Origin of the sequence: Halobacillus sp. A5, assembly GCF_024189315.1 — a bacterium.
In the GTDB taxonomy this organism is placed as follows: Bacteria; Bacillota; Bacilli; order Bacillales; family Halobacillaceae; genus Halobacillus_A.
Genome location: NZ_JAIZEO010000001.1, coordinates 57672 through 173014, shown reverse-complemented (window position 1 = coordinate 173014; position 115343 = coordinate 57672). Strand labels below are relative to the sequence as shown.

At 38.8% G+C, this 115343-nt stretch carries 120 protein-coding genes, 1 pseudogene and 3 other annotated features (2 of these 124 cut by a window edge); of the genes and pseudogenes, 13 read left to right on the top strand and 108 right to left on the bottom strand.

Annotation, left to right across the window (positions count from 1 at the left end):
- From LF822_RS00890 to zapA, 10 genes are all read right to left on the bottom strand, one after another.
- Positions 1-357, bottom strand: the beginning of a protein-coding gene (locus LF822_RS00890; protein ID WP_253922084.1) for an electron transfer flavoprotein subunit alpha/FixB family protein. Its footprint begins 624 nt before the window's first position; 357 of the gene's 981 nt are visible here — the first part of the coding sequence; the start codon lies at positions 355-357; its stop codon lies off the left edge, out of view.
- Positions 358-385: 28 nt separating this feature from the next.
- The gene (locus tag LF822_RS00885; RefSeq protein WP_253923423.1) at positions 386-1159 is read right to left on the bottom strand and encodes an electron transfer flavoprotein subunit beta/FixA family protein; all 774 of its coding nucleotides are present in this window, start codon (positions 1157-1159) and stop codon (positions 386-388) included.
- Between the two features lie 17 nt (positions 1160-1176).
- The gene (locus tag LF822_RS00880; RefSeq protein ID WP_253922083.1) at positions 1177-1950 is read right to left on the bottom strand and encodes an enoyl-CoA hydratase; all 774 of its coding nucleotides are present in this window, start codon (positions 1948-1950) and stop codon (positions 1177-1179) included.
- A 17-nt stretch (positions 1951-1967) separates the two neighbouring features.
- Positions 1968-2555, bottom strand: a complete 588-nt coding sequence (locus LF822_RS00875) for a fatty acid metabolism transcriptional regulator FadR (RefSeq protein WP_253922082.1) — start codon at positions 2553-2555, stop codon at positions 1968-1970.
- 87 nt (positions 2556-2642) lie between these two features.
- Positions 2643-4352: an AMP-binding protein gene (locus LF822_RS00870; protein ID WP_253922081.1), complete on the bottom strand. Its 1710-nt coding sequence runs from the start codon at positions 4350-4352 to the stop codon at positions 2643-2645.
- A gap of 221 nt (positions 4353-4573) precedes the next feature.
- The gene (locus tag LF822_RS00865) at positions 4574-4981 is read right to left on the bottom strand and encodes a DUF350 domain-containing protein (protein ID WP_253922080.1); all 408 of its coding nucleotides are present in this window, start codon (positions 4979-4981) and stop codon (positions 4574-4576) included.
- A gap of 21 nt (positions 4982-5002) precedes the next feature.
- On the bottom strand, positions 5003-7351 hold the full coding sequence (locus LF822_RS00860; RefSeq protein WP_253922079.1) for an endonuclease MutS2: 2349 nt from the start codon (positions 7349-7351) through the stop codon (positions 5003-5005).
- A gap of 18 nt (positions 7352-7369) precedes the next feature.
- Positions 7370-9085, bottom strand: a complete 1716-nt coding sequence (polX, locus tag LF822_RS00855; protein WP_253922078.1) for a DNA polymerase/3'-5' exonuclease PolX — start codon at positions 9083-9085, stop codon at positions 7370-7372.
- A 115-nt stretch (positions 9086-9200) separates the two neighbouring features.
- Positions 9201-9749: a CvpA family protein gene (locus LF822_RS00850; protein ID WP_253922077.1), complete on the bottom strand. Its 549-nt coding sequence runs from the start codon at positions 9747-9749 to the stop codon at positions 9201-9203.
- A gap of 1 nt (position 9750) precedes the next feature.
- On the bottom strand, positions 9751-10035 hold the full coding sequence (zapA, locus tag LF822_RS00845) for a cell division protein ZapA (RefSeq protein WP_253922076.1): 285 nt from the start codon (positions 10033-10035) through the stop codon (positions 9751-9753).
- A gap of 134 nt (positions 10036-10169) precedes the next feature.
- Here zapA and rnhC point away from each other — a divergent pair, with 134 nt between their 5' ends.
- Positions 10170-11108, top strand: a complete 939-nt coding sequence (rnhC, locus tag LF822_RS00840; RefSeq protein WP_253922075.1) for a ribonuclease HIII — start codon at positions 10170-10172, stop codon at positions 11106-11108.
- Positions 11109-11275: 167 nt separating this feature from the next.
- Here the strand turns inward: rnhC and pheT are convergent, their stop codons facing one another.
- From pheT to LF822_RS00825, 3 genes are all read right to left on the bottom strand, one after another.
- Positions 11276-13705, bottom strand: a complete 2430-nt coding sequence (gene pheT, locus LF822_RS00835; protein ID WP_253922074.1) for a phenylalanine--tRNA ligase subunit beta — start codon at positions 13703-13705, stop codon at positions 11276-11278.
- A 15-nt stretch (positions 13706-13720) separates the two neighbouring features.
- The gene (gene pheS / locus LF822_RS00830) at positions 13721-14755 is read right to left on the bottom strand and encodes a phenylalanine--tRNA ligase subunit alpha (protein WP_253922073.1); all 1035 of its coding nucleotides are present in this window, start codon (positions 14753-14755) and stop codon (positions 13721-13723) included.
- Positions 14756-14802: 47 nt separating this feature from the next.
- Positions 14803-15024 (bottom strand) — a binding site (T-box leader).
- 49 nt (positions 15025-15073) lie between these two features.
- Positions 15074-15826, bottom strand: coding sequence for a TrmH family RNA methyltransferase (locus LF822_RS00825; protein WP_253922072.1), 753 nt, complete (start codon positions 15824-15826; stop codon positions 15074-15076).
- A gap of 77 nt (positions 15827-15903) precedes the next feature.
- Here LF822_RS00825 and sspI point away from each other — a divergent pair, with 77 nt between their 5' ends.
- Complete coding sequence (sspI, locus tag LF822_RS00820) at positions 15904-16113, top strand: small acid-soluble spore protein SspI (protein WP_253922071.1); 210 nt, start codon at positions 15904-15906, stop codon at positions 16111-16113.
- Positions 16114-16331: 218 nt separating this feature from the next.
- On the opposite strand, the gene LF822_RS00815 is transcribed toward sspI, so the two are convergent.
- Positions 16332-17417 (bottom strand): M42 family metallopeptidase, encoded by a 1086-nt coding sequence (locus LF822_RS00815; protein WP_253922070.1) that lies wholly within the window; start codon positions 17415-17417, stop codon positions 16332-16334.
- A gap of 80 nt (positions 17418-17497) precedes the next feature.
- Positions 17498-17980 (bottom strand): dUTP diphosphatase, encoded by a 483-nt coding sequence (locus LF822_RS00810; RefSeq protein ID WP_253922069.1) that lies wholly within the window; start codon positions 17978-17980, stop codon positions 17498-17500.
- 164 nt (positions 17981-18144) lie between these two features.
- Between LF822_RS00810 and LF822_RS00805 the strand changes: the two genes are divergently transcribed.
- Positions 18145-18543 (top strand): sigma-w pathway protein ysdB, encoded by a 399-nt coding sequence (locus LF822_RS00805; RefSeq protein WP_256521316.1) that lies wholly within the window; start codon positions 18145-18147, stop codon positions 18541-18543.
- A 14-nt stretch (positions 18544-18557) separates the two neighbouring features.
- Here the strand turns inward: LF822_RS00805 and LF822_RS00800 are convergent, their stop codons facing one another.
- The 23 genes from LF822_RS00800 to citZ form a co-directional block, all read right to left on the bottom strand.
- Complete coding sequence (locus tag LF822_RS00800) at positions 18558-19139, bottom strand: TVP38/TMEM64 family protein (RefSeq protein WP_253922068.1); 582 nt, start codon at positions 19137-19139, stop codon at positions 18558-18560.
- 44 nt (positions 19140-19183) lie between these two features.
- Positions 19184-19456, bottom strand: coding sequence for a DUF1294 domain-containing protein (locus tag LF822_RS00795; RefSeq protein WP_253922067.1), 273 nt, complete (start codon positions 19454-19456; stop codon positions 19184-19186).
- A 66-nt stretch (positions 19457-19522) separates the two neighbouring features.
- Positions 19523-19879, bottom strand: a complete 357-nt coding sequence (gene rplT / locus LF822_RS00790; protein WP_253922066.1) for a 50S ribosomal protein L20 — start codon at positions 19877-19879, stop codon at positions 19523-19525.
- 35 nt (positions 19880-19914) lie between these two features.
- Positions 19915-20112, bottom strand: a complete 198-nt coding sequence (rpmI, locus tag LF822_RS00785) for a 50S ribosomal protein L35 (RefSeq protein ID WP_101844577.1) — start codon at positions 20110-20112, stop codon at positions 19915-19917.
- 28 nt (positions 20113-20140) lie between these two features.
- Positions 20141-20644 carry a translation initiation factor IF-3 gene (gene infC / locus LF822_RS00780; protein ID WP_145997051.1) on the bottom strand — a complete coding sequence of 168 codons (504 nt, stop codon included), beginning with the start codon at positions 20642-20644 and terminating at the stop codon, positions 20141-20143.
- An 80-nt stretch (positions 20645-20724) separates the two neighbouring features.
- Positions 20725-20849: a sequence feature (ribosomal protein L20 leader region), on the bottom strand.
- Positions 20850-21007: 158 nt separating this feature from the next.
- On the bottom strand, positions 21008-22954 hold the full coding sequence (thrS, locus tag LF822_RS00775; protein ID WP_253922065.1) for a threonine--tRNA ligase: 1947 nt from the start codon (positions 22952-22954) through the stop codon (positions 21008-21010).
- A 298-nt stretch (positions 22955-23252) separates the two neighbouring features.
- Positions 23253-23481 (bottom strand) — a binding site (T-box leader).
- Positions 23482-23524: 43 nt separating this feature from the next.
- Positions 23525-24349: a putative sporulation protein YtxC gene (gene ytxC, locus LF822_RS00770; protein WP_253922064.1), complete on the bottom strand. Its 825-nt coding sequence runs from the start codon at positions 24347-24349 to the stop codon at positions 23525-23527.
- A gap of 115 nt (positions 24350-24464) precedes the next feature.
- On the bottom strand, positions 24465-25397 hold the full coding sequence (dnaI, locus tag LF822_RS00765; protein WP_253922063.1) for a primosomal protein DnaI: 933 nt from the start codon (positions 25395-25397) through the stop codon (positions 24465-24467).
- Positions 25398-25411: 14 nt separating this feature from the next.
- Entirely contained in the window at positions 25412-26755 is a 1344-nt protein-coding gene (locus tag LF822_RS00760; protein WP_253922062.1) for a replication initiation and membrane attachment family protein, read from the bottom strand.
- A gap of 58 nt (positions 26756-26813) precedes the next feature.
- Positions 26814-27278 (bottom strand): transcriptional regulator NrdR, encoded by a 465-nt coding sequence (gene nrdR / locus LF822_RS00755; RefSeq protein WP_253922061.1) that lies wholly within the window; start codon positions 27276-27278, stop codon positions 26814-26816.
- Between the two features lie 38 nt (positions 27279-27316).
- Positions 27317-27694, bottom strand: a complete 378-nt coding sequence (locus LF822_RS00750; protein WP_253922060.1) for a cytosolic protein — start codon at positions 27692-27694, stop codon at positions 27317-27319.
- A 303-nt stretch (positions 27695-27997) separates the two neighbouring features.
- A complete protein-coding gene (gene speD / locus LF822_RS00745) occupies positions 27998-28375 on the bottom strand; it encodes an adenosylmethionine decarboxylase (protein WP_253922059.1) in 378 nt (125 codons plus the stop codon).
- 224 nt (positions 28376-28599) lie between these two features.
- Positions 28600-29634 carry a glyceraldehyde-3-phosphate dehydrogenase gene (locus LF822_RS00740; protein WP_253922058.1) on the bottom strand — a complete coding sequence of 345 codons (1035 nt, stop codon included), beginning with the start codon at positions 29632-29634 and terminating at the stop codon, positions 28600-28602.
- 162 nt (positions 29635-29796) lie between these two features.
- Complete coding sequence (gene coaE / locus LF822_RS00735; RefSeq protein ID WP_253922057.1) at positions 29797-30408, bottom strand: dephospho-CoA kinase; 612 nt, start codon at positions 30406-30408, stop codon at positions 29797-29799.
- 10 nt (positions 30409-30418) lie between these two features.
- Positions 30419-31018, bottom strand: a complete 600-nt coding sequence (locus LF822_RS00730) for a manganese efflux pump (RefSeq protein WP_253922056.1) — start codon at positions 31016-31018, stop codon at positions 30419-30421.
- A 60-nt stretch (positions 31019-31078) separates the two neighbouring features.
- Positions 31079-31903, bottom strand: a complete 825-nt coding sequence (mutM, locus tag LF822_RS00725) for a DNA-formamidopyrimidine glycosylase (protein WP_253922055.1) — start codon at positions 31901-31903, stop codon at positions 31079-31081.
- A 16-nt stretch (positions 31904-31919) separates the two neighbouring features.
- On the bottom strand, positions 31920-34562 hold the full coding sequence (gene polA, locus LF822_RS00720) for a DNA polymerase I (RefSeq protein WP_253922054.1): 2643 nt from the start codon (positions 34560-34562) through the stop codon (positions 31920-31922).
- A 217-nt stretch (positions 34563-34779) separates the two neighbouring features.
- Positions 34780-36534 (bottom strand): two-component system histidine kinase PnpS, encoded by a 1755-nt coding sequence (gene pnpS, locus LF822_RS00715; protein WP_253922053.1) that lies wholly within the window; start codon positions 36532-36534, stop codon positions 34780-34782.
- Position 36535: 1 nt separating this feature from the next.
- Positions 36536-37231, bottom strand: coding sequence for a response regulator transcription factor (locus tag LF822_RS00710; protein ID WP_253922052.1), 696 nt, complete (start codon positions 37229-37231; stop codon positions 36536-36538).
- Positions 37232-37806: 575 nt separating this feature from the next.
- Positions 37807-38283, bottom strand: coding sequence for a hotdog family protein (locus LF822_RS00705; RefSeq protein ID WP_253922051.1), 477 nt, complete (start codon positions 38281-38283; stop codon positions 37807-37809).
- Positions 38284-38363: 80 nt separating this feature from the next.
- Positions 38364-39302: a malate dehydrogenase gene (gene mdh, locus LF822_RS00700; RefSeq protein ID WP_253922050.1), complete on the bottom strand. Its 939-nt coding sequence runs from the start codon at positions 39300-39302 to the stop codon at positions 38364-38366.
- 15 nt (positions 39303-39317) lie between these two features.
- Positions 39318-40592: an NADP-dependent isocitrate dehydrogenase gene (gene icd / locus LF822_RS00695; protein ID WP_253922049.1), complete on the bottom strand. Its 1275-nt coding sequence runs from the start codon at positions 40590-40592 to the stop codon at positions 39318-39320.
- Between the two features lie 105 nt (positions 40593-40697).
- Entirely contained in the window at positions 40698-41813 is a 1116-nt protein-coding gene (gene citZ, locus LF822_RS00690; protein WP_253922048.1) for a citrate synthase, read from the bottom strand.
- Positions 41814-42013: 200 nt separating this feature from the next.
- Here citZ and ytvI point away from each other — a divergent pair, with 200 nt between their 5' ends.
- On the top strand, positions 42014-43123 hold the full coding sequence (ytvI, locus tag LF822_RS00685; RefSeq protein ID WP_253922047.1) for a sporulation integral membrane protein YtvI: 1110 nt from the start codon (positions 42014-42016) through the stop codon (positions 43121-43123).
- A 46-nt stretch (positions 43124-43169) separates the two neighbouring features.
- On the opposite strand, the gene LF822_RS00680 is transcribed toward ytvI, so the two are convergent.
- The 8 genes from LF822_RS00680 to dnaE form a co-directional block, all read right to left on the bottom strand.
- Positions 43170-43562: an FxsA family protein gene (locus LF822_RS00680; protein ID WP_253922046.1), complete on the bottom strand. Its 393-nt coding sequence runs from the start codon at positions 43560-43562 to the stop codon at positions 43170-43172.
- 98 nt (positions 43563-43660) lie between these two features.
- Positions 43661-45421 (bottom strand): pyruvate kinase, encoded by a 1761-nt coding sequence (gene pyk / locus LF822_RS00675; protein WP_253923421.1) that lies wholly within the window; start codon positions 45419-45421, stop codon positions 43661-43663.
- Between the two features lie 41 nt (positions 45422-45462).
- Complete coding sequence (pfkA, locus tag LF822_RS00670; protein ID WP_253922045.1) at positions 45463-46422, bottom strand: 6-phosphofructokinase; 960 nt, start codon at positions 46420-46422, stop codon at positions 45463-45465.
- 177 nt (positions 46423-46599) lie between these two features.
- The gene (gene accA, locus LF822_RS00665; protein WP_253922044.1) at positions 46600-47562 is read right to left on the bottom strand and encodes an acetyl-CoA carboxylase carboxyl transferase subunit alpha; all 963 of its coding nucleotides are present in this window, start codon (positions 47560-47562) and stop codon (positions 46600-46602) included.
- Positions 47562-48419, bottom strand: coding sequence for an acetyl-CoA carboxylase, carboxyltransferase subunit beta (gene accD, locus LF822_RS00660; RefSeq protein WP_253922043.1), 858 nt, complete (start codon positions 48417-48419; stop codon positions 47562-47564). The genes accA and accD overlap by 1 nt, the downstream gene beginning before the upstream one ends.
- 107 nt (positions 48420-48526) lie before the next feature.
- The gene (locus tag LF822_RS00655; protein ID WP_253922042.1) at positions 48527-49120 is read right to left on the bottom strand and encodes a FadR/GntR family transcriptional regulator; all 594 of its coding nucleotides are present in this window, start codon (positions 49118-49120) and stop codon (positions 48527-48529) included.
- A 63-nt stretch (positions 49121-49183) separates the two neighbouring features.
- On the bottom strand, positions 49184-50425 hold the full coding sequence (gene ystJ / locus LF822_RS00650) for an NADP-dependent malic enzyme (RefSeq protein ID WP_253922041.1): 1242 nt from the start codon (positions 50423-50425) through the stop codon (positions 49184-49186).
- Positions 50426-50550: 125 nt separating this feature from the next.
- Positions 50551-53898 carry a DNA polymerase III subunit alpha gene (gene dnaE / locus LF822_RS00645; protein WP_253922040.1) on the bottom strand — a complete coding sequence of 1116 codons (3348 nt, stop codon included), beginning with the start codon at positions 53896-53898 and terminating at the stop codon, positions 50551-50553.
- 131 nt (positions 53899-54029) lie between these two features.
- Here dnaE and ytrH point away from each other — a divergent pair, with 131 nt between their 5' ends.
- Entirely contained in the window at positions 54030-54362 is a 333-nt protein-coding gene (gene ytrH / locus LF822_RS00640; protein ID WP_253922039.1) for a sporulation membrane protein YtrH, read from the top strand.
- Positions 54362-54865, top strand: a complete 504-nt coding sequence (gene ytrI / locus LF822_RS00635) for a sporulation membrane protein YtrI (RefSeq protein WP_253922038.1) — start codon at positions 54362-54364, stop codon at positions 54863-54865. The genes ytrH and ytrI overlap by 1 nt, the downstream gene beginning before the upstream one ends.
- Positions 54866-54878: 13 nt before the next feature.
- Here the strand turns inward: ytrI and LF822_RS00630 are convergent, their stop codons facing one another.
- The gene (locus tag LF822_RS00630) at positions 54879-55835 is read right to left on the bottom strand and encodes a DHH family phosphoesterase (protein WP_253922037.1); all 957 of its coding nucleotides are present in this window, start codon (positions 55833-55835) and stop codon (positions 54879-54881) included.
- A 137-nt stretch (positions 55836-55972) separates the two neighbouring features.
- Here LF822_RS00630 and LF822_RS00625 point away from each other — a divergent pair, with 137 nt between their 5' ends.
- Entirely contained in the window at positions 55973-56272 is a 300-nt protein-coding gene (locus tag LF822_RS00625) for a YtpI family protein (RefSeq protein ID WP_253922036.1), read from the top strand.
- Between the two features lie 15 nt (positions 56273-56287).
- Here the strand turns inward: LF822_RS00625 and LF822_RS00620 are convergent, their stop codons facing one another.
- The 9 genes from LF822_RS00620 to LF822_RS00580 all read right to left on the bottom strand — a co-directional run bounded on the left by LF822_RS00620 (position 56288) and on the right by LF822_RS00580 (position 64662).
- Positions 56288-57601: a DRTGG domain-containing protein gene (locus tag LF822_RS00620; protein ID WP_253922035.1), complete on the bottom strand. Its 1314-nt coding sequence runs from the start codon at positions 57599-57601 to the stop codon at positions 56288-56290.
- A 156-nt stretch (positions 57602-57757) separates the two neighbouring features.
- Positions 57758-58438 (bottom strand): metal-dependent hydrolase, encoded by a 681-nt coding sequence (locus tag LF822_RS00615; RefSeq protein ID WP_253922034.1) that lies wholly within the window; start codon positions 58436-58438, stop codon positions 57758-57760.
- A 22-nt stretch (positions 58439-58460) separates the two neighbouring features.
- Positions 58461-60011 (bottom strand): polyamine aminopropyltransferase, encoded by a 1551-nt coding sequence (locus LF822_RS00610; protein ID WP_253922033.1) that lies wholly within the window; start codon positions 60009-60011, stop codon positions 58461-58463.
- Between the two features lie 85 nt (positions 60012-60096).
- Positions 60097-60492 carry a DUF350 domain-containing protein gene (locus LF822_RS00605; RefSeq protein ID WP_253922032.1) on the bottom strand — a complete coding sequence of 132 codons (396 nt, stop codon included), beginning with the start codon at positions 60490-60492 and terminating at the stop codon, positions 60097-60099.
- 13 nt (positions 60493-60505) lie between these two features.
- On the bottom strand, positions 60506-61180 hold the full coding sequence (locus LF822_RS00600) for a DUF4247 domain-containing protein (protein ID WP_253922031.1): 675 nt from the start codon (positions 61178-61180) through the stop codon (positions 60506-60508).
- Between the two features lie 76 nt (positions 61181-61256).
- A complete protein-coding gene (locus LF822_RS00595; RefSeq protein ID WP_253922030.1) occupies positions 61257-61925 on the bottom strand; it encodes a PspA/IM30 family protein in 669 nt (222 codons plus the stop codon).
- Between the two features lie 12 nt (positions 61926-61937).
- On the bottom strand, positions 61938-62447 hold the full coding sequence (locus LF822_RS00590) for a DUF4178 domain-containing protein (RefSeq protein ID WP_253922029.1): 510 nt from the start codon (positions 62445-62447) through the stop codon (positions 61938-61940).
- 132 nt (positions 62448-62579) lie between these two features.
- Positions 62580-63698, bottom strand: a complete 1119-nt coding sequence (ald, locus tag LF822_RS00585) for an alanine dehydrogenase (RefSeq protein WP_253922028.1) — start codon at positions 63696-63698, stop codon at positions 62580-62582.
- A 175-nt stretch (positions 63699-63873) separates the two neighbouring features.
- A complete protein-coding gene (locus LF822_RS00580; protein WP_253922027.1) occupies positions 63874-64662 on the bottom strand; it encodes an SDR family oxidoreductase in 789 nt (262 codons plus the stop codon).
- Positions 64663-65016: 354 nt separating this feature from the next.
- Between LF822_RS00580 and LF822_RS00575 the strand changes: the two genes are divergently transcribed.
- On the top strand, positions 65017-65469 hold the full coding sequence (locus LF822_RS00575; protein ID WP_253922026.1) for a universal stress protein: 453 nt from the start codon (positions 65017-65019) through the stop codon (positions 65467-65469).
- 42 nt (positions 65470-65511) lie between these two features.
- Here LF822_RS00575 and LF822_RS00570 read toward each other — a convergent pair whose 3' ends face one another.
- From LF822_RS00570 to LF822_RS00545, 6 genes and pseudogenes are all read right to left on the bottom strand, one after another.
- Positions 65512-66024, bottom strand: a complete 513-nt coding sequence (locus LF822_RS00570; RefSeq protein WP_253922025.1) for a MogA/MoaB family molybdenum cofactor biosynthesis protein — start codon at positions 66022-66024, stop codon at positions 65512-65514.
- Positions 66024-66857: an EcsC family protein gene (locus LF822_RS00565; RefSeq protein WP_371925808.1), complete on the bottom strand. Its 834-nt coding sequence runs from the start codon at positions 66855-66857 to the stop codon at positions 66024-66026. Before LF822_RS00565 ends, LF822_RS00570 begins: the two co-directional genes overlap by 1 nt.
- 699 nt (positions 66858-67556) lie before the next feature.
- Positions 67557-67673 (bottom strand): annotated as a pseudogene (locus tag LF822_RS00560) (hypothetical protein); the annotation flags it as partial.
- A gap of 186 nt (positions 67674-67859) precedes the next feature.
- Positions 67860-68132 (bottom strand): hypothetical protein, encoded by a 273-nt coding sequence (locus LF822_RS00555; protein ID WP_253922023.1) that lies wholly within the window; start codon positions 68130-68132, stop codon positions 67860-67862.
- Between the two features lie 86 nt (positions 68133-68218).
- On the bottom strand, positions 68219-68848 hold the full coding sequence (locus tag LF822_RS00550; RefSeq protein WP_253922022.1) for a hypothetical protein: 630 nt from the start codon (positions 68846-68848) through the stop codon (positions 68219-68221).
- A complete protein-coding gene (locus LF822_RS00545) occupies positions 68835-69965 on the bottom strand; it encodes an FtsK/SpoIIIE domain-containing protein (RefSeq protein WP_253922021.1) in 1131 nt (376 codons plus the stop codon). The genes LF822_RS00550 and LF822_RS00545 overlap by 14 nt, the downstream gene beginning before the upstream one ends.
- A 412-nt stretch (positions 69966-70377) precedes the next feature.
- Between LF822_RS00545 and LF822_RS00540 the strand changes: the two genes are divergently transcribed.
- Positions 70378-70560: a helix-turn-helix domain-containing protein gene (locus tag LF822_RS00540; RefSeq protein WP_253922020.1), complete on the top strand. Its 183-nt coding sequence runs from the start codon at positions 70378-70380 to the stop codon at positions 70558-70560.
- Positions 70561-70723: 163 nt separating this feature from the next.
- Here the strand turns inward: LF822_RS00540 and LF822_RS00535 are convergent, their stop codons facing one another.
- From LF822_RS00535 to xerA, 7 genes are read right to left on the bottom strand one after another with little or no spacing between them, the layout of a single operon-like run.
- A complete protein-coding gene (locus LF822_RS00535; RefSeq protein ID WP_253922019.1) occupies positions 70724-71698 on the bottom strand; it encodes an N-acetylmuramoyl-L-alanine amidase family protein in 975 nt (324 codons plus the stop codon).
- A complete protein-coding gene (locus LF822_RS00530) occupies positions 71698-71967 on the bottom strand; it encodes a holin (protein ID WP_253922018.1) in 270 nt (89 codons plus the stop codon). Before LF822_RS00530 ends, LF822_RS00535 begins: the two co-directional genes overlap by 1 nt.
- Positions 71968-71985: 18 nt before the next feature.
- A complete protein-coding gene (locus LF822_RS00525) occupies positions 71986-72351 on the bottom strand; it encodes a hypothetical protein (RefSeq protein ID WP_253922017.1) in 366 nt (121 codons plus the stop codon).
- A gap of 47 nt (positions 72352-72398) precedes the next feature.
- On the bottom strand, positions 72399-75299 hold the full coding sequence (locus LF822_RS00520) for a phage tail spike protein (RefSeq protein WP_253922016.1): 2901 nt from the start codon (positions 75297-75299) through the stop codon (positions 72399-72401).
- 30 nt (positions 75300-75329) lie between these two features.
- Complete coding sequence (locus LF822_RS00515; RefSeq protein WP_253922015.1) at positions 75330-76934, bottom strand: right-handed parallel beta-helix repeat-containing protein; 1605 nt, start codon at positions 76932-76934, stop codon at positions 75330-75332.
- Positions 76935-76990: 56 nt separating this feature from the next.
- On the bottom strand, positions 76991-77209 hold the full coding sequence (locus tag LF822_RS00510) for a hypothetical protein (protein WP_253922014.1): 219 nt from the start codon (positions 77207-77209) through the stop codon (positions 76991-76993).
- 57 nt (positions 77210-77266) lie between these two features.
- On the bottom strand, positions 77267-78256 hold the full coding sequence (gene xerA, locus LF822_RS00505; protein WP_253922013.1) for a site-specific tyrosine recombinase/integron integrase: 990 nt from the start codon (positions 78254-78256) through the stop codon (positions 77267-77269).
- 112 nt (positions 78257-78368) lie between these two features.
- Here xerA and LF822_RS00500 point away from each other — a divergent pair, with 112 nt between their 5' ends.
- Positions 78369-78530: a ribbon-helix-helix domain-containing protein gene (locus LF822_RS00500; RefSeq protein WP_253922012.1), complete on the top strand. Its 162-nt coding sequence runs from the start codon at positions 78369-78371 to the stop codon at positions 78528-78530.
- A gap of 71 nt (positions 78531-78601) precedes the next feature.
- Here LF822_RS00500 and LF822_RS00495 read toward each other — a convergent pair whose 3' ends face one another.
- From LF822_RS00495 to LF822_RS00360, 29 genes are all read right to left on the bottom strand, one after another.
- A complete protein-coding gene (locus tag LF822_RS00495) occupies positions 78602-79561 on the bottom strand; it encodes a glycosyltransferase family 2 protein (RefSeq protein ID WP_253922011.1) in 960 nt (319 codons plus the stop codon).
- 101 nt (positions 79562-79662) lie between these two features.
- Entirely contained in the window at positions 79663-81537 is a 1875-nt protein-coding gene (locus LF822_RS00490; RefSeq protein ID WP_253922010.1) for a hypothetical protein, read from the bottom strand.
- Positions 81534-81785, bottom strand: a complete 252-nt coding sequence (locus tag LF822_RS00485; RefSeq protein ID WP_253922009.1) for a hypothetical protein — start codon at positions 81783-81785, stop codon at positions 81534-81536. The genes LF822_RS00490 and LF822_RS00485 overlap by 4 nt, the downstream gene beginning before the upstream one ends.
- Before the next feature lie 18 nt (positions 81786-81803).
- The gene (locus LF822_RS00480; protein ID WP_253922008.1) at positions 81804-82694 is read right to left on the bottom strand and encodes a phage tail domain-containing protein; all 891 of its coding nucleotides are present in this window, start codon (positions 82692-82694) and stop codon (positions 81804-81806) included.
- Positions 82695-82700: 6 nt separating this feature from the next.
- On the bottom strand, positions 82701-84968 hold the full coding sequence (locus LF822_RS00475) for a phage tail protein (protein WP_253922007.1): 2268 nt from the start codon (positions 84966-84968) through the stop codon (positions 82701-82703).
- Positions 84969-85237: 269 nt separating this feature from the next.
- A complete protein-coding gene (locus tag LF822_RS00470) occupies positions 85238-85591 on the bottom strand; it encodes a hypothetical protein (RefSeq protein WP_253922006.1) in 354 nt (117 codons plus the stop codon).
- A gap of 16 nt (positions 85592-85607) precedes the next feature.
- Positions 85608-86180, bottom strand: a complete 573-nt coding sequence (locus LF822_RS00465) for a major tail protein (RefSeq protein ID WP_253922005.1) — start codon at positions 86178-86180, stop codon at positions 85608-85610.
- 1 nt (position 86181) lies between these two features.
- Positions 86182-86511 (bottom strand): hypothetical protein, encoded by a 330-nt coding sequence (locus LF822_RS00460; protein WP_253922004.1) that lies wholly within the window; start codon positions 86509-86511, stop codon positions 86182-86184.
- Complete coding sequence (locus LF822_RS00455; protein ID WP_253922003.1) at positions 86508-86858, bottom strand: HK97 gp10 family phage protein; 351 nt, start codon at positions 86856-86858, stop codon at positions 86508-86510. Before LF822_RS00455 ends, LF822_RS00460 begins: the two co-directional genes overlap by 4 nt.
- Positions 86851-87159 (bottom strand): phage head closure protein, encoded by a 309-nt coding sequence (locus LF822_RS00450; protein ID WP_253922002.1) that lies wholly within the window; start codon positions 87157-87159, stop codon positions 86851-86853. The genes LF822_RS00455 and LF822_RS00450 overlap by 8 nt, the downstream gene beginning before the upstream one ends.
- Positions 87146-87442 (bottom strand): hypothetical protein, encoded by a 297-nt coding sequence (locus LF822_RS00445; protein WP_253922001.1) that lies wholly within the window; start codon positions 87440-87442, stop codon positions 87146-87148. The genes LF822_RS00450 and LF822_RS00445 overlap by 14 nt, the downstream gene beginning before the upstream one ends.
- Positions 87442-87738 (bottom strand): hypothetical protein, encoded by a 297-nt coding sequence (locus tag LF822_RS00440; protein ID WP_253922000.1) that lies wholly within the window; start codon positions 87736-87738, stop codon positions 87442-87444. The genes LF822_RS00445 and LF822_RS00440 overlap by 1 nt, the downstream gene beginning before the upstream one ends.
- Positions 87739-87754: 16 nt before the next feature.
- Positions 87755-89032 carry a phage major capsid protein gene (locus LF822_RS00435; protein WP_253921999.1) on the bottom strand — a complete coding sequence of 426 codons (1278 nt, stop codon included), beginning with the start codon at positions 89030-89032 and terminating at the stop codon, positions 87755-87757.
- Positions 89032-89601, bottom strand: coding sequence for an HK97 family phage prohead protease (locus LF822_RS00430; protein ID WP_253921998.1), 570 nt, complete (start codon positions 89599-89601; stop codon positions 89032-89034). The genes LF822_RS00435 and LF822_RS00430 overlap by 1 nt, the downstream gene beginning before the upstream one ends.
- Complete coding sequence (locus tag LF822_RS00425) at positions 89594-90781, bottom strand: phage portal protein (RefSeq protein ID WP_253921997.1); 1188 nt, start codon at positions 90779-90781, stop codon at positions 89594-89596. The genes LF822_RS00430 and LF822_RS00425 overlap by 8 nt, the downstream gene beginning before the upstream one ends.
- A 173-nt stretch (positions 90782-90954) precedes the next feature.
- Positions 90955-92694 carry a terminase large subunit gene (locus tag LF822_RS00420; protein WP_253921996.1) on the bottom strand — a complete coding sequence of 580 codons (1740 nt, stop codon included), beginning with the start codon at positions 92692-92694 and terminating at the stop codon, positions 90955-90957.
- A complete protein-coding gene (locus tag LF822_RS00415) occupies positions 92687-93040 on the bottom strand; it encodes a P27 family phage terminase small subunit (RefSeq protein ID WP_253921995.1) in 354 nt (117 codons plus the stop codon). The genes LF822_RS00420 and LF822_RS00415 overlap by 8 nt, the downstream gene beginning before the upstream one ends.
- A 187-nt stretch (positions 93041-93227) precedes the next feature.
- Positions 93228-93473, bottom strand: coding sequence for an HNH endonuclease (locus tag LF822_RS23000; protein ID WP_371925807.1), 246 nt, complete (start codon positions 93471-93473; stop codon positions 93228-93230).
- Between the two features lie 60 nt (positions 93474-93533).
- Complete coding sequence (locus LF822_RS00410; protein ID WP_253921994.1) at positions 93534-93785, bottom strand: hypothetical protein; 252 nt, start codon at positions 93783-93785, stop codon at positions 93534-93536.
- A 63-nt stretch (positions 93786-93848) separates the two neighbouring features.
- Positions 93849-94103: a hypothetical protein gene (locus tag LF822_RS00405; protein WP_253921993.1), complete on the bottom strand. Its 255-nt coding sequence runs from the start codon at positions 94101-94103 to the stop codon at positions 93849-93851.
- A gap of 138 nt (positions 94104-94241) precedes the next feature.
- The gene (locus LF822_RS00400; protein ID WP_253921992.1) at positions 94242-94916 is read right to left on the bottom strand and encodes an AP2/ERF family transcription factor; all 675 of its coding nucleotides are present in this window, start codon (positions 94914-94916) and stop codon (positions 94242-94244) included.
- A 573-nt stretch (positions 94917-95489) separates the two neighbouring features.
- Positions 95490-98270, bottom strand: a complete 2781-nt coding sequence (locus LF822_RS00395) for a hypothetical protein (RefSeq protein WP_253921991.1) — start codon at positions 98268-98270, stop codon at positions 95490-95492.
- A 20-nt stretch (positions 98271-98290) separates the two neighbouring features.
- The gene (locus LF822_RS00390) at positions 98291-99550 is read right to left on the bottom strand and encodes a hypothetical protein (protein ID WP_253921990.1); all 1260 of its coding nucleotides are present in this window, start codon (positions 99548-99550) and stop codon (positions 98291-98293) included.
- 530 nt (positions 99551-100080) lie between these two features.
- On the bottom strand, positions 100081-100263 hold the full coding sequence (locus tag LF822_RS00385; protein WP_253921989.1) for a helix-turn-helix domain-containing protein: 183 nt from the start codon (positions 100261-100263) through the stop codon (positions 100081-100083).
- 312 nt (positions 100264-100575) lie between these two features.
- Positions 100576-101040 carry a hypothetical protein gene (locus LF822_RS00380; RefSeq protein ID WP_253921988.1) on the bottom strand — a complete coding sequence of 155 codons (465 nt, stop codon included), beginning with the start codon at positions 101038-101040 and terminating at the stop codon, positions 100576-100578.
- A 78-nt stretch (positions 101041-101118) separates the two neighbouring features.
- Positions 101119-101343, bottom strand: a complete 225-nt coding sequence (locus LF822_RS00375; protein ID WP_253921987.1) for a hypothetical protein — start codon at positions 101341-101343, stop codon at positions 101119-101121.
- Positions 101344-101356: 13 nt separating this feature from the next.
- Entirely contained in the window at positions 101357-101509 is a 153-nt protein-coding gene (locus LF822_RS00370; RefSeq protein ID WP_253921986.1) for a hypothetical protein, read from the bottom strand.
- Positions 101510-101518: 9 nt separating this feature from the next.
- The gene (locus tag LF822_RS00365) at positions 101519-101746 is read right to left on the bottom strand and encodes a hypothetical protein (protein WP_253921985.1); all 228 of its coding nucleotides are present in this window, start codon (positions 101744-101746) and stop codon (positions 101519-101521) included.
- On the bottom strand, positions 101743-101928 hold the full coding sequence (locus tag LF822_RS00360; RefSeq protein WP_253921984.1) for a hypothetical protein: 186 nt from the start codon (positions 101926-101928) through the stop codon (positions 101743-101745). The genes LF822_RS00365 and LF822_RS00360 overlap by 4 nt, the downstream gene beginning before the upstream one ends.
- A 249-nt stretch (positions 101929-102177) precedes the next feature.
- Here LF822_RS00360 and LF822_RS00355 point away from each other — a divergent pair, with 249 nt between their 5' ends.
- A complete protein-coding gene (locus LF822_RS00355) occupies positions 102178-102405 on the top strand; it encodes a helix-turn-helix domain-containing protein (protein WP_253921983.1) in 228 nt (75 codons plus the stop codon).
- A 16-nt stretch (positions 102406-102421) separates the two neighbouring features.
- Here the strand turns inward: LF822_RS00355 and LF822_RS00350 are convergent, their stop codons facing one another.
- The 4 genes from LF822_RS00350 to LF822_RS00335 all read right to left on the bottom strand — a co-directional run bounded on the left by LF822_RS00350 (position 102422) and on the right by LF822_RS00335 (position 106909).
- Entirely contained in the window at positions 102422-103261 is an 840-nt protein-coding gene (locus tag LF822_RS00350; protein ID WP_253921982.1) for a helix-turn-helix domain-containing protein, read from the bottom strand.
- A 187-nt stretch (positions 103262-103448) separates the two neighbouring features.
- Complete coding sequence (locus LF822_RS00345) at positions 103449-104468, bottom strand: tyrosine-type recombinase/integrase (RefSeq protein ID WP_253921981.1); 1020 nt, start codon at positions 104466-104468, stop codon at positions 103449-103451.
- Positions 104469-104606: 138 nt separating this feature from the next.
- Positions 104607-105794, bottom strand: coding sequence for an acetate kinase (locus LF822_RS00340; protein WP_253921980.1), 1188 nt, complete (start codon positions 105792-105794; stop codon positions 104607-104609).
- A gap of 122 nt (positions 105795-105916) precedes the next feature.
- Positions 105917-106909, bottom strand: coding sequence for a class I SAM-dependent methyltransferase (locus tag LF822_RS00335; RefSeq protein WP_253921979.1), 993 nt, complete (start codon positions 106907-106909; stop codon positions 105917-105919).
- A 230-nt stretch (positions 106910-107139) separates the two neighbouring features.
- Here LF822_RS00335 and LF822_RS00330 point away from each other — a divergent pair, with 230 nt between their 5' ends.
- The gene (locus tag LF822_RS00330; protein WP_253921978.1) at positions 107140-107943 is read left to right on the top strand and encodes an NAD kinase; all 804 of its coding nucleotides are present in this window, start codon (positions 107140-107142) and stop codon (positions 107941-107943) included.
- Positions 107944-108218: 275 nt separating this feature from the next.
- Here LF822_RS00330 and LF822_RS00325 read toward each other — a convergent pair whose 3' ends face one another.
- From LF822_RS00325 to ezrA, 5 genes are all read right to left on the bottom strand, one after another.
- Positions 108219-109808 carry an amidohydrolase gene (locus tag LF822_RS00325; RefSeq protein ID WP_253921977.1) on the bottom strand — a complete coding sequence of 530 codons (1590 nt, stop codon included), beginning with the start codon at positions 109806-109808 and terminating at the stop codon, positions 108219-108221.
- 69 nt (positions 109809-109877) lie between these two features.
- Positions 109878-111083 carry a tRNA uracil 4-sulfurtransferase ThiI gene (gene thiI, locus LF822_RS00320; RefSeq protein WP_253921976.1) on the bottom strand — a complete coding sequence of 402 codons (1206 nt, stop codon included), beginning with the start codon at positions 111081-111083 and terminating at the stop codon, positions 109878-109880.
- A gap of 12 nt (positions 111084-111095) precedes the next feature.
- Positions 111096-112226, bottom strand: coding sequence for a cysteine desulfurase family protein (locus tag LF822_RS00315; protein ID WP_253921975.1), 1131 nt, complete (start codon positions 112224-112226; stop codon positions 111096-111098).
- Positions 112227-112347: 121 nt separating this feature from the next.
- Entirely contained in the window at positions 112348-112665 is a 318-nt protein-coding gene (locus LF822_RS00310) for a hypothetical protein (protein ID WP_253921974.1), read from the bottom strand.
- Positions 112666-112674: 9 nt separating this feature from the next.
- Positions 112675-114366 (bottom strand): septation ring formation regulator EzrA, encoded by a 1692-nt coding sequence (gene ezrA / locus LF822_RS00305; protein WP_253921973.1) that lies wholly within the window; start codon positions 114364-114366, stop codon positions 112675-112677.
- Between the two features lie 157 nt (positions 114367-114523).
- Here ezrA and hisJ point away from each other — a divergent pair, with 157 nt between their 5' ends.
- A complete protein-coding gene (gene hisJ, locus LF822_RS00300) occupies positions 114524-115327 on the top strand; it encodes a histidinol-phosphatase HisJ (RefSeq protein ID WP_253921972.1) in 804 nt (267 codons plus the stop codon).
- Here hisJ and refZ read toward each other — a convergent pair.
- Positions 115317-115343 carry the end of a forespore capture DNA-binding protein RefZ gene (gene refZ, locus LF822_RS00295; RefSeq protein ID WP_253921971.1) on the bottom strand. It continues 576 nt past the right edge of the window, so the window shows 27 of its 603 coding nt (coding positions 577-603); its start codon lies off the right edge, out of view; its stop codon occupies positions 115317-115319. The genes hisJ and refZ overlap by 11 nt on opposite strands.

Sequence of the window (115343 nt, the reverse complement as noted above, 5' to 3'; positions counted from 1 at the left end):
ATCGGAAATCAAACCAGATTCAAGCCGGCTGGCTAATTTGGGAGTAATATCTTTACCGATAGAAGTATGACCCATGACAATTCCACCAGGAGACTCATCGTCTATTACAGCCTGCAAAGCCTGGCCAAAACCGTCAGATGTATACGTTTTCAAATTTTCATTTGCTACAGTTATGACACGGTCCGCTCCGTGGTAAACCATTTCTTTCCCCATATTTTCTAATTGACCTTCACCGCAAAGGACGCCGACTACCTCTCCACCATCGCTTATGATATTAGCTGCAGCAATTGCCTCAAAGGTAACATTTCTAAGAGTACCTTCACGTGTTTCTCCAATTACCAGTACTTTTTTACTCATCATTAGTCTCCTTTCCAAAAAAACGCTCTTAAAGAACTTTAGCTTCTGACTTTAATAAAGATACTAATTCTTTGACTTGTTCTCCTGTTTCACCTTCAAGCACTTTACCCGCCTGCTTCTCTGGCGGAAGGAAAATTTCTGTAGTTCTTGTTTTTGGTTCTACATCTTCAGCTTCAAGGTCAAGGTCATCAATTTCGAGCTCCTCAAGCGGCTTCTTTTTCGCTTTCATAATCCCCGGCAGCGATGGGTAACGTGGTTCATTTAACCCTTGCTGGCAGGTTACAATTAACGGAAGTGATGTCTCTACCTTCTCTACATCACCTTCGACGTCTCGTTCTATTTGGACGTCACTGCCATTGATCTCTATGTTAGTTATTGTTGTTACGCAGGGCATGCTCAACCGTTCAGCAAGACGAGGTCCTACCTGACCGCTGGCTTCATCAATAGCGACGTTTCCTCCAAGAATAAGGTCAACTTCTTTACCGTCAAAGAACGCCTCAAGAATTTTTACTGTCGTAAATTGATCGCCTTCTTCCAGATCTTCTTCCGTATTGATCAATACCGCTTTATCTGCACCCATAGCTAATGCTGTTCGCAGCTGTTTTTCTGAATCTTCTTCACCAATCGTTACTACTGTTACTTCACCACCGTGGACATCGCGCAGTTTAATCGCTTCTTCTACGGCATATTCATCGTACGGGTTAATGATAAATTCTGCCCCATCATTTTCAATTTTTCCATTAGTAATAGAGATTTTTTCCTCTGTATCAAAAGTCCTTTTTAATAGTACGTAAATATTCATCATTTTTCCCTCCTAAACTATTGATCCTTAAATTCGGGTTTGCGTTTTTCAATGAAAGCCTTTACTCCTTCACGTGCATCTTCGTTTTTAAAGACTTCGGCAAAGGCCTGCGATTCTTTTTGAATTCCTTCCTGCAGCTGGGTCGTGTAAGCGTAAGGAACTAATTTCATCACCTGATTTATGGCAGGTCCGCTCTTAGAAGCGATCAACTGAGCCATTTTTTCAGCTTCCTCAAAAAGATTTTCGTTACTAAAGCTCTTATTGGCCAGACCAGCTGCTGCGGCCTCTGCCCCTGTAATCGGGACGCCCGTTAGAACCATCTCATATGCCTTAGCCGACCCTACGTACCTTGGCAGCCGCTGTGTACCAGCAAATCCCGGAATAATGCCCAGGTTTATTTCTGGCAGGCCAAGTTTGGCATCCTCAGCTACATATCGGATATGGCAGGCCATCGCAAGCTCTAATCCCCCGCCTAACGCGGCTCCATGAATAGCAGCAATAACGGGAATGTGGAAGTGTTCTATTCGATTAAACAGCTGCTGTCCATTACCTGCTAAGCTACCTGAATCTGTTGAACTTTGAAAAGATGTAAATTCTTTGATATCTGCTCCCGCTGAAAAGAACTTTCCTTCTCCTTTAAGAAGGATGGCTTTAATCGTTTTATTGCTTTCGATTTGATCTAATTCTTTAGATAAATCCCTTAAAATTGAGCTGGACAGTGCATTTGCCGGAGGACTTTGAATTGTAATTTCAGCTACGTTTCCTTTAGTTATAACTTGCAAAGTAGACAATCTTTATCTCCCCTTCATTACCGTGGTTCAGCCAGTCCATAGACGATTAAGCTATGGACATCTTTCGCTTGCTCTTCTAAGTTATATTTCTGTTCCTTCATTACCCAATTCGTTACGGCTTCATCCATCATTCCAAAGATAAGCTGGCGTACAAGCCTGCGATTAAGGTTATTCCGGAACAGATTTTCTTGAATCCCTTCATCCACGATGTGATCAATGACTGCTAAATAACGCTTTAAGACGGTATTTATCTTGTAACGCAGCTCCTTATTCGATTGCCGCAGTTCAAGCTGTGTTACAATAGCCAAATGATGGTCGGCAGCCAGTTGTTTAAAGTGAGTTTCCACCAGAGTTAACAGCTTCTCCTCCGCTGACTGCCGGGATGTGGTTTCTTGTTCAACCTTCTCTATGAACTGGCCCATTTTGTCTTGAAAAAGTGAAATTAATATATCTTCCTTATTTTTGAAATATAAATAAATAGTACCATCCGCCACTCCGGCCTGTTTGGCTATTTTTGATACCTGCGAGGAGTGATATCCATTTTCAGCAATGACGACCACTGCTGCGTCTATTATTTGTTTGTACTTCGGTTTGTTTTTGTTCATGTAATCCCCTGCCTTAATGAAAATGAATGAATGGTCATTCATCTATTATATTACATTCCAAAAATAAATCTGTCAATCATGAAAAATCTATGAGCTTTGGAGCGGTTCAGAATCTTCCATTTTCTTTTTTTCTTCTTCCACCAAAGTCCTTCTTAAAATTTTACCTACTGCAGTTTTAGGCAGTTCATTACGGAATTCATACACTCTCGGTATTTTATATGCGGCCATATTATTTCTGCAAAAATCTTCGAGCTCTTCTTCAGTAACATTCTTCCCTTGTTTCTTTACAATAAATGCTTTAACAGTTTCTCCCCGATAAGGGTCAGGAACACCTATAATAACCGCTTCCTGGATGGCTTCATGCTCATACAGTACTTCTTCAACTTCCCGTGGATAGATATTATAGCCGCCGGCAATAATCATATCCTTCTTACGATCAACTACATAAAAGTAACCATCGTCACTCATGTACCCCATATCACCTGTACGCAGCCATCCCTCTTTACTTAAGACCTGGTCCGTTTCTTCTTTTTTATTCCAATAGCCTTTCATCACTTGAGGGCCTTTAACAACTATTTCTCCGATCTCTCCATTTTCAGCCTCTTCATCAGCTTCCATCCTATATATCTTTGCATCAGTATCAGGCCATGGCACACCGATGCTTCCACTCACTCGATTTGTCCAAATAAAATTAGAGTGAGTTACTGGAGAGGTTTCTGTTAACCCGTAGCCTTCCACTAATTTTCCTCCCGTGACCTCTTCAAACTTTTCCTGAACCTCAACCGGCAGGGGAGCCGAACCGCTTATACACGCTTCAACAGATGAAAGATCGTACTTTTTCAAGTCAGGATGATTTAAAAGGGCAATATAAATAGTGGGGGCTCCAGGGAAAAGGGTAGGCTTTTGTTTGTTGATTACTTTTAACACATCTTCCGCTTCGAATTTAGGCATTAGAATCATCCGGTTTCCCATCATCACAGATAAATTCATCACTGAAGTCATCCCGTAGACGTGGAAAAATGGTAAAATAGCCAATACAGTTTCTTTTCCGGCTTCACATTTATAGAGCCACTTCATTGACATTTGGGTATTAGCTACTAAATTGTAATGTGTCAGCATTACTCCCTTTGGAAACCCTGTCGTACCACCTGTGTACTGAAGTAGCGCTAAATCTTCCCTTACATCAATATCAACAGGTGTAACCTGGCCGCTGCTGTCATTAAGCATGTGGGTCCAGAGATGAGTATTTGTTGACTGTTCCGGCATTACAAGCATCTGATATTGTCTTCTCTGAATAAATGGATAAATCTTATTCTTTGGAAACGGCAGGTAGTCTTTTATTCCTGTAACGATGATATGTTCAAGCTCTGTATTTGTTTTAACATTCGCTGCTTTAGGATAAAGCACGTCTAAGCACAATATCATTTTAGCACCCGAATCTTTAAGCTGATATTCAAGCTCCCTTTCCATATAGAGCGGATTCGTCTGAACCACGGTGCCCCCGGCCATAAGCACACCATAATAGGCAATAACGGACTGAGGACAGTTAGGCAGCATAATCGAGACACGGTCGCCCCGCTCTAGTCCAAGCTTCTGTAAATAGCTCGCGAACAGTTTTGTATCTTCATAAACCTCATTATAAGTGAGCTCTTTCCCTAAAAAATAAAGCGCTTTCTTTTCTCCGTATTGAAAAGCACTTTCCTCTAAAAATTGATGGAGCGGTTTTTCATCATACTTTATGCTTGCCGGTATCTCAGGTGGGTAATGCACATGCCATGGACGTGTTCCAATTGTCATTTTACTTCCCTCCCACTGTATTGTAACTTTATTATAACGATATATCCGAAAAATTTGAAATATTATTTAAATTCTTGAAGAAGAAAAGATCCACTAAAAAAATAAAAAGCTTCCATAAGAAGGAAGCTTTTAAATGATTACCATATAGATTACCCCGATAATTATAAATAAAGCTGCAACAACCATCAAAACTTTTGCTAAAGTTTCCAACTTCAGCCTCCTCACATAATATTAGACCCAATTACATAAGAGAGCCCCACTGAGATCACTAATGATATAAATCCTACAGCCCGATTATCAGCTGCAATTTCTTTGTCAATTTTAAAGGAAGGGGTTAAAAATTCGAATATGAAATAACCAACTAGTAAGAGTAAAAATCCATAGATCCCCCACCCCATTGTCTGCAGCAGTGTATCATTGTGCTCGATCGAGTATCTGAAAATATTCGCAATGCCGAATATTTTTCCTCCCGTTGCCATAGACACTGCTATGTTTCCGGATTTAATTTCCTCCCAGTTATTATAAGAGGTCACTATTTCAAAAACTGCCATAAAAACGATTAAGCACAATACAACTACACTGTAGCTTGCGGCTGTTTCTACATATGTGTTCTCCCAGAAGCTTGTCATCTTATTCCCCCTCTGACCTTATTACTTTAGTTCTAGAACGGTCACACCGCTTCCACCCTCATTCATACCTCCAAAACGGAAGGATGAAATGGCACGATGTTTCTTGGCATAATTCTGCACAGCCGTTCTTAAAGCTCCGGTCCCTTTTCCATGTATGATAGAAACAGTTGGATACCCAGCTAAAAGAGCATCGTCTACGTATTTCTCCAGCTGTTTTAAAGCATCCTCATACCGCTCTCCTCGTAAGTCCAGTTCTGGTTTTACGTGATGACTTTTGCCCCTTACAGTGGCCATAGGTTTTTCCTTAGCAGGCTGTTTAGCTTTTACAAATTCAATATCTTTCCGTTTAGCTTTCACTTTCATCATACCTACTTGTATTTGGTAATCATTGTCGCCTATTTGATCAACTATTGTCCCCTGTTGATTTAACGTAAGCAGCTTAACCTCGTCTCCGGGCTTCAATTCTTTCTGTAATTGGCTCGAATGTACCGGCTTGCCGGCCGCCTTCTTATTAGTCAATTCCGGCTGGGCTTCATCGAACATTTTACGAGCTTCGATCCATTCATGCTCTTTTAATTCTGCACTGCTTTTCATGTTTCTGATTTCGCTTACAATCTGCTCCGCTTCTTCTCTTGCTTTAAGAATTGCCTTTTCTGCTTTTTCTTCTGCTTTCTTATAAAGCTTTTCCTTTTGTTCTTCGAATTGCCGCCATTGCTCCTCTAATTCCTGATGAAGCTGTTCTGCTTCCTTGAGTTTCAAATCGGCTACTTCATAATCTCTTTCCGCTTCTCTAGTTGAAGCTTCCAGTGAAGCGATCATATTTTCGACACTTTGAGAATCAACTCCGATATGCTGCTTTGCGATTTCAATAATATTTTCTTCCAAGCCAAGTCTCCTGGAGATCTCAAAAGCATTGCTTCGGCCCGGTACTCCAATCAGGAGACGGTAGGTTGGTCTTAAGGTTTGAATATCAAACTCTACAGAAGCATTCACAACACCTTTGCGGTTATAGCCATAAGCTTTTAGTTCTGGATAATGGGTCGTAGCAATAACACGGGCATCACGGCTGACTACTTCATCCAGAATAGACATTGCCAGCGCTGCCCCTTCCTGAGGATCCGTTCCAGCCCCGAGTTCATCAAATAGCACCAGCGTGCGATTATTTACATGTTTTAAGATCTCTACAATATTAGTCATATGAGACGAAAATGTAGACAAGCTCTGTTCAATAGATTGTTCATCACCTATATCTGCAAATACTTGTTCAAATACGGCAAGCTCCCCTCCATCCATTGCAGGAACCTGTAATCCCGATTGAGCCATTAATGTAAAAAGCCCCAATAATTTTAAAGTTACCGTCTTACCGCCGGTATTAGGTCCTGTAATAACAATAGAGTTAAAGTCACTGCCTATTTCAATATCATTTGGAACAACCTCATCAGGTGAAATAAGCGGATGACGAGCCTGTTTTATTTTCACACGGCCTCGATCGTTCATCATCGGCATGGATGCTTTCATCGCTGCTCCCAGCTTTGCCCTCGCGAACATAAAATCAACATGCCCCAAAACATCAACATTAGTATAGAGAGCGCTCTGTTCTTCAGCAATCGCCTGAGATAATTCAGATAGTATACGTTCTACTTCCTGTTTTTCTTCTACTCTGGCTTGCTGCAATTGATTGTTTACGTCAACGACCGCCTGCGGTTCAATAAAAAGCGTGGCTCCTGAAGCCGACTGGTCATGTACAATCCCTCCAATAGAACCTCGATATTCTTGTTTAACCGGCAGTACGTACCGATCATTTCGAATGGTTACAATCGCATCAGATAACATTTTCGATTTTGATTTCGTATAAGAATCCAGCTTATCTCTAACTCTGCTTTCTGAGGTGCGGATTCTTGATCGAATGGTACGAAGCTTATCTGAAGCTCCATCCATTACGGTCCCATGGTCATCAATACAGCTTTTAATATACCGCTCTAATTCTGACAGAGGCAGTAATCCATTGACTAATTCTCTAAGTATCGGCATCTCAGGCTCTTCCATGTCCTCGATAAACCGTTTTAACTGTCTTCCCCCATAAATCGTACTCGCTATATCAAGACATTCTAATGAACTTAAAATGCCGCCGATCATTGTACGTTTTATACTTGGCTTAATATCAAAAATCCCGCCGAGAGGTATATGGCCCTTTAGCCGGAGTACATGGGCCGCTTCATCCGTTTCATGCTGCAGCTTCACTACCTCTTCCAGCTGCACAGACGGTTTAAGAGCTGCTGCCTTCTCTTTCCCTAAAGAGGAAGCCGTATGCTCCATCAGCTGAGCAATGATTTTGTTATATTCTAAAACTTCTAGAATTCTTGCATTCATAATGGCAGCTCCTTTTGTCTAACTGATTCCAAATCGTTTCTTTAATTGATTAGTCGTCCATGTGTTAATTACTGTTTCTTTTTGCAGCCAGCCTTTACGGGCAGTCCCTACTCCAATTTCCATGTGATCCAGCATAGGGTAGCTGTGGGCATCTGTGTTAATTGCTACTTCCACTTCTTGCTCCTGCGCAGCCCGTACCCACTCAGCATTGAGATCCAGCCGATTAGGATTGGCATTTAATTCTAAGATCGTGCCAGTTTCTTTTGCTCCTTCAATCAACTTCTCAACATTAACACGATACCCTTCCCGCCGGCCGATCAGCCTGCCGGTAGGATGGGCGATCATATTTACATGCTGATTCTCTAAAGCATTTCTTAATCTCTTCATGATTATATCTTCTGACTGACTAAAGCTGGAATGAATCGACCCAATAACAAAATCCATTTCCTTTAAAAATTCATCACTAAAATCAAGTGATCCATCAGGCAGAATGTCCATCTCGATTCCGCAAAAAATATGAAAGTCCTTCATCTCATCGTTAATTTTTTCAATTTCTTCTCTTTGCAGCCGCAGTCGCTTTTCATCTAAACCATTTGCGACACGTAAATATTTTGAGTGATCCGTAATAGCAATGTAGTCATACCCTTTAGCTTGACTCTGGAGTGCCATTTCTTTAACTGATTGAGCTCCATCACTCCAAGTTGAGTGCATGTGAAGATCACCTTTAATATCCCCAAGTTCTATCAAAGATATATTTTCTTTAAATGCTTCTATTTCCCCCGTGTCTTCACGTACCTCAGGAGGGATGTAATTCAATCCAAAGTACTGGAAGAAAGCTTCCTCAGTCTTAAACGTAGTTACATCACCAGTTTCCGTATTCTCGATTCCATATTCACTTATTTTTTCGTTCTTTTGCTTAGCCAGCTGTCTCATGGCTACATTATGATCTTTAGATCCGGTGAAATGGTGCAGGGTTGTAGCAAACTCATGCGGCTCCACTATCCTAAAGTCGACTCCAATATCATATCCTTCATGCGTGATAACTGATACTTTGGTTTCACCAGAAGCAATCACTTCTTTGATTTCTGAATAACTTAATAATTCATCTCTGGTGGCCGCAGCATCCTCTGAAGCAATAATAAAGTCCAGATCTTTAATTGTTTCTTTCATTCTTCTTACACTGCCAGCTTGTGAAAACCTAACAGGAGTTTTCAACCCGGATAGGAACCCTTCTATTTTTTCAGCAATTGGAAGCATTCTCGCAATGGGGAGCCGCTCTGGTCTTGAACCAGCTTCTTCGAGTGATTGGAGCATTTTCTCTGCGGATTTTTTCCCAAATCCTTCAAGCTCTTCTACTTTACCAGCTTCCAATGCTGTCTTTAGTGATTCTGCATCAGTGACTCCAAGCTGTTGATAGAGCTTGGCCAGCTTTTTTCCTCCTAAGCCGGGTAAATCCAATAAGGGAACTAAGCCAGCAGGTACTTCTGCTTCCAGCTGCCGCAAAGTTTCAGATTCACCTTTTTCTACGAATTCCTCGATTACTGCCGCTGTTCCCTTTCCTATTCCTTTCATTTTCTTGAAGTCTTCAATCTCGCTTAAGGAATGATCGTCCCTTTCTAGTGCTTGAGCGGCTTTACGATAGGCTGAGGTTTTAAAAGGATTTTCCCCTTTTAATTCTAAGTAAACTGCGATTGTCTCCAGTAATTGAATGACTTGTTTTTTATTAACTGACATATCTATCCGTCATCCTTTCTAAATTCATAAATCATATTACTCTTTTACTTCCTCTGAATTTAAAACTACAAGAAAAAGCCGCTATTTTGTATAGCGGCTCTTTCTTACCATTTCGCTAGAACATACTTGCCACTTGTTCTATCCATAAATCCTTTAATTGTGCAGACAAGACAGGAGTATGCTCAATGATTAACTGAGCGGTGAATGACCCTTCGATAGCATTCTGCACAGATGTAACAGGTACCAGTGCAGCAAGATAAAGCAAAATAAATACCAGTACATAACGCTGAATAAATCCAAGCACGCCGCCCAATAACCCGTTGATCGAGTTTAGAATAGGGAGGTCTGCAACAAAATCAAGCATCGATGCAACGATTTGCAATATAATCTTTACCCCGAGGAATATAATAACAAAAGCAATAGCATTATAGAATCCTGCTTCAAGTGGAAGATTATCTAAAAATACTGCCCATGAACTGTTTTCCGGCAGATCAGGGTATGGAATCCAAAGCACTAACTTAGGTGCTAAGTCATCGTAGTACAATACACCTACTATAAATGCTGCGATAAAACCAATAAGATGAAACAATTGTAAGATAAAGCCTCGTTTAAATCCTGTAAAAATACCAAGCAGTAAAATAATTAAAATAAGTAAATCAATCATGTTAAGTGTCGTCCTCTTTCTCTAACTTCTCGATGTAGTTTATTAATTCAGTACATTCTTCCTTGAGCTTTATGTACTCGTTCATTGTATTAACAGCTGTCAAAACAGCCAGTTTAGATGTATCCAATGTCGGGTTCGCATCATGGATTTCCCGCATCTTTTGATCAACAAGGTTAGATACCATGCGGATATGATGTGGTTCTTCTTTTCCTATTACAGTGTATGAGCGATTATATATTTCAACGGTTATCCGTTTACGTTCCTGGTCTGATTGGGACACATTCATACCCCCTTGTTTCTAATATCCTACGCTTAATAGTAACATGAAGCCGTTCAAATAGGAAACCAATAAGATTGTTTTCCTTTACAATGCTTTCTTTTGCTATACTAGACGTAGAATTTACTATGAAAGGACTTATCATGTCACAAGTTGTACTCACATTACCTAAAAGTAAATTAACCGAAGTAAAGAATCATTATCGTAATTCACTAAAAAGTAACCCACCGGCCCATGCGGTATTCTCGGCCAAAACTCCTAATTGTACAATTACTGGTTATTCATCGGGGAAGGTACTTTTTCAAGGACCAAACCCCCAGGCTGAAGCAGATAAATGGGGAAATTCCAGTTCACCTTCTATTAAGACGAAGCAAAGTCTAGCCAGATCAAACCATCGCTTTCACCCAGAAGATAGCTTATTTACAAGCTCTCACATAGGATCGGATGAGGCTGGTACTGGTGATTTCTTTGGACCGGTCACTGTAGCTGCAGCTTATATAAAGGAGCATCAGATCGGTCAGCTGAAAGCTATTGGAGTTAAAGACTCTAAACATTTAACTGACAAGCAGATTACACAAATCGCTAAACAAATTGTCGAAATGAATATACCTTATACTTTAATGAGACTTCATAATACAAAGTATAATCAATGGCAGGAGAAAGGATGGAGCCAGGGAAAAATGAAAACACTCCTCCATCATCAGGCCATCGAAAAGCTGCTTAAAAAAATTGAGCCAGAACACCCTGTGGGAATTCTAATCGATCAATTCTCACAGCCTGACGTCTATTTAAAACATCTGCAGTCAGAGAACAAGGACCTTCAGGACAACGTTTACTTTATGACGAAGGCCGAGAGCTATTCCATTGCTGTGGCAGTCGGATCCATTCTGGCACGATCCAGTTTTGTGAAAGCAATGAACCAGATGGAGAAGGATACCGGCTTGCCAATTCCTAAAGGTGCTTCAATGAAAGTAGATAGAGCTGCTGCAAAAATTATTGAAGTTTATGGTGAAGATAAACTTCGCGAGTTGGCAAAAATTCATTTTGCCAATAAAGAAAAAGCAAAGAAGTTACTCAAATGAACTTAAGCGCAGGCTTCCTCACGTATAAGCAGAACGTCCCGGTTTGATTATGACGCGAGTATCTGGGCACTGAAGCTGGATGTCACTCTTTTATAAAAATATATCCACAGTTTGTGGTTTTATAATTTCCTTTACAAAATAAAAAAACGGGCTTATTGCCCGCTTTTTTATGCTCTTAATTCCGCATTATGCTTGTCTTTCACTTCTTTTAATATTTGTTCATGTGCCGCTTCTACTTCTTCATCTTTAAGCGTACGTTCTGGATCCAGGTAAAGAAGACGATACGCAAGCGACTTCATCCCTTCCTCTAAATGTTCACCTTGATAGACGTCAAATACTCGGACTTGTTTAACTAAAGGTGCCCCTGCCTCATAAATTGTTTTTTCAATATGACCGGCAGGAACGGAGTCTTCAACTACGAGCGCAATATCCCGATTAACGCTTGGAAAGCGAGGGATCGTTTCAAAGGCTTCTTCTTTTTGATAGATATCAATTAACATCTCAGCATTTAAGTCAAAAACAAAAGTATCTTTAATCCCCAGCTCGTTCTGAACCTTTGGATGAACCTGACCTACAAAGCCTATGATTTCCTCTTCCGCAGTTGTAACCACAGCTGTACGACCTGGGTGCATGCCTTCTATTTTAGCCTTTGTATATTTAACATCGAGATCAAGCCACTTCATAAGTCCTTCTACAATTCCTTTTACAACAAAGAAGTCGACTACTTTCTTTTCCTGCTGCCATGGATGGGCAAGCCACTCTCCCGTGACAGCCCCGGAAGCACGAAGCATTTCATGAGGCTGTTTAGTCACTTCTTCCTCTTGACTTATAAATACGGTGCCCAGCTCATAATAAGCTATATTCTGCTGTTTACGCGCGCTATTATAGGAAATGGACTGAAGCAGTTCTGGCAATATGCTTAAGCGCATATGACTGTGATCTTCGCTCATAGGCATGGCAAGCTTTACAGGGGTTGGTGTCAATTCTTCTACCTCTTTACTTACCAGCATGGCAGCTTGTTTTTCACTTGTCAGAGAATACGTAATCGTCTCATCCAGCCCGGCTCCTTCAAAGTAGGCTTTCATTCCACGCTTTAATTTTTGCTCCAGTGACAGACCGCCAGCATGAGCCGCACCGCTCGGAAGTGTAAATGGCAGGTTATCATACCCGTAAATTCGCGCCACCTCTTCAAGCATGTCCTCAAAAAGTACAATATCTCCCCTTCTCGTAGGTGCATAGACTAAAAACTCATCCCCATTACTTTCATAAGTGAATTGAAGGCGTTCTAATATATAAGCGATCTCTTCATTTGAAATTTCAGTACCTAAGCGCTCGTTTATTTTCAGTGAGTTCATTTGAACTTTATTTTCCGAACGATCAAGCTGATCGAACTTAGCTGGTCCCTCTAGTACAGTGGCTCCAGCGTATTGCTGAAGCAGCTCACAAGCACGTATGCCGGCGCGTTCCACCCTGTTTGGGTCCACCCCTTTTTCAAAACGTGTACTTGCCTCACTCCGCAATCCGTGATCTTTAGCTGCCTGCCTGACATTTGCAGGGTTAAAGTAAGCTGCTTCTAATAAAATGGTCGTAGTGTTTTCCTGAACTTCTGATTCAGCTCCACCCATTACCCCTGCAATTGCATGGGCATTTTCTCCATTTGTAATGATCAAATGATCCGGCGACAATGTCCGTTCCTGGTCATCTAGAGTTGTAATTTTCTCTCCGCTGCGGGCACGCCTCGTGACCACCCTGGAAGAACCAAATCGATCAAAGTCAAATGCATGAAGCGGCTGGCCATATTCTAATAAGACAAAGTTCGTAATATCAACCACGTTATTTATTGGACGAATACCCGCTGCTGTTAATCGGTTCTGAATCCATAATGGAGATTTCCCTACTTTCACATCCTTAAGAATAAACGCTCCGTAATACGGATTAGCCTGAGGGTCCTCTACCTCTACTTTAACCATCTTCTCCGCTTTTTCATTAGAGGTCTCTACTTCTTCTTCCGCTAGTTTATACTCACGCCCCAGCGCAGCAGCCACCTCATAGGCTACTCCTGCCATACTTAAGCAATCTGAACGGTTAGGTGTTAACCCAAGTTCGATAATAATATCGTTAAGATTCAATAAAGAAACCGCATCATCTCCTAAGTTAACATCTTCAGGGAATACATATATACCTTCCTGGTACTCTTTTGGCACATCCTTCTCGTCTACACCAAGCTCCTGAAGTGAGCAGATCATACCATTTGATACTTCGCCGCGAAGCTTTGTTTTATTGATTTTAAAGTTACCTGGTAAAACCGCTCCCGGTGTGGCTACGGGTACTTTTTGCCCTTCAGCAATGTTTGGAGCTCCGCAAACAATTTGAAGTATTCCTTCTCCTATATCAACCTGGCATAATGATAGCTTCTCTGCATTTGGGTGCTGCTCACAAGAAACCACACGGCCCACTACAATACCCTTTGCAGCCTCAGCGACAGGGTTCACACTTTCTACCTCTATTCCTGTTTTTGTAATAATTTCCGCTAAGTCTTCAGGTTTATAGTCATTTACGTCAATATAGTCATTTAACCAATTTAATGAAACTAACATTGTTATTTGTCCTCCTTACGCCTTATGGTACTGCTTTAAGAATCGTTGATCATTAATGTAGAAATTACGGATGTCATCAACTCCGTATTTAAGCATCGCAATTCGTTCCGGTCCCATTCCAAAAGCAAAACCAGAGTATTCTTTTGGATCATAACCTGCCATTTCTAATACATTCGGATGGACCATACCTGCACCTAGTATTTCAATCCATCCAGTACCCTTACATACGGAACAACCAGTTCCTCCGCATACTTTACATGAAATATCCATCTCAACAGAAGGCTCTGTAAAAGGGAAGAAACTTGGACGGAGACGAATTTCGCGTTCAGCACCAAACATTTGTTTTGCAAATGTGTTTAGAACACCTTTTAAGTCACTCATACGAACATGCTTGTCTACAAGAAGTCCTTCAATTTGTGTAAACTGATGGGAGTGAGTAGCATCGTCTGTATCTCTGCGGTACACTTTACCAGGGCAGATCATTTTAACAGGCTCACTGCCGTTCTTTAAGCCCATTGTTCTAGCCTGGACAGGTGATGTATGAGTTCTTAACAGCAATTCTTCGGTAATATAAAATGAATCCTGCATATCGCGTGCGGGGTGGCCTTTAGGTAGGTTTAAGGCTTCAAAGTTGTAGTAGTCCGTTTCCACTTCAGGGCCTTCTTTTATTTCGAAGCCCATTCCGATGAATAGATCTTCGATTTCTTCCACGATGCTGGTCAGCAAATGCGGCCCTCCCACTTGTACAGGACGCCCGGGAAGGGTTACATCGATACTTTCTGCTTCCAACTGTTTTTCTAAAGCGGCTTCTTCTAATGCACTCTGCTTTTTTTCAATAGCTTGAGCAATATCTTCACGAACATCGTTGGCAAGCTGACCAATAACCGGTCTTTCTTCCTTCGATAATTTACCCATGCTTCTCAAAACCTCTGTTATCGGACCTTTCTTTCCTAAGTACTCAACCCGTACATCTTTTAAATGCTGCACTTCACGAGCCTCATCTACTTTATTTAAAGCTTCTGCTTTTAACTCTTGTAAACGCTCCTTCATCAATAAGCTCCTCCTTTTATAAACTAAAAAAAGCCTCTATCCCTGAAAAAAGGGACGAGACTTATATTATCGTTTCGCGGTACCACCCTTGTTGACACGCATGTGCCCACTTAGATCTTTAAATAACGGACGTAAATCCGGAACGCCAGTCCGGCGTCAGCTCCAGAGTGAAACTTCAATCATTGCCACGCAGAAATGCTTTCAGTCTAAGGCATTTCTCCCTAAATACGTTTGCGCAATCATTTACTAAGCTCTTTCCTCACTTTTACACTATATAACTGTTGATAATTATAGAGAAAGAATTCGCTCAATGCAACCCTAGACTTTGAAATGGTACATTAACACAGCCGCCGCAATTGCAACATTTAGTGATTCAGCTCTTCCGTAAATCGGAATATTGATATTCTGATCTACTTCTTCCAGTAAGGAGGATTGTATGCCATTCCCTTCATTCCCCACCATTAATGCAATGTTTGAGGAAGGATCTAACTGTTTGTAGGATATTGAATCCTCTAAAGTAGCCGCGTAGACGGATACGCCGTCCACACGCAAACTAGGAATAACATGCTCTAAGTTATCCTGAATAACCGGAAGATGAAAAATTGAACCCTGTGTAGCCCGGATCACTTTTTCATTAAAGACGTCCACAGAGCCTTTTCCAACAATAACCTGCTCATAGCCGGCAGCATCTGCTGTCCGAATTAGCGTACCCAAATTGCCGGGATCCTGGACAGCATCTATTAATAAAGAATATGAAACAGGTTCATATTTATGGGGATTTATTTTTACAACGGCTGCAGTACCTTGTGGAGTTTGTGTTTCAGCAATTTCATTAAATACTTTTTCATTCACATAAGTTACAGGAACTTCTTCAGACTGATAGAAAGTTATACCTTCCCGCAGTATGACTTCTTCTACCGTCCAATGACTCTTAATGGCTTCCTCCACTAAGTGATTTCCTTCTACTAAGAATAAACCCTCTCGTTCACGATATTTCCTCTTCTGGAGCTTCTTCCATTCTTTCACTTTCTGATTGGTTAATGAAGTAATCATAGCCGACCTCAATTTCATTTTATTTTCAACCTTATAATACATAGGAGGGACGTAATTGGTCAAACTAAACGTAAACACAGATGGAGGTAGAACACATGGACTTAAATTTAAGACAGGCTATTCTTTCAAATGTTTCTGGTCATAACGCTGACCAATTACAAGCAACAATCGATGATGCTCTTCAAAAAGGGGAAGAAAAAATGCTTCCCGGTTTAGGTGTATTTTTCGAAATGCTTTGGAAGGAATCCGGAGAACAGGATCGTCAGGAGATGCTTGAAACCTTAGAAAAAGGTTTAGCTGAATAAAGGTTATGTAAGCATTTCACTTCAAAGGAATGCTCAGGCTGTCGAGACTTTCTCGACAGCCTTAATTTTTATTCTCATTTAAGAGGCCTGGACCGTACCCGCTCAAAAACGAAGTATGCAGACGAGATACGTCTGCTTAAATACAGAAAGACCCGGTCAATTTTTGAATGAATTGGCCGGGTCTTTCTTGGATTAATGGTTTGTCACAACCTCTTAGTTTAATTAAATGTTATTTCTTTCACTTTCTTATCATCAAGTCCTTTAATAACTTCAACAATAAGACGCACAGCATTTTCAAAATCATCACGGTGAAGCATTGCTGCGTGAGAGTGAATATAACGAGTAGCAACTGTTATAGAAAGTGCAGGTACCCCGTTGTGGCTTAAATGAATTGCACCTGAATCGGTTCCTCCGCCTGCTAGAGAGTCAAATTGATAAGGGATTTCTTTTGCATCTGCCGTATCGGTAACGAAATCCCGAAGCCCTTTATGAGAAACCATCGAGGCATCATATAAAATAATCTGCGGCCCCTCGCCCATTTTACTTGACGCATCCCGGTCCGAAACACCAGGTGTATCTCCCGCAATTCCAACATCCACTCCGAATGCAATATCAGGGTTTATAAGGTTGGCTGATGTACGGGCTCCTCGTAAACCGACTTCTTCCTGGACCGTCCCCACACCATAAACGATATTAGGATGCTTTTCACCCTTTAACTGCTTTAGAACTTCAATTGCAATGGCACAACCGATCCGATTATCCCATGCTTTAGCCAGCAGCATTTTTTCATTCTTCATTTGGGTGAATTCGAAATACGGAACAATTGAATCACCAGGCATAACACCGAACTCTTTAGCTTCCTCGCGGCTCGAGGCTCCGATATCGATAAACATATCTTTAATTTCTACAGGTTTTTTACGTTGATCGGCAGGCAGGATATGAGGGGGTTTAGAACCTATAATTCCTGTCAAATCTCCATTGCGTGTCATAATGGTTACTCGCTGGGCCAGCATTACCTGGCTCCACCAGCCGCCCACCGGTTGAAAATATATGTACCCATGGTCATCAATACGAGTAACCATAAACCCTACTTCATCCAAGTGACCTGCAACCATTACACGTGGTCCTTTTTTATTGCCTGTCTTTTTTGCCACAAGGCTTCCAAGATTGTCAGTGTATACTTCATCTGCAAAAGGTGAAATGTAACGTGCCATGACTTCTCTTGCTTCACGTTCATTTCCAGGGATACCTTTAGCATCTGTGAGCTCTTTCAGCATTTGAAGTGTTTCATCGTTCTTTGCCATATGAATTATTGCCTCCTTTTTCATCTCTGCTCTTTATTATATAACTTTCATAGAAAATAAACAAAAATTATCCAGTTGCTTTAATAGCCTTGGTTTTGCCGTTGAAAATTGATTTGATTTTTGTATTCATAAGCTTTCTTCAGCTCTGATTCTGCTATACCGAGGGACTGTCCGAGAATTAAATACGCTTCAAACATCTGCTCATAAGAAGACTTATTCCGTTCATGTTTAAATTGCTCAATAGATGTAAATACATTCAAAAAGGCATCGGTTTTATTCGAAATATCTGTAAGAAACCCGGACTCATAGCGAAAATCCAAGTCAAGACCTAAAGATAAAATAAAGTGTAGTCCATCTACGTATTCTTCGAGCACAACTTTCTTATCACTGGATGGCTTGGTGCTCCAAAATTTGAAACATCGAGTTTCATTAGCCAGTTCTCCCACTTCAACATACAATGCTAAAATTTTATCATCGATAACTTCAGCCTCTTCCAGGCTTTGAGTTTTTATAATGTGTTCGTCTAACTGTGCCTGCCAGTTATAGTAAGTAGTCCAATCCATATCCTAAACACTCCTTCATAGGGTTCTGTTCAACTTTGATACTGCTGCTTAAGAAAAAATAGAATTTCACTAAACCTTCACTTATAAATGTATCATTTTTTGAAACTAAAAAGCATCCGGGAACGTAGAAGAAGTAATATCGATTAAATAGGGAGACGATCTTCATGATAATGGTTATCTTATTTCGAATCCTCCTGGTGATCGCTGCTGCCGTCATCGTATATACTGTATTTAAATTTTATACAGATCCTCACAGGAAATTAGAGCAGGCTCAACATAATAAAGAATTCTACTTCCATGATGATCCTGAGAACACGAAGCATAATTTTATTATGACGTACAGAGGTATACTATTCGAAGGGGAAAAGTATTTAGGAGCTACAGAAAATGCTTTTGAGGTTCTTACTATTTATGTATCAGCGAAAGAACCTGCAAAATTAAAAGGGCTTGAGAGAGAAGACTTATACTTTCTGGAGGAACAAATTCTTATACATTACCCATACTCAAAAATTGAATGGAAGTATCCCATCAACCGGTTAAATATAAAGCCATTATCCGAATAAGACACAGAAGACCGCTAACAGCGGCCTTCACTGGGTTGGAAGAATTCTTTCCAAACGAATACTTCCGATCTTTTTCTTATCATGTAACAACATAAGAGCAGAATACTAATAAAAGCAATAAGCAGAGGAACAGAAAAAACTTTGATCCACTGTCCCATAGTCGTGTAAACAACTGCCAAAGGGATGTTTGCCAGGAACGAGGACTTAGCATAATCTTTAAAGTCTACACTACTTTCTATTAAATAGTATGACAGTAAATGAAAATGGATAAATGGAATAAGACGGAGAATGGCAACCTGCTTAACCGTAAGCTTTGTTTTACGCGTACTCCTGTGCCCATACATGGTCCGCAGCTTTTTAAACCCTGATGGCACAAGACGGATCATCCGGTAAAACAGCAGACTGGACAGCAGCGTACCAATTACGGAATAAGCAGTGCCTGCAACTGGTCCAAACAATACACCTCCAGTAATACAAACAAGCATTACCGGCAAAAAGAAAAACGGACGGAGCAAATGAACCATTATAAACAAAAGGGGTGCCCAGATTCCTTGATGTTCAATCCAGCCAAGCAGTGCAGAAGAAGCTTCACTCATGAAGTTTGCACCTCCTACCTACAGCCTATGACTATTTTATTTCTTTAGAACAATAGAACCCATAGAATAAATCCCGCCTGAACGAACACTAGTAAGGGCATGCCAACTTTAAACGAAGTATGCTTTGTTTTATGTCTGAAGATCTCCATACCGGCAAATCCCCCCAGAGCTCCTCCTGCACAAGCCAGCATCCATATTGTTTTTTCACTAATTCTGCGGTTCCTTTTTACCGCCTGGCTTTTGTCATAGCCCATAACGATAAATAAACTCACATTTAGAATACCTAAATAACTAAAAATCACTAAAGTTAATTCCATCTCACTAACTCCATTTCAATATAAAAAAAGCCATTCCCTACCGAACGGAAATGACTTTTTGTTTACTTATTTAAGAGCAGATTTAGCTTGTTCTGCAAGACTTGAGAAGCCTTTTTCATCATTGACAGCAAGGTCTGCGAGCATCTTGCGGTTCACTTCGATTCCGGCAAGCTTAAGTCCGTGCATAAGACGGCTGTAAGAAATATCATTCATACGTGCCGCAGCGTTTATACGTGCAATCCAAAGCTTACGGAAGTCACGTTTTTTCTGACGACGGTCACGGTACGCGTACTGACCTGATTTCATTACTTGCTGTTTTGCTGTTTTAAATAGAGCGTGCTTTGAACCATAATAACCTTTTGCTAGTTTAAGGACACGATTACGACGTTTGCGTGTCACTGTTCCACCTTTTACTCGTGGCATGGGAATTCCCTCCTATATAATTCTAATTTGTAATATTATTTCTTCGGAAGCATGTGCTTAATGCGACGGAAATCTCCGGCAGATACGAACGTAGCTTTACGCAGTTTACGCTTTTGCTTCGTAGATTTATTCGCAAACAAGTGGCTTGTGAACGCGTGAGAACGTTTCACCTTTCCGTTACCTGTTTTCTTAAAACGTTTTTGAGAACCTTTGTGGGTTTTCATTTTAGGCATTACAATTTCCTCCTTCAGCTGGTATTGCTTACTTCTCGTTAATCGGAGCAAGCATCATAAACATATTACGACCTTCCATTTTAGGTTTGGTCTCCATTGTAGCAACATCTTTGCACTCTTCAGCCAGACGATCAAGAACTTTTTGGCCCAGTTCTTTGTGTGTAATGGCACGGCCGCGGAAACGTACAGAAGCTTTCACCTTATCGCCTTTGCTTAGGAACTTGCGGGCATTACGAAGCTTCGTATTGAAGTCATGCTCTTCAATCCCCGGGCTGAGTCGAACTTCTTTAATCTTAATCGTTGTTTGGTTTTTACGAGCCTCTTTTTCTTTCTTCTGCTGCTCATAACGGTATTTTCCGTAGTCCATAATGCGGCAGACCGGAGGCTTCGCATTAGGCGCAACCATAACGAGGTCAAGATTTGCATTCGCAGCAATATCGAGTGCTTCATTTTTTGATTTAACACCTAGCTGTTCGCCGTTTACATCAATGAGGCGTACTTCACGTGCACGAATTTTCTCATTAACATTCATGTTATCTTTGCTAATAACTAGACACCTCCAACATATTTTAGAAACCTTATATAAGATCCGTCATCGACAAGTAGTTTGATCCCATAAAAAAAGTGCAGGTACACATACTGCACCCACACGTCTCCTATCAAGTAAAAGGATTAGTAACCTGCCAACTGCTCTAAAGCGTCGATCAGGTGAGAAGCGGGTGCTTCTTCTTGTCTCAGATCCGTTCATTCAGTTACCTAAACTATAATAGCATGCTCACTGGCTCGTGTCAATCCTTGCTACAATGTATGGCATGCTGCCCTTATAGATAGTAAAACATCTTTATTAAAAAATCAATACAATATAAAGAAAAGACCGTGAACACGGCCTATTCTTTTACTTGTTTAATAATTTCTGATCGATTTCATTACGAATTTCTTCTATAAACGTATCTATAGATTTTGATTCAGAGTTTTGCTGACTATAGCGTCTGACGTTTACGCCATTGTCCTCCATTTCGCGATCTCCTACTACTAAAGCAAAAGGTATCTTCTGGGTTTGAGTTTCTCGTATTTTATAACCGATTTTCTCATCGCGCTCATCAACCTCAACTCTTACCCCTGCCTCGCGCAGCTGATCTTCAAGCTTCTTGGCATAATCAAGATGAACATCTGCCGAAACCGGAATGATGCGTGCCTGGACCGGAGCCAGCCATGTAGGGAAAGCACCTTTATATTCTTCAATTAAGAAAGCAACAAATCTTTCCATAGTAGAAACTACGCCTCGGTGAATCACTACAGGGCGGTGGTCTTTACCGTCTTCCCCTACGTAAGTTAAATCGAATTTCTCAGGTAAGTGGAAATCTAACTGAACAGTAGACAATGTTTCATCTTTGCCTAGAGCCGTTTTCACCTGCACATCGAGTTTAGGACCATAGAAGGCTGCCTCGCCTTCTGCTTCTTCGTATTCAAGCTGCATATCTTCCATTGTTTCTTTTAACATGGCCTGTGCTTTGTCCCACATCTCATCGTTATCCACATACTTTTCTTTATCTTCGGGATCGCGGTAAGACAGGCGGAAGTAATAATCATCGATTCCAAAATCACGGTAGACTTCCTGAACTAAACGGACGACTCTTTTAAATTCATCTTTTAACTGATCTGGACGCGCAAAAATATGAGCATCATTTAACGTCATAGCGCGCACCCGCTGAAGGCCGGCCAGGGCACCAGACATTTCGTGACGGTGCATCGTCCCAAGCTCAGCAATTCGCACAGGCAGATTACGGTAGCTGTAGAATTCATTTTTATAAACCATCATATGGTGAGGACAGTTCATTGGTCGAAGCACTAAATCTTCATTATCCATTTCAAGCGTAGGGAACATATCATCTTTATAATGGTCCCAGTGTCCACTTGTTTTATAAAGATCTACACTTCCAAGTACAGGAGTATAAACATGATCATAGCCCAGTCGTTCTTCTGTATCAACAATATATCGTTCAATATTACGCCGTATTGTCGCCCCCTTTGGAAGCCATAAAGGAAGACCTTGTCCAACTTTTTGGTTTACGGTAAAGAGTCCCAGTTCTTTTCCCAGCTTACGGTGATCTCTTTCTTTTGCTTCTTCCAGCATTTTCAAATATTCATCCAAATGGGCCTGCTTCTCAAAGGCTGTACCATAAATGCGCTGCAGCATTTTATTATTACTGTCTCCACGCCAGTAAGCTCCAGAGATGTTTAGTAGTTTGAAAATTTTAATTTTACTCGTTTGAGGTACGTGCACGCCCCGGCATAAGTCGAAGAATTCACCCTGCTCATAAATCGTTAACGTCTCCCCCACGGGAATATCTTCAATGAGCTCAAGCTTTAGCTCATCTCCAATTTCTTTATACTTTTCAATAGCTTCTTCCCTGGAAAGCTCGACTCGCTCTATTTCTAGGTTCTCATCGACAATGCGCTGCATCTCTTTCTCAATCTTCGGGAGATCTTCAGGTGTTAGTGAAACGTCTAAGTCTAAGTCATAATAAAAGCCATTTTCGATTACAGGACCTACACCTAAATTTACTTCTCCATACAGTCTTTTAATAGCCTGAGCCATAAGGTGGGCTGTTGAATGACGCAGCACCTCCAACCCTTCAGGATTTTTATAAGTTAAAATTTCGATAGCGCCATCTGCTTGAATCGGCCTTCTTAAATCGAAGGGTTCCCCGTCTAATTTAATAGCTAACGCCTGTTTACGCAGACCAGGGGAAATAGAGTGAGCAATTTCTTCTCCAGTTGTACCCTTATCAAACTCTTTTTTATTCCCATCAGGAAATTGTATGTGAACTTTTTCTGACATTACCTTACACTCCTTTTATATTAATAATAGCAATAGTAAACCATGTTGTTGATTTTACGTTAATAAGTTATTCAATAATATGACAGTTGATCAAAAGACTAGATTCCGAAGCGATTCATAGTTCCGTCATTGAAATGAGGGGGCTGTTTTCCCTGCCGTTCCCAATCTCTCCCTCAAAACGGACCTTTAACTCGAATTCAAGTCTTCAGATATCGAGGCTTAGATGAAATATCCACATTGACAATTACCATCGCCTTAATAAAAATAAAAACGCCCGTCGCTTAGTACAATTAAAGTACTAAGGGACGAGCGTATTTCTCGTGGTTCCACCCAAATATTCCCGCAGTTTCATCCTGCGGCTCATTGATCTTTAACGCAGATTAAACGCTGTTTATTACTAGTATCCGTTCATAAACAGGGCTCCGAGGCGGTAAACTAATAAAGCCGTCAGGAAGGAGCTTTCAGCCGATGACCCCTCTCTCTATACAAGCGCCACTTCATGTTCTTGTCCTCATCTAAGCTATCATAATATTGAATATGTACGTATTATAGCGGGATTCAATAAAGAAATCAAGCTTTGAGGAACGGAAAAAACGACAGGGGTTTCCAAACAGCTTTTTCTTCGAAGATATTCATTAATAATTCCAGCTTCGCCTCACCCTGCTCATCAGCATATATCATTAATTCTTCGGGTGAATATATGAGAGCAGGAAGAATACCTGGGTCTTCCGGTAAATTTTGAATCATCGGGTCAGGATGGGAATCCAAATAATTAATAAGTTCGGCTCTTCCGACAGGGTTACCCTCCGGGAAGTAATATTTAAGACCTTTGTCGTAGGTAACGTGCAGAAGGGGAACACCGCTCACTTTATTCTTTACACGCCTTCTCCAGGAATCAACCATCATTTGATGAGCTTCTTCCAGCTTATACTCATCAAGCAGCTTTCCTGTAAAATCAAGCAGTTCTGAATAAATATACTTCAAGCACGAAGCAGAAAGCTCATCGAAATCTGAATAAGACCGCTCAAAAACTTTCCTCTTCACAAAACGTTCCATTTCTTTTTCGATATTAGGAAGCTGTACTCCTTCTGGAGGGTCTTTTTTTATTTTGACCGATAAGCGGATAACACGGTCAATTTCGTCAGGATCATCGTAGTAGAAACGATGACGAAGTACCCCCTCCATCCAGGCATTTAATTTTCGTTTGTTAAGGATTTCAATGATTGCCTGTCCCATTTCCGAAAGTAAGCTTCTCCCATTTTCCTGTACAACGACATACCATTTGTTTTTATCTTCTTTAATGTCTCCCTTTAAATCATGCCTTGCACAATCGAAAAAGATCTGATAAAAAATAAACGCATCCTTGCGATTAGAAAAATACACACAAGCCAACATCACTTCCTCCTCACCACAACGTGTAAAGCTTTATCCTCGTCCCATTTCCATGGTTTAAAGCAGTTTGTACTTTATACATATGTGAAGCGTGAGAAAAACATGCTAATAGCTCGCGTTAACCCCTTCGATTTCTTCCATCTACTTTCACAAAATCACTTAACTGTCGAATACGCTCTGTAATTCTCTGAGCTTTGACTTGCTCTACATCTCCCCGGCTGCTCGTTGTAAATATCTTCTCAAGCTCATTTAGGTTATAGTTAGATGTGAAAAACACAGGGAGTCTCTCCATCATACGGTATTGTAATATAGAACCCAGCACCTCATCCCTAAACCATGCCGACTGAGATTCTGCACCTATATCATCCAACATTAATACAGGGGTTGACTTAAAGGCTTCAACCTTGCTGTTCATTGAATCATCTTTAATGGATGCTTTCATTTCTCTAACAAATTCAGGCATGTATATTAACATTGAAGAAATGTTTTTTTCACTTAATTTGTTGGCTATGACACCTAAAAAGTAAGTCTTACCTACTCCAAACGGACCATGAAAATACAACCCTTTACTCGGCAGCTCGTCTTTAATTCCCTCTAAATATTGGACTGTTTTCTCCACAGCCTCTGTCCGATTAGGATCGTTTAAGTCCAGTCTCTCTGAACTCGCTTCTAGAATTTCACGCGGCATATGAAGGCTGTTAATTAACGATTCCTGCCTGCGTTTCTGTTCCCTTGCCCGTTCACGCTGACATTTATCGTAAATCAACTTCAACTCCGCCCCTTCTACAGTTGCTTCAGGCGTGTAGCCTCCCAGAATATTAATACACTCATCCCTCGAAGGACATTTTTCACAGTTTTTCGACTGTGACTGATACTCATAGAATTTAATTAACTGTCTGTCAACCACCTCTTCTGTCAAGGAAGGATGCCGGGCAATCAGCTTTTTGACGTCTTCATCTCGTAAGACATCACGTTTCATTTGGTTAAACCGCTGTTGAAACTGCTTGTGATCTTTCATCCATTTCTGCAGTGATTTTTGGATAGGCTCCATTTACGCGCCTCCTTTTACGATCCATGGCCTTTCTTAGAAAGTTTACGAATCCGCTCTTCTAAATCAGTAGTATCATAGGCAGCAGGGGTGGAATGCTCCTGTTCCTGCCTTTCTCTTTCGGCATCCTGCTTTTTAAACCACTCAGGAATAACTTCAGGCTTTTTATTTTGATATTTTCTTTTAGACTGACCGCCCCATTGCTGATACTGCTGATGTTCTGCCTTGGCTAAATTCATGGCTTGACGAACGGTAGTCACGTTCTTGCGGGCCCAATGACTTGCTATTTTCTCTAAATAAGCTTTGGAGAGCTTCATATCTGTTTTTAATAATACATAGTGAACGAGTACATTCATGACCCCTGGAGAAAGCCCCTGTTCAGTCATAACATCCCGAACAATTCTCATATCCTGGTTGGAAGCCTGGTTTCCATTTGATAGATCTTCAAGTAGTTCTCTTGGCGAGATCTGCTCTAATAGATCAACAAATTGATCTTCCTTACTTCCTGGGTCGCCCTGGGTTTTATTCACTTTTTCACGCTCATTTAAAACGTACTCATTATCCTTCGATTCATTCTTCATAAAATCGTGACAGGCTGACTTAAATTCTTCCAAATCAAGTTCATATTCATCATTTACCGCCCATGTTAACGCTCGTTCGATTTCGGTCGAACTTAGGTTATACAGGGCCGCAAGCTGTACAATCACTTTCTTGTTAACCCCGTTCAAAATCTTACCAGCAGGATACATTCTCTTTTTAAGTGCAGCTTCGAGCCACTTAAAATCGATTGAAGAGTCTGTGATCACAGGTCCTTTTTGTACAGTAGCTTCTTTATGATTTGGCTTGACATACCCTTTCACCTGCGGATTAAACATATGCTCGAAAGAAACAGTAATCTCTTCAAAACCTGCATATACTTCCGGCCAGCTTGTATCAAAGCGGCTTTGCAGCAAATTAAATTTATCCATACCTATCTGGTGCTGTAACAGCAAAGATAAAAACGTATCATTGAAAAACTCTTCTGCAGCTAAAGGTGGACGAAGTTCATATAAGTAAACCGTATCTTCATGATCATTCACGTAAGACTTAAGCAATCCAATCGATTCTAACTTTTTTCTAGCTTCGTAAATCTTGTCTAGTGGGCATGCCAGGTAGGACATAATGACATGGTGTGTTTGTAAATGTTCCTGTTTATTAGTTTCCCATTCACTTATAAGGAACTGATATAGTGATACAGCTAACACACCTATTACAGGTTGATACAAGTGAGTAAGAGCCCACTGCTCGTACTTAGGTGTAACTCCTCTTTTCAGTACTTTAAATCCGTCTATTGGTAAAAGCTTACCAATTGATGAGTCCATTCTTAAATCGTCCTCCTTTCTACAGAAAGCATAACAAAAGAAAATGAGCCGAACGGGCTCATCCTTTATCTTCATGTTTAATTAGGTCTTTTAGCTCGTCAATAAATACATTTATATCTTTAAACTGACGGTACACAGAAGCAAACCTGACGTAGGCCACTTCGTCAATCTCTGTAAGTCGTTCCATAATCATTTCTCCAATGTCTTTACTTTGAACTTCAGAGACGCCCCTGTTCCTCAATTCCTTTTCAATATCTTGAGTAACACCTTCTAATTCCTCTACAGCTACCGGACGTTTTTCGCATGCTCTAATAAGACCGCGCATGAGCTTCTCACGGCTGAATTCCTCCCGCGTTCCTTCTTTTTTCACTACGATTAACGGAACTTCTTCTACCCGTTCAAAAGTGGTATAGCGAAAGTCACAATTCTCACATTCTCTTCTTCTGCGAATTGCATGTCCGTCCTCAATAGGTCTTGAATCAAGAACTCTCGTGCTCTTGTAGTGGCAATTAGGACACTTCAAAAAAATCAACTCCACCTATTGTCATTTAAATCTTAAACTTACTTTTTAGGATCATATATAGGAAATTGACGATCTAATTTCGCATAGCATTCTACAATTAGATTACGGCTGAAGCCTAAATCAACTGGTCCTCCAGAATCCGTAGTAACGGAGAAATCGACAGCTGTTTGAAAAGGACGGACCATAATTATTGTAGCGACTACAAAAGCTTTTCGCTTCCCTTTATACTTTATTGTGATTTCGCCTCTCTCTTTTGAAACTGCTGCTTTCTCGGATGGAGGTGGAAACATTTCTTCAACGGCATGAAAAATTTCATCTCGTTTGGCTTTATAGTATCTCGTTTCAAGCGAAGAATCACGATGGTTTTCACTGGTTTCGGAATGATTACTGAAATATTTAGACAAAAATCCTTTCACGACATAACCCCTTACAAAAAATTCGACATGATCTCTTTATTATTTTAACACGTTTTAATAAAAAGAAAAGCAGCGCCTGTTTTTAAAAAACAAAGGCGCAAACGCCCTGGCAGACACGACACCCATAAGCAAAACGTCCGGGAAGGCGGCCTTTCCTTCCGCAGGTCGGGTTGCTTATGACGCGAGCGTCTGGACGCAGGAGATGGAAGTCACTCTTTTTTAAAAAGATACCCACAGTTTGGAATTTTATAATTTCCTAGACCAGAAACAAAAAAATCACACAGAAAACCTGTGTGATTTTTCTTAAAGAGCCCTGGATTGTTGAACTTCTACAGGTCCCATTCCTCTTGGAACTTCTACGGTTTCATTTCTGCCGGCTTCTAATGCTTCCACTATATATTGAGCAGCAACATTAGGGTCTATACGATCGCCGCACGTATATACATCGATGCTTGCATACCCATGTTCCGGGAAGCTGTGAATCGTTAAGTGGGATTCAGAAATAATAACAACCCCGCTTACTCCATGAGGAGCAAATTTATGAAAAGCTACTTCACGCACCTCTGCACCAGCTCTTAAAGCGGCGTCAACAAACACCTGTTCAATATAACTCATATCATTTAATTTATTTTCATTACAATTCCACAGTTCACTTATAACATGTCTTCCCATTGTATCCATTAATTAGGATCCCCCTTTTGTACATTGACTTTCGTTCCCTTCTAAATATACCTTCATGTACTACCACGGGGGAAAGTTAGTCCTGAGAGGTCCTAACCCTTTAAGTAGACGATGAAATTGACAGTATTCAGAAGTTCAAAGAAAGTATATACGGTTTATCCCTATTTTGCAAGAAACATTTTGTCCGTTTCTCTCGATTATAGGATACAATAAGCGGACTGTCATCAAGAAACCTTTGCCGGGGTCTCCTGTTTCATTAATTTTCCTACATGAATGGCAAGATCTACAACTCTGCAGGAGTAGCCCCATTCGTTATCATACCAGGCTAACACTTTAACTTTTCGATCTGCCATGACCTGAGTTGACAATCCATCTACAATGGCTGATGCAGGGGAAGTGGTATAATCAATGGATACCAATGGTTCCTCGTTATACTCTAAAATACCCCGCATTTCATTATTACTGTCGTATTGAAAAGCCGCATTGACTTCTTCTGCCGTCACATCTCTTTTTAGATCGACTACGAGGTCAACTAAAGAAACATTTGGAGTAGGGACACGCAGCGCCATTCCATTAAGCTTTCCAGCTAAAGATGGTATTACTTCACCAAGTGCTTTAGCTGCTCCTGTAGAAGTCGGAATAATGGACTGAGTACATCCTCTCGCCCTTCGCAGGTCTTTATGAGGGTTATCCAAATTCTTCTGATCGTTCGTGAACGAATGCACCGTTGTCATAAGGCCATTTTCAATACCAAAACGATCTTCAAGAACTTTCACCACTGGTGCAAGACAGTTTGTAGTGCAGGAAGCATTAGAAATTACATCATGGTTTTCAGGGTCATATGAGCTTTCATTAACCCCCATCACAATCGTGGCATCAACAGATTTACCCGGAGCTGTAATAATGACTTTTTTTGCACCTGATTGAATGTGCAGTGAAGCTTCTTCGTTTGTTTTAAATTTCCCGGTAGCTTCAATTACGATGTCTATATCAAGCTCATCCCAGGGAAGTTCCAGAGGATCACGCTCCGAGCAGAGTTCAACTTTACTTCCATTTATTAAAATCCCATTTTTAACAGGTTCAATTTCTCCATCAAATCTGCCATGGACACTATCATACTTCAACATATGCGCCATGGTTTCAGCTGGATAACTTGCATTAACGGCCACGAGCTCTATCGACTCATCTAAGACCGCTTTTCTGAAGACCATTCTCCCTATTCTCCCCAGACCGTTAATCGCAATTCTAGTTTTCTTCATAAGGCAAGCCCCCAATATGTGATATACTTTTAAAAGCTTTTTCAAAAATAGTATAACACATTGGAAGCGTTTTTGTAGTTGATTTTTTGAACATTTTTTAAAAAGGGCTTCGCTGCTTTACTTCAAACAAGTAATAAAAAATGAACCTAATTGAAGTGCTGTTCAATTAGGTTCATTTATAAGGTTCCACTCTGTTAAGATTTGTTTCAATTGAGTGAAAGTGTCTTCAATGGTTTGTGAATTATCAATGACTTTATCAGCTCTCCCGGCTTTCTCTTCGATAGAAATCTGCGATCGAATCCGTTCCTGTGCTTCTTCTCTAGTCGATCCGTCCCTCTTCATTAATCTTTCCAGCTGAGTGTCTTCATCCACATAGACTACAAGTGTACGATCAGCGAAATGAGTGAGGCGGCTCTCAAATAACAAGGGAATATCAAGAACAACAGCTTTTTCTCCTTGATCTAAATAATAATCCCGTTGTTTCAGCATTTGTTTACGAACTTCCGGATGAATAATCTCATTCAACTGGTTTCTCAACTCTTTATCTTTAAATACAATACTTCCCAAGCGCTTACGATCTAACGTACGGTCGGTATTCAATACCTTCACTCCAAAATGCTGCACAATCTTTTCGTAAGCTGGCTCACCTATTTCCACAACCTCACGAGAGATAACATCGGCGTCTACAACAGGAATATGAAATTCGTTGAACATTTTCGAAACCGTGCTTTTACCTGTAGCAATACTACCTGTCAGTCCAATGATCACTCCCATACTAATCCTCCTATACTAATTTAATAAGCCCTATGATTATAAGTAAGATACCTGGCAAATTGGACAAATGGTTAATCCTGCTTCGGAATCTCTCACCACTTTTTAACCCACCGTACAGCATGATGTATGTCATCATTGCAATCAAGCCAGCCGTATAGAGTGGCTTAATTCCAATAAATACACTGCTGAATCCCGCTCCGATTGTATCAAGAGAAAGCGCAAGTCCTAATAAGATTACTTCCTTACCCTGAATTCCTCCAGAGTCATCGATATCAGCGTTTTCAGGCGACTTTAAGACGCGGGCAGGCTGTGTCCAAATTGAATCTTCTTTAGAGTCTTCGTGATTTGAATGATTGGACCAAATGAAGAACACACCTAAACCGATAAAAGATAGAGCAGCCAGCCATTCAAATAAATTTGGATTAATGTAAGGCAGCAATAAATGACCTGCAGTTGCAGAGCATAAATAACATAAACCCGACAGCATCGCAATCCCGCAAATCCCTGTAAAAGACAGTCCAATTTTCTTTAAGCCAATCATGCACCCGATCCCGAAGCTGTCTACACTAACGGCTATCACAAATAATAATGTAAGAAATACAGTCCCCAATACTTTTCACCTCGACATTAATCAATATGAAATAGTATATGGGCGGATAACCTTAATGTGTTACTGCTGACATTGCGGACATATATGCGTACCTCTTCCGCTTACCTTCAACTTTAAAATAGGCGTACCGCACTCTACGCAGTCTATATTTTCTTTACCATAGACTTTAAGCTCTTGCTGGAACATTCCCATTTCCCCCTGCCCATTCAAATAAGTACGGATGGTAGTCCCGCCTTTCTTAACTGCTTCAAGTATGGTCTCCGTACTCGCTTCTTTCAATCTTGCAGCTTCCCCGTAGTTCAGCTCTTTGGCTGTACGCTCCGGATGAATTCGGGCTCTATATAACGCTTCATCAACATAAATATTGCCTAACCCTGCAACGACAGACTGATCAAGCAATACCGCTTTTATGTGACGGCTTGTTTTTTGAAGTTTATTATAAAAGTAATCTACAGTAAATAAAGGGTCAAATGGATCCGGTCCTAATAGGTTCAGAGGCTTTTCTTTCCACTCTTCTCCTTTTTGAAACAAATGCATAGTACCAAATTTACGTACATCATCATACCTTAATTCTGAACCGTCGGTGAATTGAAAAACAACATGAGTATGTTTCGGCTTGGGAAGTGAAGAATCATACAAGCCAAACTTCCCTTCCATTCTCAAATGCGACACCATGGATATATCAGAAAATTGAAATATTAAAAACTTTCCTTTCCTTTCTATATCGATGAGCCGCTGACCTTGAAGCCAGGCTTTAAAATCCATAGGCTCCAGCGGGCGCTTTATAATATTGTCCCAATAGATCGAAACATCTTTAATTTCTTTATTTAACACTAATTGCTTCAATGTTTGTCTAACAGTTTCTACTTCAGGCAGTTCCGGCATACTTCTTTCTCCTCACTTACTTTGCGTCATACCAGGTAGGTCCAAAGGAATAATCTACTTCGAGCGGCACATCTAAGTCCACTGTTTGTTCCATTACCTCCGGCACGATCTTCTTAAGTTGATCAAGCTCTTCTTCTGGAGCTTCTAATATTAATTCATCATGAACCTGCAGAAGCATACGTGCCTGCAGCTTCTCCTGCTTTAACCGTTCGTCTAAATCAATCATGGCTTTCTTAATAATATCAGCTGCACTGCCCTGGATAGGTGTGTTCATAGCAGTCCTCTCTGCAAAACTACGCTGGTTAAAATTACGGCTTGTTATTTCAGGAAGATATCTTCTCCGATTCATAAAGGTCTTCACATATCCCATTCTCTTTGCCTCTTTAATCGATTCGCTCATATATTCTTTTACCCCCGGATAGCTGGATAAATATTTCTCGATGAATACTTTTGCTTCTTTCCTGGAGATACCCAGGCTTTGGGATAATCCATAGTCGCTTATTCCATAAACAATACCAAAGTTTACCGCTTTAGCCTGCCTCCTCATTTGGGAGTTCACCTTTTCTGCAGGCACATCAAACACCTCACTGGCGGTCTGAGTATGAATGTCTTTACCTTCTTTAAATGCAGCTTTAAGTTTATCATCCTGGGCAATATGAGCGAGTACACGAAGTTCAATTTGAGAATAATCACTAGCAAACATTACCCAGTTCTCTTTGGAAGGTACAAAGGCCTGTCTTATTTTTCGTCCTTCCTCCAGTCGGATCGGGATGTTCTGCAGGTTTGGTTCTATAGAACTTAGTCTGCCAGTCTGGGTTAAAGCTTGGTTAAACCTCGTGTGAATTTTACTAGTATCCTTATTAACTACCTTTAACAAGCCTTCTATATAAGTCGACTTCAATTTGCCAAGCTGACGGAATAACAATATTTTCTCAACGATCTCGTGTTCATCTTGAAGCTGTTCCAATATATCTGCAGAGGTGGAGTACCCCGTTTTCGTTTTCTTAATAACAGGAAGTCCTAGTTTTTCAAATAAGATCGGACCAAGTTGTTTAGGTGAATTTAAATTAAACTCCTCCCCAGCCAAATCGAAGATCTCTTTTTTAATGTCAGTCAGCCTCAGGTCAAGATCGTCTCCCATTTTTTCTAATCGGCTTACGTCAACCTGTACACCGCAATGCTCCATTTCCCCAAGGATTAAGGCCAGAGGCATTTCCAGTTCTTTATATAATTCAAATTGTTCATTTTGTTTAAGTTGATCTTCCATTTGATCCTTCAGCTTATAGAGTACTTTCGCTTTTCTTGTTACATGATCCTGCATAACGGTTTGGTCTTCAGGTACCTTTAGTTTGGCCCCTTTCCCATACACTTCTTCATCGTATTGGACTGCTCGTTCGTTCATCCGATGACTAATAGCAGGGACATCATGATTGTTTTCTGATGGGTTAATTAAATATGACGCTAATAATAAGTCGAACGATACCCCCTGCAGCGCGATACCGTGCCTTCTTAGCGCCACGAGAGTACGTTTGGCGTCAAATACCCACTTTTTACTGGCTGGATCCTGAGCCCATTTAACAAATTCATTACAATGTTCTGCATCTTTGATAGTAATAAAATAGTTTCCACTATTATTCACAATTGATATACCAACGATTGGAGAAGAGTGGTAGTTTTCGTGAAGCATTTCTACAACTACAGCTTCTTCACCAGTCAGCGTGACACTGCCGAAATTAGAAACCACATTGACCTCAACTTCGTCCCATTCTTCAGGAGCCTCCTGCGTGGAAGAATCTTCATCAGCTACTCTATTAATTAATGATTGGAAGCCAAGATCTCTAAAAACAGAAGCCACTTTATGTTGGTCATAATCGTTAAATTTCAAATCCTCTAAATCTATCTCAATTGGAGCATCACGCTCAATTGTCACCAGTTCCTTACTCATAAAAGCATCTTGCTGGTGATTTTCAAGCTTTTCTTTAAGCTTTTTACCACTCACATCATTGATCTGTTCATAAACCGCCTCTAATTTATCAAATTGCTTTAACAATTTGACCGCCGTTTTTTCACCTACTCCCGGGACTCCGGGAATATTATCAGAGCTGTCCCCCATTAATGCTTTCAGATCGATAACCTGATCAGGTCTGATCTCCATTTTTTCCATTAGAAAGGCAGGATCATATGTATCTACATTCGTAATCCCTTTCTTGGTTAAGGTTACTTTCACTTTATCAGAAACAAGCTGTAATAAATCCTTGTCCCCTGAGATCACTTTCACATCGTAGTTCTTTTTTTGTCCCTTTTCAGCTAAGGTACCGATAATATCATCAGCTTCATATTGGTCAAGCTGATAGTGCTTTATCTTGAACGCATCCAGAAGCTCCTTTAAAACAGGAAACTGCTCAGAAAGTTCGGGTGGAGTTTTTTGACGACCTCCTTTATATTCTTCATATGTTTTATGACGAAATGTTGTTTTTCCTGCGTCAAATGCTACCAGCATATGATCAGGGTTATCCTCTTCCAATATTTTAAGTAACATTGTAGTAAATCCATAAACCGCATTTGTATAAACCCCTTTATCATTGTTTAATAAAGGAAGTGCAAAAAAGGCACGGTATGCGATACTGTTTCCATCTATTAGTACTAATTTTTCCGCCATTGTTTCAGCTCCTTAAGGAAGACATCATTACCTCTATTCTATCATGTTCCATAAGAAGAAGAAAAAAACCTGTATGCCATACCGTATTATTTGAAATTCAGCACTAAAAAAGAGCAGAAGCGAGGGAAGCTTCTGCTCATCAAAGAGAAAACACCTTGGATGAAAGGGTTTCTATTGTATAGTAGCAAAGGAACGTAAACTGACATTCATTATATTATTAAATATTTGTAAATTCTTTAAATAGTTTAACATGAAATGTTGTCCCTTCGCCTTCTTCACTCTCCACTTGAATAGAACCGTGATGAGCTTCAACTATGTGCTTTACAATCGCCAATCCCAGTCCTGTTCCACCGGAATTACGGCTACGGGCTTTATCAACGCGGTAAAACCGTTCAAATATCCGGGGCACCTCTTCTTTTGGTATCCCTACACCATTATCTTTAACACTAACTATTACATGATCATCGTATTCCTTAAAGTTCAAATGAACATTACCGTTTTCTCCCGTGTAATTGACTGCATTCGATAATAGGTTAATAAAGACTTGTTTTAAACGACTTGTATCCCCTTCTACGGTGGTATGACCTTCAATCTCTCCCTGAAGTGTTATATTTTTCTTTTTTGCCTGGTGCTTCACTATTGGCAGGAGGTCTCTTAAAAAGTTCTGCACATTGAAGTGTTCGAGAGTTAAGTGGAAATCTTCTCTCTCTACTTTAGACAGTTCAAGCAAGTCTTGAATAAGTGACTGTAAACGACCACTCTCTTTCAAAATAATTTCAAGGAATTGTTTTAGCATCTGTTCGTCCTTCATAGCCCCATCCAGCAATGTTTCTGAGAAGCCTCTTATCGATGTGATTGGGGTCTTAAGCTCGTGAGAAACGTTTGCGACGAAGTCTTTACGCATTTGCTCCAATTTTTTCATGTCGGTAATATCATGAAAGACGAGAACGATCCCCTTCCATTGCTTCTTATCACTGAATATAGGAGCCCCTGTGACTTCCAGATGCTTCCGGTTAATATCAACCGGAAGAATAAACGCTTCACTTACAGTTTCTTCAAACATATAAATATTTTGTACTGTCTCATGGATAGCTGTAAAAGGAATGGCATCGTGGTAAAGGTAGCCTACATAGTTTTTCTTACTGCCGCCAAAACTGTCAACAAACGCACGGTTCACCAGCTGAATGTATCCTTTTTCATCTATAAGAATAAGGCCGCTTCCCATATTGTTTATAACAGCTTCCAGTTGGTTTTCCTGCATCCCTTTCGAACTTGTCATTTTCTGCAGGTTTCTTGCCAGAATATTAATAGACCGGCTCAACTGACCCGCTTCACCAAAATGCCCTTCATAGGTTCTGGCCTTATAATTCCCTTTTGCTAACTCGTCTGCTACACCTGCTGCCGCTCTTATTGGGCGAATATAGTTCGAAAACACGTTATACCCTATAAAATAAATTGCGATTAAACCTATCAACAAAGTCATGCTGATAATCAGCCATATGTTTTTTGTGATATTAGACAATGAATCAACTGGCGAAATGAGGATCAACGTTCCAGTCGTATCACCTATTGTTTGAGGAAGTGGATAATAGAAAACATCATCAAGAAGCTTACCTTCTCTCATAGAATTCTCTGTGCTCTTAACGATATTAATGATTCTTTCTTTATCCGCTTCGGTTACTTCTTCATTAGCTTCTACGGTATCGATCAGTATTTCTTCCTCGTCAGATATGAAAACAAGACTTGTATTAATCTGCTCGCTAAATCGGCTCAAGGATTCGCTCGTAACTTGATCTCCTTCTAAAAAATCTTCCACATAAGTAATGAAATATTCGCTTTCAACAGAGATTCTTTCTTCAAAAATAGTTATAAAATAACTCCTGGTCAGTTGAGCTAGTAGTATACCGAGACTTACCATAACAATAATGACTAATACTGTGTAAGTTAGTAAAGGTCTGGTCTTTGACCTCATTTTACTTAGGAACCTCCATTTTATATCCTAAACCTCGGATGGTTTTAATATAAACTGGCTTTTTAGTGTCTGGCTCTATCTTTTCCCGCAGATGACTTACATGCACATCAACAATTCGAGTATCACCCGCGAAATCGTAATTCCATACAGCACTTAATAACTGGTCTCTTGATAAGACACGGCCGATGTTTTGTGCAAGGTAATAAAGAAGTTCAAACTCTTTCGGTGTGAATACAAGCGCTTCTTCTTTAATCGTAGCTTCATATTGTTCTGGATAAATCTTTAAATCAGCTATTTGGATTGTTTGAACCGTATCCTCTGCAGGCTCGCGAACCATTCTTCGCAATATCGCTTTTATTCTGGCTACCACCTCTCTAGGACTGAAGGGCTTCGTTAAATAATCATCTGCTCCCAGTTCCAGTCCCAGAACCTTATCAAACTCATCATCTTTGGCTGTGAGCATAAGAATCGGGGTCTGCACTTGTTTTTGTCTAAGCTGCTTACAAACCTCCATGCCGTCCATTCCGGGGAGCATGACGTCAAGTACAATCATGTCGTAGGTCGTAGAAGAAGCTTTTTCCAAAGCATCACTTCCAGTATAAGCTACATCTGTGTCATAACCCGCTTGGTCTATATTGTATTTAAGCAGGGTGACAATAGATTCTTCATCATCTACTATTAAAATCTTTTGATTCATAAGGATCCCCCCAGTAAACATTTGTATGCCTTCAATTTCATGATACATATTAGTTTACAGTTTGGCACGTTTCTTTACAATTTTTACACAGAAATAACAGTAATTTTTTTCCATACAAAAATTTATAGTATTAACTTTTTAAGTAGATATATAAAAGGTGAATTTATTTGGCTTTTTAACTGATTTTATTGTAAGTCTTCGATTGGAGAGTGAAAATTTATGTGGGTCTGCACTTTATTGTATGGCGGTGAAGAGGACAGCTCGTTTTTCGCAGGGAGCAATCCGGTATATAAGCTTAGCGATCACGTGAGCAATCTGGCAGCCCGTTACTATCTTTCCTCAACATTCTGACGTCTCTTCATAAGTACCCGGACAACTTTTAAAGGAAGGAATTAGAGGGAAAAGAGGCTGGGACATAAGTAAAGCAGTGATGCCAAAAACGAACATTTGTATAAACGCAGATTATATAGTGTGAATTCTCTTTAACATAAATAATCCGAACTGATTTCTACAAAATCATTCGGATTATTTTATGTTTTATTCAGTTTTTTTCCCGACCTCAGCTGAAATAAATATTAATAAAAGTTTTCAAGAGAGCTTGCATTCATTGATTTAGGTTCATAAGGCGGACGTACTGAAACAGAGCCGCTTACGATTTCATCCCCTTCCTCATCATAACCAATAACCTTAACTTCAATATAATGTTCTTTTTTATAAATCTGGTTGACTTCAAGTGTGATTTTGATCTCACTATAATGATATAAAGCCTTTGGATAAGACAAGTTATGTTTAATAATATGACTGCCGGGACCTGGAAGGTGCATGGAAATGATTGATGAAATTTTTCCAAATATCATCACTGTGGGCACCACAGGTTTCTTATATGGTGTTTCTGAAGCATAATCATGCTGAATGTATAGAGGGTTGGAGTCATCAGTCAATCCCAGATACATTAACAGATCACGGTCCTCAATCGTGGTGGCCGCAGTATATGAATCTCCAGCTTTCAATTCGTGAATTTTTCTTCCGAGTTTTCTTTTCTTCCCAAGCATTTCTTCAACCCCTTTATTAGAAAGCGTTTACAATAGTGTGAAAAAAAGGATTCGAGGATATGCCTCGAATCCTTCTTACTTTAGTTTAATACATCTAATACGTTTTTAACAGAAGCCGCTGATTGGTCAAGCTGTTTTTTCTCTTCTTCTGTTAAATCCAATTCAATGATTTCTTCAATACCATTTCCACCTAAAATTGTAGGAACACCTAAATAAATACCTTCATATCCGTATTCGCCTTCAAGGTATGCGATAGCCGGAAGAATCCGCCGCTGGTCCTTTAGAATAGCCTCTGCCATTTGTGTTAAGGAAGCAGCAGGAGCATAATATGCACTTCCGTTACCCAGGAGGCCAACTATTTCGCCTCCTCCAGTACGCGTACGCTGAACGATTTCATCTAAACGTTCTTTTGAGATTAGCTTCTCAAGCGGAATTCCGCCCGCAAATGAGTAGCGTACTAAAGGAACCATATCGTCCCCATGTCCTCCAAGAACGAATCCTGTTACATCTTTTACTGAAACATTCAGTTCTTCAGCAACAAACGTACGGAAACGGGCTGAATCAAGCACACCAGATTGGCCGATAACACGGTTCTTAGGAAGTCCGGCTTCCTGGAATACAGAATAAGTCATAGCATCAACAGGGTTTGTCAAAACAACAATATAGCAGTCTGGAGAATACTTTACAATTTCTTTTGTCACACTCTTCATGATCTTAGAGTTCGTATTGACTAAATCATCACGACTCATACCAGGTTTTCTTGCAATACCTGCTGTTATGATCACCAAGTCAGAACCTTCAGTATCCTCATAGTCGGCTGTACCTTTAACTTTAGCATCGAACCCCTGAACGGGACCCGCTTCCAGCATATCTAAAGCTTTACCCTTAGTCGGATCCTCCATGTCAGGAATATCTACGAGAATGACATCACCAAGTTCTTTCTGTGCAAGCATTAAAGCGGTAGTGGCTCCAGTAAAGCCACTGCCGATTACCGAAATTTTATTTCTGCGTATTGCCATATTGATCTCCCTCACTTAGTCCATATTTTTGATAAGAGCATCACCAAATTCGGAACACTTCACTTCGGTAGCACCGTCCATCATACGTGCAAAATCATAAGTCACTACTTTGCTGCCGATGGTCTTGTCCATAGATTGAGAAATAAGCTGAGCTGCTTCTCTCCAGCCCAGATGCTCAAGCATAAGAACACCAGACAAAATCACAGAAGATGGATTCACTTTATCCAGTCCTGCATATTTAGGAGCTGTACCGTGAGTAGCTTCGAAAATAGCATGACCTGTTTCAAAGTTAATATTTGCTCCTGGAGCAATTCCGATTCCGCCAACCTGTGCAGCCAATGCATCGGAAATATAATCCCCATTCAGGTTCATAGTTGCTACTACGTCAAATTCTTTTGGACGGGTCAGGATCTGCTGTAAGAAAATATCGGCAATAGCATCTTTTACAATAATCTTCCCTTCAGCTTCTGCTTTGTCCTGTGCAGCATTTGCAGCATCTTTACCTTCTTTCTCAACAATACGGTCATATTCTGCCCAAGTGAATACTTTATCACCGTATTCTTCTTCAGCTACTTCATAACCCCAGTTCTTAAAGGAGCCTTCAGTATACTTCATAATGTTTCCTTTGTGGACAAGCGTTACGTTTTTACGACCTTCATTTAACGCATAATCGATGGCCGCACGTACCAGACGCTTTGTACCTTCTGCTGAAACTGGCTTGATACCGATTCCAGAAGTTTCAGGGAAACGAATGTTATGTACACCCATCTCATTTTGAAGGAAATCGATTACTTTCTTCACTTCAGGTGTACCCTGCTGCCATTCGATACCAGCATAAATATCTTCTGTGTTTTCACGGAAAATTGCCATATCTGTATCTTCAGGACGTTTAACTGGAGAAGGAACACCTTCAAAATAGCGGACAGGACGCAGACATGTAAACAAGTCCAACTCTTGACGAAGTGCTACGTTTAGGGAACGGATTCCTCCACCAATAGGTGTTGTTAATGGACCTTTTATAGCAATTTTATAGTCACGAATTGTATCCAGGGTTTCAGCTGGCAGCCATTCGCCTGTTTGATCATAAGCTTTCTGACCAGCTAGTACTTCTTTCCATTCGATTGATTTTTCACCGCTGTAAGCCTTATCGACTGCAGCTTCAATTACCCGGCTGGCTGAAGCCCAAATATCCGGGCCGATACCGTCACCTTCGATATACGGAATGACCGGGCGGTCCGGTACGTTTAAATTACCATTTTGTTCTACTGAGATTTTCTGAGATTGTGCCAAAATAAACCCTCCTAAAATAATTGCTAGATTAAAAAGGGATATTATACCCCTCTTCATCATACGTTAAATTAATCACAATAAAAAGCGCAAGCTGACTCTATTAATTCAGCGCTGCTCGATCGGCTTGTAAGTTTGTCCTTTTGGTCCTACATATTCAGCGCGTGGTCGAATTAGACGATTATCTGCATATTGCTCCAGAATGTGCGCCAGCCACCCTGAAATACGGCTAACCGCAAAGATCGGCGTAAATAAATCGTGATCAATTCCCAGGCTGTGGTAGACCGATGCCGAATAAAAATCAACATTGGCTGGAAGTCCTTTGTTTTCTTTAATATAATCTTCAATTTTAATAGACATCTCATAGTATTTAGAATGCCCGGTAAGCTCAGTCAATTCACGGGACATTTCTTTAAGATGTTTGGCACGTGGATCTCCATTGCGATATACACGGTGGCCCATGCCCATAATTTTCTCTTTGTTTTCAAGCTTTTTCTCAATTGCTGGAACCGCATTCTCAACAGAATCGATTTCTGTAAGCATCTGCATCACACGCTCATTGGCTCCGCCATGTAAAGGACCTTTCAATGCTCCAAGGGCAGCAGTCACTCCTGAATATACATCAGAGAGCGTAGCCACACACACACGGGCAGTAAATGTCGAAGCGTTTAATTCATGATCAGCATGCAGTACAAGTGCCTTGTTCATTGCTTCTACTTCCACATCTTCCGGTTCTTTATTATTTAACATATATAAAAAGTTAGCAGCAAAGCTTAGTTCTTTTTTAGGAGAAACAGGGTCCTGCCCTTTGCGAATACGTGAAAAAGCAGTAACGACTGTAGAAATCTTTGCCTGAAGACGGACAGCTTTTCTTTTGTTCGCTGCTTCGTCGGTTTCATCGGCTTCAGAATCAAACAATCCAAGCATTGAAATAGCTGTGCGAAGTGCAGCCATTGGATGAACTGTTGACAAATCGTATGACTTAAGGTGTGCAATTACTTCATCTGGAATGTCCATATTAGAGACGAGCTCACCCTTGAACTCTTTAAGTTCATTTTCAGTAGGGAGTTTCTGATTCCATAATAAGTAAACCACTTCTTCAAAACTAGAGTGGTTGGCTAAATCATCAATGTCATAACCTACATAGGTTAGTTTGTCATCAATGATCGAACTAATTGTCGATTCTGTAGCTGTAATACCTTCTAATCCTTTAGTTGATGCCATAAGATCTCTCCTTTTGAAATAATGCTACATTCCCTCCTGAACTCCGAGAAAACGCTTAACTAATTCTTTTTGAATTATACTAGGATTTCTTCCCCACCGACAATTATAAAGGATTCTGACTTGAATGTGAATTGAAACCGGTTAATTTCCAACATTTTATAGCAAAACTTCCTATATTTTTCTATGAAGGAGCAATTAAGATGGACTCTTTGAACATCCAGCAGCTCGCAAGGTTATCTATCGTTCTGCTGTGTGTCACAATTATTTATTTCTTTATTTACTTTTTATGGAATTTTTTATTCCCTTTTATTCTGGCTCTTGCGTTCTCGTGGATGGTGCAGCCGCTTGTTCATCTTCTGCACCGGAAAGCCAGATTACCAAAATCTTTGGCAATTATGATTATTCTATCACTTATTGTACTTATCTTTTTTACTATATTTGCAGCCGTAATCACAAGATTTGTAGGGATGATCCAGGAATTATCGAATCAAGACTTTATCGGATATGTTCATACCATTAACGTATTTCACAATCAATTTCTCAACTGGATTGACTTCATATTAACTTATGTAAAAGAATGGGTGTCCACTATTAGCCCAACTTTCAGCAACTCCGTCTATGAGTATTTGGACGAGTTTAAACATCGTCTTGTACAGTTCGGAATTGAACAGCTCCAAAGCCTGCTTCAACTTTTCAGTGGAGTTCTAGGAAATTTGCCAAAACTGTTTATTACTTGCACGATCGCTCTCATTTCCACTTTTTTCATAAGTAAAGACTGGGATAGAATGACCAGATTTTTTTATGAGCAGTTTTCTAGTAAATTGCGTTCCCCTTTACGGACGATAGCTTCTAATTTTAAACACACTTTGAAGCAGGTAATCAAAGCACAGCTCATATTAATGTTAATTACAATGATACTCGTTTTTATCGGGATGCTCTTCATTCAGTACCCTCACCCGCTTTTAATTACTTTAATAGCGGGAGTAATTGATTTCATTCCTTATATTGGAACTGGGGTTATATTTGTACCCTGGATTTTCTATTCGTTTATAACTAACGAGTATGGGCTCACCATTCAACTCTCTATTATTTACATGACAATAATTATCAGCCGGCAGCTGCTGGAACCAAAAATATTGGCTGTACATTTTGGAATTCACCCTTTGGTTCTGTTGATAGGGTTATTTCTTGGTTTTCAAATCTGGGGCGGGATGACTATTATAATTACCCCGATTCTCATTGCTTTATTAAAGGCTATGCATTCATCAGGAGTACCTGCCCAGCTGTGGCATTATATTAAAGGAAATTAAAGAAATGAAAAGGATTACCTCTATTTTTCAGGGTAATCCTTTTCATTTATCTCCTATAAATAGTAATTGTATTTCGGTCCATCATTTTGTTTATAATACGACGCAGACCCTGCTTTAGAGGAGCTCGAGTAGCAGGAACAAGCAATAGGAAACCGACGGTGTCGGTGATAAACCCGGGAGTTAAAAGCAGTGCCCCCCCGACCAGCACGCATGCACCATCCAGAAGTGCATCTCCAGGCAGTTCATGATTCTGCATTGAGTTCTGTACTTTTCGAATGGTTTCTAAACCTTGTTGTTTGGCTAACCATGCTCCAACTATCCCCGTAAAGATAATCAGCAGTATAACCCACCATGGGCCCACTTGATTACCTGCCCATATTAATATCCCTATTTCTAAAGCTGGTACAATTAGAATGAACAGCAATAACCAGCGAAACATAAGATCTCCCTTTCTTAGCCATTTCCTCTATTATATCAAAGGAAGAGTAACAAGCGAAAGAAAAGGCAGAGAAGTCTCACTCTGCCTTTAATCATTAATTACAGGACACTAGCATGTCCTTCATAAATATCTCCTCGGGTACTATCCATAGTTAAATCAGAGCCGTCTTTAATTTTGTCTAAAGCATCCTCTACTCCAACGATGACCGGAATACCCAGGCTTAAACCGACAACCGCAGCGTGGGATGTTAAACCACCCTCTTGAGTAATAATACCTCCAGCTTTTTCAATAGCAGGCATCATATCACGGTCAGTGCTGAAAGTAACAAGGATGCTTCCATCTTCTACACGGTTAATCGCATCTTCTGCATTTTTAGCAACGACTACACGGCCGTATGTGCTTCTGCGACCTACCCCTTGACCTCTTAATAGCACGTCGCCAATTACATGAACCTTCATTAAGTTGGTTGTTCCGCTTTCACCAACAGGTACACCTCCAGTAATAATGACACGATCTCCACGTGTAACTACCCCCGAAGCGAGTCCACGGTCTACGGCAACGTCCAGCATATCATCAGTGGACTCAGACTGAGGACCCATAACCGCATATACTCCCCATACAAGGGAAAGCTTACGGTTCACTCGTTCACTTGAAGTAATCGCTACAATAGGAGCCTGAGGACGATACTTAGAAATCATGCGTGCTGTATGACCACTTTCCGTCGGAGTCACTACTGCATTGACTTTCAAGTTAATCGCAGTATGTGTTACTGATTGACTGATAGCGTCTGTAATTGTCATATCGCTATGTTTGGAACGCTCATCGAGAATCGCTTTGTAATTCAAACCTGTTTCAGTTTTCGTTGCAATATTCGACATTGTTTGAACAGCTTCACGCGGATAGTCCCCTGCTGCCGTTTCACCTGATAGCATGATAGCATCCGTACCATCAAAAATAGCATTAGCTACGTCAGAAGCTTCTGCACGTGTCGGTCTGGGATTGCGCTGCATTGAATCAAGCATTTGTGTAGCAGTAATAACGGGTTTACCGGCTCTATTACATTTTTTGATTAATTGTTTCTGTACAAGTGGTACGTCTTCAGGCGGAATCTCTACACCCAGATCACCGCGCGCTACCATTAAGCCGTCACTAACCTCCAGAATGTCATCGATATTATCGACGCCTTCCTGGTTTTCAATTTTAGGGATAATTTGAATGTGACTTGCATTTTTTCTTTCAAGCAATTCTTTAATTTCAAGTACATCAGACGCACGACGAACGAAGGAAGCTGCAATAAAATCAACGTCCTGTTCGATGCCGAATTCAATGTCTTTTGCATCTTTTTCTGTAATACCTGGAAGGTTTACGCTTACGTTTGGCACGTTTACACCTTTTTTATTTTTAAGGAGTCCGTTATTTAATACAGTGGTTTTAATTTCATTCTTATCCTTAAGAATCTCTTCAACCTGCAATTCAACTAAGCCATCGTCAAGCAGGATTTTAGAACCAGGGTGGACATCATCAATAAGTCCTGGATAAGTTACAGAAAAACGCTCAACGTCCCCTTGAATTTCTTCCATCGTGACATAAACTGTGCTGCCTTTTTCCAGGTAAGCTTCGCCGTTTATTAACTCGCCTGTGCGAATTTCAGGACCTTTAGTATCTAACAAAATCGCAACTGTTTTTCCTGTAACGGAAGCTGCTTCCCTAATGTTTTTAATACGGGCTCCGTGCTCTTCAAAGTCTCCATGAGAAAAGTTGAGCCGGGCTACATTCATTCCATGGTTGATTAAATCTGTAAGAATCTCAACAGATTCAGAAGCTGGTCCAATCGTACTTACAATCTTTGTTTTTCTAATCATTTTTATTTCCTCCTCAAAAGCCTTGGTACCCCAAATATTTAAATAGAAAGTTCTTTAGATAAACGGTACATATCTAAATCAATTGCATGATCACGAGTTAACACTTCAAGGATATCGTGATCAACTAGTTGATTATTTTCAATACCTACCATACGGCCTGCTTTTCCAGTCATTAAAAGGTCAATAGCATATGCACCCAGTCGGCTTGCCAATACACGATCGCTGGCAGACGGAGACCCGCCGCGCTGGGTATGGCCAAGAACTGTAACTCTTGTTTCAAGATCGGTTGCTTCTTCTACTCTTTTACTGAAATCAACAGCACTTGTAACACCTTCAGCAACAATGATAATACTGTGTTTTTTTCCACGGTCATGTCCTCTTTTTAAGCGTTCAATGACTTCATCAAACTCATCATCCATTTCAGGAATAATGATACTTTCTGCACCATCTGCAAGTCCTGCCCATAATGCTAAGTCGCCGGCATCTCTTCCCATCACTTCAATAACATAGGTGCGCTCGTGAGAAGTCGCTGTATCACGGATCTTATCAATCGCATCAATGACTGTATTTAATGCTGTATCAAAGCCGATGGTGAAATCAGTACCCGGAATATCGTTATCAATTGTGCCAGGCACTCCAATGCAAGGATAACCCTTTTCTGTCAGTTTTTTTGCTCCCATAAAGCTTCCATCTCCGCCAATGACGATGAGACCTTCGATACCATGCTTCTTAAGCTGATGAATACCTTTTTCCTGACCTTCTTCTGTTTTAAACTCTTCACAACGGGCAGAGTACAGCATAGTTCCTCCACGCTGGATAATATCCCCTACAGAACCTAGTTCCATTTTCCTGATAGAGCCATCAATTAACCCTTGAAAGCCATGTTCAATTCCATATACTTCAATATCATGAAAAATTGCTTTTCGAACAACTGCGCGAATGGCTGCATTCATACCTGGTGAATCTCCACCACTTGTCAACACACCAATTCTCTTCATCTTCCATCACCTCAAAAGTAAAGTAGTTCTTTTTAGTCTGTGTGCCCAAATACCGAGTAAATCAAACCATAACATCCTTTGTGTAAGCGTCACCATTCTCATAAGATGACAAAAGCCGCACATTTCGTGAGTGCGACTTTCCTTAGAAAGGACAACCTATTCATTTTCCGAATCTAATTATATATTAAGTTCTGAGTAATCGCCAATCTTTTTATATTTGCTGAATCGATCCTCCAATAGAACCTCTTTGTCTTTATTTTGCAATTCAGTTAATGATCTTTGTACATATTCGCCTATTCTCTCAGCCTGTTTTTCAATATTACGATGAGCTCCTCCTCTAATTTCAGGAATTACATCATCTATTACCTTTAACTCTTTTAAATCCTGCGCCGTAATTTTCATTGTTTCAGCTGCTCTTTGTGCTTGATTCGAATCCTTCCATAGTAAAGCTGCCGCCCCTTCTGGAGAGATGACAGAATAGGTGGAGTTCTCCAGCATATAGATGTGATCACCAATGCCCAAACCAAGTGCTCCGCCGCTTCCACCTTCACCAATAACCACGCAGATTACCGGGACTCTTAAGCCTGCCATCTCTACAAGGTTCCGTGCGATCGCTTCGCTTTGACCCCGTTCTTCTGCAGCACGTCCTGGATACGCCCCTTTTGTATCAATAAATGTAATAACCGGGCGATTAAATTTCTCAGCCTGCTTCATGAGCCGCAGTGCTTTACGGTAACCTTCCGGATGCGGCATACCAAAATTCCGCTTAATGTTTTCTTTCGTATCTTTACCACGTTGATGACCGATGACTGTCACAGGCTCACCATTAAACTTAGCTATACCTGAGACAATCGCCTCGTCATCACCAAATAAGCGATCTCCGTGAAGTTCAAGAAAGTCACTGAATAAATGTTCAATATAATCCAGGGTTGTAGGCCGTTCGGGGTGTCTTGCCATTTGCACACGATCCCAGGGAGCCATCCGGTCATATACATCTTTCTCTAATTTCTCCAACCGCTGCTCAAGAGTAGCAATTTCTTCACTTAAGTCCATTTCGCTTTCTTCCGTTAACCTTTTTAATTCAGTGATTTTATCACGAAGTTCAATAACGGGTTTCTCAAACTCCAGCACGTGCTTCATTAAAGCTGCCCCTCCTTACAATGTATATCTAAAACTGTGGAAAGGGTTTCCTTCATTTCATGGCGGTGCACTACACGGTCTAACTGACCATGCTGCAATAAAAATTCTGCCGTTTGAAAATCATCTGGAAGCTTCTCACGAATGGTCTGCTCAATAATACGCCGTCCTGCAAAACCAATCAGTGCACCTGGCTCTGCAAAGTTGTAATCTCCCACAGAAGCAAAGCTGGCAGACACCCCGCCCGTAGTAGGATGTGTCATTACAGATATAAATAAACCGCCGTTTTCGTGATGACGGCGTAATGCAACAGAAGTTTTCCCCATTTGCATTAAGCTTAGAACACCCTCCTGCATCCTCGCTCCTCCGGATGCTGTGAATATGATAAAAGGAAGTTCCTCTTTTCTTGCATTTTCTACAGCATTGGTGATCTTTTCACCTACAACCGATCCCATACTTCCCATTCGAAAGCGGGAGTCCATGACAGCCAGCGCTGTTTCGTTTCCGTTCAACGCTGCTTTTCCAGTTATAACTGCTTCATTTAATGCAGATTTCAATCGATCCTTCTCCAGCTTTTCTTCATAATCCGGGAAATTTAGCGGGTTGTTTGAAATCATATTCTTGTCCCATTCTTCAAAGGAGTTATCATCAAACAAATGCTCAATTCGCTCAAAGGCATTGAGGTTATGGTGATGGTCACAATGTGGGCAGACATTCATGTTTCGAATAAGTTCTTTTCTATAAAAAATCTTTTGGCAGCTAGGGCATTTTTGCATAAGCCCTTCAGGTACATCCTGCTTTGCCTCTTGACTTGGTATGGATGCGTAGCGTTTTTTCTTGCTGAAAAAATCTCTAAGCAAGGCAATTCCTCCTTTAGGACAAGGGTCATTTCTATGTCATAATACATAAACTATTATACATTTGATAACGAAAGCTGTCGGTCGTTTAACAGATCGACAAATTTATATTAAAACAAAGAGTACATTTGCTCTTTGGATTGTTTAATCATAGCCTGGTACATCCTTCTGTACCAATCATCCGAATACGTAATATCGTGAACGGTGTGCGTAAACCCGCAAATGAACTGCCACATAGATAATAGCAGGGGATGATGGGATTCTTCAAATAAATATGTGAATAATTTCAGGTGATCCTCACTATTACAAGCTTCCGGGAGCATTAATTGTAACTTGGCAAGCTGTTCGCTTGATAACTGACCGATTGATAGAATTAAAATTTCCTTTTCAAGCATTTGTTTAGCTGCGAGAAGTTCTTCTCTTGTTCTCGTGTTGTTAAGAAGAAATTTAGACAGCAGACCTACCATATGATAGGGACGGTAAGCCCTCATAAACGTTCCTTCACCGCGTCTTGTTTCGATCAGTCCCAACAACTCAAGGGCTCGTAAAGCTTCCCTTATTGAAGACCTCCCTACTTGAAGCAGTTCGCTGAACATCCTTTCAGATGGCAGTTTATCACCTGGTTCAAGCTTCTTATCTTCAATGTAAGCTTTAATCTGTTCTAGCACTCCTTCATATACCTTCTCATCTAACGTATGCGTCATCGAACAGACCCCTTTCATAGTGACAAAATTCAAGGAGAAAAGCCAAAGGCCTTTCTCCACAGTTTATTCTTCCTCATCTATTAAAGTTAGATATCTGGTTTTCTCAGCAACCTCTTCAGGATCAACGTGATGCCGAGCAACTCCCGATTCCATTGCTGCTTTAGCAACGCTGGCTGCAACAGCAGGCGCTACCCTGGCATCAAAAGGAGCAGGAATAACATAATCTTCATTTAAGTCTTCCTCACTGACGAGAGAAGCAATAGCCTCAGCGGCCGCTATTTTCATCTTTTCATTAATTCTTGTTGCTCTGACGTCTAAAGCCCCACGGAATATTCCTGGAAATGCTAATACGTTATTCACTTGGTTAGGGAAGTCAGAACGACCGGTTCCAATGACTCGTGCTCCTGCTTCCTTAGCGTCTTCAGGCATGATTTCAGGTTCTGGATTAGCCATGGCAAAAATAATGGCATCTTTATTCATACGGGAAACCATTTCCTTTGACAGCAGCCCACCTACTGAAACACCGATAAAGACATCAGCACCCTCCATTACTTCTTCAAGGTTGCCTGCCTGCTTATCCTTGTTCGTAATCTTAGCAATTTCGTCTTTGACATCGTTCATTCCTGAAGTACGTCCTTCATAAATTGCTCCTTTAGAGTCACACATTACAATGTCTCTAACACCAAAATGATAAAGGAGTTTAATAATTGCAATCCCTGCTGCTCCAGCGCCATTTGCAACTACTTTAATCTCTGAAAAGCTTTTACCTGTGATTTTTAGAGCGTTCATCAACCCTGCTACAGTAACAATTGCTGTACCGTGCTGATCATCATGAAAAATTGGAATGTTTGTTTCTTTTTTCAAGCGGTCTTCTATAATAAAACAATTGGGAGCTGCAATATCCTCCAAATTGACACCGCCAAAAGTAGGCTCCATTAATTTAACAGTCTGGACAATTTGATCAATATCTCTTGTATTTAAACAAATCGGAAAAGCATCTACCCCGGCAAAGCTTTTAAACAAAGCTGCCTTTCCTTCCATTACTGGAAGCGCTGCCTCCGGACCGATATTTCCAAGTCCAAGTACAGCGGATCCGTCACTAACTACAGCAACCATATTGCCCTTCATAGTGTAATCATAAACAGTCTCTTTATGATCATAAATTTCTTTACATGGCTCTGCTACACCCGGAGAATAAGCAAGGCTTAAATCTCTGGCATTTCGCACGGGTACTTTGGAATTCGTTTCTAGTTTTCCTTTATTAGCACGATGTATATGTAGTGCTTCGTCTCTCAAATTTGACACAGGTACACGCTCCTTTGTTAGAACTGTAGAATACTACCGAATCTAGTGGTCAGACCACCATTAACTCCTTAATTATAACAGATCAACAGCTTGTGTAAAGAACTTCAAAACAGTGGACTAAGATTTTAAATTTTCTTGTTATTATCTTTTAAAACAACGGATTCTTCCCCAAAAAAATCATATAGCTTTTGCATGCAGGATTTCGTTGGATTCAAAAAATAAGAGGAATCAAGCTGATAAGTTTTTCGTTCTTCCTCAACAAAAACAATCACCGTCGTATTACCCGGGAAATACGATGCTACTTTTCTTAACCTCTCCAGGAGGCGGGCTTCTTCTTTAGTTGTCGTTTTGATAAACAGTCTTTTTCCTTCACTCTCTGTAAACCTTTGGTTATGAAATTTGCTTGTTTCATTAATGATTAATTGCTTCTTATTATTTCTTTCTTCCATTTTTCCGTTAATTAAAACGAGCTGATTCTGTTCTAACCGCTGTTTGACTTCACGATAAATGGCAGGAAACAAGACAGCTTCCATCTCTTCTGTCTCATCACTAATCGTTAAAAATGCCATTGGATCCCCCCGCTTCGTCCGGATCTCTTTAATTTCATCTATGACAGCGGCGGCTTGTACCGAACTTTTATTACTCAGCTTGGCACATTCCAAAAGTGTTTTGTATCCTTCAGCAGCCAGGCTGTTACGATGAGTTTCCAACGGGTGTTTGGATAAGTATATTCCCAGTGTTTCTTTCTCTAAGGCCAGTTCTTTTAATATAGGAAAAGGCTCTACAGGAACTAACTGGCCATCTATACTGCCATCTTCATAAAACAAATCTGGCACATCTTGAAATTCCCTAAAGAGCTCTCCCTGCTCAAGAGCTTGATCAATGCTGGCTAACAGACCGGCTCTGTTCTGCTGGACTTCATCAAAAGCCCCACCCATAATAAGGGCCTCCAGTACACTACGATTAATGTCCTTAGCCTGCAGTCGGAGACAAAAATCATAAAGACTTTTAAACTTACTTTTTTTTCTCTCCTCAACGATAGCCTGCGCAGCAGGATACCCTATACCTTTAATAGATAAAAAACCTAAACGAATTGAACCTTGCTCGTCTAAAGCATAAGGATAACTGGAATTAATAGATGGCGCCTTCACTTTCAATTTAAGATCCCTGGCTTCTTTAACGTATGAAGCGAGTTTATCTTTATCGCCAATTGTGGCGTTGATTAATTCTGACATAAATATAGATGGGAAGTGAGCTTTAATATAAGCTAATTGGTATGAAATATAACTGTATGCTACGGCGTGACTGCGATTGAACCCATAGTTTGAAAACTTAACAATCCATTCAAACAATTGAACAGCCACTGCCTGATCAAATCCATTCTGTTTTGAACTTTTCACAAACTGATCCTGCTGCTGCTCAAGAACATTTCTTTGCTTTTTACTGACGGCTCTTCTTAACAAGTCCGCTTCTCCCAGGGAATAGCCTGCTACTTTTTGAGCCACTTGCATAATTTGTTCCTGATACACGAGCACACCAAATGTTTTTTCCAGAATCGGCTTAAGCATAGGATGAGGATAAGAAACCTTCTCTATATTGTGTTTTCGTTTAATGTAAACAGGGATATATTCCATTGGTCCCGGACGATAAAGCGCATTCACTGCTACGACGTCTTCAAAATGGGTCGGCTTCAATCTCTGCAGCACGCTTTTCATTCCTTGAGACTCAAGCTGGAACACTCCGTTTGTACGACCTTTCTGTAACAATTCAAATGTCTTCTCGTCGTCTAACTTTATGCTGCTGTATTGAAAATCAGGGGATTTATAACTCTTTATTTTCGCTTCCATTTTTCTCAATAATGAAAGATTTCTTAGACCTAGGAAATCCATCTTCAACAAGCCTATATTCTCTAGATCCCCCATCGCTAACTGCGTAAGCGGAACTTCAGCCTGTCCACGCATAAGTGCGGTATGGTTCACCAATGGGTTTTCACTGATCACAACTCCAGCAGCGTGAGTAGATACATGTCTAGGAAGACCCTCAAGCTTAGAAGCTACACGAAACAGTTTAATAAGCAAAGGGGAAGATCGGATATATTGCTTCAAAGCGTCTGATTGCTGTACGGCGGATTTCAATGATTGACTGGTTCCTGAGGAAAGCTGTTTTAAAATAAAAGCAGCGTCACTTTCGTCAATTTCAAATACTTTAAATAATTCCCTCAAGACGCTCCGAGTTGCAAATGTACCAAATGTGCATATTTGAGCCACATGTTCTTTTCCGTATTTTTTTGCTACGTAATCAATAACTTCATCTCGACGGTCATCAGGGAAGTCAATGTCAATATCCGGCATCGTAATACGCTCCGGATTTAGGAATCTTTCAAATAATAAATCATAAGCTAACGGATCCACCTGTGTGATTCCAAGCAGATAACTTACAATCGATCCTGCGGCAGAACCCCTGCCTGGTCCCGCTGCTATATTATTCTTTTTAGCATAATCTATAAAATCCCAGACAATTAAAAAATAGTCACTAAAATTCATAGAAGTAATAACGTCAAGCTCACGTTCTAGTCTTTGTTGAGCTTTTTCATTGTTAGGAGAATATGTTGTACTTAATTTTTCATCACATATCGATCTTAAATAGTCATCTGCCGATTTCCCCTTCGGGACAGGATAGGAGGGCAGCAATGTTTGATTAAATTCTAGTTCAACCTCGCATGAATCGACGATCGCCTTGTTGCTTTCAAGAACTTCCGGCCACCAATCTTTAAAGTAGGTCTCCATCTCTTCAGGAGACTTTAAGTATTGGTGAGACTCCTTATTTTCTCTCTCCCCAGGAGCGTTTAAAGCGATTGCACGCAAACAATAATAAGCCTCGGAGTCCTCTTTTTCTAAATATCGGACTTGGTTCATATTAGTAACAGGAATTTGGTGCTGCACTGACCATTCTTTTAGAGGAGAATGGATTTGTCTTTCCAGATGAATACCATAATCTTTAACTCCTAAATAGAAATCCTTAAACATTTCTTTCCATTCTTTGACCTCTTCGTCCATGCGTCCCGGAGAGTGATGACTGAGAGCATCAGCCCAGGAAGTATCTGAAACTGTAACAATGGCTACTAATTCATCGGCCGAATCCTTAAAATCTTTCAGTTCTATACCATTTTCATTTATCTGACCTTTAGTGCTTAACTGCAGCAGAACTTGATAGCCAATTTTGTTCTTAGCAAGAATAGTCACCGGAAAGAGTTCGTTTCTATAGGATACATTGAGCTTTAAACCGATAATCGGCTTGATCCCGAAAGCTTTGCACTCCTGATAAAAAGCTATAGAACCACTTAATATATATTCATCAGTCAACGCTAATGAGGTAAAACCGAGACTTTTCGCTTTTTCTACAAGTTGTGGAATCTGGATGGTACTGTTCATTAAACTATAGCCGCTATGTACCTGTAAGTGAGTGTAAGACATCCCGTTCACCTCTCTCTCATTATTATTATATGGAATTCAATCAGATGATAAAAGCGTCCTGCATATATTCTTAGTAGAAAGAATAGCTTGGTTATGAATAACCATTACTTCTTTAAGGAAGAGGTTAAAATATGGAAGAAAGATTAGTCATATCAATGATCCAATGTTTTTTTATTGCTTTTGGAGTCATTATGGGAGGCACACTTATTGGAAGTATCGGCAGTTTCCTTACAGGGGAGGCCCCTCTGACATCTATGTTCAGAATCGCCAAAGGACTTAGGATTTGGGCAATTGTAGCAGCAATCGGAGGTACATTCGATGCTATCAGTAATTTTGAAAGAGGAATATTTGAAGGGTCCACATTCGATTTATTTAAACAGGTCATGATTATTATTGCGGCAATGGGAGGAGTGCAGACAGCTTTGTTCGTATTTGAGCTGTTATTAGGAGAGGAGGTTACTTAATGTACATTCCTCCACAATTAAGAAGGAGAGAATGGAGAAGGTTTTATGCAGGGTGTGTATTCGGTGCTATCGCCGGCTATATTCTGTTTGTCTTCATTAATGATCAACTTCACGAACACTTAGAAGAGGAAAACATTGAACTTTCATCAGAACTTAATGAAATAGAAGCTAAATACGAAAGCCTTGTTAATGAAGAAAAGGAAGCTGATGAGGAAAAAAGCCAGGCCATAACAGTTCAAGAAGTAATTCCTAATTACACCAATGCCAAGGAACTGCAGGTTGACAAATTAACACAGCATCAGCTTTCATCTATGGTAAAGGATCAGCTTCAAAGCCTCACTGGTGAAAATATAGAAGATATCAGCGACCAGAGTGAACTCATAATTGCAACAATTGAAAATAAACAGTTTATCGTAGACAATTTCACCTACACATTAACCATAGACAGACTCATTATAGCCAATCAGCTGGAGCTTTATTTATCTATAACACTCGAAAATTAGAGGAGGCATTTATTCAGCCGTTCGGATGTGTGAAAACGGTACATGCTTCCTTTAACTCTTGAGTAATTTCCTCTGCTTCTTCCCAGGATTCAGCCGTTGCTCCGGCAGCCATAGGGTGCCCGCCACCCTTATGCTTCTCTGCAATCTTGTTCACCACAGGTCCTTTTGAACGCAGACGAACACGAATACTATCTTCTTCCTCAACAAAATAAACCCATGCTAATATTCCTTCAATATCCCCAAGAAGTCCAACCAATGCACTCGTCTCCGTCGCTGTTACTTCATATTTTTCTAAGATATCTTTGGGCAGACTGACTGTGCTATAGCCTTCTGGATACAGTTTAAAGTTCTCCAACACATGCCCTTTTAACTTTGCAACCTTGACAGGCGTCTGATACATCTGATTGTACATTTCCGGTCTGCTAAAGTCGTAACTTACTAATTCTGAAGCCGCACGAAAAGTTTTTTCCGTTGTACTAGGAAATAGAAAACGGCCTGTATCACCGACAATTCCACAATAAAGCAGCTCTGCTCCTTTATGGTTTAAAGAACCGCCTCGCTTCTCCCATTCTTTGAATAAATAATACACCATTTCTGAAGTGGAACTGGCTTCTGTATCCACCCAGCTAATATCTCCAAAAGAATCAACTATTGGGTGGTGATCAATCTTAATTAATTTTTCCCCACCTGCATAACGCTGGTCATCAATTCTTGGCTGATTCGCTGTATCACATACAATAACCAGAGCTTCCTCATAGTCTTGATCAGCCACATTATCCATTTTGGCCAGGAATTGCAGACTCGGCTCATCCTCCCCGGCAATAAGAACCTTCTTGTCCGGATAATTATGACGGATCAATTCCGCCAGGCCAGCCTGGGAGCCAAATGCGTCAGGGTCAGGTCGGACGTGACGATGAATTATAATAGTATTAAATTTATTTATCATATCTAAAATCTGCTGGACAGCCATTTATACCAAACCTCTTTCATTCATAATTCTTACTAGTATTATCACATAAGTTCACACAATGATGTAGCAAAACATACTAAAACAAGCTACAATATACACCGAACCTCATTTAATTTTTCAGGCAGGAGTCGATTAGATTGATACTTTTTCCCATTATCATACTTTTATCATTTGTACTTTATATATACTATAAAGTGATGGTTGTTAAAACTAAGGATCCTCTCTCCCAGGAATACTTAAATAGTAAAGCAAAGATGGCGCTGGGAGTATTTGTGTTCTTCTTTGGAATTAACCAATATTTACTCTATGAAACAAGACTCTCCTTATTTATCGGCATTGTTTTCTTAATTCTAGGTGTGATGCAGGTTAGGTTAGGTTTAAAAGCCAGCAGACACTATCAACAAGAATATGATCGTTTACGTGAAAAAAGCCGCTGATCAGCGGCTTTTTATTTATCGATCAATTAGCTGAGCCATTAAGAGAGCTTTACCTACTACAGCATCTTCATACCGGACCTCTACATCAACTTTGGCCACTTTCCTCCCCATCTCCAGCAGCTGAGGTGTAATTTCTATATCGCTCTCCAGCTGCACAGGCTTGATAAATAAAAGTGAAATGTTTTCAACAACTAAATTTCCTTTCTTATGCTTGCTAAGTAAACGGCTGGAGGCTTCGGTTATGAGAGAGGTGAAGACTCCATAGGATAGAGTACCCAGCTGATTTGTCATCTGCGGGGTGACGGTCGTTCTTAATTTGAAGGTTTGATCGTCTTCTGCGCTTACTTCCAGCTGATTACTCACTAAATCATCTATCGTTTCTCCAATTTGCGGCTGCCGCTGCAGATTTTGCAGAGCTTTTAAAACATCTTGTCTTGAAATAATACCTTTAAGCTTATGAGCCTGATCGATAACCGGCATAAGTTCAATACCTTCCCACACCATCATATGAGCCGCATTGGTAAGAGAAGTTTTCGTCTGAACAGTCATTGGGTTCTTGGTCATAACCTTGTCAATCTTTAAGGAAGAATCTTTATTAATTACATCCTTTGATGTCACCATCCCGACCACTCGATTTTTTAAATCTACTACAGGATAGCGGCTGTGATGTGTCGTTTCATTTAATTCGTGCCACCTGGAAACAGTATCGTGCGTAGTTAAATAACTAGCTTCTTCAAAAGACGTGTATATATCATCTACCAGTACAATTTCCTTTTTGATTAACTGGTCGTAAATTGCCCGGTTAATCATTGTAGCTACCGTAAACGTATCATAGCTTGTAGAAATTACAGGGAGTTTCTTTTCATCAGCCAGCTTCTTTACTTTGTCTGAAGTATCGAAGCCTCCTGTAACCAGCACTGCTGCACCCTCTTTTACTGCCAGTTCATGGGCATTCGTCCGATTACCCACTATTAAAAGAGACCCTGCTTCCGTGTATCGCATCATGGCCTCTAATTTCATTGCACCTACAACAAATTTATTTAAGGTTTTGTGTAACCCCTCCCGACCGCCTAAAACTTGGCCATCTACTACTTTTGTAATTTCGGCAAAGGTAAGCCGTTCAATGTTTTCTTTTTTCTTTTTTTCAATACGGATGGTGCCCACACGTTCTATTGTACTTACCATGTTTTGATTTTCCGCTTCTTTAATGGCTCGATACGCTGTGCCTTCACTAACGTTTAATGCTTTAGCTATTCCTCTGACCGATATTTTTCTGCCAACGGAAAGAGAGTCAATATGATCTAAGATCTGTTCGTGTTTTGTAGCCAATAAGATCACCAAACTTTCTAACTGTACTAGTATTTTTCGCTATTATTGTTATTATACAAGTGATACAGTTAGACCGCAATCGTTCACAGGAATACAACCTCATTTATTTCTAATCCCATATAAAAAAGCCCACTTCTATGTGGACTTTTCTTTGCTTTACAGGTCTATTGCTTCTCCCGGCTCAAGTGCACGGCCTTTTCCAGGTTTGACTTTCTCAGCAAAACCTTTGCCATTCTGTTCAATTAATTCAAATGTGTTGTAATGAATAGGAACCACCTGTTTCGCATTAATCCACTCAGCTGCCATTAAGGCGTCCTCAGGCCCCATTGTAAAATTGTCGCCAATCGGTACGAATGCAAGATCAATGTTATTCTGCTCTCCAATCATCTTCAAGTCAGAAAATAATCCGGTGTCTCCCAAATGATAAATTGTCTTTCCATCAATTGTGAGCAATATTCCTGTTGGCATACCTGTATAAATAGTAGTACCGTCTTCTTCTGTATAAGAAGACCCATGAAATGCCTGAGTGAATTTAACCGTTCCAAAATCGAAACTGTGACTTCCACCAATATACATTGGATGCGCGTTTAATCCCTTATTCCCAAGGTAGGTTGCTAATTCAAATGGGGCGACCACCTGAGAATTACAGCGTTCAGCAATATCAAATGTATCCCCTACGTGGTCGTTGTGCCCATGAGTTAACAAAATAACATCAGCTTCAACTTTGTCCGCTTCTAAATCCGTATTTCCGTTTCCAGAAATGAAAGGGTCGATTAAAATCGTTTTTCCATTCGCTTCTACTTTAACTACTGCATGTCCATGAAAAGAGACCTTCACTCTACCACTCCTTAAGAATTTATTAATAATTTTGCCAAGCCTGTTCATATTTTTGAATTAAATTAGGATGGATCAATGTATTCGGTTCTAGTGAAACAGACTCGCCTTCACTGTTTACGATTTCCCTATCTTCATCTTTTCCAAACACTGTCATGGAATGAAGCAGATCATTGGTTAAGAATTCAGTTTCTTCGTTAATCGTAATAGATTCAGGGTTAATTTCACTTCTGCTGGCCATAATGAATCCCCAGTTTCCAAAGCTCGGAATATCGACGTGAAAATTCTCAACCGAAAGTCCTGTGTCTCTGACCGTTTCATCAATTGTCCAATAAACTTCTCTTGCAAAAAGAGGGCTTGTAGCCTGAATCATAGAAACTCCCCCCGGCTCCAGGTGATTTCTTACTAAGGAATAAAATTCTCTGGTGTAGAGCTTATTCAAGCTTTCGTTGTTAGGATCCGGCAGATCAATAATGATTACATCAAATAAATCCTCAGCTTCTTCTAAATACTTAAATGCGTCGGCATTCTCAACTTCCACGCGTTCATCGTTGAGAGCATTTTCGTTTAACTCAATTAAATGCCGGTCGGATGAGGCCAGGTGTGTTACAGCCGGATCTAAATCTACGAGGGACACACGTTCCACTTCGGGGTACTTTAATACTTCTTTAGCTGCGATTCCGTCCCCGCCGCCAAGAATTAGAATCTCTTCTTTTTCATCAGCAGCTTCCATGGGAGGGTGTACAAGTGTTTCATGATACCTGTGCTCATCGGTTGAACTGAATTGCAGAGACCCGTCTAAGAATAAACGAGTATCATTATCATCACGCGTCATAATAATTTTTTGATAAGCGCTCTCTTCACTATGAATGATAGGATCCTTATATAATTTCTGTTCAAAAGAAAAAGCCACTTCTTCTCCAAAAAATAACCCGGCAATCAGAAGTATTCCAATGAATACAGCTGCCGACATATGAATGAACATGCGCCTGATTTCAGAACGGAACAAGTACAATACCACGCAGGCTACAGCTAAATTAATACAAGCGACAAAGAAAGCGCTCTTGACCATTCCCATCTGTGGCCGCAGATAAAAAGCGAACAGTAAACCACCAATAAGACCGCCTGCATAATCCGAAAATAACACCCTTGCCGTACTGCGGCTTAATTCCACTCCGATCTCATTCGCTTTCCTAATCAATATAGGCAGTTCCAAACCTGTTAATGCACCAATGGCAAACGTTACAAGATACAAGAAGAAAGCGTCTGTACCACCCGGGGCGAATGCAGTCATTCCAAACATTGTAAAGCTAGAAAAGCCGCCAATCAAGGCAACCATAAATTCAATCCAAATAAAAGTGACAATCAAATTTTTCATTACTTTTTCACTAATGCTTGCTCCAATTCCCATACCTGTGAGAAAAAGGCTGATTGTAATCGTGTACTGCTTTACCCCGTCTCCTAGAATGTAAGAGCCTAAAGCCCCGAATAATACTTCAAAAATAATGCCGCATATTGAAACAATTCCTGAAGCCCAATAAATAAGCCTGCTTTTTTTTATTCCATCAGTCTCCATTTAATTTCACTCCGATAATCTATGCTGTGCTTACCAATTAAAAACCACTATGGATAAACTCATAGCGGCTTCTTCTGGCGAGGTGTTATGTAATCGATGCTCCAATAACAAAAGCAATCCCAATGGATACTCCCATTGAAATAATACCAACAGCAGTGTTGTTCTCTTTCAACTGAGTTTCTACAGAAAACTTTCTAGTAAATAACTCAAACAGCAGGTAGGCAATCATTTGCAGGGCCACCCCGCACGCGCCCCAGAGCAATGTATCCCAAATAGTAAAGCTGTGATAAATTGCGAATGAAAGTACAATACATATCCCGATAATCTTACCTGAGATCGACATGGCGATGGCCTGATTTCCCGCCTTTACTTCGTCCCAGTCTTTGTACTGTCTTGTTAATTGCTCAAAAATAAACAATCCTATTACAACTACTACAATCCCAATTGCAAAATATCCTATTGTAGCTAATAATGGTTCCATATTATTTCCTCCTTTATTTTCCTGAACCAGGTCCTCCGCCCCGGTTGGATGAACCTCTAAATGACCCTGAAGAATCAGACCCTGACCCTCCGTACATAGAATAACCTCCATAACAGTCTCCGCCGGATTGACATCTGGACTCTCTGCGTTCAGCCCAGTCATTTGACCCAAGCATACGGTTTAATAAAGTATAAGCAAGTAAACCCTGGAAGAAGCTTGGTGAATAATTATTCCGAACAAATTCATCACTTGAAAGCTCAATTAAAATTAACCCAGGCTCCTCGTCACTCTCTTGCAGAATAACAAATTCATCAGGATACACGAGTACCTGTTTTCCGTCTTCACGTTCGCTGACTTCCTCAGGTTCAATCTTTCCTTCAATCTCTTCGGCCACTTCTGGCATCGTTAGTTCTTTAGTCATAAATATTTCAGACTTTCCTTCATCAGTTTCGACTGTATCCAGCTGCGGAAAACTATTACTTAATAATACACGGACAGATTCAGTATTTGACTGTTCAATTGACTCCAGAATCTCACTTCGGGGCGGTTCGCTTGGTAAGTCTTCATATGTATCCTCGGCATTAGAGCCTGACATTCCTTTAGAACCGTCTCCAAACGATCCAAAAGAATTAAACGCAATGACAACTGCAATAATAATGACAATGAACAGACCAGCATAATCCTTCAATTTAGTCTCCTCCCTTCATAAAAAATGAGATGTGCCTGAACGATTGCCAGGCACATTTAGTAAGCAATTATTTTATTTATTTATTTAGTTTTTTCTTCAGGGCTGCTAACTCGTCATCTACGCTGTCGTTTTTGTCTAATTCCTCGAATTCATCATCCAGTGATCGGTTGGATTTCGATAAATCTTCACTTGTCTCTGCTTCCGCCTCATACTGCATAACTCTCTCTTCCATACGATCAAAGCCCTGGCGGGACTCATCACTGCCAATACTTGACATCGTGCGGTTCATTTTCGTCCTCGTCTGCGCAGATTCCGCTCTGGCTTTAAGTGAATCCTTCTTCAGTTTCATTTCTTGATATTCTTTTTTCATTTCGTCCAGTTTCTTGCGAAGGTTCGCGGAATCTTGTTCCGCCCCTTCATAGGAACCTTTTAATTGATCGGCTTGTTCCTGCTGATTATTTTTATCCTCTAATGCTCTCCGCGCTAAGTCCTCATTACCAGCTTCAATCGCTTTCTCAGCCTGCTTCATGCGTTTATCAGCAAGAGCCTGAGAATCATCATATTTACGCTTCAGCATCTTTTCATTAGCAATTTGTTTGGCTACAGCAGTCTCAGCATCTCTAATGTCATTTTCCATATCACGCATAAACTGCTCGAGCATTTTAACAGGATCTTCTGCTTTATCCAACATCGAATTTAATTCACTGCCCACGACGGTTTTTACACGGTTAAAAAATTTAAACATTTAACTTCCTCCTTAATTAGATCCAGCTATTATTTTAAGTTCATATTCCTCAATGTCGAAACCATAGCTTACTTCGACTTCACTTCCCCAGGATTCTAAGGACAAATATGTTTCTTCATCCTCTGACAGGTATTCCGCATAACGGATCGTTTGACCGTTCACGTTTTTGCTTCGGCCTTCTCCGACTACATGCGCTTCACCTTCCTCATCTTTGTGATAAGTCATACTCTCATATTCCATTTTAGCAGGAAATGAATTCACTGGCAGCTTAATGGTCTCATAGATTCCAAGTTCAAGCTCGTCATCCATTTCTGCAGCCAGCCATTTAATGTTTTTCCCTTCTAATAATTGGTACGAGAACCATTCATACCCTCCATCACGATAAGTAATTTTACCAACTACTTCATAATCCACAAGATCATACGTGATAATATCTCCAATTTGTAAGTTTAATGCATTTCGTTCTTTTACTTCCTGCTTCTGATCCTGCTGTTTAGAAAACAGTTTTGAAAAAAAGCCCACGCTTTCACCTCTCCTTCACCATTGACCCTGCGTACTTGTATTTACGGTTGGGAATTCATTTTGTTTCATTATTTTCTACTTTTTATAAAAATACAGCAGAACGCTAGTTTGTTCTGCTGTTTTTCATTTACTTTATTTATTAAGTAAATCCCTGGCATCTGCATATTCAATATTATGTGCTTCTGCAACAGCTTTGTATGTTACAAAGCCATCTAGTGTGTTAATGCCTTTAAATAAAGCTTCATTATCTAAACACGCTTTCTTATATCCCTTATTTGCTAATTGGAGAGCATATGGAACAGTTACATTTGTAAGCCCGAGCGTTGATGTTCTCGGAACTGCTCCAGGCATATTAGCTACAGAGTAGTGAAGTACACCATGTTTTTCATAGGTTGGGTTATCGTGCGTTGTAATACGATCAGTCGTTTCGAAAATTCCACCCTGGTCAATCGCTACATCTACGATGACTGAACCCTCAGGCATATCCTTTACCATTTCTTCAGTAACTATCTTAGGTGCTTTAGCCCCTGGTATAAGTACGGCTCCAATGACAAGATCCGTACGTTTCAAGGCCTCATGTATGTTTAAGGGGTTAGACATCAATGTATTAATTTCTTTACCAAAAATGTCATCGAGCTGACGAAGACGATCCGGATTTAAATCTATAATAGTGACATCAGCACCAAGTCCGGCGGCAATTTTTGCAGCGTTCGTCCCTACTACTCCTCCGCCGAGAACTGTCACTCGACCACGACTCACACCAGGAATCCCAGCAAGCAATACACCCCGGCCTCCGTTGGTTTTCTCCAACACTTGTGCACCTATTTGAGAAGCCATTCTTCCGGCTACTTCACTCATAGGTGTAAGGAGCGGCAAAGAACCATTTGAGAGCTGAACAGTTTCATAAGCAATGGCTGAAACCTTGCGATCCACCAGTGCTTTAGTCAACTCTGGTTCCGGTGCTAAATGCAGATAAGTAAATAATATAAGACCTTCATAGAAGTAATCATATTCTTCAGGAAGCGGCTCCTTTACTTTCATCACCATTTCCTGACTCCAAGCTTCTTCAGCAGTTTCTGCAATTTTCGCGCCAGCTTCCACATACTGTTCATCAGTAAATCCTGAACCTAAGCCTGCATCCTTCTGCATAAACACTTCATGCCCCGCTCCAACTAAACTGACCACGCCTGCTGGAGTCATTGCTACACGGTTTTCGTTATTTTTGACTTCTGTTGGCACACCTATCTTCACAGCGTTATAACCTCCCATTTCCTATACAGTTTTGTGGTAATACTTTCCTATCCGATTCCACTATAACACCAAAAATATGACATGAATAGCCGAATTACGTGAAAGCACTTTCATTGTAACAAAACCGCTTGCTTTCCCCTATACTTTGAATGAAAATTAGAATTTTCAAATTTCATCAACGATGTCTGTGGATGACATCCAGTCCCCCTGTTACTTCATATATGGTTCCTGTAATCATATCGGAGTCCTTCTGGCAGAGGAATTCAATTGTTCGGGCAATATCTTCTCCCGTACCCGGACGGCCAATTGGAGTGGTGATGTCATTAACCTCCCGACTTTCTTTAATCGTACCTTCCTTCATTTCACCGGTAATATTTCCCGGGCAGATCATATTCGAAGTAATTCCATACTCTGCTTCCTCGAATGCAATAGTTTTGGTTAAAGAGACAAGACCCACTTTTGCTGCGGCAAATGCAGATCGGTAAATCCACCCCGGAGCAGAACCTGCTCCTTGAAATCCATAATGAATAACTCTCCCGAACTTTTGCTGCCGCATGTAAGGTATTACTAATTTTAACAGGTGAAATGATGCATCTAGGTTTCCACGTATCATAGAATCCCATTCATCAGTTGTATAATCCATAAGTTTTTTTCTTTCAAATATATACGGACCAGCATTATTTATTAAAAAATCTATTCTTCCAAAGCGTTCAACTGCTTTATTCACAAGGTTCTCCAAATCTTCAGTTTCTCTTACATCTACCTGAATAACCTGGATTTGTTCTCTTTTGCCGGCGTATTTCTGCAGAAGATCATTTACTTTAGACCGGTCTGTCAGATACGTTACCGTTACAGAGTGCCCATTGTTTAGAAATTGTTCAGTTACCCTTCTGCCTAATCCTTTTGTACCCGCTGTAATAATGGCATGTCCCATATCTAGCCCTCCTTGTTCAAACCCCTGCATAAATTAACTTTACTACAAATGAATATGACATTTCATAGAAGACGCTTAAAGGACCTGTTAAGTTTAATGATAAAATTGATAATTCCCCTGAAATGATGTACAACAGTTTTCTATTGTACAGGTTATATTAAACCGATTAGTGACTGAAAATGATTGCGGGAAACGCGAGAGTCAATCGGGTTGCGGCAGACATGGTTCAGGACCTATGATAGAATAGAACCCCATGGTATTTACCTTATCATTTTCACAGCTTTAGGGTTAAAGTAGGCTGTTCAAGAAAAAGATAAAATTACATCATGGGTATAAATGTATACATGATATAATATAAGTAACTTAAGGAAAGGAGCGTTCACAATGACATTTGAATATAAAAATATAGTTGTGGCTGTAGACGGGTCTGAAACAGCTGAGGTGGCTTTTAAAAAAGCAATTGATATAGCTAACAGGAATGACGCTCAACTGATATTATCACATGTTGTTGATACCCGGGCTTTTTCAACAGTAGAAGCTTATGATCGTTCACTTGCCGTTCGTGCCGAAAAATACGCCAAAGAACTATTGGAAGAATATCAACAGAAAGCCGAAAATGCAGGTGTAAAAAATGTAACCGTTGACATTGAATATGGCTCCCCAAAAGTAAAAATTGCAAAAGACGTAGCGCCTAAATTTAAAGCAGATCTGATTATTTGCGGGGCAACCGGCCTTAATCTGATGGAACGCTTCTTTATTGGAAGTGTTTCAGAGCATATTACCCGCTACGCTGAATGTGATGTTCTAGTCGTTAGAGAAGCTAACGTAAAAAAATAAAAAACACAACTCCCTTCCTGTTATGGAGGGAGTTGATTTAATTTACAAATCTTTATTAACTTCCCTTACTATGTGGGGCACTTCAGGAAGGATAAGCTTATTCATCGCCAGCTTCACCGCGCCGCTTGATCCCGGCATCAAAAATATTGCTGTATGATCAGCTACTCCAGCGGCTGCTCTTGATAAAATCGCAGCAGATCCAATGTCTTCAGTATAACTCAACATACGGAACAACTCCCCAAATCCAGGAATCTCTTTATCAAATAACGGAGTAACTGTCTCTATTGTTACGTCACGCTCTGCGATACCTGTCCCTCCGTTTGTTAAGATTACGTCAACATCCTCTCTCTCCAGCCCGTGACGGACAGCCGCTTTTATTTTAAGAGAATCATCCTGTACAATGAGATGATCTATAATCTCATGATCCCCTTTAATTAATTCAGAAGCTATATAATTTCCACTTCTATCTGTTTCTATTGTTCGAGTATCACTTACTGTAATAATCATACAGCGAATGGTTGATGGCGCATCTTGTTTATGTTGTTCTACTGACATTACAACCCCTCCTGCTTTAGTAGATGACGATATTGATAAAATTTTGTTGAAAACTCTGATATCCTCTTTGTTAAATTATAATTAGACTGCGCTCCTATTGCCATACTTACTAAAGGGATACCTTGGAACAGCTTCTTTCTAAACATTAATATAAACAATGTCTTTGACACCTGTTTAAGTGGCTGCTCGATCCAAGGAGCTCCAGTAAGTTCTTCTTCCCCTTCATATATAAACTGTGAGGGGTAGTTTTTCACTTCTTCCGTAATTTCTTTCCAGGCTTCTCCTTGTAAACGTTTTGGCAAAGTAGCTGCATGAAATACTTTTAAAGAAAGCATCATTTCAGCAGGGTGATTCATTTCATGACCAAATGTAAGGCCGACTAACTGAACAGTTCTAAGATTCATCGCAAGCATCAATGGAAAATCAATTCCTAATAAAAAAATTCCTCCTGTACCTGTCAGCCCGCCTTGAGCAAAAGAGTATAACCGGCTTCTAGCTGTTTGTTGATCAGCTATGTAAGTTAATTGATCAACATTGAGCTGCTGCATGTCTTCCATAACTTCAATTTCCTCATTAAAAATACGCCCGACCGTTAATATCCTCTCCCTGGCTTCCATTTGAAAATTTGTTCCCTGAAGAAACGCATGTGTATGGAATAACCAATCATCCAGCTTTGAGAAAAAATCTTTTCGGAGTTTAGGACTGATTTGCCTAAACGAGTCCTGCAGCCAATCTGAATAAATCATCTCAAAGTCATTTGTCTCATTATTCAAATGCTGTTCTTCCCATTTCTTAATCTGTTCTAAAACTCGACGTGAAGACAACAGCCTCACTCCTTCGCCTAATGGGTATTATCTCTATTGTATCCATATTATGTTGTTTTGAAAAATAGGTGATTGAACCCTGAACAAAAGAAAAGGGTTTTAGGAAAATACCCCCTTTCCATGGGCGAATAGTGTGCCTCCCCAGGCTTTATATAAGCCCTTTGGAACACCTTCTCTCCCATAAAAGAGTTTCAACGTTTCCTAAAACCCTTTTTCGATAATAGATCACTAAACCAAGTGTTGTCTAAGATATACATTTTATACAATTAGAGCGAGCAGACAGGAGAGACTCCTGTGATCGCAGTGAGGAGTCTTTCCGCATGCCCCGTGAAAAGCGGTATTTTTTCCTGTTCCTTTTTCTTCATATTCTCATGGAGGGATCAAGAGAACCACGCCTACATACAGTTTTCAACAACCTCGAGTCTGGGACATAAGTAAAGCAGTGATGTCAAAAAACGAACGTTTGTATAAAAGCAGAGGATTAGCGTAGTCAAGATGCTTAGACTGTTGTAGGAACAGCACGAGTCGAAGATCCCGGAGTAAAGCGTTCTTTGCATTCTAAGGAAGCTTAAGGCCGTGCTCACGGAAAGCGAAGCATTTTGACGGAGCGATACTGTGAATTCTCTAACATAAAAAATCCGAACTGATTTCTAGGAAATCATTCGGATTTTTTTATGTTTTATTCAGTTTTGTCCCGGCCTCTTTCTTCTACAATCCTTTTTCCACAGTATCTCGTGCAATCATGACTTCCTCGTTTGTAGGAATGATCATAACTTTTACAGGCGAGTGAGGATAGTTAACAAACGCTTCTTTTCCACGAACTTGAAAGGATTTGGAGTGATTTCTCACTATGTAATTATCCACATTCTATCATTTTTGTATTGGTTAGACAACCCTTTATAACCTTAATTATCCACAACCAAATAATTAATATTTCATCCAGTTTCTACATTATAATAGCAAACAAAAAAACCCTACAAATTGTAGGGTGAATTTAATGAATGTATAATTTCATGAATCCATTTTATTTGTCATGATCGTTAGGAGCTTTATTACTTCAGCGAATCCGATAACTAATAGGCCAGAGATTAAAGTAGGCAAAAACCATATTAGAAATGTAGTCCATCCAACCTCGTAAGTCATATCCGCCATATACAAAGCAACAAAGAATCCTAATGCAATTTCCAACCCTCCCACCCAAAACAATATCTTTGAAATATTACTTGGATTTGAATTTGTATCCCAAATAGGTTCTACTGCTGCTTCTTCATTTCTTTCTTCCATACTGTATCACCTCTTAATGCAAATTTTGTTAATTATTCACTCTATTCTATGAAAAGAAAGGATATTCCTTCATTATTTTTATTTCATCAACCAATTTTAAATTTAATACCTCCAGTATGGCTTTCTCTTACTTTAGGTTTTTCCTTCTTCTGGATATTCTTCATAAATTCATGGATAGTCGGTACTTGAAACACTGTAATTACATCTGAACTAATTTTGTACCTTGTATCAGTAATTATGATGATAAATGGGAAAGCTGAAAACTCATCTGAATAACACAGTGTTTCATAACGTTTCATCTTTTTATCCATCACTTTTTGTGAATAAACATTCCTCTGTATTTCAATAAAGAATGGAGTCCCTTTGATTGTGGTAAATATATCCGGTTCAGCTAAACCTTTTTGATACTTAGGCTCAACGATAAAAGTGGATACGTTAATATATTGTTTTAGCTGCTTGTAGATATCGACTATTTTTAAGAAGTGCGGGATTTTAGTGGAGTTTCTTTTCATTGTGGAATTGTAGGGAAAATAGACATATGGACTAAATGATTTACTTACTTCAATTTGCTTGTCTCTTACCATACGTTTGAGGACTGTATTAGCATTGTTTACGGGATTCTTCAGATGAGAAAAGTACAAGTCTACAATATCATCACGACTCATCACCCTAAAACGTTCTAAGTCATTAATAATTTGTTGATCACGTTTCTTCATTATTAAACAACTCCCTAAGCTTTGAATATTCATCATCTTCAGGCTGCTGTTCCTCTTCTACAATCTCCTTTACTTTGTATGGCTTCAAAAGCTTCTCTGCTTGTTTATTTTCTAATAAAGGACATTGTATTTCTTGCATGGCCGAATTGACTTTCAATAACATACGTCCAGGAGTCTCAATTTTTTCAGCTCCCGGAGTGCCAATTATTTTTGAGTTTGTTAAGTCTGCCGTTTTGAATCCCATTCTTACTGTTAAATTAACCTTCAGTTTTCCATCAAGCAACTTACTATCTGGTCTCTGCATAGACAAGACTACAAATACACCTAGTGAACGGCCAATACTTGAAATTTCCTCAAGAATATCCATAATATCCGTTTCTTTTTTCAGTAAAGCCACTTCATCTATACAAACCATAATGTAAGGTAATTTCACTTTTAACTGATCAATTGAATTTACCCCTTCTTCATCCAGCATATTGCCTCGATTAGTCATTTCTTTTTTTACTTTCTTCAAAGCTGGATGTAACTCTTCAGCAGAATGATAAACCCCTTCTACGTGCTCAATGTTTTTAAACAAGTGAAACTCTGACCGTTTTAAATCACCTAACACTAGCCTTAAATCTGTTGGATTCTTTAATTTTATGAGTGTGGTTAGAATGCTTCTCAATTCACTCGATTTACCTGAACCTGTTTCCCCTGAAATAAGCATGTGAGGATTAGTGACCATATCAAAGCTGTATATGCTCCCCTCTAAATTCTGACCACATACAATAGGCAACTTTAAGCCTTTTATTGATTCTGTTACATCGTCATATCGATACTTAAACTCAGAAGGTAAACCTTCAGGATATACTTTTAATACAACCCTGGATACATCCACTTTTAAATCAATATGCTTTCCAAAATGTTGTTTAAAGACGTAATCCTTTTTAATGAAGGTATCTGGTTCTAATCCTCTTGGAATAGTAAAGACAAAGGTTGCATTGTCTCTTTTGGTATCACAGCGTAACAATGTGGGATAAATTTCATTACCATTTACTTTTTTATAAAATTCACCATTCGTAAATGACTTGAAAAGATTCTCAATGAGCTTTCTTTTGTTGTATCGGTTTTTCAAAAATACAGATTCAAATGCTGGATAAGCATTGCATAAATAAGCTCCCCCGATTAATGACCAACCTATTATAGATAGCACAATTAACCACCTCCAGAATTGATTAAAGTGTTTTGAATATTCTACACCCCCCTCACACTCCCCCTTCAGGACTCTCCACTTCGTTCCGTTTTAAACACTTTCTTATTTCCTTTATCTCGTTACCTTTAAGGCTTAATTAATTGTGTAGGGATACTTTGGTAGGTACTTTTGTTTTTAATTAGTATTTACTTTGGTAGATACCTTTGTAGAATTGTATGGTGGAATGGTCTAAAGATTGCCTGTCTTTATAAAATTTTTGTGAGTTTTTTGCAATTATTTTATAGAGGTTTCCAAGAAGAAATGTAGAAGTAATACAAAGGTGATTAATTTGAAGATGAAATTAGAAGAATTATTTCAACAATCCGGTGTTAAAAAAAGTCATGCTGCTAAAATTTTAAATGTTAGTCCAAATACTGTTTCAAATTGGGTAAAGGGAAGTTCATACCCTACCTTAGATAAAGCTATCCAGTTAGCAAAATTGTTACATGTAGAAATCACTGATCTTTATGAGGAATAAAAAAACCCTACACCAAATGAATGATGTAGGGCAAACTAGGATTAAAAGGGTGATCCACTTAACATCTCACTAAACTATGTAGATGCTGGTATGGTGAAATCATTTCCATTATAGTATATATTTTCTTTTTTGTGTAGAAGTAATAAAGTACAAAGGTATATTTTTACACTTTCTTAACTTCTACATTTTCTTTACCAGATTCAACGGCTTTCTTAACTTGCTCAGTTACGTTCTTATCATCAGCATAAGCCCCTACTTGTTTACCATCGATAATCACACGATAAACAGAGCCTTTAGGCTTGTCTTTGTACATTGTAACTTTTGCATACTTGTTATCTTTATTACTGATCCAGCCTTGACCTAAACGTAACCAGTAACCTTTAACCTCATATAGATGACAGTTACCTTTTGATCCATGACCTTTAGGAAGTTTTTTCATAATTGAAGCATCTAAATTAGGCTCAGTACGATAATTCATTTTCTGTTTAAGCTCAACCTCACCTATACGATCTTCCTTTTTAAGATTGTATTTAGGTTTGCTTGTTTGGGCTTTAAAATCTTCACCGAAGAAACGAGAAATGGCTTTAACATGTACCTCTGCCATTTTATCCGTGTATTCTTCTTGTTTATTACCAAAGATTAACTCAAAATCTTTATTATTTGTCATGAATCCATTTTCAGTTAAAACAGCCGTCATGTTAGTTTCACGGCAGATATGTAGATTTGTCCAGCTTCCTTTTTTGCTTGCATGTAATCCACTCCCATGTGTGGAGTAGCCAGCTTTTTTAACTTCATCTATAAATAGTTCTGCTGCCTTTTTACTGTCCTTTGCTGTATGCCAATAAAAAGCACATCGTCCAGAGGCTGATTTATCTCCCGCATTAGCATGAATACTCCATACTAGATCAACCTTTTCTCGATTGTACAAGTTTGTTCGAGTAGTCAAATCAACATCTTTGCTATTAGCTTTTTGTCCTTCAACTACTTCATGGCCGTTATGTTCAAGCAGTTTTTTAACCTTAAGTCCTAACTTACTGTTGAAATTATGTTCATGGTATTCTCTATTACCCTTCCTCAATCCTTTATCTGGTGGGAAAGTGTTATTACCATGTCCGTAATCTAATCCGATTTTAGCCATTACTTATCACTGTCCTTTGTTGATCCTTCACGCTTTTTAACTAACTCAAATACACCAACATTAGATAAGCCTGCAAATAAACCTGCCCATAATCGCATAGTTAAATCTAAATCTGTAAAAGGAAAAGCAAGCCCTCCCACAAGTAAACCAATAACGATACTTATTAATGGAAGATAATTTTTAGGTAAGTTCACTGATTTCTTCATTACCTGGATTAAAGCAGATACAATCGGCAAAATAACACTAGCAAATAATAATACGGTTTCCATTCCACTCACTCCTATTTTTTATTGCAGTCCAAAATAAACGGTCAACGCTATAATCAATAAGCCTGTTAATATCGGCAAGACAAATTTATATAAAACATTCTTCAAAAAAGATCTAACTGCCTTTTTCTTGATTTGATCATTCTTTTCAAGCTCATCTACTCGAACCTCTACGTTTTCAAATCGGTTGTTTAAGCTGGTTAAATTATCATTAACATTTTTCAGTGTTTCATTTTGCTCTTTATTTATCTCTGTTTGCTGCTCCATCAATAAAGCTAATGTATTCATGGATTTAGTGTCATTTTCTATATTCTGCAACCGTCTTTCATGGTCTTTTATCTTCTGACTGTTCTCTACTATTTGATATTCAATAGGCTTTTCACTCAAACTTACACCCCCTATAAAACAGAAAAGAGAACCCTGTAAAGGATTCTCTAGTATTGGCCTCCTATATGACTTCTGATAAAAACTCGCAAAATTAAATTTGCATTAATACGACCTAAAGAATCTGGTGTAATCTCAATAGTGTGCCTCTGCCTTGAAATCTTCCCATTGCTGTCCTTATCAAGATAATCCTTTAAGTCAATTCGATCTCCACTGGTACTATCAAAATCAACTACATTTCCATCTACAGTAATTTCTACACTGGAAGGTGATTCGGATAACTTATAAATACCATGCTCTACATCGTGTGTATGGTCTGGCAAGTCAATTTCATGAGTATGATCTGGTATTGTGAAGTTATGAGAATGATTAGGAATACTAACATCATGGCTGTGGTCTGGCGTGCTGAAACTATGGGTATGATTAGGTATCGATACAGAATGTGAATGGTCACCATCTGCTGACAAAGTCCTAAAAGTGGTCATAGTATCTGTATTACCGTCTAAGTAAATTGTACCTCCATCAACACTAGCAGCTACAGCTCTGTCTGATGCACCTATATCACCTGTAGTCTGAAACATATCATGTCTATGCTCTCCGCCATTACTAGATGTTTGTGTAGTACTTCCACCACTTTCTGTAGACTTACTAACACCGCCACCTGACGTACTCGTTTGAGTAGTTGAACCTCCATCTTCTGTTGATTTAGATACACTTCCACCACTTGAAGAACTTTTAACAATGGCTCCCCCACCTTTAGTAGCTGCAGAATATGCTCTAAACTCTTCAGTATCAAAGGTAAGTTCACAAGTGTTAATGTTTACTACATCATCATCTACAAAGAAATTAATTGTGGCTGGATTGTCCTGGTCAGCATTGTCTTGATAATCGTAGTTCATGATATTTGTAGCACCTTTTGAATAGGCTTCATTGACTTGCTGCTTTCTTGTTATGTCTGCTTGAGTAGTGGCAATATCATCTAATTTATTGTTTAAGGAAAACTTAATATCTTCATATGCTCCCACTAAATCAGATTTAGACTCTTCTACAACCCTAACCTTGTATGTATCTCCGTTTGGAGCAATAACACGAATCAAGTCACCTAGCCTATGCCTTTCAAACTCGTATTCAGGTAAAATGGACAAGTCTGCACCAGTTGCACTAATACTTAATTTTGGATCTTTCCATTGGTCTAACAATGATTCAGCATTTGCCTTTAAAGATTCTTCATTTTCAAATTTTGTATCAATCCATATATATTTACGCATTCCAAATTCCTCAATGGATCGCTCATCTTCTATGTATGGTACTCCATTATTAACATCATTTATGTTTAATTGGTTAACGCCTTCACCGGCTCCAAGAGGGTATATTCTATTCACAACCGTAGTAGGATCGATATTTTCATCGAATGTACCCATATTTTTACCCCAACGTAATTCACCGATAACTTCAGTCGAAGGTTTGACAAGGTTTAACTTGAAAGGATATACCGTTGTATCATAAGTAAATTGGTATGGTTCATTTATTGCTTCAGGTATCGATAGTACAGGTGCTAATAATCCATTTTCATTTTCAAACGAGTAGTGAAAGAAATATTCAAACTCAATATCTCCTAGTACCCAATTCCTTGTATCCTGTAGGTCTAGGATAGATTGTAAAACTTCTTTTGTAGAATAATTTGTATACTGGTGATACGAAAACATGACATCATCTAATAAAGTAGCTAAAACATGCTCTAACTTGTAGTCTATTATTTCATCTTTGTACCTTGTTTTTCTTGGAATAATACGGAATAGACCTATATATTCGCCTGTTTCCTTTTCAATAATTTGAATAAAATTAAATGACTCACACAAGTCTTTCTTTTCATCATCAGCAGGCAATGAAAAAGAAGCAGTCCATAATTCATTTAACTTTTTCTTATAGGATATTTTATGAGCATTTTCCAATACTCCAATACGCTTCAAATTCCTATCAAATACTGTTACAGTACCGTGATTTGTACGTTCTATGCCTTCAAACTCAATAACGTCATCACTTTTAGAGTAGTCTTCAAAGTATTCAAGATTTAAAAGCCCATTACCTTGTAGATTCTCGTCATAGCCTAAATCTGTTGCATTGTCTAAAAGTCCATTAACTACATCATCATAAGTGGGATTCTCTAATAAAGCCCATAATAAAGCTGCAGCCCCTGCAACATGAGGTGTAGACATAGACGTACCTGTTAAAGTCGCATAATCTCCACCCATTTGACATGAAAGAATGTCTACTCCAGGAGCAACAATATCCACTAAATCATTTGAGCTTTGATTATCGTACATGTTTTCATCTGAATCTACAGCACCAACAGAAATAGTCTCAGGAAAGGCAGCAGGATAACGCATTTCATCTGTATCTTCATCACCGTCCCCTGAGTTACCAGCCGAACATACTACAATAATATTATTCTCTACGGCTCTTTTAATGGCTTCATGTAAGTCAGGATCATCATAAGCACCAGATAAAGACATGTTAATGACCTGTACTCTTTCACCCTTTGAACCTTCCCAATTAATGGCCTCATCAATGGCTGATGTTGCCCAACTCCAGTCACTATTACCTTCAGAATCAATAACTTTATAGGATAGTAGTTTGACTTTCGGAGCTACCCCAACAACTCCATCACCGTTTGCAATTGCCGCTATTGTACCTGCCACATGTGTACCGTGACCTTCATCATCTTGATACGATCCGGTTCCTGTAAAGTCTTTCCCATCTATTACCTGTCCTTGTAAATCAGGGTGATAAGTATCAATACCTGTATCAAGTACGGCAACTACTACATTTTCCCCTTCATTAGACTCTTCCCATATGAGAGGAGCATTTATCATATCTACTCCATATGGAGTTTCATCTGCTGTTGCACTGGTTGAATTAATTATGTATGGTTGCAATTTAGAATCTGCCAATTAATTACCTCCCTTCTTTATTTATTTTTATTAGCCTGTTAGATTACCGTATTCAGTGGTTTCCTCATTGATATAAACAGAGATGCCTGCACAATTATTGACAGCTACGATTGAATTGGTAGTAGATGAGCTTGTGTATATGGCTTGCTCCATTTGATAATCTGAACCCCAATTTCTAAATGTATTGTTATTTATCGTTATCCGATCACTAGAAGTGGTCACTCGAACACCTTGATAGTCACCGTCAGATGCATATCCAATACCTGTAAATAGGTTGCTTGTAATAGCCGTAGTATCATTTCCACTAACCCAAATACCGTGACCTCTTACAAAGAATAAACTGTTACCACTAATGTTAATTTCTTCATTATTGCTGAATGCTTCAATACCTGTCTCAGCGACTGAACGTAAAAGATTTCCGGTAACATTAACTAACCAGCATTCAGATAATTTAATAGCTAATTCAACATTTTTCAATATGTTGTTTGATATTGTCGAGTCAGTAACTCTTGATATGTAGAGGGCATAACCACCATCATAATCAATTACTTGATTATCAGATATTGTGGCATTAACTAGAAGGTTGTCATCATCACCCGTAATACTCATAGCAGAGCCATACGAGCCGCCACCTTTAATTCTGTTACCTTGTATGGTAAATCTTTCAATCTTATTACTTGTTCCCGTAGCATTTCCGTCTGTATCCGTATCGTCTGAGCCATCAACGGCATTAGGATCTAGTGAAATACCTCCACCACAATCAAAAATCATGTTGTCGTTAATTGTTACATCATTCCAGCTATAAGCTCTAAACGCCCAGTGGTGACAGTCTTTTACAATGTTGTTAGTGATAAATATACGTTCATGCCATCTGTCTGCTGTGGCAGAGTGAGAGCCTACAGCTCTACCCCATGCTCCATTTTCCTCACTTGCACCAAACAAGCAATTTTGAATAATAACATCCTGACAAGGTGTATTATCAAAGTTTGAATCTTTCCAAGGAAAAACACCTTGAGACTTCATTAAGTCAAGTTGAATAGCTTCAGAATACTCTTTGCCGTCTACATCTACCATTCCAAAGAACTTAGATGCATCTACTAATACATTTTTACAAGCATTAAATTCAATAGCATGACCAGGATTAACATCTAAAAGTGTTATGTCTCTGAAGGTAATATTTTCACCATGACCAAATACAAAAGCTGTACCACCTGTATAATCAGGTGCATTAGAATTCCAAATACCGCCTTCTATGTAGATATTTCCATGACCGTCATAACCGGTATCCTCTGAGTCAGATTCAATATTTAACAAGAATGTTCCATCATGCTTTTTATCAATAATTGCGTTATGTGCTATTACTTTCGTGTTTTTACGTATGTATAACGGATCAGTAACCCTATAAGTACCAGGAGGGAATAAGACTTCAATCCCATCAGAGTCGTTAGCCTCATCAAAAACTGTTTGAATGGCTTGAGTATCGTCTGCATCTCCATCACCAATAGCACCATAGTCTTGAACATTAAAAAAAGGTAAGTCACCTATACTAACTTTCTTTGAATCAAGATAACTAAAGTTACGATTTAAAGGCTCTGATCGAACCAAACCTTGTATTGCTTCAATTCTGTCTGACATCTACTCACCTCTTTCTAATTTTTTGCATAAAAAAAGAGCCCTCAATATGAGTGGCTCTACATACCTGTATAATGTTCGTTTGTTTGTGTTATTTTTATGTGAGATACATTGTCCATTCTGATAATGTACAAAGTTTCTTGTTCTTCAAATTGAACTGTATCCCCTATTTGCTTATCCACAAAGTTTCTATAGGCAGTGTCTTTATTATTGGCCTCAACTTCTAATGAGGCCAACTTCTCTTCTCCCATGTAGATGTTTAAATCATATTTTTCCACAGTTCCACCTCCCTCCTATCGAACTAGTTCGACAAAAGGAAGTATTTCCCTCTTTTTTTACTGAACTAAAAACTTCTTATGTTGTTCACGTTTCTTCTCTTCAGTTAACTGAGCATAAATTTGAGTAGTAGCCGGATCTTCATGGCCTAGCAAGCCTTGAATTGCTGATAATTCAGCACCGTTATTAAGTGTTAAAGTGGCAAAGGTATGACGTAAAACATGCGGACTTACTTTACTTTTAATGCCTGCATTCTCCGCTATTACTCTTATTTCTCTTTGAATGCCCCTCTTACTTAACCTGCCGTATGGCCTTCTCTCAGATACCATTAATGCCTCATTATCATCTTTTCGACTTTTTAAGTACTTGTTTAAGTGATACATAGCTTTAAAAGAAAAGTAAACTTCCCTTTCTTTATCCCCTTTACCAATAACACTACGACTCATTGACTGGTAATTAACATCTCTTCTATTTAATCCATGTATCTCAGACAATCTACAACCAGTAGCATAGAGGACTTCTAAGAAAGCTCTTTGTCTGATCGTCTCACATGATTCTCTAAGCATTTCTAATTCTTCAATTGTTAATGCTTTAGGTAGTCGCTTTCCTGTTTTGGGTGGCTTAAGTTTAAAAGAAGGATCACGTTGTATAATTTCTTCAGATGTTAACCAGGAAAAGAAACTTTTCAATACTGATAATTTCTTACCAACTGTACTCATTTTCAAATGGTTATAAGCACCCAAATAAACACGGATATCTGCAGCAGAAATATCTTCTGTCTTCTTCTTTACCTTATCTGCAAATATTTTTAAGTCCATTTCATAACCTTCAAGCGTTAAAGGGCTTAATCCCTCCAATTTTTTAGAAGAGAGAAAAAGAATAATCTTTTCGTGTAAATCAGGGTGAACCTCTTCTCGTTCCACTTTCGTAACATGGTACTTGGTTATGATTGAGGATAGTTCACTTTTTGTATCCTCTACATTAATCGGTACAAGACTTGAGATATATCCGGCAATTTCAGAAATCATCAACTCTCCAACGGTCTCCATCTTACCATCTCCCCAAATAGTTAGTTATATAACTTATATCACTAGCATATACTTAAAGAGAGAGGTTGTCAATATAAGTTATATAACCTATAATATATTCAGGAGGTGCATTATGGTAGTTGATAAATCGAAGAACACTCAAATCTTAGTTACATTTCCTAATGAAATGGTTGAAGACATTGAAGAATACTGGCATAAGAAAAGGTTAAAAAACAGAAACGAAGCAATTAGAGAATTAGTACAAAAAGGTATTGAAAAAGAGTCCTCAGAATAAACCTGAAGACTCTTTCTTTGTGTTATGTATTCAAATCATTTTGTCGCAGTATCATCCAACTATTTAACAAATCATTGTACTTTTTTATAAAATCTTTTTGTTTTTTTGCGGTGATGTCGAACAAACGCAACATTTTTTAAAAACCATATAGGGTTAATTATTTTCGTACTAACGAGTCTAACCTTATTTTTATTGAAAGTTCTGCAAACATTGTATAATTTCTTGTATCCGTACTTCGTGGAATTATAAACATAACCCTGACCCGTTACATCTACAGAATTAAACTCCTCTTTACTCAAATGATCCTGTAAAAAATGATAGTACCTTATAAAAACCCCTACACGGGTATCGAATGCTTTTTCGTTTAAAGACGTTACCAGACTACCTCTACTTCTCGTTACGCAGTATATCGTATCGTTAGATACATCAAAGTTTTCAATGTGAAATCCTAATTTCGCTGAAAACATAACGTCATTCGAGACGATTACATTCTCAAATGAAATTTCATTTTCTTCTATTACACTTCTCCTTATTAATTTAGACCAGGGAACAACAATCTTATACCTTAACATCAAATCAGATTTCTTACTCTTAGAGTCGTAATAATCATCAATCGCCTCAGCAAAACGTATGTGTCGATTAGACACATTTCCGGTATCCAACTCAATACTTGTCGGTTTAAAAAACACTACATCAACGTTTGCATTAAAATATTCTTCGACAGCTTCATAAAAACTATCCACAAAAAAATCATCTGAATCAGCAAAAAGAACCCATTCTCCTGTGGCTTTTTCTAGTCCGACATTTCTTGCTGACCCAGCCCCTTTTTTATCTGCATCATTCTCTAAAAACTGAATATTTTTGTGTGTACTGGCATCTTTAATGTTAATTAACTTTTCCTTCTCTTCTTTTTTGCTGTGGTCATCAATCACTAAAATTTGAATTTCTTCTTTATTTGGTACAGTTCCCAATAATCTCAACAATGTTTCGGTAGAATTATAATGCGGTATTATTATCGACAAACGAATCACTTAATTTCCCCCTTGATTATTTTCCATTAATTATAACAATAATAGGGGAAAATTGAAAAAAATAGTAAGATTTTTCTATCAAGGTATCGTCTGAATGGTTACTAGTTAATTTCCCCGAAAGTTCTAAAATCACAACCATCTTCTTCTACGTTAATCCATCCAATGTTATCGCCTGTGCTCAGTGAATTATCATTGTATAATATTTTTCCTCTTTTAAATTCTCCTGTAGTGGGTGGTTCTGTTGCTAGGTTTTCACTCGTATTCGTTAAAGGGTTAAAAGCTGTGGAAATGTTTTCGTCTGTATAAATGGAAAAACTTGAAATGTCACAATCTCCGCATAAAACATCAATGAACTTAACATCATCATTAACAACAAAATAAAAGTCACTTTGCGATTCAGCACCCATCCGATATACCCCACCAAAGTTAGAATTCCGTGTGGGAGTAGTGCTACTCTTACCTTTAACATAGTCAATTTCCTCGTCGTATAAAATATCAAGGTTTTCATCCCAGCACCTTATAGACGCCCTTCCGGGATTCGATTCTGATACATCTCTTCTAACGACGAATTTTTTCGTTTGGCTTGTGTCCACTCTGATTCCTACGGCCCTGCTTGAACCTAGCGTAATGCTTCTATCGTTGACTGTTATAGATGTGTGAGATTTATTTATATTTGAATTTACTGAACCGCACAAAAACATACCCGCAACATTATAGCGTTCATCTGTTTCGTTGTAGATAAAAGTTTTACTTTGCAAATCACCAGAATGAAAAATCAGGTTATTCATATTATCCTCATTTTTATTTCTTATTGATCTAAGGTGATTTGAAGGGTATTTCGATTCGTCCTCTATTTCGATGTACCCGTAACCACTCGTTACAGTGTTTTCTGTTGACTCATTTAAAAATCTAGCAAAAGTATCTGAATTATTTTCGTTACGACAATTTTCAAAAGTATTAGAGTTCCCGTGTTCGATTAGGAGAGGTATTGCTTCTCCGTCATCGGGTTCTCTTAATTCAAAGCTAGGTTTTAAGAAAAAATTGGAGTTATTGTTCGTGTAATTTTCATCATTTGATGTTATTCTAACTCCATAGCGTGATAAGGATGTATTTGCAGAAGATGAACACCAAAAACGTCCTCCCACAATCACATTTTCGTTAAACCATCCCAGCCCTTCGCTTCCTTCATTGGTACAGTCTAAGCCAAACTTATTATCTTGAATATCTCCTAAATGAATTTCACTATAAGCGAATCCTCCATCGCTCCCGATTAATTGTGCTCCAATGGTGAACCCTCGGGCTTCTGCAATATTTATATCACAAGCGTTACTGTTGATTATTCTTACACCGACAGAACTTTCGTCAGTCCAATCAGATAAGGAATCCCTTTTCACTTTTATATTTATTTTCACGCCTTTATTACTTTTGCCTGGTTCACCCACAATCAAAGCAGGTTCGTCATTGCTTCCTGTATAAATTAAGGTTTTTTCCATTATTACATTAATACCAGACGGGATGCTTATCGTATCTGACGTTTGAAAATCACCTTTAAAAGAGAACAGCAACACTGGTTTTGTTGCGTCGTCTTTCAACTCAGATGCTTTTGTTATAGCTCCTTCTATCGTGCTGTATTCATGAACATTTATCACATGTGCTTTCTCGGCCAACTGTTCATCAGTTTTATCTAACCTTTTATATAATAAATCTTCATTTCCTCGTGCTTGAACAACCTCAGCTTCTGAGTCCCCATTTTCTAAAATGATGTCATCTAACTGTTGCTGTGTCGTTTCTGAATTGTCCAATGCTTCATCAGCTGTAGACTTAGCATCAATGGCCGTACTTGTAGCATCGTCAGCAATACTTTTTGCTTCATCAGATACTTCTACAGCATTATCCGCTTTGTCTTCTGCATCTTTTGATTGTAACTTTGCTTGTCTTGCAATAAATTTAGCTGCATTGGGGTTTAGGTTCATCATACAAAATACCCCCACGAATCTCCGTCAAAAATGTATGTATCGCCACTATCAAATTCATAAAATGTGGAGCCTTTCACAACTCCATCAGTAGGCTTGGTTTCATCAGAAGTACCGTAGTATTCCATGCTAATTATGGGCTTGAAAGTTCCTTCTGGTGAATCTGTTTTATCGTTCACATCTAAATATTGTGATATGGGATTACCTTGACCATCCGTCAAAATAGTCGCACTTGTATATTTTTTTGGCATTTAATAGCTCACTCTCCTTTACTTAAACCGGTGTTCCCATTCGAATTGAACATGTGCACTAGGATCTCCACCTTCAAATAACAAGGTGTTTTCCTCTGCTGTTAGCTCTAAAAAATCCCCGCTCATGCCGTCATAAGTATTAAATTTTTCCCATTCATACGGATATTTCATAGACATCGTAGGAGAGATCCAATAGTCATGGAACTTGCTCCCTTTCTCTCGCCAAACAGTCATTAATTTGGAATCAAAATAAAGCCTTTCACCAGCCTCTAATGTGAGGTTGAATGAAACGCTTTTACCTGTTGCAATATTAGTTATCCTTGGATTAATCACATAACCTTCTATCATGAATGAAAAAGGTGTATTGTAATGGGAATAGTTATAGATCCCTACGTATTGTTTACTGTTACTGAATGAGGTATTGGTTTGATTTACATATTCAGCTTCAGGCTCTCCATACTCCAATCCAGAATTGTATTCCTCAACTGTCTTGGGATCATAAGCATCCGAAGCAGCATACAACCAGCCATCATAAGTAGTTAAAGTAAGATCAAACTGGAAAACTGCACGTGTCCTGGTAGGGTTTATGTCACTGCTTAACCTAACGTAGTAATATTTTTCACTCTCATAATCAAAGCTAAGTTTTACTTTTCGCTTTCTTCCTCTGGAATCATGAAATAAATTAACAAATTCACGTAAAACCTTTTGTGATTCTGATCTTTCCTTTTCCATAATCGTTAAAGGAAAAGTAAATGTTCTCACTCCATCTTTAACACCTAAATAATAAAGCCCATCTTTCCCTGGTATCTCTAAAGTTTTCTCCGAGAATGAGGGAGTGGATGGGTTTGTATGTCCTTTATTCGGTATAATGTTAAATTCTTTTAACGATTTGTCATCTAATTTAATCAAATATCATCACACTCCCCTTCCTCTACTCATGTCTTTAAAGTGTTCAAATAATTCCCTTGCCAACTCTTCTATGTCTCGATCATCTCGAACACTAAAGTTAGCACCTTCAAACATTCGTTCAAAGTTGTATGTATTACCAGACTCAGCATTATCTCTATTACTTTGACTTGATGGAGAATCGAATTCTCCCCCTGCATCTGCAGAGGCAAGTCTATTTTTATTCAACTTAGGCATTTTAGGTACAGTAGCATCAGCCATCCTTTGACTAGCCTTTTGGATACGGCCAACCATTGAGGTGATCCCTTGCTCTAATCCTTCACCAGTATATTTACCAAGTTTCATTGTTACTTTACTTGGAGAAGCAATACCTAACTTTTCCTTAATCCAATTAGGAATCCATCCAGACAAGTCTTCAATTGCACCACGAACCCATTTGCCCATGCTGTTAATACCGTCAATTAAACCTTGGATAATCTCTCGTCCGATTTCTTTAAGGTCAATGTCACCGAAAAAGTCTTCGACACTACCCCAAATATCGACAATTGTATCCCAAATATTCCCCATCTGATTTTTAACGGCATCGGCCATTCCCTCAAAATCTCCTTCGAGTAATGAAGAAACCCAGTCCAGGGAATTTTTAAAAGAATTTTCTATGAATTTCCATATACTTTTTATTATCTCAAGTCCCATATCCATATATTTTTTAATGGCATCAATCGTAGAAGAGAATTTTCCATCTGTTTTCTGATTGATCCAGTCTAGAGCCATGAAAAATACGTCTTTCACTTTTTCTAGAATATTGGATATAAACTCTTTGGTTAAATTTAGCTGGTCAATGGCTATCTGCTTCATTTTCTCAAAATCGCCTGTAAATAAGGCTTTCAAGAAAGCTAGTGCGTTTGAAAAGGACTCTTTGATAAACTCCCATGTCATATTAGCCATTTCACGAAACCATTCTAACTTGTTATAAGCAAGTACAAATCCAGCAACAAGTAAGGCTACACCGGCTACGACTGCTAATATAATGCCTATCAAAGGAGCTAAACCAATACTTAATGCTCCTGCTATGGTTATTAGACTACCTATGGCAGTAACGACCATACTAATAATAACAATCAATGGCCCGATAGCTAAAGCTATTGCAGCAATGATTAAAACAATCTTCTGACCAGACGGACTCAATTCATTAAACCAGTCAACAAGCTGTTTCACCTTTTCAGTGATTGCCGTCACTATAGGCTGTAACGTTTCACCTAGTTCAGCCATTGATTGTTTAAAATCCTCAGATCCCTCTTTAGATTTGACTAATTCCTCATTATTTTCACGGTATTTGTCATTTACTTTAGCAAGTCCTGTATCAGCTAAAGCTTCAAGGGCGTATTTTTGTTCGTCTCCAGACTTTGCAGCATTTTGCAACCCTTCATCGAAGTCTTCAAGGTTAATTCCCATACGTTCAAGTAACTCAGCAAATGAACCAGTAGCCTTACCAGTCGATAATGTCTCCTGGAGGCCGTCTGCTAATCCTTCAATATTCATCGTGTCAGGGAACTTAATAACTGCACCGCTCAAAGCATCCATTGCCTTAGTCATACCGTCACTATCGAATCCAGAAGCAAGTAAATTAGATAATGCCTCTACGTTTGCATCAGTATCACCCGTAACACCAGATAACCTTGACAAAGCCTCTTTCATCTTATCTGTACCTACGCCAGCATCTTCAGCGTTTTGTTCTAACCTGGATAAAGATTCACGTGTATCTTCAGTCCCTTTGGTGACTGCAAATAGTCCACCTACAAGGGGAGCTGTTACAGACGTAGACATTGTACCGCCTATGTCCTTCATTTTGTTTCCGACACCTTTAACTTTGTCTCCGGCATCTTTCATCTTATCGCCAAAATTTTGCACCTTGCTTTGAGAACGTTTTAACTTGCCTTCAAAGGTGCTTAATTTACTTTCACTTTCGGTTAACTCACGCTGAAATGCCCGATATTGTTCTTCGCCAATATCACCATTTTTAAACTGACGCTCTACATCTTTTTGAGCACCTTTTAGTTTTTGTAATTTGTCGGCAGTATTTTCAACCTGATCCCCTAACAACTTTTGCTTTTGTTCAATAAGTTCAGTATTACCAGGATTAAATTTAAGAAGTCTTTCAACGTCTTTTAATTCGCCCTGAAGGTCTCTACTTCTTTTATTTACATTGGATAAAGCTTTGTCTAATCCTTTTGTTTCGCCATCAAATTCAACCGTGATACCTTTGATATTTCTAGCCATATTTTCACCTGCCTTTTTTATGGCATAATAAAAACCCCACTAAAAATAGTGAGGTCTCATGTGTTAGAACGAATCAAAATCTGATTGCCTAGCTTTTCTAGTCTTGTCTTTTTCGTCTTTGTTTTGTTCAACATATTCGTCAATGAAATCTAAACACATACCGACAGTAAATACTTCTAAATCGTCATGATTTAAACCAACTTGTTTCACCATAAAGAGAAAAGTATCAGTGTTTATTGGCTCTCCATCAGATTCATCATCTTCATTCTTTACTTTTTTTCGCTCTGCTTACCCTTTAAGGAGCTAATCATTAACTCCTGCAACTGTGGAAGGACTTCAAAAAGTGGAAATTCGTCAAAAGTATCCAGCCATTCAATAGGCTCTGATATTTCTTTGTCAGCAGTTTTTGCTAACACCCAAACAATGTTATAAAAAGTCTCCATGTCCAAATCCTTAAGATCCTTGTAAGTTGGCTGCTTATTCTTTTTTAACTTAGTTAGGCTTTCCATTTTCATTAAATCAGCAAAGAAGTCCTTTCCAAACTGCGTTTTATAACGTAAAGGTGTTGCGCCTGTAGATTTAAAACGTACCTGCTTACCATCAATTTCAATTGTCTTCTCCATTAATTAACCTCCCCTTTTATGCTGACTCATCTTTCTCGTAAACTTCATCGAACCAAGCATCGTAAATAGTAGAAGATGTATTAGTAGTAGTTCTTGTTTTGACATATCCATCAGACTCTCGACCACTTGCAATAAATGTTAATTCATTAGCATTTGGCTCCACCGAATCAGTTTTTGAGGTAGAAGATACTGTAGGACGGTTAGCTGTACAATGATAAAGTACATGTCTAATTGCTTTTTTATCCCCTTGGAATTCAAACATTAAAGCAAATGGGCTACCTTGTGCTGTTAGCTTTTCAGTTATAACAGCATCGTCTTCGTCTTTTTCCTCTCCTAAAACATCAGTTGAAAACTTTTCAGGGATTTGTGAGATTGATAAAGTTCCTTCATAGCCCTGGTTGTTTTGAGCAGAGTAAAATAGCATGTCGTCTGCATAAAATTCCACCATGTCACCACGTGCTTCAAGCGATAATTCTACAGCACCTAACATCTTTTCAGGTGTTTCATAAGTTACTTCACCAGTATCTGAATCAACAGTAATAGGGGCAAAGTGTACATTTTTCAATCCGTATGTAACCTTGTTACTCATTTTATATCATCCTCGTTTCGTAAATTTTTTGATACATTTGTTCTGTTTCAATCCATTCCTCTAACGTTTCATAGGGAATTTCATTTTCATCTAACAAATCTTCAAGTTTTTCTTCAGCTTCTAAATCCTTGTAATCTGTATACAATTCAATTTGAACATTATTAATCTTTTGATGTACTTTGTTATCTGCAAATAAATTTGAAGAAGAATCAACCAGATAAGTGATAAAAGGTGGATCAGGAACAGGATTATTTTCTGTTTGCGTGAAATGCGAATAAGCTACAGGGTAGCCTGCAGCATCTAAAATTGCTTTTAATTCAATTAGTGTCATCCTCTAATCACCTTCTCTGCTGCTTCTAAATACTCTCGAATGGCCTTTTCTTCAGCAGGTTCAATATGCTTCTGTCCTTGAACACGTCCTGCGCCACGCTTGGCATGACCTTTTTCAAGTAAATGAGTCAACTGGTAATCTGTTTTGTTATGTACTACTTGAGCAGTACCTGATTTCTTACTTTTCCAGCCTTTTGCATAATCACCTGTGTCACCTACTGGACTAGTTCTTTTCAATTCTTTAACTGTATTTTTAGCGACTTCCTTTTTGGCTTTCTCTAACCCTTCAGTTACATCATTGGTGTATTCAGCTAGTGCTTGGGCTATTTGTTTACTGATATCATCCATTGCCAACCACTCTTTCACATGTCAATTCTATTTCTTCAAAATTAATTGAGTAAGTTCTAATTACTGAATACTTAACTCCTTCAAATTCCACCTTTGACTCATTCTCATATTCAAATTTATTAATAATGAATTCTATTTCTGGTTTTATTCCTTGGACAGAAGCATCATAAAATTCACTTTTACTAATTGAATTAACGTTACAAAGAATTGTTCTTTTTTCTTCAACTTTCTTTTGATTACCTATCTCATCTTCTTCATAACTAACATGAATGAGCGTTAGTTCATGATCAAACGTCTTCACTATCCTCACCGCCCATGTGAATTATTAAATTATGAAGTCTAAATTGTAGATGTCTAGGCATCCCACTCATTACATCTTTGTTTTGATATCGCCATGTGGAGAAATCAGCAACAAACATTAAATGATAAGAGCTGGCACTATCAAGTACCAGCCCTTTCTCCTCTTCTAATTCAGTTACTACGCCTTCAACAATCTTCGTTATGTATGAATCTCTAACAGTACTACTTATACCTAATCTGGCTTTAACTATATCTAATGCAGATTTAATCATTTCTTCATCCATTATTGATCATCCAGTTCTTGCTGTGACGTATATGCCTTGTCTTTACCTTGTACTTTTTCGCCATTACTCAACTGATACCAGCTACCACCAGTGTGGAGAGGATATTTGTGATTAGGCTTATCTTCCTCTACTTGCTTAATTAGAACTTTACCCATATTGTTATTACTACCGCTTAGTTCTTTAATTCGGTCATCGTCAGGGTTAATTCCATTTCGAGGATAAGCAGCACCTTTTTGATACTGATATTTGTTGTCTTGTAAATCCTTAAAAGATTTTACTACAACATAATTACTCATTTACTGCACCTCCATATTATGCAGATGAACCGTCATCATAGTTAACCAGTACAAATGCTTCATTTTTAGCTGGTTTCCCATCATAACGAGCAGTACCTTTAAATACAGTTTGGTCTTCAACAAAACGTGCTTCAGAAGAAGAAGCCAACTGTACACCACGACGCTCACCTAACATATATTGTTTAAAGTCACCAAATACAACTGCATCATCTGGAGTGTACTGGTCAAATACTACACGCACACCTGCAAGGTTAGGATTGTTAACTCCTTGTACAACTTGACGGCCATCGTCCGTAGTTGCAACGGTCTGAGGTAGGAAGTGCTTGTAATATGTTGCACGTTTCATTACTGCAATAATTTCCCCTACATTGTCTTCCCCATTATCCACTACAGCCAAGTTCGGAAGTAGGTCAGAAAAAGTAAAGTCAGAAGTTACCGCATCATCTTCAACCGCAGGAATGATACCCTCTGGTTGTTTATCAGTAGATCCTCCACCGTTTAAGATAGCGTCATCAATTGCTTTACCGATAGCACGAGCAATACGATCCTCTACATAGTTAGCTAGGTCAATCATAGAATCTTCTACAATATGGTTATCAACTGGTACAAATCCGCCTACTTTATATCCATCAAGTTCTACTGAGTCAAAAGCAAGGGAAAGCTCTTCTAGAGCACCAGAAGCTTCAGTCCAAATACCTTTAGGAATAGCACCGTCGAGAATTGCACGACCAGTACCGCTTAAGTTAATTACTTCAACTTCGTTATAAAGACTTGAGTAATCGCCAATCATTGGCTTAATACGATCCATAACCTGTTCAGGGATTACAAGGTCACTACCAGAAAGGGAACGTTTATTTTGTACAGCTTCTTTTAACTTACCGTAAAATTCACGTACCTCCGGTTGATTTAATCTTTCCATCATTTGTGAACGACTTTCATACTTATTTACTTTCATGTTTCCAGCTCCTTCAATTGTTTGGTGTGTGCGAGTTTCTAACTCAGTATTCATTGAACGCTTAGGTTCATTTTCATTTAGTTGTTCTAGTTCCGCCTCTAAATCGGCAATCTCCGTTTCTAAATCTTGCTTTTTAGTTTCATTTTTTTCTTTATCTGAATCCAATTGATTCACTTCTTCTTCCACGGTTGAAACTTCCTCATCAGATTCCGCTTCCTCGATTGCTTGTTCTAACTCTGCAGATCGTGTATTAAATTCTTCAGTAGTTTGGTTCAATTCTTCTAGCAAAGATTTACGTTGACTAATTTTCTTATTTAACATTAGTTGTTTTAATGCCATTATCTTAATCGCTCCTTTAATTGTTGTTTTCGTTGTTCTAGCTTTCTTGCTTTCATAGTTTCCAAGTCTTTTTTACGAGCTTGGACACCTGTATTTTCATACGCTGGAAATGTAACTACACTACACTCATGGAGGTCTACTTCTTTTAATCGCCATTTAACTGTGCCGTCGTCACGCATATCAGTTTCTTCATTGATAATATTAAAGCCAAATGAACACTGGTCTACGTCCCCTCTTTGAACACGGGAGTATAAATTTACGGCATCGCTGTCGTCTTCATTGATTTTAATACGACCCCATAACCCATGTGAGTCTACTTTCAACTCCAAAGAACCTGATTTATTACGCCCCAATACCTGTGCAGTATCGTGATTAATTAGAGCACGAATATCATTACCTAATGTATTGTTAAATGCTTCAGGATCAATCTCCTCAAATGCTCCAGGGAACAATTCAGTAGGACTGTTGAAAACTGCAAAATAACCTTCGATTGCTTTTTCATTGCCTTCTTCAGCACGAGTAGACAAGTCTGATACTACACTTCTCATTTGACGCTGCTCTCTATTCATCTTCATCACCACCTTTCAATTTGGATTGATCTCCAATTTTGTCAGATGGTATGTAGTTTTCGAGCATGACTAATTGATCTAAGCCATCCAAAGGCGACAACCCTAATTTGTCCCTAACTTCGTTACCAGGTGCTAATCCTTGAGCATAAAGACCAGTAAATACATCAGCCAACTCTTTCATGTCATAGGCATACAGGCTGTGAGCATTAAATTTAAAATAAAGGTCTGGAGCAATTAGTAACTTTCGTGTTAATTCCTGCTCTATACCTTTAGCAATTGGGAGAATAGTTGAGTTAATAAAATTATTGTATTCGCCTCTGTCATAACTCCCGATGCCCATAAAAAAAGCAGGAACCCCAAAGATTCCAGCTACTGTCTTCTTATCAATTTCAACTGACTCATTTAATGCAATATCTTTCAGTGATAAAGGCTTAACTTGATCAACTTCCAACATCTCAGCAGGAATAATCCAAGGCTGTCCAGCTTTAGACGATTGCAAGTATTTTTGATAAACACTATCTCGTCCCTCTTCACTCGAAAGTTCTGCCGTATTAGAATCAACTTTAACTATCAGAGATGGATTGTATTTGCCGCTCATAAACTCTTTTTTCGTTGCACTTGCTTGCTTTAAGTTATATACAATATCCTTTAACACAACTCTATAACCCTGTCCGATGAATGGCCTATCTGGATCTGGATTAATAGTAAAATGTAACACCTCATCATAATTGTAAGTTTTGTTATTATGAATAATTTGATAAGAAGTATCGACATCCCGAAACCTAATTTTATGTGGAGACATAGGAATTAAATCCTCAATTAAACCATCAGAAGTCTTAGGATAGATGACGCTGTTACCTTCACCATGCACCAATAAATTTTGCACAATGCTATATACCCATGCTTTACGAGTCATAAGGCTGTATGGGCTGATATCTAACTTTTTGGACAACTCATTTTTAACTCTAACGTCTCCATTGTCTCCATTTCGCATTAAATGAATCGTCATAGAACTAATCAATTCTGCAATCTTATGTACGGCTATTTTGACCTCAGGATTATCTGCCAGAGTTGTATATCCTGGGACGGCTAAAGTATCATAAGCATCTTGAGTCAAAAACCAACTTTCTGCATCACGTTTACTTGATCCAGGCTTTTTGTTTTTAAATAAAAACCCCATTTATCTAATCACCTCCTTCACTTCCTTTTGCAATACCTAATGCCAATGCCATCAGCATTACACCAGTTATAATCATTCCTAGTATAGTTGAGAACATAAAAAAACCTATTGAAACAAGCAAAATCCCAATAAGTAGAATGATCTCTATAATATTTTCTTTTATTAATTCGATTTTAAGAACCCCCTAACCACTTCGAAGCAGTTCCTGATTTCGCTAAATTCTTTAACATTTGCATTGAAGAGAATACAGATGCATCAAATAAGTCAATCCTTTGAGTAGGCATAACTTTTTCATACTGTATAGCATCGTCTGTTTTCTCTACCGCTTTTACGTTTTGCAAGCAGTATTCATAAGCGTCAGAATGAAGATAATAAAACTTGCCTTCTTTTGCTTTGCTCTCAATACGTCTGAATCCTTCTGACTTCAAATAGTGTAATTGTGGAGTATCTTCAACTCTAAACTTTTCACGCTTCATATTGAGAAAGAATTCTCTTCCAAATTTAGGATCAAATCCAACCTGCTTTATATTGAATCCCATTTCTCTCATTTTTTTGAACCATCTAACAATCTCTTGATGATCGATTACAGCCGAATTAGTCATAGTTAGATGACCGTCGTCTAACCACCCGAATAATGGAATATTATCCTCATCTGCCTTTTGGTAAGCAGCAGGTCTAGGGAAGAATGCATGTGTAATTGCTATGTCTACATCTTTGTAAGTTCCGTACAACGAACTTCCACAAAGGTCATGCAGCTTAGCAAGATCACATCCGCCGTACCAATCGACAGGTAATTTAGCTAATTCTTCAAGTGACCAATTATACTTTTTATCACTAGCTCTAAATTCTTCAATGTTGAAATAGGTATTCATGCTTGATGTATAAATGTTCAAACTTTTAGCCAAAAATGATTTCCTTTGTTGTGGATCGTTCTGCGCCTGTAATGCATCATTCATCAGTTCCTGTGCAGAGACAGAAACGTTATAATTAACATTTGCTTTCTCATGTTCAATAGGATTAGTGTAATCTACATCGCCATCCTCATCTTCATCTGCTTTAGCAATAAAAACAAAATACTGTTCATCCTTAACAGTGCCGTCTAATATCTTTTGACAGTATTTCATCCTGTTATAACAAAAACTATTTGGGTTATCACCTGCTGTGGTAATGCCTATACAAAGACTATTCCTATATGCCTTACCACTCTCTTTGATGGTATTATAATGGCTGGCAGATTTATACAAATGCAACTCATCCAAAATTTGGATAAGGGTATTTAAAGAATCCATTTTGTCACTATTACCAGCTATGGTTTCAATACGCAAATAACCATCTGCAAGATCACCACTTATACTATGCTCTTGGTTGTTATCGAGTACACGGAAATTTTTGTCTTCCCCCATGTTTCGCAAATTAAATAATAGAAAGTTAAAACTTTGCATTGCTTGTTTAAGTTTTTCACCAACAATTATAATCTCCGCTGAAGACTTTCTTTCCAAAAGAGCAAGACCCCAAGATAATGCACTCATGAACGGACTTTTACCCTGCTTCCTCGGCAGAAGACAAAAGGATTCTTTAAACCGTCTGAGTTTTGATTGATTACCTTCTTTGTCTGCATGAAAGAATCCAAGCAAGTTATAAATTACAAATTTTTGCCAAGGTTGCAATAAAAATGGAGTACCCCTTAATGGATACCCCTCGATGCTTTCACCCTTTTGGTGAACAAACGTAGATTCAATTACCTGAATTACAAACTCTGGATCTTTTGGATTAAACACATAATCGGTATTATCAAGATCCTTCATAAATCTCTGACACATTTGAATCTGCTCTTTATTTGCTACTCTTCGTCCTTCAATTGTACTGTTTGCAAACTCCATAACAATATCGTAGTTTTTAAATAATTTATTCAAGTTGACTCAACACGCTTGCAAGTTTAGAATTACCTTCCTTTTCTGCAGAAACATTCTCTAAACTTTTTGGAGAGAGGCATAACCTGTCCGAGTATGCAAGAATATCCTTCCTTAGTTTTTCAATTGAATCCACTATTGCACTTTTCTTCGGATTTCCGGCAGCCGTATAAGACTCATACTGTCTCCCGTTCTCTTCAAAATCATTACGAGCTACTAAATAATCATGATATGTATCAACATAAATATCTATAATGTCCCGATATTCTTCTTTAAAAACACCTAATTTTTTCATGTCATCAATGACTCTTTTCCTTATCGTATTCCGCTTCAATACCTTGCGAGACATGCTTATACCTCCCTTCCTAAATTGGTCAAAAAAACTTTCCTCACAGCCGCTCTATTGGAAAAGGCTCCCATCCCATCGGTATTCCCTAGTGTTATCCGAACTATAAAGAGGGGCGGGTTAATTTCGTTCGGATTTTAGTTCTAATTGTGATTCTTTCACTCAAAAATAAAAAAATAAATTAAATACTTTATCCGTCACAATTAATTATTTTGTCTTTCATTCTTTGCTGCAACTTCAAACCTTTGTCAGTCAATTCATTTTCAAATCGATTATGAAATGATTCATGACACGCATTGCAGCAAGAGTACAAATTATCATCCGTCAACTTATATTGTGAATAATTTTCCAAAGGAAAAATATGATGGACAATCACAGCCTGTGTAACCCTTCCATATCTACGGCATTCACGACACTCATACTCATCTCGCCTCAATATGTTTGCCCTCTTACGCTTTCATTTCGGTGAATTGTAAAATGGTATTGTTTCCTTCATTCACTCATCTCCCTTTCCAGGATACTCTTTAAGACAGTTACTACATCTTGGTGGATGCTTCTCAAGCACCCTACCGGAATGAGGATTTATTGACTCTGTCCCACGTCCAATTATCCCACCACATTCACAAACCGTCTTATGCTTATCCAATCTAAAAGCACCACTATCATTCATTTCTTTTAGTGTTTGATTTGTCTGCTCCATCTGTTCTGCAATCTTCTCCAGTAGCTCAAAGTATCCAATATTATTCATTTGTCTTCATCTACCTTTTAGATAATAAAAAAGAACGACCTTTTAACAAGATCGTTCAAAATATTACTTATTAATTTCTAAATATACTTTAATATTCCTTACTTCCTGATCATTGTCTGGGAATTGAATTTCGATTCTTTTTACCATATAAGCATTAGAAGTGTCAGAGTTTACGATTTCTCCGCATTGCAATCTTCCATCCCATTCCTTAGGTAAGCTTTTATACAATTCTTCTCCTGTTTTACGGTCAATTATTCTGTCATCATGATGGAAACTGAACTTATCTGTTGGGTGTATTTCCATTCCTTTAATACTCATTTGACAATTAAACCTCCCTTCATTTTGTCGTTATCTTACCTTTCGACATTTATGGAGAGATTCCTTCCTTAATATGGATTATTATGATATAAAATTACTATATTTTATGTATTTTTCGGTGAAAATTGTTCTATGTATTTACTTCATACCTTCTATATCCAAATCGTCCTGTTGCTTATCAGTAAATTTATTTGTTAGGTCAATACGCCTATCTTTCTTATCTAGCAACTTAGACAACCTAGCATCTACATACTCTTCTATTTCATGCCTCTGTTCTTCATTTAATAACTCGGCAACATTATTTATTTTGGCATGTTTACCATGAATTTTTAGCGCAGCACAATCATATGCGTATGCAGCTTGCTCTTCAGAGTCCCATGTTTTAAACTCGGTTTTCTTTCTATTTAACCGAATTTGACACCTCATCTTACCGTCACCTTTTCGAGGACTAACACCTTTGTATTTACTTTTGCTATTTTTATTTTTCCGTCTATTATAATTATTTTCAGCAGGTGAGGCACTTCTGAGATTACTCTTTCTATTATCTCTGCCCTCTTCAGTTCTATCCTTATGATCTCCCCATATAGATGTGTCTTTTAACCCGAGGATCAAACGATGCATTCTAATATTTTTCTTCTTTTTTGAATCCCACGCATAAACATAATTGCCCTCACACCCTGTAAGCAGCCACCGATATTTGTGCATTTTAAGCCGCATATAGTCATCTGTATTTACCCAGCACTTCTTTCCGGTGCCATGCTTCCCTTCTAACAGGATTTCAACATAGCCATCCTTTACATTTACCTCATTCATTTAATCATCCTCTTCCACATTTTTCTAGTGCATGACCGTTTTTCATACACTGATTACAGATCCCACTCTCTAATGCATAATAAGACCCACCTAAATTAATAGATGAGCCTCATATACACTAGAAGGGATGTGGAGTCCCTAATCAATGTACAAACATAAATAAAAATCACCCTGACAAATAAATGCCAGGGCTTAAAAGGGAGAAATTTATTAATGTATATTTAAAGTGGCATTAGCCACCTCAAACCAATTACAAATATATCCATTTAATAATTCACTTTACTTGACACCCAAAATATAGTAAAATAAATTTGGATATTTTTATTCAATTTTAAAAAAATAAAAAAACCACTTGCTTCTCTTCTTAATCATTGATATACTAAGATTACGGGAACGAATGTGTTTATTTTAAAAACAGAAAAAGAGGGAAAAGTCATTTACTTGGATCTATGCCCTTCAATGCCACGAAATAATGCATGCGTTCGTGTTTCAATCCCCTCTCATATTAGTCAGACACAAAAAGAGCCAAACCCCTTGACATTAAAAGGATTTGGCATATTGATGTGTGCATTTTTAGTTTTGTTCTTTGAACGCTTCAATGAAACGTTTGGGTTGTGATTTAAACATCAGATTCATTAACCTAAGATTGGATTTTTTCTTCCCTTCCTTCTCTTTATTTTCAGCATCATCACTAATCATTTTAAGTATAGCGAACATCGTATTTTCATTTATCTTCAGTCTTCCAAATAAGTTATGGTATTCTTCAGTCACATCTTCGAGCCTATTATGTAATTCATCCTCATTGCCGCCAGCAGTATTGATAGTAGCTATTTTCCGTTGAAATTCATCTGCGATTGGACTTACCTTGTTTTTCTGCCTACGATTAGCTTGTCGGTTATCCTTTTTATTCAGCAGAGTCAGTAATTCAACGTGTTTATTACCGTTTGCCGGCTTTAAACTTGTCATTATGTTATACAGATAATCCATCGGACATTTATAATGTTCTCGTGGTTGCTTGCTTTTACCATGCTTATCGTTATGTACGTACTTCCAGAAGTTAGGCTTGCAACCAACCTTTTCACCTTTATCATTTTCTTTTGTAAGTAGATCAATATCTTTTCGGATACGCCTAACTTCTGCATCAATATTTACATCGTATTGCCGTTTAACTCCATCAATTGATACTCCCGATAACACACCGAGTAGGTCAACGTATTTTTGTAACTGTTTAGCCTCTTCATCATACTGACCTTTGTTCTTCTTATGTGCTAACTTGGATAATGCAAGCTGGCCAAGGTTAGTTACTTCTCCGATTTGTGTTTGAGCATCACTTAATTTATTATCTGATACTGCCATGTCGTCTAATGAGTAATGATAAATAGTAGGATCAGCAGATAATCCATTAACATTTACATTGTAGTTGTTATAACACTTCTCTCCCAATTCCAGAATAGTGGGATGATCCACCAGAAGCATTGTATCGCTGTCCCAGTCGCACCCGTTTAATTTTTCCATTATGTTATGTTCAAATGCTGAAACAACCACAATATTATCTGATAAGTCTATGTATTTCTCGATTAAATCATTATTAACATTCTCACCAACAAAGACATTTGATTGTCCCGAATGCGGTGAACGGAAACCTGTATACTTTCTATTAAATCCATCTTCACCAAACAATGTAGTATGTATTTGATTACCTTGCAATGTTAATGATTTATCAAACCTTTCACCGACAGCATGATACAAATATTCAATGGGATTCGACAACATTGTTACATACTGTCCCGGGATGCGAATTTTCCCTTTCTTTACATGGCTCACATAGTTACTTATTGTTTTACTTCGATACTCCCGAAACATCTTAGTTCCAACAATGTTCTTATTACGCTTATATAAGTCAATAAACATTTGATTGGAGTTCATGTCATTCTTTTCTTTTTCAAGATGTTCTATAAATTTCTCATCTTTGTTTTTAAGATCCATTATGTATCCACGTTCATAATAATCAACCAATGACTCAACTTGCTCCTTAGAGGCTTCTAGACTATTTAAAATCTGGTATGAGGTCTGGTGGAGTGGCACACCTTGAGTATATCCGTATTTATGCGTGGTTGGTTTTTCAGTCTTGCATATACCAAACACATTCTCATCTGCATTTACTACTGATTTCCAGTGTTGCCACATATCATTCTGTTGGTCTATTTTATCTGACTTATCACTTATGCACTTAGAGAACTTCAGTGCTTTAAGGCAACTAGGATTCATTATCATGCGGATTGAAGAAGCCTTAATTTTATTCCCGAACATGTCATCGATTTTCCATGTATCAAAGTCAATGCCGTTCTCTTCTGCATAGTCCTTTAAGAAGAGCTGTATGTTTGCAGAAAATGCTGCAGCTTTCATAAAGTGAGATCGAAGCAATAGCATCTTGCCTTTACCTTCACATAACTCACTTTCAATCAAAGCTGCACCGTCAAACACTTCATTGTTTATCATGTAATTCTCGGTTTCAACACTGTCAATTTCTCCGCTTACCTTCTTAATTACATTGGATGTTTCAGAGAAACTAGAAACCTTGTCATCGACCATGAGAATTGATTCAGGGTTGATATTAATGAAATCCTTGCACGAGCTGGTGATTAAACTCTCATACGCTTGCAAGGACGGTAAATCAACCTGCTCTCCTTCTTTAAATTCAATTCCCATTCGACTCCACTTAATCATGTCCCTATATAATTCATCTTTTATAAACCATGCCATTCCCTGTCTCGATTTTGATCCAGATCGCTTATAATAGCTATATTTAGTTTCTGCAACAAGCTCACCAGTTTTAAAATCGTAGTCTTTAACAATAAATCCATCCTTATAAATCTTTGTCCGTAATTCTTTGGAAGAGTATGCTTCAAACCCTTCCTCATCTTCCTTCAATTTCAAAGATATAATTTTATTATTTAGTTTTTCTATGTACTCTTCATCGTCAACAGATAAAGTAAATTCCTTGTTATCTTCAACAACGTTACCGTATTCATCTTCTATATCTTCAGGAATGGCAAAATAGTCTACGTAATCCAGAAGTTCATTTATTTCCCCCTCATAACCCTCTATCATTTCAGCACTGCTTCTAACTTTCTGGTCAAACTTTACGTTGATAATATCTGCAGAAAATGTTTTGATTGGATGTCTTTTGCTTGTAAATGTAGTAAACTCATCCATTGTCTTCAACTTTCGCAACTCTAGCGATTGTGGAACGTATCCCACAAACTCTTTATTTAAGAAGTGACCCCGAAAATTGTGTTTGAATAAATCAGATGCTTCTACCGACATGATATATATTCCGTTATTATTGTTCATTTAAAAATTTCCCCTTTATATTAGTAGTATTTTTCTAAATCACTAGGAAGCCCGATCACTCGCTCATCTTCGTATTGCATATCTCTTTCTACCTGTTTAACATCACTATCCCATTCGCCTTTTTCATCAGGTCTATACATTTCAACATCCTCATTATCCATAAGAGATACTTTTCTTATAGACCAACCCACACCATCAGGAGAAGCACTGTCACGTTCTCCGTACAAATAATATATTTCGTCGATTTTATCTGATTGATTCCATTCGGCATGGGGAATTATTCGCCCTTGCACTAACAAAGCAACATCATCTGTGTTATGAACAATATCTGTTGCTTGTTTTTCACGTTTACCATTCTCTTTTCTTTCCAGACACTCTTTCGCTTGTTCCATATATGGCTTATCAATACTATTTTTAAACCATTCACCTTTTTTACTATTTAAGATACGTTTCCGTTTCTTATCACACTCGGAAATAAAATCTTGATCATCTAAATGAAGTATATATATTTCATAATCATCTTCTGTGAGATTGCCCTTAGACAACCAGTTACCGGTATCAAAAGGAAACTTATTAGATTCTCCCCAAGAGTCATCTACACCTGCATCTAAATCAAGAGTATTTTCTTTTTCTTCCTTCTTCTGCATGTTCGACTTTTCTTCATCTGTGAATGGAACAATTTTATATTGATTACTGTCTTGTTTCATTTGACCATTTCTAGCTTCAGCGTTTGAATAATCACCAACATTTTTGAAAATCAACCCGTCTTCCACACACTCGTTCACGTATTTATCAGCCGTTTTAGGATTGACATTTAAAATATCTGCCCATCGACTCTTGGAACAATGGAAAGAACCATCTTTTGTACCCTTCCATTTAGAAACAACAAAGTAAATATAGTTATGTACCATCCTATTCATTGAGTCGAACGTATCAAATGGAATATATTCATACCCACCAAGATTTTCTACAAATGTAATCTTCAATAATTGATCATAATTTTTTGGCTCACTATCAACCTGGACAACGCCTTTATCCAGCAAATTTAACAAACAACTCTTAACCCGTTTTCTTGCTTCTTGCAACTTGCTATAAAATTTAATATCATTAAAGTTACGGGAGTATTGTTCGATACCGTCCATGCTTATCACAGTTTCTAAATTAAAATTATTCAACCTTCTTAGAATCGAATACAAATACAACTCATCCACAGATAATTTAAATTCACTATTCTCTTCAACCAAAACATTATACAAGCGAATACCTTTCACGTTTTTCATTTATAAAATCTCCTTCTTTTAAATTAAAATTAACCAACAACACCCAACCCATTTATAATTGTGAAGGCATGGTTTTGACTTTTTCTTTTGAACTTGACCTTCCCTTGCGAAGCAAAAAACAACACACACAATTTCTCTTTGTATTAGTTAATTTGTATATAGTTACTTTGTAAACTAGGTAAAAAAAGGGTGCAAATGGAGAAATTTTTTCCACATATCGAGAAAGAATTTCCTCAAACGTACCGTCTTTTTTCTTAAGAATTTCCTCAAACGTACCCCTTTTTTTCCACACCATGTTATTCAACTAATTCATCTGATCCTTTTCAGTTACATTTTCTTTATACGCATCTAGACATTTCTGCAGCTTTTCGGATTTACCGTATAAGCTGAACATCTTTCCACTCTTTGGGTTAATTGCGATTGTGAGTGGGACAATACCAGAATGCTTATATAGGAAAGAACTCAGATTTTTACTGTAACAATAAAATAAGTCTTCATTTCTAACCATTTTTGATTATCTCCTTTTCGAGTTACTGCATTTCATCTATGTATTGCTGGTAAGCGGTGACTAACTCATCCGGCATATCACGTTTATTGCGTTCCCATTTACTTAAGTATGTATAGTGACAGCCTAACTGTTCGGCAGCTAATTCCAAGCTAATGCCGGCCCTTCTACGTTTTATTTGTGTAGACTCTCTTTCAGTCAACTCCACCCTTCCCACCTCCTTTCAAAAATAAGACTGAATAAAAGAGTGATTTTAGCCGAATTTAAATATTAAGGCTTGACTTAACCAATTGAGTTATTTTATACTTTATTTACAGATTGAAAATACGGTTTTGAGTAATCACCCCTAAATTACTCGAATTATTCAGTTATCAAGGTTCAACCTAAAATTGGATACAAAAAAAGTCAGAGATAGTCAAATGGACTACCTCGTTTAAGTATATCATTTCTATTAACACAAAGTCAATAGATTTGTATAATTTTTTATGAGAAATTTTAGTTTGTATCTAAATCGTGTCATTTAACTTCTGTTTGAAGCTGGTTTTAATGCTGATATTGGCTTATCTAGAATATCAGCTAAAATGTTGTGTTTGCACTCGGAGTGGCTACCAATCTCTTCATCTAAAAGAATGTTTTCATTCTCTACACCTATTCTTTCAGTGATAGTTTCATCAATAAGGTCGAATATTTCGTTTTCGTAGTTGTTAGGGATGAAATTTAAACCTTTGTCACCAGTTAATTCTTCTACGAAATCTTGGACTGTTTCATGTTCAAGCTCAAAATCATTTACTTCTTCAATAAAATAATAAGTTTTCCCAAATTCCTCTGCGCTATATGACTCATACTTAACATTCTTTTCGATGAAATCTCTGTACATTTCTCTGACAATCATCAATACTTCATTTAAAATATCGTTTTCTTTAGGTAATTCAATGCTTTTAGCTTCAATAAATTCTAATTCTTCAATGTTAAAATATTTTTCCATTAATAATCTCTCCCTTTTTTTTTATATTGTCCCTACTATTTATTTTACTAACTTTCGCCTTTTGCGCAACCAAAACTATTAGATTAATTTAAAATCAGAGCGAACTAGCCAAGTAACTTCATCCATTTCTTTAATGTAAGCTTTGTATAAGCTGCTGTATTCGTCGACATCGTACTCAACGATAAGAGCACTTTTACCATGATAGGCTGCGCCTGCAAGATCGTCCTCTGAAGTTATTAAAATAGGCTTACTGATAAGCGTCTCTTCGATTAATTGATCAATTTCTTTTTCATTTTGATTCATGTGTTTTCCCCCTCTATTGTTGTTGGCAGATTTCTGCATTTTCTAATGAGCAAGTATTAGTGACCGTATCAACACACTGGTCAGCCTTACTTTGATTTGGTGCAAAGCTGGCGATAGCAACCACGATCAAGAACACTGTAACACTATAATACACTTTTTTGATCATAAATACCTCCTATTTCCCACAATTGCCAGCTAAGGCATTGCTTAGAGTGCCATTATGGTAGTCTAGGTAACTGGCTTTCATTTGATCAGCAGTCTCCTGTTCTACACTTGCATCTTCACTAATTGTGGATGCTTTTTCCTGGTCTGTTCTTTCCTCGTCTGCCGTAATCTGACCTACTCCAAACATTAAGCTACTTCCAAGAATTACTCCTGTCATTAAATATCCTAATTTTTTCATTTTACATTCTCCTTTTTTGTTATTGATATTTCTGGATTCGTTACCTGATGTAACAATACTTTCGCTTCATTATCTTCTGTCGATCTCCTCCAAAAGTCTAAAGCTGTTTGGAGCTTTGCTATTTCATCGTAATCTGCTTTAATGGTAACTACCTTCGACGAAGTGTGATTGATTACCTTCATTTTATCGGCTCCTTATAGATTGAGTAGTGCAAATAATATAAAATTGTAAATGAGAAAGCCTGCTCCATAAATGAAAATATGATCGTTATTGCTTGATTTGCTTTTGTCTTTCACTTGTATCGCCTCCCGTTTCGTCTAACTTAAATTCATTATACGATATGCGATAAACGATTACAATACCCTTTTTAAAATTAATAGATATTTTTTATGCGATAGCGTATAATAGTTGGTGTAAGGAGGTTGATAGTAATGGAAAAATCAGAACTGATTAATGTCAAGCCAAGACTGAACAAAATAATGAAAGAGCGCAAATTGACTCAAATGAAGCTATCTGAGATGTCTGGAGTTACCCAAGGGTCTATATCTAGATTTGATAATAAGACACGCCATGAAGCCTCTCATCTATTCAGCATTGCTAAAGCACTTAACCTAAAGATTGAAGACTTATTTGAATACGATGAAGACAAGCAGTCCTAATCATAGGGCTGTTTTTTTATGCCTCTTCACCTATCCAGTCATATTGAAGTAAACCGTGGCCATTATACTTTTCCTTCGATGCTTGTTTGAGTAGTCTAGCTTTTAATCCACCATAAAAATATTGAATAAAAGATGTACGTATCTTGTTATTTTTCTGCATGAAGACTGCTCCTTTAAACACTTGAATAGCAATATTAACGTATGTTTCGGAAGATTGTTTAAGTTTTACAGATTTGCAAACATTTTGTACACGCAACCAAAGCGTATATATATCACTAGCATTATTAAAGAAAGGCTTAACAACTTCTACAAACTCATTAGGAATTGTGTCTGGTAAGTATGTATGATTTAACTGTCCTTTGTTGCCTACGTTATTACTAGATCTTTTATCTAATAGATTGCCAGATTCAGCAGGGCTAGTTTCCTCACTATTTTTAAAGTGTTCAGACTGCACTTCACAAAGCTTTTCGTCATTTTGTCGATGGTTCATTTTCGATAGTTCATTCGACATGTCACAAAGAACAAATACGTTATGTCCAAAGCCACCACGCACTCTACCAGACGTTCTAGTTGTACGATGGACTTCTAAGGCCTTCAAGTCTTTAAGCACCTTGAGTGAGCGTTTAACAGTCGATTCTGACTTGTTAATTTGTTTAGCAATTGTTGAGTATTTCATAAAGCAAATTCCGGTAAATTTTACTGCATGGTTAGCGATTAATCGATAAATTGAGATGATAGTTTCATTGAGCTCATACTTAAACTTGTAGAGGAAACCTCTTATAGATAGGTTTAATTCTTCTGTAGATGTAAATTTCGATAAGTGTTTATAATTTGATACGTTTCCGTTTGTTAGCATGTATACTTCTCCCTTTTCGCCCGGAAGAGAACAATTGTTCGATCACATATACATACTTAAATAAACTTGCCTTACCTTATATTTTTTGGTAAGATAAGCGTAGGTGAATTAAGTTTGTCTAGTGCTGGTAACACTAGATGTATAAGTGACTGTCCTTGGGTGTTCTCCCGAGGGCTATTTTTTTGTTTTATTTTTTCATCCTATTTGTTCTAGTTTTCTTTTTTTGTTGAAGTAAATTTATTGGTGAAAATTGAGCATGTTGTTTTTTGATTGTGTCATCTAACACATGTGCATAGATAGCGGTTGTACTTGCATCCGCATGAGATAAATAGGATTGCAATACTCTGAGCGACCCACCTTGCTCTAAAAACATCTTACTTGCTGTGTGTCGGTATAAATGTGGATGTATCCTACGTTTTATCCCTGAACGCTCTATAATCTCTCTAAAATGCTTCCTAAAGGCATTCGGGGTTAAAGGATCTCCGAACACTGTTAAAAATAGATGGTCATTATCGAACCCCTCTGTTTCTTCAATCAATTCCTCTACAAGCTTCAAGGTTCTGTTCGAGAGAGGCATAACATGGACACGTTTATTCTTGGTACGTTGAAAAGTGACTGTCTTTTGATTGAAATCAAAATCTTCAACTTTGACCGATAAAACAGATTCAATCCTTCCAAAACTATCAAGCATTAAATGACAAGCAACATAATCCCTAAATTCGGTGTAGACGTGTTTTTTAAAAGTCCTAAATATTGTGTTTAACTCTCCGATAGTCATTACATCGATTTTCCGTTCTTGCTGCCTGAGGTTTTTTATACCTTGATAAATATTGTTAGTAATACCTTCGCTTTCAAGTAATCGAAAAGAAGCTTTACCGTAACTGATGTAAGTATTAACAGATGAAATTGAAATACCTTTATTCCCTTCTTTCCTTCGATTAGGATTTCTAAGAAATGGTGTTTTCTCTTCCATCTGCCACGTAATAAAGTCCCTTATATCGTCTGTTGTCAAAGTTGATACATCCCTGTCTTCACCGAAAAACCGATCCATATCATTCCAATACTTTTCATAATTAAAAATCGTATTTTTACTTAACCCTTCTAACTTTTTTAACTTGATGACAATATTACGGGCATCGTCTAGGTTGTGGAAATTTTTATTGTTTCGACTATAGCGTTTAGTTTTTCGATCTTGTGGTCTTGGCATAAAAAAAAATGACCTCCTTCCAATGTAATAAAATTACAAAAGAAAGAAATCACTCAAAAGTTTGTATTGGTTAGAAACACACAATAATAACCAATATTTTCAAGTATTAATTTGTCCAAAACCCTTTCATATCAAGGCTTACAATCCTTTTTCCACAGTATCTCGTGCAATCATGACTTCCTCGTTTGTAGGAATGATCATAACTTTTACAGGCGAGTGAGGATAGTTAACAAACGCTTCTTTTCCACGAACTTGATTTAGGGCTGGATCCCAGTAAACCCCCATAAATTCAAGACCTTTTAATACTCTTTCACGAATGGAAGTGCTGTTTTCCCCCACACCAGCAGTAAAGATAATTCCATCAATTCCGTGCATGCGTGAAGCATAAGATCCAATATATTTGTGAATACGAGCCGCAAAAACTTCCAAAGCAAGCTCTGCGCGCTCGTCGCCTTCTTTTGCTTTTTCTTCAATATCACGTAAGTCACTTGAGAACCCGGACAATGCCAGCATACCACTTTCTTTGTTTAAAACATTCATGACTTCTTGAGCGGATTTCCCTGTTTTCTCCATAATGAATGGAATCAAAGCGGGATCAATATTACCGGAACGCGTCCCCATAGTTACACCAGCAAGAGGAGTAAAGCCCATAGATGTATCGATCGACTTTCCGCCTTCAATCGCAGCAATACTGGCTCCGTTACCCAGGTGGCAGGATAGTAATCTAAGCTGTTCAAGCGGTCGTCCAAGCATTTCAGCAGCCCGCTCTGAAACATACTTGTGGGATGTACCATGAAAGCCGTACTTACGAATACCGTATTCTTCGTAGTACTCATATGGAAGACTGTACAAGTAAGACTGTTCCGGCATAGTCTGGTGAAAGGCTGTATCAAAGACTGCCACGTGCGGCACAGTTGGCAGTACTTCACGGAAAGCACTTATACCTGTTAAGTTAGCAGGATTGTGCAGGGGTGCTAAGTCAGATACGTCTTGAATCTCTTTAATCACTTCATCAGTAATCAAAACAGAGTCACTGAAACGCTCTCCGCCATGAACGACACGGTGGCCGACACCATCAATCTCATCCAGGGATTCGATAATACCATGAGCCGTCAATTTATCTAGAAGCATTTTTACGGCTACAGCATGATCATCTATATCTGTTACAGTTTTATCTTTCGCTCCATTGAACTCAATCGTGAATACTGAATCCTGTATTCCAATTCGTTCAACTAACCCTTTAGTTACTACCGTTTCTTCAGGCATTTCAATCAATTGAAACTTTAATGAAGAACTTCCGGCATTAATTGCAAGAATATTATTCAACGTTGTCATCCCCTTAAATATAGGTTCGCATCTTTCTACCACTACCCATTTAATCACCGGCACCTCTCAATTTCAAGGCGGAAAATAATTGATAACGTTTACTTGTTATATTTTTTATTTTCTTACAATTTACCCGCTTTATAATCCTCAAACCATTGATTCATCTGAGACAAAATATCAGCCATGGCATCAGGGCTCTTAAATGATGGAAGTTTGGCGAGCAAAGCTTGTTTCGGCGGCTTTGAACCTTTCCCTTTTTTCTGTAAAATTAATATGCTCTTTCCGTGCTTTTCATCTTTAAACAGGGACTCAGACAGCTGCAGCATACCTACTATGTGAGCATGTTCCCGAAGAAATTCGTTCAATGCTTGAGACTGATCGCTGTCAAATAAAAAATTCGGTACAATAAATATAAGAAATCCTTGATCCGATGTATAATTTAAGCTCTGCTCTATGAGCAAATGATGGGCAAATGAATGGCCATCCTCAGACTTCAGCTGATATTTAGCGGCCTGAATATCATCAGGATAATAACCGACCGGAAGATCCCCAATTACAATGTCGACAGGTTCCATAAGAAATGGGCGCAGACTGTCCTGATGGAAGAATTCGATCTCATTCTTCTGCAGGTTGGCGTTTGCAACTGCCAGCTGGATCAACGTTTGATCTACTTCGCTTCCATAGGCTCTCACATTCATATCGAGTTGATTCATTACCGAAGTAATTAAGTTTCCTGTGCCTGCTACAGGGTCAAACAAATTCACATCTTCTTTGCCTTCGGCTAGTTTTGAAGTAATATATCCAATAAACATGGCTACCGAATCCGGGGTAATTAAATGCTGTTGCTGTGTAGCACCCTTCATTCCCTTTAAGATAGCCAGCTGTACAGCTTTTCTCTTTTCTTCTTTCTGAAACTCGTCCTTGTTCACTTTAGCCAGCTGATTGGTAAGTTTTGTTTTAAGATCTTCTTCTAAATCATCGAAGGGCTGACCGTGAAATAGAGTATCCAGCGTCTCTGCCAGACCTTCTAAATAAGTAACGTTTAAATCGTTCCCAACTACATCTGCAGTTTCATCAATCCATGTGAAAAGTGTTTCTACTTTTTGCTGATTCATAATCGGCCTCCGTTCCCATTTCCATATAAAAAGACGCTATTGTTCCACCACAACAAGCGTCTGACAAAATAACATCATTCTACTTATAACCTTAACTAATATATTAAATGACTTCAACATTCGACTATATAAGATTTCCTATTTCTTGTCCAGCCAAATGTTCATTGCTGTTTATTCAATAAATGAAATGATAGAATACAATCATGATATCGTATACAGGAGGATTAGAAATGACAAATGATCGTCGAAACTTATACTTTTACTACCACCCGAGTGATCAGTTAAATGAAAAGCTGAGACCCTTAATTAAATTGGCTGAAGAAAATAACTTCCAAATTGTAGAAGATGCGAAAGACGCAAACATCATCATATCTGTCGGTGGTGACGGTACTTTCCTGCAAGCCGTTCGAAAAACCGGCTTTCGTCAAGATTGTTTATACGTAGGAATAAGAAGTGAAGATGAGGCAGGCTTATATTGTGACTTTAATTTAAATAATTATAATGAAATGGTGGATTCTATGCTGAACGCTGAGTTAGAAGTGCGCCGTTTCCCTCTTATTGAAGCCACAGTGAATAACGAATATAGTTTCCTTTGCTTAAACGAGTGCAGTGTTCGCTCTACTTTGATTAAATCCATTGTAATAGATGTAAGTATTGACGGTAAATATTTTGAAACTTTCCGCGGAGATGGACTAATTGTAGCTACCCCGACAGGAAGCACGGGGTACAATAAGTCAACAAAAGGTGCAGTTGTAGACCCGAAAATTCCATGTTTCCAAGTAAGTGAACTCGCTTCTTTAAATAACAACCGCTACCGTACACTAGGTTCTTCCTTTTTATTAGGTTCTGAACGAACGTTAAAATTAGAAGTGATTCAAGACGGGAACGATTTCCCTATCATCGGAATGGATAACGAGGCTCACTCGATCAGAAACATTCAAGACATAACGGTGCGCCTGAGTGATAAACAAGTTAAAACCGTCAAATTAAAAAATAACTCCTATTGGGAACGTGTCCAGCGTACTTTTCTATAACATTTAAGACATCCGGACAAAACTGAATAAAACATAAAATAATCCGAATGATTTTGTAAAAATCAGTTCGGATTATTTTATGTTAAAGAGTCGCTCCGTTAAAATGCTTCGCTTTCCTGCGGAATCTTCGGCTCATGCTGTTCCCACAGGAGTGTTCGCATTTTGACTACGCTAATCATCTGCGTTTATTCGAATGTTTGTTTTTTGACATCCCTGCTTTACTTATGTCCCACTCCTTAATTAATGAACTGCTGAGGTGTTTCAACATCACGGCTTTAGAATCTTTGGTACATGATATCTCCATCTACAACTGTCATGGTTACTGTAGCTTCAGCAAGTTCATGGGGCTTCAGCTGAAATAAATCACGGTCCAGTATGGTGAAATCCGCTTTGTAACCTTTAGTAATCATTCCCTGACTGTTCTCTTTGCCTATAGCGAAGGCACTTCCTTTCGTATAGAGTGAAATAGCTTCAAACACCGTCAGCCTTTCCTCCATCTGGTAAGATTCATTATTATAGCTTGCCCGTCTGTCTACGGCAGCCCTGATCCCTAATAAAGGGTTAATTTCTTCAATCGGGGCATCAGAACCTCCCGCACAGACAACCCCGGCATCCAACAACGTTTTCCAGGAGTAAGATGATTTAAGTCTGACTTGGCCTAAACGTTCCATCACCCAGGGAAAGTCTGAAGATACAAAGGTCGGCTGGATATCAAGAATAATATTTAACTTTTTCAGCCGTTCAATGAGTGATGGATTTAAAATTTGAGCATGTATCAATCTGTCTCTTTCCCCTGTTCGTAAAGGGTGAGCTTCAATTGTACTTATTACCGCTTCTGCTGCAGCATCTCCAATTGCATGTACAGCGACCGGCATGTTTCTTTCTCTTGCTTTTAACACGAGTGTTTCCAGCTCTTGTAAAGAGTGAATAGCCACCCCCTTGTTTCCGTCATCATCTGAATAGTCTTCCTGCAGCCAGGCAGTCCTTCCTCCAAGCGCCCCATCAGCAAAGATTTTCATAGCCCCTAATTCTACGAAATCATTCCCTTTTTTAAAACCAAGGCCATTTTCATGCATGTCATCCACCACACCATGATGGACGAGAAGGTGGGCCCTAAACTTGACCTTATCTCCTTCAATCACTTCATTAAAAGCATTAAATGTTTTCGTAAAACCTCCATAATAATTTAAATCTTCACTATGTCCGCCGACCAAGCCAAAAGCATGCATATCACGAACGGCTAATTCAGCAGCTTTACACAAATATTCAGTGGTAACCTGAGGCATTGCTTTCTTAACCAGTTCTTGAGCTTGATCTAAGAAGTATCCGCTGGGTGTGCCGTCTTCGTCCCTAACTACGACGCCTCCCTGCGGGTCTGTTGTTTTTTCGGTCACTTGAGCTAACTGCAACGCTTCTGAATTGGCCAGAAGTGCATGACGGCATACCCTTGTCAGCATCATTGGATGATCCGAAGAGATAAGGTCCAATTCTCTTCTATGTATAACTCTTCTGTCTTCCCATTGATTCTCATTCCATCCATCCCCAATAATCCACTCGCCGGGCTCCAACTGTTCTGCATGCTGGCTGAGCGCCTGTAATACTTCTTCAGCAGACTTCATAAAGGAGAGATCGAGCCTCATTAAACGCTCTCCGTGCCCCATAATATGCAAATGACTGTCAGTAAAACCAGGATACATTACCGCGCCTTTTAAATCATGTTCTACTTTAATTTCACTTTTATAAACTGTATATAAGTCGTTAGTACGCCCAGCAGCCACAATATCACCATTTTCGGTGATAACTGCTTCTACCCAGTCTCCCTCTTTCTTCATTGTATAAATCTTCCCACCATACCATAACTCCATATTACTTCGACTCCTTGGCTATAGTTTTATGAAACCTCCCAGCATCAAGACTGCTGAGAGGTCGGCTCTTTAAAATAAGTTTTCAAACTCACTATCAAAGTTTTTTTCATGTTTAATTTCTATGATCTGAGTTTGATCTACAGCTTCATCCAATTCTTTTGAAAAATCAACATTAGACTCATAATAACTTGCATTTTCCCTTGTCGGCTTCGTCTTAGGAGCTTTTGGAACAAAAATCGTACAGCAATCCTCGTAAGGAAGTGTTGAAATTGAATACGTGTCTATTTTTCTTGAAATATCAATAATATCCAGCTTATCCATAGCTGCCAGCGGGCGAAGCACAGGGAAGTTTGTAACTTCATTAATTGCGTTCATACTCTCCATCGTCTGGCTTGCAACTTGTCCTAAGCTTTCCCCTGTGGTCATCGATAAAATCTCTCTTTCGGCAGCAATTCTTTCACTGATTCTCAGCATCATCCTCCGCATAACTGTCATACTGTACCCCTCCGGAATCTGCTGATGGATCTTTTGCTGTAAATCAGTAAAGGGCACAATGTGAACATTTATGCGCTGGCAGTACTTTGATAGCTTCCCGGCTAAATCTAATACTTTTTGTTTAGCACGATCACTAGTGAAAGGGGGAGAGTGAAAGTGTATAGCTTCAAGCTGTACGCCTCTTTTCATCATTAAGTACCCGGCAACTGGACTATCAATTCCTCCAGACAACATGAGTAAAGACTGTCCGGAAGTCCCAACAGGAAAACCGCCTGCACCAGGATAATCCTTGGCAGTGATATAAGCCGCATCATTTCTTACTTCTATTTTTATCTCTACGTCAGGATTGTGAACATCAACAGTAACTCCATCCGTATTAGCTAGAATATGTCCGCCCACTTTATAATTTAAGTCTTGAGAACCAATTTGAAAGCTTTTATCTGCTCTTCTTGAGGAAACCTTAAACGTTTCTGCATCAGGGTCATCCTTGAAGGCAAATAATGCAGCATCTTTAATTAACTGCTCATCTTTTTCTACTTTCACCGCAAAAGAAAGTGAGTGAATTCCGAACACCTGCTGACATTCATTCATAACTTGATGGGGATCTTCTCCGTTGAGGACAACATACATACGGTCTCTTTGTTTCTTTACTCTCGTATATGAAAATTGCTGGCTCAGCTTTTTTATTAAATGATCCTGCAGTTTCCTTTCGAAGTATTTTCGATTTTTCCCTTTAATCGCCATTTCCCCATAGCGAATTAATATTGATTCAAATTTCATATTATTGCTCCTTTATCTTTTTAAATAGTTAATGGAACGTTTAAAAGCTTCTATAAATTTGTCTACTTCTGATAGATCATTTTGATAAGAAAGACTGATTCTTAAAGCTGAGTTCATTATTTCTTCTTCCACACCACAAGCTTGCAGTACAGCACTGCGGTCCGGATGCTTTGAAGAGCAAGCAGATTTAGTTGAGATATAGATTCCGCTCTCAGCCAGTAAATGAACCATAACTTCAGGCTTAATTCCCGGTACTGAAATATTTACAATATGCGGTGCACCTTTCTTAGGAGAATTTATGACAACCTCGTCCATCTGCTTCAATTTCGAAATTAATTCAGTACGAAGATTATATAATTCCTTTACCCGTCCTTTTTCCTTCTCCTTAACTAAACGTAACGCTTTATTGAAAGCAACCATCCCCGGCAGATTTTCTGTACCTGAGCGAAGGTTGATTTCGTGTCCGCCCCCATGAAAGAGAGGGAACAGCTTGATGCCGTCTCTTACAACCAATACACCTGTACCTTTAAGTCCATGGAGCTTATGACCTGAGAGTGTAAGGAGGTCAATCGGAACTTCATTCATAGCTAGTGGAACCTTCCCCATCCCTTGCACATGATCAACATGCAAATAAACTTTAGGATAACCGGAGGTGATCTTTGCAATTTCCTTTATTGGCTGAACCGTTCCCAGCTCATTATTAACGGACATGACACTTACAAGTATGGTATCGTCTCTAATCGCTTTTTCTACATCAGCCGGATCTACACAGCCATAGCGGTCAACGTCTAGATAAGTTACCTCAAACCCCAACTGTTCTAATCCTCTAAAAGCTTCGATAACAGAGGGATGCTCTACACTGGAGGTTATTAAATGTCTCCCCCTGTTCTGGTGCTCTAAAGCCGCCCCTTTAATAGCCAGATTATTCCCTTCCGTTCCCCCTGAGGTGAAAATTATTTCATGAGCATTGACCTCGAGTTGTTCCGCAATTTTAAGTCTGGTTTGAATCATCAACCTTTCCGCCTCCGCTCCGAGAGTATGAGGTGAAGAAGGATTGGCATAGTATTGGTCAGCAACCTTCTCAAATACTTCAAGCACCTCTGGAAATGGTCTGGTTGTAGCGCTGTTATCAAAATAAATCATTATATTTGCTCCTTTAAATCAATCCATAGCAGTCCATAATCTTACCATAAACTCACTATAACAGTCTATCTCTTACAATAAGAGCCGGCATTCTTAAAGAATGCCGGCCCTTCGCTGCTTCTTATTCAGATAACCCAATGTCTAAAGCTTTTAAAAGAGTATCAATACTAATTTTTCCATCAACACTCATATCATCAGCCATATTTTCGCTAATTGTCTGCTGGCCGAGTACCGTCTCTGCTTTTTCCACTTCTTTGCCTTCAGTTAAAGAGATGCGATGAACATCTATTGATTTTCGCTCATCCACCCCAGTATGGTAAGCGGAGCTGTGGGCGCCGGCATCCAACTGACCGCTGTCAGCAGTAATTAATAAAATAATAGTAATCGTCCAAACAATTAATGAGCTTCCCGCTAATAATAAAATTAATATTTTTTTCATGAAACAGCCCTACGCGAGTGCTTCTTCTTTATTTTCAATACGACTGAGTGCGCCAGGATCGACTTCCTCGATAGCAGCTGATGCTCTCTCCAATGCTTCTTCATATCTATAGGATCTAAAATCATTCTCAGCTTCCATCAGCCTTGCAGCAAGCATTGGATACTGACTGCGGTAACGATTACCATATTGAATAACACGTTCAGCGGTACGTGCTTGACGAAGGAGCTTCTTAGCCTGTTCATTGACCTCTTCTGTTTGAGCAACAGCAGATTCCAGCTTGTCATTTACCTCGTTCATATCTAAAGGCTGCTTTTCCAGACTTTCAAAAACATCGTCAATGTGCTGGCTGGCTTGCTGCATACCTTCAAAGAAAATCGTTGGTATACCGGGAAGATTACTTCTTTTTAAACGTCGGTCCGTATCATTAATTAACTGTTCCATTTCAGACAGCTTAGCTTTCGCTTCAAGTTCATCACTTCGCAGACTCTGAATTCTATCACTGAACAGCTTATGGTTTTCTTTAAGACTCTCAAGCTCTACCATTAGGCTGTCCAGATCATCACGCAGCTCTGTAAACGAAGTCTCATTATCATTTAATTTCTTGTCAAAGCTTAAATACTTTTTCTTCAATTGAGTCATCTTTTGAATAATATTCTGGTGTACCTCTTCATCTTCGCCTTCCATTTGGTAAGTCATCTGCAAATCATATAATTCATTATTGGTCTCTTCCATGACTGCTTCCAACTCGTCGAGCAGTCCTTTTAAAGAGGGATGCTGCTGATCCACGTAACTATGAGCTAAGGCTTCTTTCTCCAGAATTTGATACATTTCCTGTATACGGGGCTCGATCTCTTCAATTAATTCCTGCACCCCCTCCTGGTCACCTTTTTCAAGCCTTTCGAGGTTTTTACCAAGCTGTTCTTTATAGTTTTCAATTTCAGGTTGGAATCCTAAATATTGTACACGGTATCCCTCTTCTTCCATTTCCTTTAACCCGCTGAGAAGCTCATTAAGCTGGTCTGGCAGTTCCTTATTCGTTTTCTTAAAGCGATCAGGGAAAAAGCTGACATCTTCCATAAGAATCTCCAGCTTTTCTCTAATGGAGTGTACAAGCTCACTTGCTTCTAAGTAATTCCCCTGAACTGTAAGATCTGCATACTCTTCCAAGTCCGCTTCTAAACTCTGTATTCGTTCTTCAAAAACTACAGCAGCTTTTCCATATTGATGGCGGCTATGTAAGAGTTTTCTTTTAAGTTCTTTGAGTTCAGGTTCAATGGCTTCGATTTCCATTCGGCTGCTTTTCTCTGAGTCGAGAAGCATCTCAAGTTCCTCGAGCATCTTAGCTATATCTTCTTCTACACTCTGAAGCTTTTGTTCTGTATGATTCAGCACCTTTTTCACTTTTGAAAGGCGATAGCGGTCTGCTGCTTCTTCGGCATCAAATAAATCTTCTTCTAAATCCGGCAGTTCTTTTGTAACAATTTGATCCCAGCGATCACGCCAGGTCTCGAATCTTTCCTGAGTTTCTCCTGATAGATTAAGAGCTTTCACTCTGGATAATTCATCGGACACATTCCGATGCATAATATCCATTTTCCAGCCTTCGAGTCTATCAACTTCATCGTATACTTTTTTACGCCAAATTAAGCCAAAGATAATCAGAGCAATTAAAACTAAAATGCCTCCAATAACGTACCTCATAGACAGCCTCCTTACAAAATAACAACGTCAAAATATATCGTCCAAAATTAAATTTAGTTGTCTCTTATGATACCATGGGAGAGACCAATTTGGCTAAAATATTTCAAATAAATTATCAGATTGACAATTAATTCAAGTGTGAAAGGAGAATATCGTCATGAAGGACGGCCACATTCATACTCCCTATTGCCCACACGGCTCTAATGAAGCTTTGGAATCTTACATCGAAAGGGCTATCTCATTGGATTATTCTTCAATGACTTTTACCGAGCACGCACCTCTGCCTCCGTCTTTTACAGACCCTGCTCCTAACCGGGACAGCTCTATGAAGATGGAAGACGTTAACGACTATCTCGAAACTGTATCTCGCTTAAAGAAAGCATATAAAGATGATATTACTATTCACACCGGATTTGAGGTAGATTACATTTATGGTTATGAAAGGGAAATAGAAGCCTTTCTTGATCGGTACGGACCTTATGTAGATGACAGCATTTTATCTGTCCATTTTCTAAAACCAGCAAATGACTGGTATTGCATCGATTACAGTCCGGCGATGTTTAATCAGGCAATAAACGATGCAGGTTCGATTTACAACCTTTACAGCCTTTACTATGCACAATTGAAGGAATCAGCCCTCTGTGATTTAGGCAGATACAAACCTAAACGAATTGGTCACATGACATTAGTAAAGAAGTTCCAGCAAATATACGATCCGCCGGCCGAGTGGCGCCATATGGCTATTGAATTTCTGGACATAGTTAAGAAGCAGGAGTTGAGCCTTGACTATAACGGTGCAGGTATAAAGAAAGAATATTGCCTTGAGACCTACCCGCCCCTGTCAATCGCAACCCTTGCTTCTTCTAAAGGTATCCCTTTAATTTATGGATCTGATGCCCATCACCCCGACGGTTTAAAACAAGGCTATGAAACACTGAATGCAAAGCTGATTATGAAATGACGGCTTTCAAATTAAA

What these genes read in the sequence shown, in the direction of transcription:
- LF822_RS00885 (WP_253923423.1), bottom strand. Translation starts at nt 1,159, where the DNA reads ATGAATATTTACGTACTATTAAAAAGGACTTTTGATACAGAGGAAAAA.
- LF822_RS00875 (WP_253922082.1), bottom strand. Translation starts at nt 2,555, where the DNA reads ATGAACAAAAACAAACCGAAGTACAAACAAATAATAGACGCAGCAGTG.
- LF822_RS00870 (WP_253922081.1), bottom strand. Translation starts at nt 4,352, where the DNA reads ATGACAATTGGAACACGTCCATGGCATGTGCATTACCCACCTGAGATA.
- LF822_RS00865 (WP_253922080.1), bottom strand. Translation starts at nt 4,981, where the DNA reads ATGACAAGCTTCTGGGAGAACACATATGTAGAAACAGCCGCAAGCTAC.
- LF822_RS00860 (WP_253922079.1), bottom strand. Translation starts at nt 7,351, where the DNA reads ATGAATGCAAGAATTCTAGAAGTTTTAGAATATAACAAAATCATTGCT.
- polX (WP_253922078.1), bottom strand. Translation starts at nt 9,085, where the DNA reads ATGTCAGTTAATAAAAAACAAGTCATTCAATTACTGGAGACAATCGCA.
- LF822_RS00850 (WP_253922077.1), bottom strand. Translation starts at nt 9,749, where the DNA reads ATGATTGATTTACTTATTTTAATTATTTTACTGCTTGGTATTTTTACA.
- zapA (WP_253922076.1), bottom strand. Translation starts at nt 10,035, where the DNA reads ATGAATGTGTCCCAATCAGACCAGGAACGTAAACGGATAACCGTTGAA.
- rnhC (WP_253922075.1), top strand. Translation starts at nt 10,170, where the DNA reads ATGTCACAAGTTGTACTCACATTACCTAAAAGTAAATTAACCGAAGTA.
- pheT (WP_253922074.1), bottom strand. Translation starts at nt 13,705, where the DNA reads ATGTTAGTTTCATTAAATTGGTTAAATGACTATATTGACGTAAATGAC.
- pheS (WP_253922073.1), bottom strand. Translation starts at nt 14,755, where the DNA reads ATGAAGGAGCGTTTACAAGAGTTAAAAGCAGAAGCTTTAAATAAAGTA.
- LF822_RS00825 (WP_253922072.1), bottom strand. Translation starts at nt 15,826, where the DNA reads ATGAAATTGAGGTCGGCTATGATTACTTCATTAACCAATCAGAAAGTG.
- sspI (WP_253922071.1), top strand. Translation starts at nt 15,904, where the DNA reads ATGGACTTAAATTTAAGACAGGCTATTCTTTCAAATGTTTCTGGTCAT.
- LF822_RS00815 (WP_253922070.1), bottom strand. Translation starts at nt 17,417, where the DNA reads ATGGCAAAGAACGATGAAACACTTCAAATGCTGAAAGAGCTCACAGAT.
- LF822_RS00810 (WP_253922069.1), bottom strand. Translation starts at nt 17,980, where the DNA reads ATGGATTGGACTACTTACTATAACTGGCAGGCACAGTTAGACGAACAC.
- LF822_RS00805 (WP_256521316.1), top strand. Translation starts at nt 18,145, where the DNA reads ATGATAATGGTTATCTTATTTCGAATCCTCCTGGTGATCGCTGCTGCC.
- LF822_RS00800 (WP_253922068.1), bottom strand. Translation starts at nt 19,139, where the DNA reads ATGAGTGAAGCTTCTTCTGCACTGCTTGGCTGGATTGAACATCAAGGA.
- LF822_RS00795 (WP_253922067.1), bottom strand. Translation starts at nt 19,456, where the DNA reads ATGGAATTAACTTTAGTGATTTTTAGTTATTTAGGTATTCTAAATGTG.
- rplT (WP_253922066.1), bottom strand. Translation starts at nt 19,879, where the DNA reads ATGCCACGAGTAAAAGGTGGAACAGTGACACGCAAACGTCGTAATCGT.
- rpmI (WP_101844577.1), bottom strand. Translation starts at nt 20,112, where the DNA reads ATGCCTAAAATGAAAACCCACAAAGGTTCTCAAAAACGTTTTAAGAAA.
- infC (WP_145997051.1), bottom strand. Translation starts at nt 20,644, where the DNA reads ATGAATGTTAATGAGAAAATTCGTGCACGTGAAGTACGCCTCATTGAT.
- thrS (WP_253922065.1), bottom strand. Translation starts at nt 22,954, where the DNA reads ATGTCAGAAAAAGTTCACATACAATTTCCTGATGGGAATAAAAAAGAG.
- ytxC (WP_253922064.1), bottom strand. Translation starts at nt 24,349, where the DNA reads ATGTTGGCTTGTGTGTATTTTTCTAATCGCAAGGATGCGTTTATTTTT.
- dnaI (WP_253922063.1), bottom strand. Translation starts at nt 25,397, where the DNA reads ATGGAGCCTATCCAAAAATCACTGCAGAAATGGATGAAAGATCACAAG.
- LF822_RS00760 (WP_253922062.1), bottom strand. Translation starts at nt 26,755, where the DNA reads ATGGACTCATCAATTGGTAAGCTTTTACCAATAGACGGATTTAAAGTA.
- speD (WP_253922059.1), bottom strand. Translation starts at nt 28,375, where the DNA reads ATGGATACAATGGGAAGACATGTTATAAGTGAACTGTGGAATTGTAAT.
- LF822_RS00740 (WP_253922058.1), bottom strand. Translation starts at nt 29,634, where the DNA reads ATGAAGAAAACTAGAATTGCGATTAACGGTCTGGGGAGAATAGGGAGA.
- coaE (WP_253922057.1), bottom strand. Translation starts at nt 30,408, where the DNA reads ATGGGAGTGATCATTGGACTGACAGGTAGTATTGCTACAGGTAAAAGC.
- mutM (WP_253922055.1), bottom strand. Translation starts at nt 31,903, where the DNA reads ATGCCGGAACTGCCTGAAGTAGAAACTGTTAGACAAACATTGAAGCAA.
- polA (WP_253922054.1), bottom strand. Translation starts at nt 34,562, where the DNA reads ATGGCGGAAAAATTAGTACTAATAGATGGAAACAGTATCGCATACCGT.
- pnpS (WP_253922053.1), bottom strand. Translation starts at nt 36,534, where the DNA reads ATGAGGTCAAAGACCAGACCTTTACTAACTTACACAGTATTAGTCATT.
- LF822_RS00710 (WP_253922052.1), bottom strand. Translation starts at nt 37,231, where the DNA reads ATGAATCAAAAGATTTTAATAGTAGATGATGAAGAATCTATTGTCACC.
- LF822_RS00705 (WP_253922051.1), bottom strand. Translation starts at nt 38,283, where the DNA reads ATGCTTGGGAAGAAAAGAAAACTCGGAAGAAAAATTCACGAATTGAAA.
- mdh (WP_253922050.1), bottom strand. Translation starts at nt 39,302, where the DNA reads ATGGCAATACGCAGAAATAAAATTTCGGTAATCGGCAGTGGCTTTACT.
- citZ (WP_253922048.1), bottom strand. Translation starts at nt 41,813, where the DNA reads ATGGCATCAACTAAAGGATTAGAAGGTATTACAGCTACAGAATCGACA.
- ytvI (WP_253922047.1), top strand. Translation starts at nt 42,014, where the DNA reads ATGGACTCTTTGAACATCCAGCAGCTCGCAAGGTTATCTATCGTTCTG.
- LF822_RS00680 (WP_253922046.1), bottom strand. Translation starts at nt 43,562, where the DNA reads ATGTTTCGCTGGTTATTGCTGTTCATTCTAATTGTACCAGCTTTAGAA.
- pfkA (WP_253922045.1), bottom strand. Translation starts at nt 46,422, where the DNA reads ATGAAGAGAATTGGTGTGTTGACAAGTGGTGGAGATTCACCAGGTATG.
- accA (WP_253922044.1), bottom strand. Translation starts at nt 47,562, where the DNA reads ATGAAGCACGTGCTGGAGTTTGAGAAACCCGTTATTGAACTTCGTGAT.
- LF822_RS00655 (WP_253922042.1), bottom strand. Translation starts at nt 49,120, where the DNA reads ATGACGCATACGTTAGATGAGAAGGTATATGAAGGAGTGCTAGAACAG.
- dnaE (WP_253922040.1), bottom strand. Translation starts at nt 53,898, where the DNA reads ATGTCTTACACTCACTTACAGGTACATAGCGGCTATAGTTTAATGAAC.
- ytrH (WP_253922039.1), top strand. Translation starts at nt 54,030, where the DNA reads ATGGAAGAAAGATTAGTCATATCAATGATCCAATGTTTTTTTATTGCT.
- ytrI (WP_253922038.1), top strand. Translation starts at nt 54,362, where the DNA reads ATGTACATTCCTCCACAATTAAGAAGGAGAGAATGGAGAAGGTTTTAT.
- LF822_RS00630 (WP_253922037.1), bottom strand. Translation starts at nt 55,835, where the DNA reads ATGGCTGTCCAGCAGATTTTAGATATGATAAATAAATTTAATACTATT.
- LF822_RS00610 (WP_253922033.1), bottom strand. Translation starts at nt 60,011, where the DNA reads ATGGAGACTGATGGAATAAAAAAAAGCAGGCTTATTTATTGGGCTTCA.
- LF822_RS00605 (WP_253922032.1), bottom strand. Translation starts at nt 60,492, where the DNA reads ATGGAACCATTATTAGCTACAATAGGATATTTTGCAATTGGGATTGTA.
- LF822_RS00595 (WP_253922030.1), bottom strand. Translation starts at nt 61,925, where the DNA reads ATGTTTAAATTTTTTAACCGTGTAAAAACCGTCGTGGGCAGTGAATTA.
- LF822_RS00580 (WP_253922027.1), bottom strand. Translation starts at nt 64,662, where the DNA reads ATGCAGGGGTTTGAACAAGGAGGGCTAGATATGGGACATGCCATTATT.
- LF822_RS00575 (WP_253922026.1), top strand. Translation starts at nt 65,017, where the DNA reads ATGACATTTGAATATAAAAATATAGTTGTGGCTGTAGACGGGTCTGAA.
- LF822_RS00570 (WP_253922025.1), bottom strand. Translation starts at nt 66,024, where the DNA reads ATGTCAGTAGAACAACATAAACAAGATGCGCCATCAACCATTCGCTGT.
- LF822_RS00555 (WP_253922023.1), bottom strand. Translation starts at nt 68,132, where the DNA reads ATGGAAGAAAGAAATGAAGAAGCAGCAGTAGAACCTATTTGGGATACA.
- LF822_RS00550 (WP_253922022.1), bottom strand. Translation starts at nt 68,848, where the DNA reads ATGAAGAAACGTGATCAACAAATTATTAATGACTTAGAACGTTTTAGG.
- LF822_RS00540 (WP_253922020.1), top strand. Translation starts at nt 70,378, where the DNA reads ATGAAATTAGAAGAATTATTTCAACAATCCGGTGTTAAAAAAAGTCAT.
- LF822_RS00535 (WP_253922019.1), bottom strand. Translation starts at nt 71,698, where the DNA reads ATGGCTAAAATCGGATTAGATTACGGACATGGTAATAACACTTTCCCA.
- LF822_RS00530 (WP_253922018.1), bottom strand. Translation starts at nt 71,967, where the DNA reads ATGGAAACCGTATTATTATTTGCTAGTGTTATTTTGCCGATTGTATCT.
- LF822_RS00515 (WP_253922015.1), bottom strand. Translation starts at nt 76,934, where the DNA reads ATGTCAGACAGAATTGAAGCAATACAAGGTTTGGTTCGATCAGAGCCT.
- xerA (WP_253922013.1), bottom strand. Translation starts at nt 78,256, where the DNA reads ATGGAGACCGTTGGAGAGTTGATGATTTCTGAAATTGCCGGATATATC.
- LF822_RS00500 (WP_253922012.1), top strand. Translation starts at nt 78,369, where the DNA reads ATGGTAGTTGATAAATCGAAGAACACTCAAATCTTAGTTACATTTCCT.
- LF822_RS00490 (WP_253922010.1), bottom strand. Translation starts at nt 81,537, where the DNA reads ATGATGAACCTAAACCCCAATGCAGCTAAATTTATTGCAAGACAAGCA.
- LF822_RS00485 (WP_253922009.1), bottom strand. Translation starts at nt 81,785, where the DNA reads ATGCCAAAAAAATATACAAGTGCGACTATTTTGACGGATGGTCAAGGT.
- LF822_RS00475 (WP_253922007.1), bottom strand. Translation starts at nt 84,968, where the DNA reads ATGGCTAGAAATATCAAAGGTATCACGGTTGAATTTGATGGCGAAACA.
- LF822_RS00470 (WP_253922006.1), bottom strand. Translation starts at nt 85,591, where the DNA reads ATGGAGAAGACAATTGAAATTGATGGTAAGCAGGTACGTTTTAAATCT.
- LF822_RS00465 (WP_253922005.1), bottom strand. Translation starts at nt 86,180, where the DNA reads ATGAGTAACAAGGTTACATACGGATTGAAAAATGTACACTTTGCCCCT.
- LF822_RS00460 (WP_253922004.1), bottom strand. Translation starts at nt 86,511, where the DNA reads ATGACACTAATTGAATTAAAAGCAATTTTAGATGCTGCAGGCTACCCT.
- LF822_RS00455 (WP_253922003.1), bottom strand. Translation starts at nt 86,858, where the DNA reads ATGGATGATATCAGTAAACAAATAGCCCAAGCACTAGCTGAATACACC.
- LF822_RS00445 (WP_253922001.1), bottom strand. Translation starts at nt 87,442, where the DNA reads ATGGATGAAGAAATGATTAAATCTGCATTAGATATAGTTAAAGCCAGA.
- LF822_RS00440 (WP_253922000.1), bottom strand. Translation starts at nt 87,738, where the DNA reads ATGAGTAATTATGTTGTAGTAAAATCTTTTAAGGATTTACAAGACAAC.
- LF822_RS00435 (WP_253921999.1), bottom strand. Translation starts at nt 89,032, where the DNA reads ATGGCATTAAAACAACTAATGTTAAATAAGAAAATTAGTCAACGTAAA.
- LF822_RS00430 (WP_253921998.1), bottom strand. Translation starts at nt 89,601, where the DNA reads ATGAATAGAGAGCAGCGTCAAATGAGAAGTGTAGTATCAGACTTGTCT.
- LF822_RS00425 (WP_253921997.1), bottom strand. Translation starts at nt 90,781, where the DNA reads ATGGGGTTTTTATTTAAAAACAAAAAGCCTGGATCAAGTAAACGTGAT.
- LF822_RS00415 (WP_253921995.1), bottom strand. Translation starts at nt 93,040, where the DNA reads ATGTCTCGCAAGGTATTGAAGCGGAATACGATAAGGAAAAGAGTCATT.
- LF822_RS00410 (WP_253921994.1), bottom strand. Translation starts at nt 93,785, where the DNA reads ATGAATAATATTGGATACTTTGAGCTACTGGAGAAGATTGCAGAACAG.
- LF822_RS00405 (WP_253921993.1), bottom strand. Translation starts at nt 94,103, where the DNA reads ATGAGTATTAAAGGAATGGAAATACACCCAACAGATAAGTTCAGTTTC.
- LF822_RS00400 (WP_253921992.1), bottom strand. Translation starts at nt 94,916, where the DNA reads ATGAATGAGGTAAATGTAAAGGATGGCTATGTTGAAATCCTGTTAGAA.
- LF822_RS00395 (WP_253921991.1), bottom strand. Translation starts at nt 98,270, where the DNA reads ATGAACAATAATAACGGAATATATATCATGTCGGTAGAAGCATCTGAT.
- LF822_RS00390 (WP_253921990.1), bottom strand. Translation starts at nt 99,550, where the DNA reads ATGAAAAACGTGAAAGGTATTCGCTTGTATAATGTTTTGGTTGAAGAG.
- LF822_RS00380 (WP_253921988.1), bottom strand. Translation starts at nt 101,040, where the DNA reads ATGGAAAAATATTTTAACATTGAAGAATTAGAATTTATTGAAGCTAAA.
- LF822_RS00375 (WP_253921987.1), bottom strand. Translation starts at nt 101,343, where the DNA reads ATGAATCAAAATGAAAAAGAAATTGATCAATTAATCGAAGAGACGCTT.
- LF822_RS00370 (WP_253921986.1), bottom strand. Translation starts at nt 101,509, where the DNA reads ATGATCAAAAAAGTGTATTATAGTGTTACAGTGTTCTTGATCGTGGTT.
- LF822_RS00365 (WP_253921985.1), bottom strand. Translation starts at nt 101,746, where the DNA reads ATGAAAAAATTAGGATATTTAATGACAGGAGTAATTCTTGGAAGTAGC.
- LF822_RS00360 (WP_253921984.1), bottom strand. Translation starts at nt 101,928, where the DNA reads ATGAAGGTAATCAATCACACTTCGTCGAAGGTAGTTACCATTAAAGCA.
- LF822_RS00355 (WP_253921983.1), top strand. Translation starts at nt 102,178, where the DNA reads ATGGAAAAATCAGAACTGATTAATGTCAAGCCAAGACTGAACAAAATA.
- LF822_RS00350 (WP_253921982.1), bottom strand. Translation starts at nt 103,261, where the DNA reads ATGCTAACAAACGGAAACGTATCAAATTATAAACACTTATCGAAATTT.
- LF822_RS00345 (WP_253921981.1), bottom strand. Translation starts at nt 104,468, where the DNA reads ATGCCAAGACCACAAGATCGAAAAACTAAACGCTATAGTCGAAACAAT.
- LF822_RS00335 (WP_253921979.1), bottom strand. Translation starts at nt 106,909, where the DNA reads ATGAATCAGCAAAAAGTAGAAACACTTTTCACATGGATTGATGAAACT.
- LF822_RS00330 (WP_253921978.1), top strand. Translation starts at nt 107,140, where the DNA reads ATGACAAATGATCGTCGAAACTTATACTTTTACTACCACCCGAGTGAT.
- LF822_RS00325 (WP_253921977.1), bottom strand. Translation starts at nt 109,808, where the DNA reads ATGGAGTTATGGTATGGTGGGAAGATTTATACAATGAAGAAAGAGGGA.
- thiI (WP_253921976.1), bottom strand. Translation starts at nt 111,083, where the DNA reads ATGAAATTTGAATCAATATTAATTCGCTATGGGGAAATGGCGATTAAA.
- LF822_RS00315 (WP_253921975.1), bottom strand. Translation starts at nt 112,226, where the DNA reads ATGATTTATTTTGATAACAGCGCTACAACCAGACCATTTCCAGAGGTG.
- LF822_RS00310 (WP_253921974.1), bottom strand. Translation starts at nt 112,665, where the DNA reads ATGAAAAAAATATTAATTTTATTATTAGCGGGAAGCTCATTAATTGTT.
- ezrA (WP_253921973.1), bottom strand. Translation starts at nt 114,366, where the DNA reads ATGAGGTACGTTATTGGAGGCATTTTAGTTTTAATTGCTCTGATTATC.
- hisJ (WP_253921972.1), top strand. Translation starts at nt 114,524, where the DNA reads ATGAAGGACGGCCACATTCATACTCCCTATTGCCCACACGGCTCTAAT.